Annotated in this window: 98 protein-coding genes and 2 tRNA genes (2 of these 100 only partly in view); 61 read left to right on the forward strand and 39 right to left on the reverse strand. The window is 42.3% G+C overall.

Annotation, left to right across the window (positions count from 1 at the left end):
• Positions 1–266, forward strand: partial view of a RagB/SusD family nutrient uptake outer membrane protein gene (locus OQY15_RS18175; RefSeq protein WP_265793337.1) — the final stretch only. 1,186 nt of this gene lie to the left of the window's left edge; the window shows 266 of its 1,452 coding nt (coding positions 1,187–1,452); the start codon falls outside the window, past its left edge; its stop codon occupies positions 264–266.
• Between the two features lie 2 nt (positions 267–268).
• On the forward strand, positions 269–2,995 hold the full coding sequence (locus OQY15_RS18180) for a trehalase family glycosidase (RefSeq protein ID WP_265793338.1): 2,727 nt from the start codon (positions 269–271) through the stop codon (positions 2,993–2,995).
• A gap of 34 nt (positions 2,996–3,029) precedes the next feature.
• Here the strand turns inward: OQY15_RS18180 and OQY15_RS18185 are convergent.
• Positions 3,030–3,112: transfer RNA gene (locus OQY15_RS18185), tRNA-Tyr, on the reverse strand.
• A gap of 98 nt (positions 3,113–3,210) precedes the next feature.
• Positions 3,211–3,284, reverse strand: a tRNA-Ala gene (locus OQY15_RS18190).
• Positions 3,285–3,508: 224 nt separating this feature from the next.
• On the opposite strand from OQY15_RS18190, the gene OQY15_RS18195 reads away from it, so the two are divergent.
• The 5 genes from OQY15_RS18195 (at position 3,509) to OQY15_RS18215 (ending at position 9,328) form a co-directional block, all read left to right on the forward strand.
• On the forward strand, positions 3,509–4,720 hold the full coding sequence (locus OQY15_RS18195) for a site-specific integrase (protein ID WP_265793339.1): 1,212 nt from the start codon (positions 3,509–3,511) through the stop codon (positions 4,718–4,720).
• Between the two features lie 96 nt (positions 4,721–4,816).
• Entirely contained in the window at positions 4,817–5,692 is an 876-nt protein-coding gene (locus OQY15_RS18200) for a hypothetical protein (RefSeq protein WP_265793341.1), read from the forward strand.
• Between the two features lie 116 nt (positions 5,693–5,808).
• Positions 5,809–6,300 (forward strand): hypothetical protein, encoded by a 492-nt coding sequence (locus tag OQY15_RS18205; RefSeq protein ID WP_265793342.1) that lies wholly within the window; start codon positions 5,809–5,811, stop codon positions 6,298–6,300.
• 150 nt (positions 6,301–6,450) lie between these two features.
• On the forward strand, positions 6,451–8,289 hold the full coding sequence (locus tag OQY15_RS18210) for a DEAD/DEAH box helicase family protein (protein ID WP_265793344.1): 1,839 nt from the start codon (positions 6,451–6,453) through the stop codon (positions 8,287–8,289).
• Between the two features lie 463 nt (positions 8,290–8,752).
• Entirely contained in the window at positions 8,753–9,328 is a 576-nt protein-coding gene (locus OQY15_RS18215; RefSeq protein ID WP_265793345.1) for a hypothetical protein, read from the forward strand.
• A gap of 6 nt (positions 9,329–9,334) precedes the next feature.
• Here the strand turns inward: OQY15_RS18215 and OQY15_RS18220 are convergent, their stop codons facing one another.
• Positions 9,335–9,601, reverse strand: coding sequence for a helix-turn-helix transcriptional regulator (locus OQY15_RS18220; protein WP_265793346.1), 267 nt, complete (start codon positions 9,599–9,601; stop codon positions 9,335–9,337).
• An 83-nt stretch (positions 9,602–9,684) separates the two neighbouring features.
• Here OQY15_RS18220 and OQY15_RS18225 point away from each other — a divergent pair, with 83 nt between their 5' ends.
• The gene (locus OQY15_RS18225) at positions 9,685–10,182 is read left to right on the forward strand and encodes a hypothetical protein (RefSeq protein WP_265793347.1); all 498 of its coding nucleotides are present in this window, start codon (positions 9,685–9,687) and stop codon (positions 10,180–10,182) included.
• A gap of 1,383 nt (positions 10,183–11,565) precedes the next feature.
• Here OQY15_RS18225 and OQY15_RS18230 read toward each other — a convergent pair.
• Positions 11,566–12,210, reverse strand: coding sequence for an HNH endonuclease (locus tag OQY15_RS18230; protein ID WP_265793348.1), 645 nt, complete (start codon positions 12,208–12,210; stop codon positions 11,566–11,568).
• Between the two features lie 2 nt (positions 12,211–12,212).
• Complete coding sequence (locus OQY15_RS18235; protein ID WP_265793349.1) at positions 12,213–13,460, reverse strand: AAA family ATPase; 1,248 nt, start codon at positions 13,458–13,460, stop codon at positions 12,213–12,215.
• 490 nt (positions 13,461–13,950) lie between these two features.
• Here OQY15_RS18235 and OQY15_RS18240 point away from each other — a divergent pair, with 490 nt between their 5' ends.
• Positions 13,951–15,633: an AAA family ATPase gene (locus OQY15_RS18240; protein ID WP_265793350.1), complete on the forward strand. Its 1,683-nt coding sequence runs from the start codon at positions 13,951–13,953 to the stop codon at positions 15,631–15,633.
• A gap of 134 nt (positions 15,634–15,767) precedes the next feature.
• Here the strand turns inward: OQY15_RS18240 and OQY15_RS18245 are convergent, their stop codons facing one another.
• Positions 15,768–16,076 carry a hypothetical protein gene (locus OQY15_RS18245; protein ID WP_265793351.1) on the reverse strand — a complete coding sequence of 103 codons (309 nt, stop codon included), beginning with the start codon at positions 16,074–16,076 and terminating at the stop codon, positions 15,768–15,770.
• Positions 16,077–16,328: 252 nt separating this feature from the next.
• Between OQY15_RS18245 and OQY15_RS18250 the strand changes: the two genes are divergently transcribed.
• The 8 genes from OQY15_RS18250 (at position 16,329) to OQY15_RS18285 (ending at position 24,720) form a co-directional block, all read left to right on the forward strand.
• Positions 16,329–16,844 carry a hypothetical protein gene (locus OQY15_RS18250; RefSeq protein ID WP_265793353.1) on the forward strand — a complete coding sequence of 172 codons (516 nt, stop codon included), beginning with the start codon at positions 16,329–16,331 and terminating at the stop codon, positions 16,842–16,844.
• Between the two features lie 3 nt (positions 16,845–16,847).
• A complete protein-coding gene (locus tag OQY15_RS18255) occupies positions 16,848–17,030 on the forward strand; it encodes a hypothetical protein (protein WP_265793354.1) in 183 nt (60 codons plus the stop codon).
• A gap of 75 nt (positions 17,031–17,105) precedes the next feature.
• On the forward strand, positions 17,106–17,534 hold the full coding sequence (locus tag OQY15_RS18260; protein ID WP_265793355.1) for a hypothetical protein: 429 nt from the start codon (positions 17,106–17,108) through the stop codon (positions 17,532–17,534).
• A 1-nt stretch (position 17,535) separates the two neighbouring features.
• A complete protein-coding gene (locus OQY15_RS18265; RefSeq protein WP_265793358.1) occupies positions 17,536–17,889 on the forward strand; it encodes a hypothetical protein in 354 nt (117 codons plus the stop codon).
• Positions 17,890–18,256: 367 nt separating this feature from the next.
• Positions 18,257–18,670 carry a hypothetical protein gene (locus tag OQY15_RS18270; protein ID WP_265793360.1) on the forward strand — a complete coding sequence of 138 codons (414 nt, stop codon included), beginning with the start codon at positions 18,257–18,259 and terminating at the stop codon, positions 18,668–18,670.
• A gap of 79 nt (positions 18,671–18,749) precedes the next feature.
• A complete protein-coding gene (locus OQY15_RS18275; protein ID WP_265793361.1) occupies positions 18,750–21,515 on the forward strand; it encodes an NACHT domain-containing protein in 2,766 nt (921 codons plus the stop codon).
• A gap of 416 nt (positions 21,516–21,931) precedes the next feature.
• Complete coding sequence (locus OQY15_RS18280; RefSeq protein ID WP_265793362.1) at positions 21,932–22,393, forward strand: JAB domain-containing protein; 462 nt, start codon at positions 21,932–21,934, stop codon at positions 22,391–22,393.
• A 1,127-nt stretch (positions 22,394–23,520) separates the two neighbouring features.
• On the forward strand, positions 23,521–24,720 hold the full coding sequence (locus OQY15_RS18285; protein WP_265793363.1) for a cytochrome c3 family protein: 1,200 nt from the start codon (positions 23,521–23,523) through the stop codon (positions 24,718–24,720).
• Here OQY15_RS18285 and OQY15_RS18290 read toward each other — a convergent pair.
• Together OQY15_RS18290 and OQY15_RS18295 are read right to left on the reverse strand one after the other, a co-directional pair.
• Positions 24,709–25,347 (reverse strand): response regulator transcription factor, encoded by a 639-nt coding sequence (locus tag OQY15_RS18290; RefSeq protein WP_265793364.1) that lies wholly within the window; start codon positions 25,345–25,347, stop codon positions 24,709–24,711. The two genes, OQY15_RS18285 and OQY15_RS18290, sit on opposite strands and share 12 nt — an antisense overlap.
• Positions 25,328–27,328 (reverse strand): sensor histidine kinase, encoded by a 2,001-nt coding sequence (locus tag OQY15_RS18295; RefSeq protein WP_265793365.1) that lies wholly within the window; start codon positions 27,326–27,328, stop codon positions 25,328–25,330. The genes OQY15_RS18290 and OQY15_RS18295 overlap by 20 nt, the downstream gene beginning before the upstream one ends.
• A gap of 169 nt (positions 27,329–27,497) precedes the next feature.
• Between OQY15_RS18295 and OQY15_RS18300 the strand changes: the two genes are divergently transcribed.
• Positions 27,498–27,917 carry a hypothetical protein gene (locus OQY15_RS18300; RefSeq protein WP_265793366.1) on the forward strand — a complete coding sequence of 140 codons (420 nt, stop codon included), beginning with the start codon at positions 27,498–27,500 and terminating at the stop codon, positions 27,915–27,917.
• Positions 27,918–27,975: 58 nt separating this feature from the next.
• On the opposite strand, the gene OQY15_RS18305 is transcribed toward OQY15_RS18300, so the two are convergent.
• Positions 27,976–28,314 carry a cupin domain-containing protein gene (locus OQY15_RS18305; protein ID WP_265793367.1) on the reverse strand — a complete coding sequence of 113 codons (339 nt, stop codon included), beginning with the start codon at positions 28,312–28,314 and terminating at the stop codon, positions 27,976–27,978.
• 185 nt (positions 28,315–28,499) lie between these two features.
• Between OQY15_RS18305 and OQY15_RS18310 the strand changes: the two genes are divergently transcribed.
• From OQY15_RS18310 to OQY15_RS18355, 10 genes are all read left to right on the forward strand, one after another.
• Positions 28,500–29,513 carry an MAC/perforin domain-containing protein gene (locus tag OQY15_RS18310; RefSeq protein WP_265793368.1) on the forward strand — a complete coding sequence of 338 codons (1,014 nt, stop codon included), beginning with the start codon at positions 28,500–28,502 and terminating at the stop codon, positions 29,511–29,513.
• A 243-nt stretch (positions 29,514–29,756) separates the two neighbouring features.
• Entirely contained in the window at positions 29,757–30,344 is a 588-nt protein-coding gene (locus OQY15_RS18315; protein WP_265793370.1) for a hypothetical protein, read from the forward strand.
• A complete protein-coding gene (locus OQY15_RS18320) occupies positions 30,344–31,195 on the forward strand; it encodes an ABC transporter ATP-binding protein (RefSeq protein ID WP_265793371.1) in 852 nt (283 codons plus the stop codon). Before OQY15_RS18315 ends, OQY15_RS18320 begins: the two co-directional genes overlap by 1 nt.
• Entirely contained in the window at positions 31,195–32,025 is an 831-nt protein-coding gene (locus tag OQY15_RS18325) for an ABC transporter permease subunit (RefSeq protein WP_265793374.1), read from the forward strand. The genes OQY15_RS18320 and OQY15_RS18325 overlap by 1 nt, the downstream gene beginning before the upstream one ends.
• Positions 32,022–32,672, forward strand: a complete 651-nt coding sequence (locus tag OQY15_RS18330; protein ID WP_265793376.1) for a hypothetical protein — start codon at positions 32,022–32,024, stop codon at positions 32,670–32,672. Before OQY15_RS18325 ends, OQY15_RS18330 begins: the two co-directional genes overlap by 4 nt.
• A gap of 77 nt (positions 32,673–32,749) precedes the next feature.
• On the forward strand, positions 32,750–33,175 hold the full coding sequence (locus OQY15_RS18335) for a hypothetical protein (protein WP_265793377.1): 426 nt from the start codon (positions 32,750–32,752) through the stop codon (positions 33,173–33,175).
• A gap of 84 nt (positions 33,176–33,259) precedes the next feature.
• On the forward strand, positions 33,260–33,781 hold the full coding sequence (locus tag OQY15_RS18340) for a DUF2911 domain-containing protein (RefSeq protein ID WP_265793378.1): 522 nt from the start codon (positions 33,260–33,262) through the stop codon (positions 33,779–33,781).
• Positions 33,782–33,786: 5 nt separating this feature from the next.
• Entirely contained in the window at positions 33,787–34,938 is a 1,152-nt protein-coding gene (locus OQY15_RS18345) for a DUF3095 domain-containing protein (protein ID WP_265793380.1), read from the forward strand.
• An 80-nt stretch (positions 34,939–35,018) separates the two neighbouring features.
• Positions 35,019–35,516, forward strand: a complete 498-nt coding sequence (locus OQY15_RS18350) for a GNAT family N-acetyltransferase (RefSeq protein ID WP_265793381.1) — start codon at positions 35,019–35,021, stop codon at positions 35,514–35,516.
• Between the two features lie 104 nt (positions 35,517–35,620).
• Complete coding sequence (locus OQY15_RS18355; protein WP_265793382.1) at positions 35,621–37,825, forward strand: alpha-N-acetylglucosaminidase; 2,205 nt, start codon at positions 35,621–35,623, stop codon at positions 37,823–37,825.
• Here OQY15_RS18355 and OQY15_RS18360 read toward each other — a convergent pair.
• The 4 genes from OQY15_RS18360 to OQY15_RS18375 form a co-directional block, all read right to left on the reverse strand.
• Positions 37,819–39,888 carry a glycoside hydrolase domain-containing protein gene (locus OQY15_RS18360; RefSeq protein WP_265793384.1) on the reverse strand — a complete coding sequence of 690 codons (2,070 nt, stop codon included), beginning with the start codon at positions 39,886–39,888 and terminating at the stop codon, positions 37,819–37,821. The two genes, OQY15_RS18355 and OQY15_RS18360, sit on opposite strands and share 7 nt — an antisense overlap.
• A 99-nt stretch (positions 39,889–39,987) precedes the next feature.
• Positions 39,988–41,511, reverse strand: a complete 1,524-nt coding sequence (locus OQY15_RS18365) for a RagB/SusD family nutrient uptake outer membrane protein (protein WP_265793386.1) — start codon at positions 41,509–41,511, stop codon at positions 39,988–39,990.
• Between the two features lie 86 nt (positions 41,512–41,597).
• The gene (locus OQY15_RS18370) at positions 41,598–45,161 is read right to left on the reverse strand and encodes a TonB-dependent receptor (protein WP_265793387.1); all 3,564 of its coding nucleotides are present in this window, start codon (positions 45,159–45,161) and stop codon (positions 41,598–41,600) included.
• A 38-nt stretch (positions 45,162–45,199) separates the two neighbouring features.
• Positions 45,200–46,159 carry a FecR domain-containing protein gene (locus tag OQY15_RS18375; protein WP_265793388.1) on the reverse strand — a complete coding sequence of 320 codons (960 nt, stop codon included), beginning with the start codon at positions 46,157–46,159 and terminating at the stop codon, positions 45,200–45,202.
• Between the two features lie 186 nt (positions 46,160–46,345).
• Between OQY15_RS18375 and OQY15_RS18380 the strand changes: the two genes are divergently transcribed.
• Together OQY15_RS18380 and OQY15_RS18385 are read left to right on the forward strand one after the other, a co-directional pair.
• Positions 46,346–47,254 (forward strand): class I SAM-dependent methyltransferase, encoded by a 909-nt coding sequence (locus tag OQY15_RS18380; RefSeq protein WP_265793390.1) that lies wholly within the window; start codon positions 46,346–46,348, stop codon positions 47,252–47,254.
• A gap of 6 nt (positions 47,255–47,260) precedes the next feature.
• Positions 47,261–48,565: a M28 family peptidase gene (locus tag OQY15_RS18385; RefSeq protein ID WP_265793391.1), complete on the forward strand. Its 1,305-nt coding sequence runs from the start codon at positions 47,261–47,263 to the stop codon at positions 48,563–48,565.
• A gap of 11 nt (positions 48,566–48,576) precedes the next feature.
• On the opposite strand, the gene OQY15_RS18390 is transcribed toward OQY15_RS18385, so the two are convergent.
• Positions 48,577–49,119 (reverse strand): RNA polymerase sigma-70 factor, encoded by a 543-nt coding sequence (locus OQY15_RS18390; protein WP_265793395.1) that lies wholly within the window; start codon positions 49,117–49,119, stop codon positions 48,577–48,579.
• Between the two features lie 111 nt (positions 49,120–49,230).
• A complete protein-coding gene (locus tag OQY15_RS18395; protein WP_265793397.1) occupies positions 49,231–50,562 on the reverse strand; it encodes a YdcF family protein in 1,332 nt (443 codons plus the stop codon).
• A 319-nt stretch (positions 50,563–50,881) separates the two neighbouring features.
• On the opposite strand from OQY15_RS18395, the gene OQY15_RS18400 reads away from it, so the two are divergent.
• From OQY15_RS18400 to OQY15_RS18420, 5 genes are all read left to right on the forward strand, one after another.
• Positions 50,882–52,066 (forward strand): ROK family transcriptional regulator, encoded by a 1,185-nt coding sequence (locus OQY15_RS18400; protein WP_265793398.1) that lies wholly within the window; start codon positions 50,882–50,884, stop codon positions 52,064–52,066.
• Positions 52,067–52,137: 71 nt separating this feature from the next.
• Entirely contained in the window at positions 52,138–55,470 is a 3,333-nt protein-coding gene (locus OQY15_RS18405; protein WP_265793399.1) for a SusC/RagA family TonB-linked outer membrane protein, read from the forward strand.
• A 24-nt stretch (positions 55,471–55,494) separates the two neighbouring features.
• Positions 55,495–57,072 (forward strand): SusD/RagB family nutrient-binding outer membrane lipoprotein, encoded by a 1,578-nt coding sequence (locus tag OQY15_RS18410; RefSeq protein WP_265793400.1) that lies wholly within the window; start codon positions 55,495–55,497, stop codon positions 57,070–57,072.
• A 147-nt stretch (positions 57,073–57,219) separates the two neighbouring features.
• Entirely contained in the window at positions 57,220–57,582 is a 363-nt protein-coding gene (locus OQY15_RS18415) for a response regulator (RefSeq protein ID WP_265793401.1), read from the forward strand.
• Between the two features lie 30 nt (positions 57,583–57,612).
• On the forward strand, positions 57,613–57,972 hold the full coding sequence (locus OQY15_RS18420) for a response regulator (protein ID WP_265793402.1): 360 nt from the start codon (positions 57,613–57,615) through the stop codon (positions 57,970–57,972).
• 7 nt (positions 57,973–57,979) lie between these two features.
• Here OQY15_RS18420 and OQY15_RS18425 read toward each other — a convergent pair whose 3' ends face one another.
• Positions 57,980–58,846 (reverse strand): helix-turn-helix domain-containing protein, encoded by an 867-nt coding sequence (locus OQY15_RS18425; protein WP_265793403.1) that lies wholly within the window; start codon positions 58,844–58,846, stop codon positions 57,980–57,982.
• 194 nt (positions 58,847–59,040) lie between these two features.
• Between OQY15_RS18425 and hxlB the strand changes: the two genes are divergently transcribed.
• From hxlB to OQY15_RS18440, 3 genes are all read left to right on the forward strand, one after another.
• The gene (hxlB, locus tag OQY15_RS18430; RefSeq protein ID WP_265793404.1) at positions 59,041–59,625 is read left to right on the forward strand and encodes a 6-phospho-3-hexuloisomerase; all 585 of its coding nucleotides are present in this window, start codon (positions 59,041–59,043) and stop codon (positions 59,623–59,625) included.
• 33 nt (positions 59,626–59,658) lie between these two features.
• Complete coding sequence (gene hxlA / locus OQY15_RS18435) at positions 59,659–60,291, forward strand: 3-hexulose-6-phosphate synthase (protein WP_265793405.1); 633 nt, start codon at positions 59,659–59,661, stop codon at positions 60,289–60,291.
• 192 nt (positions 60,292–60,483) lie between these two features.
• Positions 60,484–60,855, forward strand: coding sequence for a response regulator (locus OQY15_RS18440; protein WP_265793406.1), 372 nt, complete (start codon positions 60,484–60,486; stop codon positions 60,853–60,855).
• A gap of 12 nt (positions 60,856–60,867) precedes the next feature.
• Here OQY15_RS18440 and lpxB read toward each other — a convergent pair whose 3' ends face one another.
• The 3 genes from lpxB to surE are packed head-to-tail and all read right to left on the reverse strand — an operon-like array spanning position 60,868 to position 63,015.
• Positions 60,868–61,977 (reverse strand): lipid-A-disaccharide synthase, encoded by a 1,110-nt coding sequence (gene lpxB, locus OQY15_RS18445; protein WP_265793407.1) that lies wholly within the window; start codon positions 61,975–61,977, stop codon positions 60,868–60,870.
• Positions 61,974–62,243, reverse strand: a complete 270-nt coding sequence (locus OQY15_RS18450; RefSeq protein WP_265793408.1) for a stationary phase survival protein SurE — start codon at positions 62,241–62,243, stop codon at positions 61,974–61,976. Before OQY15_RS18450 ends, lpxB begins: the two co-directional genes overlap by 4 nt.
• On the reverse strand, positions 62,236–63,015 hold the full coding sequence (gene surE / locus OQY15_RS18455; RefSeq protein WP_265793409.1) for a 5'/3'-nucleotidase SurE: 780 nt from the start codon (positions 63,013–63,015) through the stop codon (positions 62,236–62,238). The genes OQY15_RS18450 and surE overlap by 8 nt, the downstream gene beginning before the upstream one ends.
• A gap of 80 nt (positions 63,016–63,095) precedes the next feature.
• Here surE and OQY15_RS18460 point away from each other — a divergent pair, with 80 nt between their 5' ends.
• Positions 63,096–66,029 carry a M16 family metallopeptidase gene (locus OQY15_RS18460; RefSeq protein ID WP_265793410.1) on the forward strand — a complete coding sequence of 978 codons (2,934 nt, stop codon included), beginning with the start codon at positions 63,096–63,098 and terminating at the stop codon, positions 66,027–66,029.
• 64 nt (positions 66,030–66,093) lie between these two features.
• Here OQY15_RS18460 and OQY15_RS18465 read toward each other — a convergent pair whose 3' ends face one another.
• The gene (locus OQY15_RS18465; protein WP_142530979.1) at positions 66,094–66,279 is read right to left on the reverse strand and encodes a CsbD family protein; all 186 of its coding nucleotides are present in this window, start codon (positions 66,277–66,279) and stop codon (positions 66,094–66,096) included.
• Between the two features lie 74 nt (positions 66,280–66,353).
• Entirely contained in the window at positions 66,354–68,249 is a 1,896-nt protein-coding gene (acs, locus tag OQY15_RS18470; protein ID WP_265793411.1) for an acetate--CoA ligase, read from the reverse strand.
• A gap of 335 nt (positions 68,250–68,584) precedes the next feature.
• Here acs and rpmB point away from each other — a divergent pair, with 335 nt between their 5' ends.
• The 7 genes from rpmB to OQY15_RS18505 all read left to right on the forward strand — a co-directional run bounded on the left by rpmB (position 68,585) and on the right by OQY15_RS18505 (position 74,362).
• On the forward strand, positions 68,585–68,818 hold the full coding sequence (gene rpmB, locus OQY15_RS18475; RefSeq protein WP_037437638.1) for a 50S ribosomal protein L28: 234 nt from the start codon (positions 68,585–68,587) through the stop codon (positions 68,816–68,818).
• A 39-nt stretch (positions 68,819–68,857) separates the two neighbouring features.
• A complete protein-coding gene (gene rpmG / locus OQY15_RS18480; RefSeq protein WP_008242799.1) occupies positions 68,858–69,040 on the forward strand; it encodes a 50S ribosomal protein L33 in 183 nt (60 codons plus the stop codon).
• Between the two features lie 24 nt (positions 69,041–69,064).
• A complete protein-coding gene (locus OQY15_RS18485; RefSeq protein WP_090556573.1) occupies positions 69,065–69,226 on the forward strand; it encodes a DUF4295 domain-containing protein in 162 nt (53 codons plus the stop codon).
• 75 nt (positions 69,227–69,301) lie between these two features.
• Entirely contained in the window at positions 69,302–70,264 is a 963-nt protein-coding gene (ftsY, locus tag OQY15_RS18490; RefSeq protein WP_265793412.1) for a signal recognition particle-docking protein FtsY, read from the forward strand.
• A gap of 32 nt (positions 70,265–70,296) precedes the next feature.
• A complete protein-coding gene (rimO, locus tag OQY15_RS18495) occupies positions 70,297–71,631 on the forward strand; it encodes a 30S ribosomal protein S12 methylthiotransferase RimO (RefSeq protein WP_265793413.1) in 1,335 nt (444 codons plus the stop codon).
• A gap of 46 nt (positions 71,632–71,677) precedes the next feature.
• Positions 71,678–73,267, forward strand: a complete 1,590-nt coding sequence (gene bshC / locus OQY15_RS18500; protein ID WP_265793414.1) for a bacillithiol biosynthesis cysteine-adding enzyme BshC — start codon at positions 71,678–71,680, stop codon at positions 73,265–73,267.
• Between the two features lie 9 nt (positions 73,268–73,276).
• Positions 73,277–74,362 carry an Ldh family oxidoreductase gene (locus tag OQY15_RS18505; protein WP_265793415.1) on the forward strand — a complete coding sequence of 362 codons (1,086 nt, stop codon included), beginning with the start codon at positions 73,277–73,279 and terminating at the stop codon, positions 74,360–74,362.
• 76 nt (positions 74,363–74,438) lie between these two features.
• On the opposite strand, the gene lepB is transcribed toward OQY15_RS18505, so the two are convergent.
• The 5 genes from lepB to OQY15_RS18530 are packed head-to-tail and all read right to left on the reverse strand — an operon-like array spanning position 74,439 to position 78,767.
• Positions 74,439–75,635, reverse strand: a complete 1,197-nt coding sequence (gene lepB, locus OQY15_RS18510; protein WP_265793416.1) for a signal peptidase I — start codon at positions 75,633–75,635, stop codon at positions 74,439–74,441.
• Between the two features lie 8 nt (positions 75,636–75,643).
• Positions 75,644–76,384 (reverse strand): 4-hydroxy-tetrahydrodipicolinate reductase, encoded by a 741-nt coding sequence (dapB, locus tag OQY15_RS18515; RefSeq protein ID WP_265793417.1) that lies wholly within the window; start codon positions 76,382–76,384, stop codon positions 75,644–75,646.
• Between the two features lie 31 nt (positions 76,385–76,415).
• Positions 76,416–77,033: a DUF5683 domain-containing protein gene (locus OQY15_RS18520; protein WP_265793418.1), complete on the reverse strand. Its 618-nt coding sequence runs from the start codon at positions 77,031–77,033 to the stop codon at positions 76,416–76,418.
• Complete coding sequence (locus tag OQY15_RS18525) at positions 77,033–77,950, reverse strand: ParB/RepB/Spo0J family partition protein (protein ID WP_265793419.1); 918 nt, start codon at positions 77,948–77,950, stop codon at positions 77,033–77,035. Before OQY15_RS18525 ends, OQY15_RS18520 begins: the two co-directional genes overlap by 1 nt.
• 10 nt (positions 77,951–77,960) lie before the next feature.
• Positions 77,961–78,767, reverse strand: coding sequence for an AAA family ATPase (locus tag OQY15_RS18530; RefSeq protein ID WP_265793420.1), 807 nt, complete (start codon positions 78,765–78,767; stop codon positions 77,961–77,963).
• A gap of 179 nt (positions 78,768–78,946) precedes the next feature.
• Between OQY15_RS18530 and OQY15_RS18535 the strand changes: the two genes are divergently transcribed.
• Positions 78,947–79,468 carry an NAD(P)H-dependent oxidoreductase gene (locus tag OQY15_RS18535; protein WP_265793421.1) on the forward strand — a complete coding sequence of 174 codons (522 nt, stop codon included), beginning with the start codon at positions 78,947–78,949 and terminating at the stop codon, positions 79,466–79,468.
• 11 nt (positions 79,469–79,479) lie between these two features.
• Here OQY15_RS18535 and OQY15_RS18540 read toward each other — a convergent pair whose 3' ends face one another.
• The gene (locus tag OQY15_RS18540; RefSeq protein WP_265793422.1) at positions 79,480–79,935 is read right to left on the reverse strand and encodes a hypothetical protein; all 456 of its coding nucleotides are present in this window, start codon (positions 79,933–79,935) and stop codon (positions 79,480–79,482) included.
• An 82-nt stretch (positions 79,936–80,017) separates the two neighbouring features.
• On the opposite strand from OQY15_RS18540, the gene OQY15_RS18545 reads away from it, so the two are divergent.
• Positions 80,018–81,610, forward strand: coding sequence for an ABC transporter substrate-binding protein (locus OQY15_RS18545; protein WP_322973381.1), 1,593 nt, complete (start codon positions 80,018–80,020; stop codon positions 81,608–81,610).
• Positions 81,611–81,619: 9 nt separating this feature from the next.
• On the opposite strand, the gene OQY15_RS18550 is transcribed toward OQY15_RS18545, so the two are convergent.
• The 5 genes from OQY15_RS18550 to OQY15_RS18570 all read right to left on the reverse strand — a co-directional run bounded on the left by OQY15_RS18550 (position 81,620) and on the right by OQY15_RS18570 (position 89,843).
• Entirely contained in the window at positions 81,620–84,031 is a 2,412-nt protein-coding gene (locus tag OQY15_RS18550) for an outer membrane beta-barrel family protein (protein ID WP_265793424.1), read from the reverse strand.
• A gap of 82 nt (positions 84,032–84,113) precedes the next feature.
• Entirely contained in the window at positions 84,114–86,666 is a 2,553-nt protein-coding gene (locus tag OQY15_RS18555) for a phospholipase C, phosphocholine-specific (RefSeq protein ID WP_265793425.1), read from the reverse strand.
• Positions 86,667–86,705: 39 nt separating this feature from the next.
• Positions 86,706–87,845 carry a TIGR03364 family FAD-dependent oxidoreductase gene (locus tag OQY15_RS18560; protein WP_265793426.1) on the reverse strand — a complete coding sequence of 380 codons (1,140 nt, stop codon included), beginning with the start codon at positions 87,843–87,845 and terminating at the stop codon, positions 86,706–86,708.
• A complete protein-coding gene (locus tag OQY15_RS18565; RefSeq protein WP_265793427.1) occupies positions 87,842–89,152 on the reverse strand; it encodes a DUF5690 family protein in 1,311 nt (436 codons plus the stop codon). The genes OQY15_RS18560 and OQY15_RS18565 overlap by 4 nt, the downstream gene beginning before the upstream one ends.
• A gap of 4 nt (positions 89,153–89,156) precedes the next feature.
• A complete protein-coding gene (locus OQY15_RS18570) occupies positions 89,157–89,843 on the reverse strand; it encodes an HAD-IA family hydrolase (RefSeq protein WP_265793428.1) in 687 nt (228 codons plus the stop codon).
• 138 nt (positions 89,844–89,981) lie between these two features.
• Here OQY15_RS18570 and OQY15_RS18575 point away from each other — a divergent pair, with 138 nt between their 5' ends.
• Positions 89,982–90,563 carry an HDIG domain-containing metalloprotein gene (locus tag OQY15_RS18575; RefSeq protein WP_265793429.1) on the forward strand — a complete coding sequence of 194 codons (582 nt, stop codon included), beginning with the start codon at positions 89,982–89,984 and terminating at the stop codon, positions 90,561–90,563.
• A 22-nt stretch (positions 90,564–90,585) separates the two neighbouring features.
• Here OQY15_RS18575 and leuS read toward each other — a convergent pair whose 3' ends face one another.
• Positions 90,586–93,387 (reverse strand): leucine--tRNA ligase, encoded by a 2,802-nt coding sequence (gene leuS / locus OQY15_RS18580; protein WP_265793430.1) that lies wholly within the window; start codon positions 93,385–93,387, stop codon positions 90,586–90,588.
• A gap of 184 nt (positions 93,388–93,571) precedes the next feature.
• Here leuS and OQY15_RS18585 point away from each other — a divergent pair, with 184 nt between their 5' ends.
• The 8 genes from OQY15_RS18585 (at position 93,572) to OQY15_RS18620 (ending at position 101,468) form a co-directional block, all read left to right on the forward strand.
• A complete protein-coding gene (locus OQY15_RS18585) occupies positions 93,572–94,450 on the forward strand; it encodes a permease-like cell division protein FtsX (protein ID WP_265793431.1) in 879 nt (292 codons plus the stop codon).
• Complete coding sequence (locus OQY15_RS18590) at positions 94,450–94,674, forward strand: DUF3098 domain-containing protein (protein ID WP_265793461.1); 225 nt, start codon at positions 94,450–94,452, stop codon at positions 94,672–94,674. The genes OQY15_RS18585 and OQY15_RS18590 overlap by 1 nt, the downstream gene beginning before the upstream one ends.
• Positions 94,675–94,680: 6 nt before the next feature.
• Complete coding sequence (locus OQY15_RS18595) at positions 94,681–95,475, forward strand: undecaprenyl-diphosphate phosphatase (RefSeq protein WP_265793432.1); 795 nt, start codon at positions 94,681–94,683, stop codon at positions 95,473–95,475.
• 52 nt (positions 95,476–95,527) lie between these two features.
• Positions 95,528–96,262, forward strand: a complete 735-nt coding sequence (gene truB, locus OQY15_RS18600) for a tRNA pseudouridine(55) synthase TruB (protein WP_265793433.1) — start codon at positions 95,528–95,530, stop codon at positions 96,260–96,262.
• 4 nt (positions 96,263–96,266) lie between these two features.
• Positions 96,267–97,130, forward strand: a complete 864-nt coding sequence (locus OQY15_RS18605; protein WP_265793434.1) for a YitT family protein — start codon at positions 96,267–96,269, stop codon at positions 97,128–97,130.
• 11 nt (positions 97,131–97,141) lie between these two features.
• Positions 97,142–98,077, forward strand: a complete 936-nt coding sequence (locus OQY15_RS18610) for a bifunctional riboflavin kinase/FAD synthetase (protein ID WP_265793435.1) — start codon at positions 97,142–97,144, stop codon at positions 98,075–98,077.
• An 83-nt stretch (positions 98,078–98,160) separates the two neighbouring features.
• Positions 98,161–100,389: a cation:proton antiporter gene (locus tag OQY15_RS18615; protein WP_265793436.1), complete on the forward strand. Its 2,229-nt coding sequence runs from the start codon at positions 98,161–98,163 to the stop codon at positions 100,387–100,389.
• A 41-nt stretch (positions 100,390–100,430) separates the two neighbouring features.
• Positions 100,431–101,468 (forward strand): DUF2157 domain-containing protein, encoded by a 1,038-nt coding sequence (locus OQY15_RS18620; protein WP_265793437.1) that lies wholly within the window; start codon positions 100,431–100,433, stop codon positions 101,466–101,468.
• 1 nt (position 101,469) lies between these two features.
• Here the strand turns inward: OQY15_RS18620 and OQY15_RS18625 are convergent, their stop codons facing one another.
• Entirely contained in the window at positions 101,470–102,093 is a 624-nt protein-coding gene (locus tag OQY15_RS18625) for a LysE family transporter (protein ID WP_265793438.1), read from the reverse strand.
• A 16-nt stretch (positions 102,094–102,109) separates the two neighbouring features.
• The gene (gene uvrA / locus OQY15_RS18630; RefSeq protein WP_265793439.1) at positions 102,110–104,929 is read right to left on the reverse strand and encodes an excinuclease ABC subunit UvrA; all 2,820 of its coding nucleotides are present in this window, start codon (positions 104,927–104,929) and stop codon (positions 102,110–102,112) included.
• Between the two features lie 264 nt (positions 104,930–105,193).
• Here uvrA and OQY15_RS18635 point away from each other — a divergent pair, with 264 nt between their 5' ends.
• The 3 genes from OQY15_RS18635 to recA all read left to right on the forward strand — a co-directional run bounded on the left by OQY15_RS18635 (position 105,194) and on the right by recA (position 107,942).
• Entirely contained in the window at positions 105,194–105,769 is a 576-nt protein-coding gene (locus tag OQY15_RS18635; RefSeq protein WP_265793440.1) for a sigma-70 family RNA polymerase sigma factor, read from the forward strand.
• A 354-nt stretch (positions 105,770–106,123) separates the two neighbouring features.
• Entirely contained in the window at positions 106,124–106,792 is a 669-nt protein-coding gene (gene nth / locus OQY15_RS18640) for an endonuclease III (RefSeq protein WP_265793441.1), read from the forward strand.
• 136 nt (positions 106,793–106,928) lie between these two features.
• Entirely contained in the window at positions 106,929–107,942 is a 1,014-nt protein-coding gene (recA, locus tag OQY15_RS18645; protein ID WP_265793442.1) for a recombinase RecA, read from the forward strand.
• A 117-nt stretch (positions 107,943–108,059) separates the two neighbouring features.
• Here the strand turns inward: recA and OQY15_RS18650 are convergent, their stop codons facing one another.
• Entirely contained in the window at positions 108,060–108,263 is a 204-nt protein-coding gene (locus OQY15_RS18650; RefSeq protein ID WP_265793443.1) for a hypothetical protein, read from the reverse strand.
• 20 nt (positions 108,264–108,283) lie between these two features.
• Positions 108,284–109,285 carry a tRNA (adenosine(37)-N6)-threonylcarbamoyltransferase complex transferase subunit TsaD gene (gene tsaD, locus OQY15_RS18655; RefSeq protein ID WP_265793444.1) on the reverse strand — a complete coding sequence of 334 codons (1,002 nt, stop codon included), beginning with the start codon at positions 109,283–109,285 and terminating at the stop codon, positions 108,284–108,286.
• Between the two features lie 117 nt (positions 109,286–109,402).
• Here tsaD and OQY15_RS18660 point away from each other — a divergent pair, with 117 nt between their 5' ends.
• Positions 109,403–113,791 (forward strand): translocation/assembly module TamB domain-containing protein, encoded by a 4,389-nt coding sequence (locus OQY15_RS18660; protein ID WP_265793445.1) that lies wholly within the window; start codon positions 109,403–109,405, stop codon positions 113,789–113,791.
• On the opposite strand, the gene OQY15_RS18665 is transcribed toward OQY15_RS18660, so the two are convergent.
• Positions 113,792–115,003, reverse strand: coding sequence for a bifunctional 3,4-dihydroxy-2-butanone-4-phosphate synthase/GTP cyclohydrolase II (locus OQY15_RS18665; RefSeq protein ID WP_265793446.1), 1,212 nt, complete (start codon positions 115,001–115,003; stop codon positions 113,792–113,794).
• Positions 115,004–115,142: 139 nt separating this feature from the next.
• Positions 115,143–115,343: the final stretch of an LptF/LptG family permease gene (locus tag OQY15_RS18670; protein WP_265793447.1), read on the reverse strand. 1,236 nt of this gene lie beyond the right edge of the window; only the last 201 of its 1,437 coding nucleotides appear in the window; its start codon lies beyond the right edge, outside the window — the gene reads right to left on this strand; it ends in the stop codon at positions 115,143–115,145.

Consider the following 115,343-nt stretch of genomic DNA (forward strand, 5'->3'; position numbering starts at 1 on the left):
AACTCCCTGCGAGAACAGCCACAGAAATACCAACGCAGGCAGCATTCCGCCTGAGCATGGAACAGGAAAGAAGGGTTGAATTTGCCTTCGAAGGCCTCCGCTGGTATGACTTGGTCAGGACAGACCGCGCCATCCCTGTTCTCAATGCCAAAAAGGATATCATTGGTTTGGTCACGCTACTTGGCCCCAACAATCTTATATTCCCTATTCCGCAAAGTCAGATTGATATCAACAGTTCAAAGATCCAGCAAAACCCAGGGTATTGATAATGAGAAGAAAGTTATTTTTGGTTCTGGCAGCGATGTTTCTTTTTATAAAATCGGGCCATACTCAACAGTACAGTCCGGCACTGGCTGATCTGGAAACATTGAGTGGTTCCCATGACGCCAATACAGGCGAATGGGGACCATACTCCAAGCAGTATGCAGGCATCTCGCATATCCCGGAAATCAACAAAGGGCTGAGGTTTGACTTCTCTGTAGTTCCCGGATATTACCGCGGCAAGGTGCTGGTGCCAAATGTGTTGTTTGAATCAGGCTATTACCCCTGGAATGCCGATCTGAAGTCGGGAACCTATACATACCGCTACGAACTCGAGTGGAAAGACCAGGTCTATACCGATGTCGAATATCGAAGAATTGATACCCGGACAGTGATGGCTGTGATCAAATGTGTAAACCGGACAAAAACACCTCAAAATCTGGCGCTGAACCTGATGGGGAGTATGCAATACCCTGAAGTATGGCCGGAGAAAAAACTGCAGATACCAGAAGGGGGAGTCTGGATCAACGCTGTAGATTATCAAAAAATAAAATTTGCAGTTGCCTCTCCAAAAGATAATCTGGTCACGGATGGACTGATGAATGGGGAGATTAGAAATATGAGTTTCCTGGATGGTTCTGCGCTGGGGAAACGCTTTTTACAGGAGGTCGGAAATCAGGTGAGCTACATTGTACCTGCCACACTCAGAAACGGGTATGTCTGCCTGATTTTCCGGGCTGCTAAAAACACAAAAAGCAGGATTCTTGTGGAGGGAGCCGGTAAGGAGAGCATTACTCTTGAAGGAACTGGTGGACTCGCTACGCAGCTTATCAGGTTAAAAGGAGCATCTACCATAACGCTGCGATCATTGGGGGGCTCTGCCATGGAGTTAAACGGATTACTGATCACTCCCGGGGCAGTATCTGCACCTAGCCTGCTGGAAAATCCCAGGCTGTTTAAACCAAGGGTAATCACAAATGTTGAAAAACGTCAGCTGTTGATGAAGTATCCCGATGCTCCCGGATATTATGGGATGCGCTGGGATGATGCCTTGTTCAAGATCCGGGAAATCAGAAATGACGAACTCGATGTTTACTTCAGAAAAATGGTTCACAATCATGTGGACAGCATTCTGCATGGAAATGAAAAGGGGCATTATGAGAACATCTTTATCAGACCGGTCACTGTGGCACCGGAAAGTGAATCTACCTTTCATTGTCTGATTACTCATGCTGCAGACAGTACAGAGGTGGGCCAGACACTGAGCCGTTATGATCAGCTCAAATCCGGTAACCCGGCAGATGTAGTCGCCGGAAATGATCTGCCTGCCGGCAAAGATTATGTTTTCAGCCAGAAAATGCTTAAGGCCTCCCTGCTGCACAATATTGTATACCCTATTTATGCACAGCGTACATACATCAAACATTATACGCCCGGAAAATGGTGGAACAGCCTCTACACCTGGGATTCCGGCTTTATCGCTGTTGGGTTGAATGAGATCGACCTCAAGTCGGCACTGATGTGCATCAATGCATATACCACAGCTCCGGAGAGCCAGTCGGCATTTATCCATCATGGCTCGCCAGTGCCGGTGCAGGCTTATGCGTTTATCGACCTGCTGAACAAAACTCAATCAAAAGCTGTTGGCCAATATTTCTATCCGCGTCTAAAACAGTATTATGAATTTCTTTGCGGGGAATCGGGCAGTTCTACAACCAGAAGCATGCAATCCAAGCTGCTTAAGACCTGGGACTATTTCTACAACTCCGGCGGATGGGATGATTATCCCGCGCAGTCGGCCCTGCATCAGCAAAAGATGGAAGACAGGGTAAGTCCGGTCATCACGACAGCCCAGTGTATACGTTTTGCAAAAATATTACGGATGCTTGCCCTCAGAGAGGGGAACAAAAAAGATATTGTAAAGTATGACTGTGACATCAAACTGTTTACAGAGGCACTTCAGAAATTTTCATGGAACCCTGAGAGTGGGTATTTCAGTTATGTGCTGCATGATGCACAGGGAAAGCCACAGGGGCCATTTGCTGATGCGAAAGGTATAGATTATAACATGGGAATGGATGGAGCCTATCCGCTGCTTTCAGGGGTGTGCAGTCCGGAGCAGCAAAGGATACTACTGGAGAAGATCTTCTCCCCAGATCATCTCTGGACACCCAGTGGGATGGGTGTGGTAGACCAGTCGGCACCCTATTACCGCAGTGACGGCTACTGGAATGGCTCAGTATGGACGCCACACCAGTGGTTTGTCTGGAAAACGATGCTTGATCTGGGGAAACCTGAACTGGCGATGAAAATTGCTAAAAAAGGTCTTGAGGTTTTCAGCAAAGAAACAAACGATTCTTATCACACTTTTGAACATTTTCTGTCTTTGAATGGCCGTGGTGCCGGATGGCATCAGTTTTCGGGACTGTCTACGCCTGTCCTGAGCTGGTATAATGCGTGTTACAAACAGGGTACAGTAACCACTGGGTTTGAGATTTTGCTGGAAAAGAGTGAGTTTGACAAGGATCTAAAAGGGTATCATGGAAAGCTTAGCTTCGATGAGAGCACTGTCGCACACGGCAGGTCGGTGATGATTTGCCTGAATCCATCGTATGTATATCAGGCATCTTTTAATGGTAAGCATTTACAAGTGATGGAACCACATCCAGGTCTGATCTGTGTGACATTACCAGCTACCAACAAAAGCGGAGAGCTCATTGTTAAAGTGAAGTAGATGTTTCAGGGGTAGCAGAATGGGCGGGTAATTGTGGGGGGAGAAGGATTCGAACCTTCGAAGTCTTGCGACAACAGAGTTACAGTCTGTCCCATTTGGCCACTCTGGTATCCCCCCTTTTTGTTCAAAATCAGTTAAAGACCTGATTGTGAAGCGTTCAATATAATTACCACTTTTTAAATGCGAAAGCTTCAGATTTCTCTGAAGCTTTCCAGTGGAGAATACCGGATTCGAACCGGTCACCTCTTGCCTGCCAGGCAAGCGCTCTAGCCAAATGAGCTAATCCCCCGTGGGTGGGCAAAAGTAGTAATTTGTTTGTGGTTTGCAAATTTAAGTTGAAATAAGTGGCACTATAAGCTTTAATAGGGTATTTGGACGAGTTACTTTCAAATGGTTAACTATAAATTCACATCACAACTATTCTTCACTTTTAAAACTCACACGGTTTTTCACACGGTAACAGTGTGAGAACAGTGTGAAAATCTTACGGTATCTGACCATAACAATTAGATTATGGTTACTATAAAAGTATTCTTAGACAAGAGAAAAATTAAAAAGGATAACTCCTATCCTATTTGCTTACGCATCTATCACAACGGTGCATCAACTACACGGTCTACTAAAATTGATGTACTGGAATCACAATGGGATGACAATAAAAAAGCAGTAAAGAAAAATCATCCAACAGCACCTGCACTCAACAGGTTATTAACAAAGCAAGTTGCTGACCTTCAATCAACATTGCTCCTGGCCGATGACAAACAGGTAAATGAATATTTGAAGCCTGTAAAAGTTAAGGAAAAAGTAATTGAACACAAGAAAACCGTATACGAGTTTACAAATGAACTAATAGAGGAACTTCGCCTCGATAATAAGATTGGAAATGCCTGGGTATACGAATCTACTATCAATGCTTTAAGAAAGTTTCACCCTGACGATGAGTTGTACTTTGAACAGATTGACTTCCAATTCCTTGACAAATATAATAAACACCTGCTCAGGAGTGGGGTAAAGCATAATACAGCTTTCTTCTATGTCAGGACGCTCAGAGCTTTTTATAATAAGGCAATAAAACATAAACTCGTTGATCGTAACCTATACCCTTTCCACGATATTACCTTAAAGGCAGAACGTACCAAGAAACGGGCTATTGACCGAATATTGATCAGCGATATAATGCAACTTGATTTGCCTGCACAGTCCTCAATATGGCATGTCCGTAATTGGTTCATGCTTTCGTTCTACCTGATGGGCATTTCATTCGTGGATTTAGCATTATTGAAACCTGATGATATTAAGAACGGTCGCATCAGTTATAAAAGACAAAAAACCGGTAAGCTATATGACATTCAACTGGTGCCACAGGCATTGGCAATAATTGATTTATATAAGAAACAACCGTATGGCTTCATCCTGCCAATAGTAAACAGGAGAACGAAGAACGATGAAGAGCGGTTACGCTTAATTAAAGATCGTACTCGGTTAGCTAATAAATATTTAAAAAGGATGGCTGAAGAAATTGAAACGGATGAAACAATTACAACCTATACATCCCGGCACTCATGGGCTACGATTTGTAAGAAACTTGGCTTCAGTATTGAAATAATTGCGGAATGCTTAGGCCACGAATATGGAAATAAAACAACGGCAGTGTATCTTGATTCATTCGATCAGGACGTCATAGATAATGCCAATGCAGTAGTTGCAGATAGTTTGGATAAATGATTAGTTTGCGGAACGGGTTAAAACCGTTTCGCTACTACTTTTTTATTGACCTCAGTATAGAATTATAAGTATTATTGCGGTCAAATAGCACTTACAATGGAACAGTATATTATTACTATTGAAAGCTCAATCAGTTACGACATCCTCAAAAACTATCATTTCACTGTGAAAGCACTTTATGACACAGGGAATTATAAAGCATCGGATTCCCTTACTCCATATTTATTTGATCTAACTGTCACAGCGGAGGATAAGGAGGAAGCGGAACTATTAGTTTTCAACTACATACAAGTTTTTAACCGCCTCGAAGCAATACATCAATTAGGTAACGTTGTTTTTATTACCCAAGCTTTAATGAATAATGAAGGCACTTATATTAACACAGAAGCACCTAAAAATGACAAAGCACTTTTAGAACTGGAGCTGTTAGTAAACCTGCTTTCAATCCAAGAGGAGAAGAAGTCTGATTCAATTAATATTGAGATTACAAGCAAGAGGGAGTCTAATAATCATTTTATCAACTATAGTAAGTTTAATAATCCTCAAGTGGTTCAGAAATTGATTGATAATATGGTCATAACGCAATTTAATCATCTTAAGAGTATGTCTGATTCTTACTCCTTTGATATAAGCAATAGGTTAAGTAAAATAGACGTTCCTACTCTAGACGCTATTAAAACAATGGCAGACCAAGCCAGATCTGTAAGTACTAAAGCATTCAAGGCAGATTTCCTTTACACTGTATGCTCAACCCTCCGCAACTACCTAACTGAGTATTCACATCTAAATCCAGATAATAAGGCTTTAACAAATGATCAAGCAAGAATAATATATACCACTTGTGCGATACATGGATTACTGTCTGTTAAACATGACGTCGAAGTTGATGCTCTCAATTACATTAGAATGGTGCTTAAAAACAAAGCAGGTATAGAGCCAATGAATGCAATAATCAGGGAAGATATTATGTAACAAATTGACTTATAGTGCTATATTTCTGATGGCATTTTATCAATTCTATTGTGCGTTACAACCTTCATGCTTTAGTGACATTTGCAATACTTAATAACAGCAAATAACTAAAGATTATGAATCATCAAGCACCAGAGGTCGGCACTTACAAAGTAATTAATGCCTACAACGAATTATTTAATGGCAAGCCAATGCCAGTAGCGGAAGCTCATTTCATGGCTTCATCCAGTTTAAATTACAATCAGGAACGTATAAAGATTCGCATTCGAGCTTTATATAATGAGAAGTCAAACGGACCAAAAAAGCAGTTCCCCATCGATAAACTTGCAAACGAAGAATTAATTATCATCGCGATGCATACACATATTGATGCTTTAGATCCAGATAAGAAGGCTTATTCCATAGACTGGGGAATAGTGGAGCCAGAAGTTGATCTGGATAATATGTTAGATCCGGATGACCCAGAAATCACCAACATTGCAAATGCGCAACTAATTGCAAATGAAGCCGGACAAATCGATGATTATGATGATCCGGTCTATTTAAGGAGCGAAGGATTTACCAACTTCCTTACTATGTTCAATAAGAAAAATGAGAGACGGTTATAAACCGTCTTTTTTTATGTTTATAAATCGCAATTGACTGAAAATCAGTGCTATATTTTAGTCTGGTATTAGTGGTTTTCGTTGTGAGGTTTCACTTTCGATTTAGGAGAATCTTTGTGGCATGCAGGCATTTAAGCTTGCATCAACCAACAGATGAAAACACCAATAGATTACAGCAGATACTTAACATTTACGGAGAGAACAGAACTACAAACAACCTATAATTTCCGATTAAAAGTTAAACACAGGCTAAACAAGGCCTTCCTAATTATACCAAACAACGCAATTATTAACAAAGGCAGATGCGGTATTGGTGGGACATATCTTGAGATTAAGGCAAAAAGGAATTCCATTATCATAGTCCCGACAAATGCCATTATTGATAATAAGTGCTACAAGAATGGAGAGCTGCTACCAAATTATCGCGCAGTCAGAGGATCACTGAGTGAAAAGGCTGAAGCAGAATTAACCGAATTCATAGATTCAGATCTAGTAGGTAAAAAAATATTTTGTACTCCTGAGAGTCTGTCCAAGGTAATTAAATGCTCCAAATCTAAGTCTTCTACATACAATACTTGGTTCATACTTTTTGACGAAGCGCATACTGCTATTACAGATAGCTATAGAACCCATATTCTGGATGCATTTGAATTCTTCTTTAGATTCAAGCATAAAGCGTTGATTAGCGCAACTCCTTTCAATTTCTCTAGCGAAGATTTTAAAGGTTTTGACATCTATAATATCAAGTTTAGAGGGCATGTGGGAAGAATGCGTGTTGAGAATACTAATGATCCTCAAGCGCTGCTGCACTCAAAGCTGATAAATCCGCAGGCATTCCCAGGAAGGGTGCATATATTCTTAAACTCTGTGAAGGGCATTGTTGATACAATCACACGTGCAAGTTTAAAACCAGAGGATTTCAGCGTTTTTTGTACCAAGGATAAGGGTAATATAGAAACGCTTGATGATCTCAGATCGAATCATAGAGAAGCTCCAATGGAGGACACTTATCGAAAGTTCAATTTCTATACAACAAAGTACTTTGAAGGTTGGGATCTCTATGATTTTAAAGCTACGATCATTATTCTATCAGATATAAATTCTTACACGCTAAAGTCTGGCATATCCAATAAATGCGTTCAAGCTGCTGGAAGGAATAGGTATTACTCTAATCAAATAATACATATAACTAATAGCCGGAGCAAAGCCAGCCGCACTCCAATTGAGGAGCTTCAAAGTTTGATCAAGTCTACCGGGCAAGATGCTATTAACGATTTTAACAATCACTCGAACAAAGTATTTACTGGTTTGACGTATTATGACGTCGACTATCATACATTGGTAAAGAAGTATTCAGACTTTGACGATATTGGCATAGCTTTTTTGAACACTTTTAAAGTTGATCAGATCGCTAATCTGGAATGGACAGATCAGGAATATAACCATATCTCCATAATAGAGGACGCTTGGACAGAAGCAGGGTATAAATGTTCATCTGTTAACGACTACATTCCTAGGTTACCAAAGAACTTTGAGCAACTCAGCAAGGCCAATAGAATCAAGAAAGTTGTTGAATATTTAAGAGCAAGTGATGCTTCAACCTTTGACGTATTGGTACTAAATAATTTCCGCAATAATTTACCTCTGCTCGTACAGCCAATCTGTGATGCATACATGGAAATTGGTGGAGATAAGATGGAGGAACTACGCTATAATGAAAAACTTATCGGACAAGAGGTGATAATGTCAATCAATGAACGCAACGTGGTGCTTATTAAAGCAGAGTATTATGCGCGAATGGGTAACAGGGATGTACTAAAAACTGACATTGCTGAATATCTCCGCTCTTTATACGTAAAATATAAGCGATTAAATCCTAAAACTGGCGATTACTTTACGGCTTACGCAACAGATTTAATGACAGTTTTTCAATTTGATACTAAGCTTGTGAGGATAGGAACAGTAAATGGGTTACGAATTATCAAGTATTAATGATTTCCTTTTCCTCTGCTATAAACTAAAACACCTTTAATAGAGAAAATAGCAAAATATGTATTAGCAGAGGAAAACAAAGATATGAGCAGAGGAACTGGAAAACCCTCTCAGCTCCGCATCTAATTTTTTTTTCATATTTTTTTGTACCAAGCACTCAGATGGTATCTCACATCATTCCCCCGAACCTTGTCTTAGGGGAGATGAAATAATATACAGAACGTAAACTTTGAGAAACGCGCAGCAACGGTGTCGATATCAAGGCGTTTCTTTTATAAAAGAAACATGCCCGTCAAAGGCATTCTTATCTCAACTTATTAGACTTATACGACAAATTCCGCCCATCGGAATAGTATGCTCTAATCAACTCAATCCCACCAATCCCAATACTGCATAACCAATTCATCAATAATCCATTAAACCTTTTTAAAATCAAGCCCAGATAACAGGGCATCGCACAGCTATGGCTAAAAATTCACAACAATCAAAAAATCAATCAACTAAATCACAATCAATTAATCCATCCCAAATCCTTTCAAACTCAGAAGACATGACAGTTATTAATGAAAACACAGAAGTACTAATCGAATCTAACCTGGAGCAACGAAACGTAAAAGTCGAAGAAGCCTACCACAGTATCGTTAAACAAACCAGAGAATTACTAACAGCATTTGACAGCTTAAAATACCGGATGAGTGTATCTGTTGATCATGCTAATTCCGGGAAGCCTACTAATCTTATAAATGAATGGCTCAGCTCGTTTCACAACTTTACTCTTACCCGCAACAGATTTGGTTACAGTATGATTTACGTATCCTACGATGAGGATTCACTTACCAGATTTGGTGACAAGATCTTTAATAGAATGCTCAGAATTGTATTTAACACAACAAATACCATTGTTGGTGAACTAAATATTGAAAACTGCATCAGAATCGATCATTGCGCAACAGACATTCAACCTTTCTTTATAAATAGATTATTTAGTCAGGAGCATGATTATGTAACTATACATACTGAAGAAAAGGTGCCTTCTTAATCTTCATTACAGGGACTCTTCTGAGTCCTTGTTTAATGGCTGGTCTGGAAGTAAGTCTTTAGGCGAGCAGTGAAATATCTTCGCCAGTTTATCAATGTGATCAAGGTTGTACTTGGCAGGGAACTTTGCACTTTCAACTTGTCCAATAAATCCGTTAGAAACACCCAATTTAAAAGCTAGCTCTGATTGCGAGATCTTTGCATTCTCCCTTAAAGATTTCACCTTTTCTATTACAAACAGCTCTATTCTGGATTTCGAAGACGCTTTAGACACATTGCTAAAGACGAAATTAAATCACTATCAGACGCTTAGTTATATCTAAGTATTTATTAGTTTTATCAAATCAAATTATAATCATGAAACGTATAACTATTTTTATTGCTCTCATCTTAATTACAGCTGCTATTGGTTGTAAACCAAAGCCCAAGAATGATCAGGAAATCTATCAAGAAAGTATGGAAGGTAAATCAGATGATGAACTGATCTCTGAAATGTATGGCAATCCTCAGAATTATGAAATTGTCAGTTCTAAATCTATAGATGTTTTAAAACCAAATTCCTATCCTGTGTACGGCAAAAATAAAGGAGGTATAATCCAAGTTGTATTTAATAAAGATAAGATCTTTTTACAAGACATGTATCTTACCTCGATAGCAGGAAGCTATCGGCAAGGACGGTATGCAAGTCCAACAGGAGAAATAGTAGTCAGTTTTGAAAAAGCTCCAGGTTTTGCCGGAGCTGTATCTGCAGGACTTCGTCGCCATCCTAAAGCTGATAGCGAGTATATTAAGGTCAAGATGAAGCAACAAGGAAGTCCTATAGAGATAGAATACCAATTAAAGCGTCTCAATTAAAAAATGTCTATAAAGCACTATTAACAATTTAAGAAAAGATGATTAATGCATTATCTAGTTATGTATATCAGGCTGAATATAATACCGCATGGCGTCAAAGTCTTCATAGTGGTTTCAACCTCGATCCTTACGGAATAAAGTACGCTTATTCTAATCCTTGGATCTGGAATGACTTCACAATTGAAAGTCCAACGGGCGAAGATGAAGCAGAATTGAGTAAAGAGCCTCGTTGTTTAATCAGTGCCGATGACTTCTTTGCAAATATTAATAAGTCATGCAAACTAAGGTCGCTACCTAAGTTTCTTAGAAAGCCTTTATCACTAAGCAAAATAGTTCTGGATGATCTGTTACAATCTAAAATCATTAATTATGGCAGACTATGTGTGACGGTGGTCTTGTTTCGCATTCCTTATTGATCATTGACAACCAAGCTCAGTTTTACAGGAGAGTGATCCTATCATGGATAGAGACAGGAGACTTGTTAATCAAAGCCGATATGCAGATAGCATTTGTAACTCTTTTGGTAAGGGCCTAATAATATCATACCCTATTTAAACCATCTTAATAACAAACGAGAGCCACTTTTTAAGTGGCTTTTTTCATTTACAAACAATTTACATATGAAGTATTCCCGATTATTGTGGTTGCTCCTGGTGTTATTAATATTCATCGCAGCGGTGTATTTGATAACCTCAGATTTAGACAGACCAGAAGCAAGAGGTAATCATAACGGTTATCCATTTTAAAAATATAAAAGCTCATCCTATAACGCCTGCCTTTTCCCGCAATTGCTGCTTAAGGGGAGAAAGGCAGGCTATAGTCTTCAATTTGTGGTTTGACCTCAATCTGTAAAAGTTTACTTCTGATCCTGCGGGCAGTTCGTTCTATCATTACTGCGGTGGTGCTATGAAAGCCAGTGCTAGGAAAATAGGTACTTCGCAATGACTAAGCTTGCAGAATCAACGCCAGAATGCTCAGTCCTTCAGCTAGGCTTAATCAGCCTGGTTTCACTCCATCACTTTTATTCTGTCATGTATTCTGCTAAAGCAAGCGGATTGCTTCGTGAAAGTACCTGCTGTATCATAACATTCACGTTGTTCATGGTTACAATCCAGAAACTTTCTTAGTTTTGCTCACCTACGCAGTCTCTCAGGCTTCACAGCTTTCATGCTTCAGCTGTTCGTGTAAAAACATAGTCAAAGTCATGCTTGCGCATTCCTCCTTTGACACCTTCGTTCCGTTCGCAGCCGGTGAGCTTAATGTGCATATTATCATTTATAAAGTGATGTGAGACATTATATGATTAACATTACGTTTGAAAAGAGAACTGGCGTTCCAAAGTAAAAAAACAGATTTTCATGTTTTGTAGCATCTGAATAACCATTAAAAACCCAAGCCATCAAGTTTTTGTTTGAACATCAATGAATATGCCTTTTCCCTGTACGTAAAGCTTTTTATCGACTCCAACTCTTCTTCAGTTGGTTCTCTATGATCATGATTGCACTCCAATAATACCTTCTCCAGTATTCTACTTAATTTTCTGAGCTCTTTCATTCGTAGGTATTCCGAAGTGATAGTTCCCAATTTATATTTTTTTATAGTATTTGAGCCCATAATGGAGTTCCCCCTAGGTAAGATAACATCGTCTTCGAAACGCAGATGTTCATTAATTTCTGCATCTGTGTTAATACATGGATCCAAAGCATTTGTGATTGGTATTTCGTTGTGATTAAGTTTATCATTACAATTTGTACAAGCCAGATATAAATTGTCCCAAGTAAAAGCTAAACTCCTATCAATGGCAACTTCGATGTGGTGATCTACTTCCGACGCAACGCCCTTCAATAAGCATTCGCAATAGAAACATTTCTGATAACTTGTATCAAGAAGCCTACTTAAAATTTCTTGGTGCCTATATTTGTAGGATGGCGGACGAGTACCTAATGGCGTGGCCAAAAATCTGTCTAACCATAATGCCTCTCTTTGAACTAAAATCTGAGGCTTTGCGAGTCTTAATAATGACCTCATTATTATCTTTTGTTGTTAAATAATTCTTTCAACTTATCGTCAAATAATAAATAAGAAAAGTATTGAGGGTTAATTTCTAATAATTGATTTTCCAATCTTTTTTCTTCTTGTTTGTTGCCCGATTTAATAGCATTATTCCGAGCCTCAATTAATTGACTGATGATATCGCTAAAAGGTAATGTATTGAATAGTTCTGTAGTTAGGATTTCATCTATTGGCATATTCGAATATAGATCTGTTTCATCTACAATCGACGACTCATTTTCGTGTACTTTACATACGTAAATATTTGCATTCGTTACGGATGAAATAATAAAAGGCGAGTGGGTAGTTACTATTATCTGCAATTTAGGAAAGACCTCTAATATATTCTTAAGCAGCACCTTCTGCCATTTGGGATGAAGATGATTCTCTGCTTCATCAATAAGTAAAATACCAGGTACATCGAATACTGATTTAAACAAATTACTATCTTTATTCAACTCCATCACTGAGTAAGCCTTGGTTAATAACGAAATAAGCCTTTGGAGAATGTAAACATTTCCACTACTTAGCTTATCAAGAGTCAAAAGTTTTCCGTTCACCTTAATAATAGGTTGTAGGGTACTACGGGAAACATTGTGGAAGTTTCCATTAGCTACGGACATTTTAATAATTGTCTTTATTGCATCATAAATTTCGGTTCCCATTTTTTGTTCTTCTGAATCGTCACTTCCTTTCAAATAATCGAAGAAAGTAATAGACTCACTGACTTCTAGATTTGAATGTTTTCCACTCAATGCGCCTGCAAACAGAAGTTTAGGATCAATTGGACGAATGTTTTTTTGTTCGAAAGAATCTGTAGATAATTTTGATGTCCAATAATCAATAAACCAAGTTGGCTTTAAGGTTATTCCGTAAGAAACATGTCTAGCTAGACCAAAATCCTGCGAAGTTAATTCGAACAATTTACCATTTTCATTTAACTTAGTTGATTCAATGGTAATTTGTTGAAGATCCTCTAAGGTAACATTCATTGATGCTTTGAAATCCTTTGGATCTGAAACAATCGCCCTCTCAATCATACCGCTTGAATAACCTCCAGTTATTAACGCGCGAATAGAATCCAATATAATACTTTTTCCAGAACCATTGTCCCCTGTAATTATCGTAACCGGTGGATAGTTACGATCATTGTCATCTTTTATGAAGCAGATAGATTCGTTTTTAAAAGGGCCAATGTTATGTAAATCAAGACTGTTAATTTGCATAATTTTATTTGTTTTTCTAAATATATCAATTTTTAATTAGCTAAAATTGCTGTATTCAAATATATTCGTCTTTACAGCCGTGTTAATTAAAAGTTTAAATATTCCCCATCAAATGAACAGAGGTATTTAGTCTAGTAATAAACTAACCTTCAAGCCTTCTACCAGAGCCTTCAGAACTTACTGGTATGATAATCATCAGGCTGAATAAATCATACTGTCAGTAATATTGGGACAACTATAATTAGGGCTTATAACTTATATCTTACGGTCCTACTTTGATCAATAAGTTCATACGTTAAGTATAAATAATTGAAATCTTTAACATACTCATGGCATTGCCTCTGCGTACATTTTAACCTCAAATTCGCGTGGTTAGGTTCGCTGACATTAGTAACTTACTATAATGTAAAAAAAGATAACAAAGTCGGATAAAATTAATAATTTGTTCTATTGGTTCGCACATATTTAAGCGGCAACACAAATGATAGGTATGAAGAATAAAGTTTGGATAAGTAAATTTACAGTAAATGATGGTACAACAGTCACACTTGATGAGAGCAGTATCGTTGTATTTGTTGGAGCTAATAATATGGGAAAAAGTGCCTCTTTAAAAGAGATATTTCAATTACTTAAGTCCAATGGCACAGGAAAGATCATAACACATGTCGAAATTGAATCTATAGGCAATGTTGATGACCTAGTCGAATCCTTGATTGCAGCTTCCAAACAATCTTCATCCCTACAGCAAAATCCAACTTTTTCAGGGATAGGATATTCCGTGCCAAAGGATAATTTATTGCATTTTTGGAATGAATACAGAAGCGGTTTGTCTAGATTGCATTCGCTTTTTGTCAATTTATTGTCGACAGAGACTAGACTCACTGCCGCAAATCCAGCCCCTAACATTGCTATCACCTCTGAACCGCCTAGCCACCCAATTCATTTCTTACAGTCTGATGATAGATTAGAGGAAAGATTTAGTAACTACTTTTACCAAGCATTTGGTAAGCAATTAATCTTACATAGAAATGCTGGAAGCACGGTTCCATTATACGTGGGTGATAAACCTCAGATTAATGAGGGGGAAGATCGTATTTCTAGGGGCTACTTGAATAAATTAGAAGCATTGCCTCAGCTGCATTTGCAGGGTGATGGTATGAGAAGTTTCGTAGGAGTATTACTTAGTGCCTTCGTTTCAGAACATTCTATACAACTTATTGATGAACCGGAAGCCTTTTTACATCCACCGCAGGCAAGACTTCTAGGGAAAATGCTTGCAAAAGATTTACCTATGGATCGACAACTTTTCTTATCCACTCATAGTGAAGAATTTCTAAAGGGGCTTTTGGATTCTGGCAATCAGAATGTCAGAATAATAAGGTTAAGAAGAGAAGGAAATATAAATATTGTCAATCAACTAAATACTCAGGAAATTAACGAGATTTGGTCCGACTCGTTATTACGACATTCAAATATTTTAAATGGGTTATTTCATAGTAAGGTAATTATATGCGAGAGTGACTCTGATTGCAGATTTTATTCGGCGGTTCTCTATTCATTATATGAAAATACGAATGGAATTAGTCCTGATGTGCTATTTATACATTGCGGCGGAAAGCATCGCATACCTGTTGTCATCAGGGCTTTAAAAAGCCTAGGAGTTCCAATAACAGTTGCAGTAGACTTTGATATATTAAATAGCGAAAGCCCTTTTAAAGATATTTTGCTTGAACTAGGAGGACTATGGCATACGATCAAAGATGACTGGAGAAATGTTAAATCCGCTATCGATTCCAAGAAACCTGAATTGCTGGCAAAAGATTTAAAAGATGAAATTGAAAAAGCTTTTAGTGATGCTCCGACTAATATAGTATCGGGTGATACGATAAAAAAGATTTCATCCGCTTTGAAAAAGTCATCACCTTGGTCTAATGCTAAGCAAGTTGGAAAATCTTTTATCCCGTCTGGAGAGCATATGAAGGCATACGATAGATTGAATGACTATGCAAGTTCATTAGGAATAAAAATTGTGGAGGTGGGTGAATTGGAGGGCTTTATTCGAACAATTGGAAATCATGGACCTAAATGGGTGAATGAGGCTTTAAAAATGGATTTAAAAAATGATCCAGAGGTCAAATTAGCGCGGGACTTTGTTCGAAGCTTGATTACTTGATTTGTACATCTGTGATCCTAATACTTTTTTTATAGATTTAAAGTCGCACTCTCATGCTCCTCCTTTGATACCTTCGGTCAGTTCACCTTTGGCAGTGATGGTTTTGGCAAAAACTTTATAGATAATAAGCGTGTCTATTTAATTTTGTTTCTGTAATAATCAACTACACGATTGTTTAACAATTGCTTCTTCTCTAATATCTTCTCTATTTGCATATCGGCAGCCATCAAGCCCTGCATTGGATCTAGTGTTTTAAACCTACGTAATAATCCTTCTTGATATGGTGCTTTGACAAAAGTCTGAATAAATTCTTCTGGTGTGTACCAGACCTTCGTTTGTGTATCAAATATCCAGAAGTTTAAACGTGTTGCCTGTAAAGCCATAGTTTCAACACCATTGCGCTGTTGGTCATGCTGACTAATTTGAAATGCTCCTTGATCCATACCACAAAGCTATACTAATATTTTTAGTAATTCAATAGCTATTTAAAGTCTTGGAAGGAATTGTTCAGTGACGATTGCTCATACTGCCTTTCCAACTAGCAATCCTCAGCTGATCTTCTGCATACAGTCAAAATCGCAATGGCCTACTTCTTTTAAGACTCCTTCAACTTGTTAGCAGGCGATGAGCTTAAAGATTGGTCTTTTGAAGATTATATCCTATATTGGTAGTGAAATCTTGCAAAAGAAGATATTATGAAGATAGCGCCTCAACAAAATTTTATTGTACCACGACGGATCAATTCATTGGCATTTGTTGACACGAGCGATCGCTATGTTTCAAAACTTGAAAAGCACATTGCAAAAGCCGAAGAGGCAATGAAATATTCTTCCGATAGGTTTGATATTCTGATTATTTCCTTAGCCACAGGAGCATTGGTGTTATCTCTTGGATCCGCTTCTGGATTGTTAGCAAATATACCTAAGGTTGATACTTCTTTATTAAAGTTTGGATGGTTAATGATGATAGGTTCTATCCTAGCTAACCTAGTATCTCAAATATCAGGATACTTTGCAAATCAGAAAGACATCGAAGTATCAAATAATCTAATAAGGCTTAAGAGAAATAAGCAAACAATTGGGACCCAAAAAATACTGGAATTTTGGTGTACTACTTATAATAAAGCAACTTTAATCCTTAACGGGTTGAGTATGCTTTTATTGGTTACAGGCATGGTGACGATGGTACTATTTTATTCAAACAACATATAGATTATGAGCAATAGCGAAGATTTAAAAAGAAAGCAAGCAGAGGAAAGAGTCAAGCAAGAAGAACAGATTCGGAAGCGGGAGGAATTCGCCAAAAAGCAACAAGACGAAGAAAGAAAGCGGAGGTTGAATGAGGGCGGGACTAATAAAGGCAGACCAACTGGATTAAGACCAGGTGAGGATGACTAAAGCTTATATTAAACCTGAGCACTTAGAAATTAATATCGCAACAGTTTTACCACCGCCATCTTGTTTTTTTAAATAATGAAAGAAATAGACTTCTGGGTAAACTTTACAGCTAATCTACTAACAGTTCTAGCTTCAGGAATGGCTATATATGTTTATCTTACCAATAAGGATAAACTTGCTTCGGCACTAAATTCTATTTTAAATTATTCGAACCAATTAACATTATCCGAATTAAAATATAAGATTGAGAGATTGAATGATTATAACGCCAGTAATGCAGAGCAAAACCTGGAGGTTATAAATATATTCCATGATATCGAAGGTCAAATATTAGGTAATATATACTTAAAAGATCAATTAGGTGGACTTTTAACTAAACTTTCGGTATTTACGAGTAAAGGCAAACCAATAACTGAACCGAAAAAACGTAGCTTGGTAAGTGAGTTGCGAGAGAGTGTGAGGACATTAGATGTGTCGAATTTTGTAATGAATAAAAATAATTGAAATGAAGATAGTACAAGCGATTAACGCTATGATCAGCCATCAAGAGCAGATTACAAATGTTAAAAGAAATGACCAAGAATATTTTTTCCTTTATAAGGAAAGGTATAAGTGGTCTATTATTTTGAATAGTCAAGGTGATTATATACTTCACTTATACACTTCAGAGACCTTGACTATCGAAGACTTGGCTGCCATTCCGAGTGAGTATTGGGATACTATAGATTATGTTACTTACAAAAATAGTGAAATCAAAACCCAGGAAGCACACGAGAGCTTTAGCGAATTATTCAGAATAGTCCAAAATAAGTTATTAGGCGCAGATCAAATCCTGGATGATATACTATCTGACTTTTAAATTCCGCAAATGTAAGCTTTACACTTCTAACTGTTTATAAGAAGTATCGCATAAGTGCAGGCAAGTAATATACCATAACCAATAGGACGGTAAATTATAAGGGTATAACCTTTTTATTTACTGTCCTATTTTCTTATTGTATAGAATCATAGATAAAACGTTTAACAAAGCATGCGGTCATAATACGGTATGCATCTGCGAACATTAGCTACATTTCCAGAAGATTGATGTCGCCCACATTGCTTCTATATGTTAAACACATAGTATATTTACTGACTTGCAAGATTAATTATGATTTTGAACTTTTTTATTTTTTCTCAACATTAAATTATAACGGAGTTATTTATATTAGGGCAAAAATAAATTGATGGATATATTAGGTTTAATGGGATTGGTTAGTTCTATAATAGGGATAGCGTCATTTTTTTTGCCAGATTCGTGGCGAAGTAAGAAACGAACAATTTTCATTTGCATAATTTTAACATCAATGCTGAGCGGCTATATTGTATATCAATACAATGCTTTGTCTAGAATTCGTAAAGTTAGTAAAGCAGCTCAATTATTGATGGAAGGCAGACAAATGAATTTCGGATATAGAGGCTATGTTCAGGCTTCTTTGGCTTTCTTAGAACAAAATAAAGATTTATATCCAGATTCATATGAGCGAGCAAAAATGATAGCTCTAGAAAGAAAAAATGAGTCATCAGTTGATGATATAGAAGCAGCCTCTTCGATAGACGGTATAATAAGAGGTATTGCCATAATAAATATCGATAAATAAAACAATCTTGAACGTTCTGTAGTCAATAAACCGAACTAAATTATTTCAATAAACTTAATAAATTATTATAATGGATTCAATGAGTTTGGGTATTAGTGTTTCTAGCTGGTTGATAGGAAAGATAGCGGATAAAGGGTTTGATGGCCTTACAAAGAAGATTTCAAACACAGATGATATCGATATAAAATTCCGAATGGCAGTGTCAAAAGTATCTAAAGAGCTTCAAGCTGACTATCCAAGTGTTTTAGGTGGAAGTATAGATTACTTCTTTAATAAGGAAGAAGTTTTCAGTGAATTATTTAAACTACTGTTTAAAACGTCCAAAATAAACTTAGTTAAAATAAATGCAAGTTTTGATACCACAAGTCTTCCTTCAAAATTTATTAAGACCTTCATCAATAAGTTACGGGCTGAATTATTAAAGGATCTAACGTTTGATTCTATTCTATCAAATAATGAAATATTTGTATCGCTACAGGGCCTGGCATCAGATATTGGAATTATAGCCAGTAATTCAGATATCACAGTTGAAAAACTTTCGGATATTGCAAAGTCATTAGCAGAAAAAATCGATAGCAACTTTGATTTCAACGCCTTCAACGATATATATAGTAAGAACGCAATAAATAATCTTTCACAAGTAAGCTTTATTGGATTGGGAATAGATATCTCAATCAAAAAACATCGAAAGAATTTAATGGATATATTCGTTAAGCCCCTATTTCAGATATTGGAAGGGCGAAGCGAATCCGCAACATTAACTACTCTTTATAATAGAAACAATGATGGTGTTGAATACGACGATATTTTCAAAATAAATAAGAAAATTGTTATTTTAGGTAATCCAGGGTCCGGGAAGTCAATGGTTATCAAAAGTATAGTTTGCGACGTGTTGTTGAAAAAAAATGATAGGTTCAAAGGCGACTTAATTAATAAGTTACCATTTAGAATAGAGTTACGAAATTATCTTGCTTTCAAAAAAGAAAATAGAGGCAATTTTATAAAATATCTAGTATCATTATTAGAAACAGAATATTTAATAAACAATGTAACTGAACAGATCATTAATGATATTTTGCTCAATAAAGATTGCCTAATTCTATTTGATGGACTTGATGAGATTTTTGATGTAAACGACAAAATTGCTACTAAAAATGATATAGAAAATTTTCACAATTCATTTCCGCAAATCCATTCAATTACTACATCTCGAATTATAGGGTATGACGAGGCTAGTCTAAATGAGACATTTTCGGTTATTTATATTAGTAATTTTAGTAATGATAAGGTCGAGGAATATGTCAATAAGTGGTATGAGAAAGAAGAAGACGTTCTTGAAATTAGAGAAAGAGAGGTTTTAGGCTTCACTAGCAAAATGCATGAAATTGATCACGAATTAATAAGCAATCCACTTCTGTTATCCTTAATTGTTATTCTTTATCGCAATATTCTAAAGCTACCAGAATCCAAACTTGAGATTTATCAAAGTTGCACTAAAACGTTGGTTGATAAATGGGATGCTTCCAAGGAACTTATCATAAACCTTGACCACAAACTGCTTAAGGAGAAAGATAAATTATTTGCTGACCTAGCCCACTGGCAATACAATGAACTTAGCAGCAATGCAATAACGATCACTTATGTGAGGGCTAGACAAACTATTGCCAAATCAATTTTACGTTTAAACATTGGTTCCGATCAAGATTGTGAAAATATGGCGGATGCCTTTATGGAATATGCTCAAAAAAGATCTTTATATTTTGATAACAATTTTACACATAAAACATTCCTTGAATACTACACTGCTTATTGGATATACTCAAATATTGAGAAAAAACATTTGGTAATAGAAAGAAACAACTTGCTTACAAAATATATTGGAAATCCGTTTTGGTATATCGTGTTAGAATTATTGTTAAATCTTATTGATAAGGATCAGGCCGACAATGACATTATTGACGATATCTTCAAGGAACAAATGCAAAACTCTAAAAATGGGCTGCCATTTTTAATTAGAATGCTCTCTAAACTAAAGAATATAAGCAGCGAAACCGTAAAAGCAGTTCTAATTAACGGAATCAGACGCATCGATAATAATCTCGACTCAACTTCCATACACAATGAGAATGCCATTTTTCGAGCTTTGTCCACGGTATATGATGAAATACCGTCGGCGAGAATTTATATACTAGAGGAATTGAAAAGGTTGGAAAATCTCTATGACACTGATAACCAAGAATTAATTAAGGTTTATTCACTATACGTGGAATTGGAGCACGGAATTCATTCTTATAAAGAATCAGCAAAGTTTCAATTAGGTAACTTGGCCAAATACGATGCCACATGTAAGCTTAATGAGCATCTATTTAGGGTTAGACAAATGCGCGGAGAACATTATCATCTTACCGTCGCCAATACCATTGAAGAGTTTATTGATTTATTTGGAATAAAACAAATATTCATAGGTACTCCTGCAGTCTATGATAGTTATGCATTTAATTCTTATTTTGATAGTTATGTAACTTCCGCAATAGAGGGACATTATGGTAATCTTAATAGAGCTTTTGACCTTTTTGAAAAGTATGGTTTAACAAAACCAAAAATCGCCGAAAAGATTCTCGATAGTGAAATAGGATATTTTATAGAAAGGTCTAAGCTTGACGAAAAGTGGAAGGAATTTACTGTTAACAATGACATAGAGATATGTAAAATAATAATATGCGTGTTATCTAGGTCTACACAATTCGATTTATCTGAAAAATCAGTTAAGCGTCTTAGCCCTGAAAAATTAGAAATCTTAAATGATGTAATACAAAGAAATACACCCAAACATTCACCGTTCTAAAATATAACGTGTATTTTGATAAATGGATCTTCAAACTATTGTATATGCATTATTGTGTTATAATAAATACAGTCAACGATAACGTATTTGTTTTAGACTGAAGTATTAAATATTCTACAACGTTAAGTTTGTTACCTCTAAACCTTTAGATTAATATAAGCAAAGAAATGAAATATTAATTTCACGAATATTAGGACAGTAGTTTAGTAGGGTATAATCACTGTATCGACTGTCCCATTTTAAGATATGATTTATTAATCATTGCACAAAGCTAAGGCTTATCAGCTCAACACGTTTCAAGATATTCCGGCATAAACGCTTACATGGCTTTTGCGCTCAAAGCCATTTATTCCGTTGCTTCTTGACTTAGTTGTGCTGAAAGCTTGGTTGGAGTTACCATAATTAATTAAAATCATATGGTATTACAATCAGAATTATTAGAGGTGGCAGAAGTACAGATAACTTATAAGCCAAAGTTTAAGGTTTCGGAGAGACCACAAGTCAGCAGATCACAACATGCTTACAATATTTTAATACAGCACTGGGATTTGGGTAAGATCGAGTTATTAGAAGAGTTTAAAATCCTGCTGTTGAATCGTAGGAACAGAGTATTAGGACTGGTACACATTTCATCTGGTGGCTTCAGTGGAACTGTCGCTGATCCTAAAGTGATATTTACAGCAGCATTGAAAGCCTGTGCATCCGGAATTATACTCTGTCATAATCATCCCAGTGGTGAACTTGATCCGAGTACTGAAGATCTGGCAATGACAAGAAGACTGAAGGAAGCAGGGAAATTATTAGATCTGCAAATTCTTGATCATTTGATCATATCACAGCATGGATATTATAGCATTGGTGATGATGAGATCTTATAAGTTTGATTAAAATAATTAGCTTGCATTAACTAACAAAATACAAACAAGGTTAGATACAGTGTGAAAAGAGTGTGAGAATAAAAGAAATGTGAATTATAGTGCTTTAAAAGCTATGTGAGGTCATTACACGATGCCTGCCAGGCAAGCGCTCTAGCCAAATGAGCTAATCCCCCGTGGGTGGGCAAAAGTAGTAATTTGTTTGTGGTTTGCAAATAATATTTAAAAGAATCATTGCCTGTATATATGGTTTATGTACTGGTCGTACACTGTTGTATATTAGAATGGGCTTAAAAAGGCCTTGGAAACGCCTTAGAACAGCGCTGAGAGCTCATTAAGAGGTATACAGCCGTTTCAAGGACGTTCCAGGTACGTCTCAACGGTGTTCCAAGGACGTTCCAATAGTGTCTCAGAACCGTTCCAATACAAACCAGTATATGACCAGTATACGAACGATGTATGCAGGATAAGAGACACTGGACGAGCCGCATACAAAGATAAATTAAAAAAATTTCAATGCAACACATCGCTGTCCGGGAAGAGGATTGATATTGCGCAATCAGATCCAGAAAGATCAATTGAATCAGTTTTGAATTTGGAATCCTGATATTCTGATTATAGCCATCAATAATCTCAAAAACCTCCTCAGAGGCCCTTTAAAAGGCCTTTTTCAGGCTTTCGAAAGCCCAAGGGGCTATCCAACCCCTACCCAACGCCTACCAGAGGCCTATAAAACGCCTCTGGAATATACTTAAAGGCCTTTTTTTGAATACACGAACAACAACTTTGTGCAGATTATAAAGGGACTTTGCTCGGAGTGCCACCACAGTATCAGTTCAGTGACTGGTTGATCACTGCGTCGTTTTTAACTAGCTTATTCTAGTACAGTGAGCAACCAGTCAGTGAACCATTACTGTGGACCTGTTCCGAACAAAGTCCCTTTTTAAACCTCCAAAATCAAACGTCTATTGATCAAAAAACATCCTTTTGATAAGAAATCTCCGGCAATGAGCGGAAGAGTGCGGAAACGAACGGAAGTTCAGAGAATCTTAAGCAGAATATATTCTTCCGATAAAATATTTTAGCTACTTTCGGAATGAATTGCCTGATGCCAGCAACCAAATATTTTTATGGGCCAACGACGTTTATTTTTGATACTCCTGATTCTGGGCATGTTTGTATTTGCAATCATACAATGTACACCGCAGGCGGAAAAACCCAAAGACAATCGCGGACCGGCATATGCAGGCAGTGCCACCTGTGCGAATTGCCATAAAGATCTCACCAACTCATATACCCACAACTCCCACTTCAATACCTCCAGAATGCTGACCAAGCCTAATTCTACAGATAGCCTTCATCTGCCGGATGGCGAGTTCGTTTTCAATGCAAACACAAAAGTCGGGGTCAAAAACCTCAAAGACGGCCTGTATCAATCTGCATTGATCAATGGAAAAGATCAAAAAACTGAACATACCGATATGGTTTTCGGGGCGGGAATCAGCGCTTATACCTTCGCCTTCTGGTTTGGCGATAAGCTGATGCAGATGCCACTCAACTATCTCACTAAAGAACATCAGTGGGTGAACAGTCCGGGCTTCCCGACAGACCAGATTTACTTCGGCCGGCCAATTGTTGCGCGCTGTCTGGAGTGCCACAGCTCATCCGTTAAGATCAACCTCGTTAAATCCGGTGATTTCGGTGTAGAAGAAGAGCTCGTAAAGGGATCTCTTATTGCCGGTATCGACTGTGAGCGCTGCCACGGACCTGCCGCTGCACACGTTGAATTTCACGAAGCAAACCCTACAGTGAAAAAAGCAACCCATATGGTAAGTTATAAGTCTCTGGCCCTTACCAGGAAAATTGATATGTGCGGAGTATGCCATTCGGGAACAGGAATAAAAACCCTGACTTCTACATTTACTTTCAAACCCGGAGACACACTGAAGACTCTCCCTCAGTACAATGAGTACCGGGGCGAAGATGCCGATGTACACGGGAAACAAAAGCCATTACTCGAAGCAAGTCTCTGTTATAAAGTCGGCAAGGCCGAATGTATTACCTGCCATGACATTCATGATAACACCAAACAAAGCATACAGATGTACTCCAATAAATGCATTAGCTGCCATACCGATGTAACACACAAAACGTTACCCGAGAAAAACAAAGCGGTACTGGCAAAAAACTGTATCGACTGCCATATGCCGGTGAAAGAATCTCATGCGATAGGTTTCCAGATGAGTGGGAGCAAAGAAAAATTCCCGTATCGCCTGAGGACGCACAGAATAGCAGTTTATGAAAACCTAACTACGAAACTAAGCAAGTAGTCCCAGCTGGTAGGAGATTTTAATCAGTTCTGCCACATTTCTTACTCTGAACTTCTGAAGCAGATTTCTCCTGTGGGTTTCTATCGTCAGCGGACTTACACAAAGCTGATCGGCTATCACCAGCGAAGTTTCCCCGGCAGCAATTAGCTTCAGCACCTCCAGCTCCCGGCGCGTCAGCTTTGGCAGAGGATCACGCTCATAGACAGTAGGCTGGGTGATAATTTCTTCAATAGCCTTACTGAAACTCAGCTGACCATTGAGTACCTGAAGAATACCCGCCAGTAATTCTTCGGAGGAGGCATTTTTTAGCAGGTAACCATTTGCCCCGTTCTGCAGCATCTGCATGATCAGGCTACGTTCGTTGTGGTTTGTCAGCGCAATCACCCGGGTTTGGGGAGCCAGGGCTTTTATTTCCTTGCATATATCCATACCGTTGCAATCGGGCAGGCTGATATCCAGTATCACCACGTCTACTGCATGCTCCCGCAGGTAACTCATAAACTCAAGTCCCCTTGTGAAACTGGCAGTAATAACAAACTGAGAGTGTTCCTGCAGCATGGCTGTGAGCCCCTGTATGATCAGCGGATGATCATCTACGATTACGATTTTAGCTTGTGCTACAGACATCCAGTTCTATATTGATTACCGTTCCTTCATTTATTATTGAATTCAGTTCGAGCTTCCCATTCAGGTACTCTACCCTGTTTTTGATATTGGACATCCCCATCCCAGCGGCAGCAACCTGAGCGTCAAACTCAAAGCCGCGTCCGTCATCTTCGGCAGTGATTAAAAACACATCCCCATTCTGGCTGCACTGCAGCATAATTGATGACGCCGAAGCGTGCCTTACCGCATTCGCCAAAATTTCCTGAATGATCCTGTAGATCATGATCTGTGTTTTCTCCGGCAAATTTTCATCGATGCCGAAAGACTGAAAATCTACCTGGAGCTTGTCGTTTGTAAAAGAGAGACACAAGTCCGCTATCGCTTTCTCCAAACCAAACTTAATCAGCGTTTCGGGCATCATATTTTTTGCAATGCGCCGCAGTTCGTTCAGTGACTGATCCAGCTGCTCAACCACCTTCAGTCCCCCTATTGAGGAAACCGGCCGGTCGGGATACTGCAGCATGGCCGAAAGATGCAGCTTGATGCCTGCCAGCATACCACCCAGACCATCATGGAGGTCGCGCGCCATACGTTTCCGCTCACGCTCCTCTCCTTCTATCAGCGCAGAGCTTACCTGCAATTGTTTTTGCTGTGCGAGTTCCCGCAGCTGCTGCTGCAGATTTACACTTTCCTGCAGCACGAGACGACGACTTTTCTTGTAGTTGAGCATCAGCAATACAGATAGGATTAGTATAAACACAACAGCGGAGGCCAGCAACCAAACCACTAACCTGTTGTAGCCCGCCTCGTATTCTGCTTTGGCCTTTTGTGATTTCAGTACAGTAATCTTATGCAGGTTCTCTTCAGTACGGAAGCGGATCTCCATCTCCCCGATCTCTTTTTTCATGTTGCTGCTGGAAAGGCTGTCACTAAGCTCACTATATTTTTGAAGCCAGTGGTAGGCCAGATCCATCTGTTTTTCCTCAGCATACACCTCAGACATCATTTTATAAATATCGCTGCGTCCTTCGGAGAGCGACTGAAAAGTTTTATCCTGCTGCAAAACTGCGAAAACCTGCTTTGCTTCCTTATATCTTTTCATCTGCCTGAGCGCGACCAGTTTTTCGACCGTCAGCCCCTGGATCATGTAATCCAGCCCGAGCTCCCTCGCCAGCACAAGACCTTTTTCTGCGCTCTGGATCGCCAGCTGATGACTGCCAATTTTATTGTAATACATGCTTTCCGTGGCATAGAAATCAGGGTAAGCAGATGATTTGGGATAAGGTGCCAGCTGTTTTCTGGCCTTATCCAGCATGATCCCGGCTTCCTTATAATTTGAAAGCTGGCATAACGTATAGGTAAGGCCCACATAAACTGACGCAAAGCGGCTGGAATGATGATTAGATTGTTCCAGTCCCCTAATTGCAAGTGTATAATAGGTAAGTGCTTCTTTCAGCTGACCAATATTGGAAAGGATAGTTGCCAGATCTGCATACATAAAGGATAATAGAATGTTGTTTCCTCCCTTTTTCGCAAGGGGTATAGCTTTGCCGATGATCGTGCTGACCATCTCTGCTTTTTTATCGTGGAACTGCAGCATGGATGCATAATTCAGCCAAATCTTAGCCCTCCACATGTACGTGCCCTTGTCCTTAAACCTGCTCAGCTGCCGGTCGGCTTTTTTGTACAGCTCCATGGATTGGCTGGAACCATCTTCAAATAAATAAGCTTCATAGAAAGGAGCGCCGGCTACCAGATAAGGATATGGCTTCGCGAGACGATTGGCTTCCTCGAAATGTAGTTTTGCTTTTTTTGCATCATGGCCTCCAAAGAAGCCTGTCAATAAGTAATTGGCATGAGCGCGACTGCTATCCCCCAGTTGCTTGTTAGCTGCAACACGCTGAAGGCTATCTGCATAACGGCTTTCATTCAGTGGCATCTGAGCCACGACGACAAAGGGTAATATTAACAGGAGCGTTAAAAGGTGACTGAACCTAATCATTCCCCGCAAAATAATAATTAATCAGGATAAACATCGTACTTTTTGAGAAATACCAGAAAACCAGTAGAAATAATACCTAATAAGCCGGTATTGTGAAACAACCCTTAGCGCTATAGTTTTGCCCTGGTTAAATTTAATTCAAAAACCTGCTAATATTTATTAAAACACTATGAAAAATTTAAAACTAAAGACAAACTGGTTAATGATGGTTGCACTTCCTTGCCTGATGATGGTACTATTAATGACCTCATGCGGTAAAGATGATGACAACAACCCTGAAACAGGAAATTCTTATCCAAGGGATGTCAATGTAGAATACAGGGTAACCACAACTTCAGGTCTTAAAAACGGAGATGTCATCTATACCAACGAGACGGGTGGAAATGCCATCGTTGACAATGTGACTCTGCCATACTCTGTGAAGTTCAAAAAGAACGTCAAACAATTTGATAATCTGGCAATTAATTTCTCAGCTATGACTAGTGGTGATGCCAAAGCAGAAATCCTGGTGAATGACAAAGTAGTTGAAACCAAAACTTTCTCAGGAACCTCGATAATTACAGGATCTGCTGTATACATCTTCCAATAAGTATTATAACTGAACCTGTGCAGCGAAGTGTTGCACAGGTTCAAATTAGGAATCGGCCCTACATCTCCACCCTGTCACCGTGTGCTTTCGGCTCAGAAATCACCATAAATTCCAGGTCCGCACTGCCATAATTAGCAATACAATGCTTCTTCCCTTTTTCCACATGAATGCTCTCTCTGGCATTTAGCTGAAAAATAGACCCTTCAATTTCAAAACTTGCAGAACCCGACAGTATATAAAATAGCTGCTGTGACCTGACATGGAAATGCCGCGCTTCAGAAGTACCTGCCGGCATCCGCTCCTGAATCACACTAAGGCTATCGCTCTTCAGCAAATGCCAGCCATCACAATTATTGCCCCACTGATAATGATCTGCATTCTGTATTGATTTTACCATGATCTGATTTTGTATATTTAAATATTGCAAAAATATAATTCGCATTGTGATGATCAGCTAATACGCTTATCATCCTATCCTCTGTAATAATAGCGTGATCATAAAAATATTTGCAGTAAAACGACCTATCATATTGTATATTCAGCAAAATTTAAATAATATTAGTTTAAATACGCTCCAGTGATATGAAAAAAGTTTTATTTGCCCTTACCATTTTTTTAATAGCTACATCCTGTAAAAAATCATCGGACAATTCAATTGAAGAACCTGTACCGGAGTCTATCGCAAAAATGACTTTACTTCCGCCGAAGTTATCTTATGATCCTACGGCAGTACAAGGTGATATCAATTATAATTTATTAGGATATGGCTACGATGTAACAGGAAAAATTGACGATGCCAGTTCTGCAAGAGTCCCGGTAATTGACATGGTAAGCTTCGCAAAGGAAAAACACGTGGAGGGAGGCTTAGCAGCCACATACAGCATGAATAGCTGGGATGGCATTAATGCAGAAGCTTTAGCCCTACAGCTTTCCTGGGGCCTAAAAGCCACCGAAGGAAGAAAGCTTTATGGTCAATCTATAAAATCGTTTTTCCCAGACGAACTGCCTTTTGCAGAAAAATATATTTATGGCTATTACTCAGACATTATAGAATACAAGCAACTCAAGTTTTTCACAGACAAGTCGACTTTAAAATATCTGAGCACCAGCTTTAAATCGGACTTGCAGACGATGACTGCTGAAACACTTGTTAAAAAGTATGGCACGCATGTGCTGACAAACATTTCTTTGGGTGCAAGACTCAACATTGCCTATCAGGGCGAAACTGTTGCCACAGACCGTACACTTGTTCAAAATGCTGGATATGATGTGGCCTTAAATAAGTTCTTCGGAAAATTTAGCGGCAGGATTAACAAAATAGACTCTAATTATTTGCGACAAATTAAAGCTCCTAAAGTTGCATTTGAAGTTGTAGGAGGTGATCCAACTAAGATTAAGATCACTGAAACCGCTAACGGACAAAGGGTCGATATCAAAGACTGGTCTGAAGCGCTCTCAGCAAAAAGTAGCGTTTTTGTGCGCGCGATTGCTCTTGTCCCATTAACAGAGCTAATTGATGATCCAGCCAGGAAAGCGGAGCTTGAACAATATATACCAAGCTATCTGACCGCAAACGAAGTAAAACTCAGCAAGTAAGTGTCATCAAATAAAATCCTCATCAAAAAATATCCCAATTCTTAAATATATTCGTTTTAGCGAGCACAAAGGCATATTCCAAACAACTTAAAGTTGTATTGCACATTTTTGACAAACAGCAACTCAGTAATTTCGTAATATTATCCTTCGTTATCTAATCAGCTGAAATCAAAAAAATTTGCACACAACAGAAAGTATCCGTTTGGCATCAGCTTTTTACACTAAAAATATTATATTTAATTAATGCAACAAGTAAATCGCCTAAGCTCCACCCGGGGAAAAGTAGACTATCATAGACTCCCAAAACAGCCCAGTAAAACAGTTTCTTACTGGAACGTAGGTTATTTGCTGCATTTTTCAATCCTCATCTTCGTCTTTGAATCCTGGTTTTACTGGACAAAATTCAGGGACGCCTATATTGATGAGGCCCTGTTTGCTACAGTCTTCTGGTTTGGAAGTGTTTTATTCGCCTTCACCCATATTTTCCTCGTTGTGATGGACGCCTGGTCGCGCTTCCAGAATTACAAAAGAATAAAAGATAACCTGTACATGCATGGTTTCAGTCCCAAGCTCGCCTATCCTTACACCGGATCAAAATGTCAGCGCACGGCATTTATGGTGGCAGCGAAAGAACTGGGCATGGAAAAAGAAGTTTCCAGTTATTACCACAGGATCGGTATACGCTGGTATCACTTCATTCCAAAATTTATGATCCAGGACCCGCTTTTCCTTTTCAGGAAATCCTTCGTTTCACGTACCTTCCTGGAGAAATACTATAAGCCCCGCTTTAACTTCCGCGAACAGGGCGTAAATTATAAAATAGCTGAATAATGCTTACAGGAACTAATTTAAGCAAGAAATACGCCTCCGGAAAAGCATTAGATAACGTATCCATTCATATCCCAGCGGGACAAATATGTGGATTGCTCGGCAGAAATGGCGCCGGGAAAACTACGCTCTTCAAAATCTTATGCGGACTGGTAAAACCAGATCAGGGCCAGGTGATCATCAACTCCAAAAGGTCAAAACCCGTTGGAGGGATTATTGAAAGACCGGGCTTATACAATTACCTGAATGCCTACGACAACATCAAAATCTTCGCAGGAATACAAGGGGCAGCTACGGATAAACAATCCATTGAGCAGACTTTAACAAAGGTGGGTTTGCCACTGGACCGCAAAGATCCGGTAAGGAACTTTTCCCTCGGAATGAAACAGCGCCTGGGCATTGCCATCGCCCTGATAGGTGACCCTGAATGTCTTGTACTGGACGAGCCCTTTTCGGGTCTCGACCCAATCGGTGTAGCCTCACTAATTCATCTGATCCGCAAACTCGCAGAGGAAGAGCATATTGCGATTCTGCTGTCTTCTCATATGATGGCTGAAATCAGCAAATGCTGCCATTTCCTATACGTGATCGAAAAGGGCGAGATTGTAAATTCCGGCGCTACCAATGAACTGATCGATGCACACATCACGAGCTTCAGCATCACGGCTTCCAACCTCAGCACTGCGGAAACCCTGAAAAAATATGAGGTAGAGATGGGCACCAATGATGCAAGAGTAGTATGCGAAGCCAAAGACATCCCGACGCTCTTAAATGAACTCCTCAGAGAAGGCATACAGGTAACTGCCTGCAGCCCTGTGTTAACATTGGAAGAATTAATCAAAAAGGCCAATTAATGAGATTACTGCTATCAGCTGAACTGCTAAAGCTTGTCAAACAAAGCAAAACATATTACGCACTGGGCTCGATCATGGTGATTGAAACATTGATCCTCATCACTGCCTATTTCCAGGGAAGTACGATCCTCGATCTGCTGCTGGACAACCTTAAACAATCCTTTTACTTTGAAGGGACGCTGTTAAACGGAAACTTGATCATGTATATCGTCCTCAATTCCCTTTGGTTTAATGTACCGCTCATTCTGATGATCGTAACCTCAGGCATTGTTACTGACGAATACAAGGATGGCACCATGCAAACTGTGATGCTGCAGGCAGTAGATAAGTGGAAAGTGGCCACCGCAAAATATATCATCGCCGTGCTGTTTACCCTTCTGGTGATCGGATTTATGATGCTCACGACCTTCATCCTGTCCTATTCCATTTTTGGGAGTGGCGACCTGGTGGTATACATCAATACACTCAATTTCTTTGAAGCTGCAGATGCCTTTCACAGGATCTGCTGGGCATTTGCCTCAGGTGCGTTCACGATGGTTTTCTATTGTGTCGCCAGTATGACCCTCGCAATTTTCATCAAGGAGGCTGCAAAAACATGGATCGCGGCAGCACTATTCCTGATCATCACGACACTGCTGCTAAAAGTAGATTTTGTAGTTCCTGTGATCAACACTTATTTCTTTCCGAAGCTGATCGACACCTGGCAGCAGCTTTTTTACTACCAGCTGGACTGGAACCAAATTTTTATCAACAACGCCTTACTCTTACTGTATACCCTGGCCTTTGCCGCAGCGGGTACATATGTATTTCATAAAAAAGACATCGGATGATTAGATCGTTATTTATATTTCTTGTACTTGCTACACAATATGCCTGCGCCCAACAGATTGACCCTGATCTGCTCCGCATCAAAAAGCGGATGGATTCCGTGCAGCAGTTTTCAGCATCACTGATCCTTGATCTGGATGTTCCTTTCATCCAAATGCCTACAAAAACAGCCAGCATTACCTATGCAAAAGGCAAGAAAATGATGTTTTCATCAAAAGACTTTGTGATGCTGCCAAAAAGGGGACTGGACTTTTCGCTGTCTGAAATCTTTAAATATCCCTTTATCACGGTTGACCGGGGAACCGAAAAACGCAATGGAAGATCACTTAAGGTAATCAATATCATCCCTACTACCCCTCAGTCTGATCTTGCGCTCGCTACTTTATACATGGATACAAAGGCTGTACGCATCGTACAATCGGAAATCAATACCCGCAAAGAAGGTTCTTACACGCTATTGATGAATTATGCTTTATTAAAAGATATTCTTCCTTCCTATGTTGAAGCAACCTTCGCCATAGAGAAACTAAAAATACCGCTTAATTTCATGGGCAAGGGCACTACGATCGACCGCAAGAAGATGCGCAGCATGGAAACTAAAACCGGAAAAATCAAAATGCAGATCAGAAATTATCATATTAAATATTAAGAATTTCCATACCTTTGCGACCTCGAAATACCCTGTTAACAAGCTACTAATCAATCCTTATAAACAGCATACCTTCAATGAATTTCAATTCTACACAAATCATCACCGCAATTGTTGCGATCATTGCCATCCCTTACCTGATTATTGTACTTAGAAGAGCCTCAGGTCAAAATTTTCCTTTCATCAAAGCACTAAATCCTTTTTACACTAAGGAAATGCAGGAAGCAGATGAACTTAAAAAAAGCATCAGCCCTATCCTCGACGAAATCGAAACCCAACGCGTTGCTAAATTCATCAAGCACTGGTCGGACAAATTTGAAAACAACCGTCTTACCGTACAGGATGTTGAGAAGCTGAATGCTACAATAGCGGACGGCGGTGCAGATCAGGTAAATGGTATTCTGGCTATCCATCCTAATGGCAGGAACATGTTCAACAGCATTAATGAGAAGCTGACATCAAAAGCAGCTGCTCAGGTTGAAGAAGGCGCAATACTGGCGTAACTCCTTAATTATTAAAGTAAAATTTGATATTTTTTGGTTTTGGATTACTTTTACACCAACCAAAAATCTCAAAACTGTATGACTATGAAAAAATTAAAAATCGGAATGCTCACCGTAGCATTGCTCGTGGTTTCCTATGGAATCTGGGCAAGGCAAAATCAGCCAAGTCCCGCTGCAACAGCGAAAGGCACAATCAACGGCGCAAACATCACCATTGAATATAGCAGCCCTGCTGTAAAGGGACGTAAAATCTGGGGTGGCCTCGTACCTTATGATGCCATCTGGAGAGCTGGTGCCAACAAAGCAACGACCATCACTACAGACAAAGCGATCAAAGTTGAGGGTAAAGACCTGAAAGCAGGATCGTACAGCATCTACATGATTCCCGGTACAAAAACCTGGAGGGTGATCTTCAACTCCGAAACCGGACAATGGGGAACTACTCACGATGGTGTAACGACTCATGAACCTACAAAGGATGTTTTATCGGTAAATGTTACTCCTGTAAAAAGCAGCAGCACCGAAGAACGCCTCAAATACCTGGTAACACCTAAAGGTATTGAGCTGGTTTGGGAAAACCTTTCAGTTCCTGTTGCTATAAAATAATATCCATGCCAAATCCGAATGCGAAGTTTTATTCCGAACTGAGAGAAAACCAGGTCCCCCTGCAGGAACTGCTTTCCAGGGATAGCCTGTTTCATCGTATTCCGGATAACTGGCATGTGATCATTACAGATATTACAAATTCTACCGCAGCCGTACAGTCAGGTTTACATCAAACAGTAAACCTGATTGCTACCGGCAGCATCGTGACCGTTTTAAATGTCACGTTCAGGGCTAACATCACTATTCCATTTTTCTTTGGTGGTGATGGTGCCACCTTCATTGTTCCGCCCACAGTGATTGACAGTGCCATGAGCGCCCTGCTGAAATTCAAAGAAAATACGCTCAAAAATTTTAACATTGACCTTCGTGCGGGCACTATACCTGTCAGCAGCATCTACCAGGAAGGACATGAGCTGCGTATCAGTAAATTCAAAAGTTCCCAAACCCTGTACATACCAATTGTTCTGGGCACCGGCCTGCAGTATGCTGAAAAAGTGATCAAGGGAGACGATTACCTGTATCCTGAACGTGCGCAACAGCAGTCAGAGCTGGACCTCACCGGGATGTCATGCCGCTGGGATAAGATCGCGCCGCCGGAAAATCATGATGAAGTAGTCACTCTGCTGGCTGTATCAGGTGCGGAAGTAAAACAGGCAGAGGCCTTCCGCAAGGTAATTGCACTTCTGGACCAGATTTACGGCAAGCCTGAAAAAAGACAACCAATCTCCATCAACAAGCTAAAGCTTAAAACAACATTTAACCGCATTGAACTGGAAATGCGTGCCAGCTTCAATGAAGGTAACTTTTTCAAAAAGTTTTATCAATGGTTTACTCAGCTGTTAGGCCACCTCTATTTTAAAACCCGCAGAGGCAAAGATTATCTGAGTCGCCTCGTGAATATGTCTGATACGCTGGTTATAGACGGCAGGATCAATACGGTGATCTCCGGTACAAACTCCCAAAGGCTGCGCCTGCAGGAAAGCCTTGATGAACTGGAGCAGCAGGGCATCATCAAATTTGGCCTGCACGTAAGTACAGATGCAGTGATGTCTTGTTATGTGAGGGACCTCAAGGATGATCACATCCATTTTGTGGACGGGTCTGAGGGCGGTTATACCAATGCTGCAAGCGTGCTTAAAGTAAAATTACGCAGCTAAGAATCCTTTGCTCAAAAATTCGATTTTGCTTTGATTTGAAAACGCTAAACAATAGCTTTGATCAATATATCAACCCGATCATGCTGCAATACAGAGACGCAAAACTGTCTGACCTCAATAAAATAGTTGACATCTATAACTCAACGATCGCCTCCAGAATGGTGACTGCTGATACAGAACCAGTTACTACTGAAAGCAAAATGAAATGGTTTGAGGACCACTCTTCTGACAAACGTCCTTTATGGGTCATTGAAGATGAAAATAACCAGATTATTGGCTGGTTAAGTTTTCAGTCGTTCTACGGCAGGCCAGCTTATAATTCTACGGTAGAAATGAGTGTTTATCTGGATGAACAGCAAAGAGGTAAAGGTTATGGCAAAGCTGTGCTCAGTTACGCCATAGAAAAAGCACCGGAAATCGGTATTAAAACCCTGCTGGGTTTCATCTTTGCGCATAATGAGCCAAGTATCAAACTGTTCAGACATTTCGGATTTGAAGACTGGGCTACGCTGCCTGATATTGCTGTACTGGACGGAGAGGAAAGAAGTCTTAAAATCCTGGGTAAACGGATCGCTTAAGCACAGGATAAACAGCGGATTTTTATGTCCTTGCAATAATGTTGAATCATGACTGAAATTCATGGATTCTAATTCATAAATTGCTTTGCATAACAATCGCTCATATGATCCAAAAGAAATGTATTCTGTTCATTTTGCTCCTGCTTTCTGCGGGAACATATGCCCAGGTAAAAGTCACGGATGCCGCATCGGCACTCATTAAACGTGTAGTTCCAAATCATTCCAGCCAGTTTATACTGGAAGAGATCTCCGCACCTGAAAGTGCAAAAGACCGCTTTGAAATTGAAAGCCGGAAAGGTAAAATCGTACTTCGCGCGGCTAATGGTACTGCCTTTGCTTCGGCGCTGTATTTTTACCTTACAGAATATGCACACTGTCAGATCACCTGGAACGGCACCAACTTAAACCTTCCGAAGGTGCTGCCTGTACTGAAAGAAAAAGTAAGCAGAAACAGCCCGTACGACTACCGCTATTACCTGAACTATTGCACGTTCAGCTACAGCATGAGCTGGTGGGACTGGGAACGCTGGGAAAAGGAGATCGACTGGATGGCGATGCATGGCATCAATATGCCGCTGGCCATCACGGGTCAGGAATACACCTGGTACCACGTCTATAAGGATATGGGCTTCTCCGATAAAGATATGTCGGAGTTTTTCAGTGGCCCTGCGTTTTTTGGCTGGTTCTACATGGGTAACCTTGATGCCTGGGGCGGACCGCTGCCAATGAGCTGGATCAATAACCACAAAGACCTGCAGCTAAAGATTGTACAGCGTGAGCGCGAACTTGGTATGAAACCTGTTCTGCCCGCTTTTACCGGACACGTACCTGCAGCATTTAAAAAGAAATACCCTGCCGCAAAGCTGAAAACAGCAAACTGGACAAACGGATTTGCGGATACCTATATCCTTGATGCGGATGACCCTATGTATGCTGAAGTAGGACGTAAATTCCTGCAGAAACAAACAGAAGTTTATGGTACTGACCATCTGTACTCGGCAGACACTTTTAATGAGAATGAGCCACCGACAGATGATCCTGCATACCTAACAAAACTGGGAAAAGGTATTTACGAAAACATGAAACAGGTAGACACTGCTGCCACATGGATCATGCAGGGCTGGTTGTTCTATAGCGACAAAAAATTCTGGAAACAGCCACAGATCGAAGCATTGCTGAAAGATGTGCCAAATGATAAAATGATTATCCTGGATCTGGCTACAGAGATTGAACCGGTTTGGAAAACCACCAATGCTTTCCATGGCAAACAATGGATCTGGAATATGCTGCACAATTTCGGAGGGAACTTAAGTATTTTCGGCAGGATAGATGGCGTAGCCAACAATCCCGCCCTGGCACTGAAAGATCCTAAATCCGGAAACCTGAGAGGTATAGGACTTACAATGGAAGCTATTGAGCAGACGCCAATATTGTACGAACTGATGACCAGCCATACCTGGCGGGATACTCCTATCGATCTGAAAGAATGGATGCCTTTTTACCTGCGTAACCGTTACGGTCAGCCCAATGCCAAAGCAAATGCAGCCTGGGATATTGTGAGTAAAACAGCATTTAATGGCAAAACTATACGTGACGGGGCGGAGTCAATCATCGTGGGGCGCCCGACTTTAGATTCAACAACAGTATGGACAAGAACGAAGTTAAACTACAAGGCACAAGACCTGCTCCCGGCCTGGAAGCTTATGGTTGAAGCAAGTGACGCGGTAAAAAACAGCGATGGTTTCCAATATGACTTAATTGATATTTCGAGACAGGTCCTGGCAAACTATGCTGCACCTTTACAGCGCACATGGGTAAAAGCTTACCGCGACAAAGACCTAAAAGCTTTCAGGAGTTCTTCCAAAGCTTATCTTACGCTGATCAGCGATATGGATACTTTACTGGCCACACGAAAAGACTTTTTGTTAGGTCCATGGATTGCCGATGCCAGAAAATGGGGAACTACGGCGCAGGAGAAAGCATTGTATGAAATGAATGCGCGGGATCTGGTGACGCTTTGGGGCGACAAGGAGAGTCCGCTTCATGAGTATTCTAACCGTCAGTGGAGTGGCCTGCTCAATGATTTTTACCGCGTTCGCTGGCAGAAGTATTTTGCCATGCTGGATAAGGCGCTGGTTGATGGTAAGGAGCCTGATTTTGATGGGTTCACCGCACAGATCAAAGACTGGGAATGGAATTGGGTGAATACACAGAAACCTTATCCCGTTAAAGCTACCGGTGATCCTGTGAGCGTAGCCAGAAAGTATTTCAAAAATTATAATTCAACGATTACAAAGAGCTATCAATAGCTTTTCGTAATCGTCATATCAGATATCCAGCGGCTCTCTATACCTACTTTAACAGGCTGATCCGAGGCTGTTATTTTCAGTTCCCCGCCTTTCATAATTTCCTCATGTGTGATCCAGGTTCTGTCGAGCACCTTACCATTGAGGGTAACCTTTGCGATATACGGGTGCTGGTCGCTGTAGTTTTCAGTAACGATATGAAACGCTTTCCCCTTCGGCCATTGAAAGGTAACCGTTGGAAACAGGGGCACATTCAGGTAATAGACCGGTGATCCCACACAGGCCGGAGAAAAACCGACAGCAGCAAACACAAACCAGGCTGAGTTGGCACCGGCATCATCATCCATAGTGCGGATAAATGCATCCGGCTGGTTTTTATAAATCCTGTCGATAAATGGGTCTATACCCCTGCTGTTATCGTTAAAATAATACTGAACGACCGTATCTACCGCCAGTTTATGCACAAGAGCCTGTGATTTATGAGGTTCTGTAGAAGCATTGTACATATATGGCGCCTGGATATCTGGCTCGTTTGCATGGTTATATTGATCGTTATCAAAGAAATGATCCAGCTGTTTGATATAGGCGGCATCCCCTCCCATCAGTTCAATCAGGCCTTTCAGATCGAAGGGCGCAAACCAGCGGTATTGCAGGATTGTTCCCTGGTACAACCCCCTGGCAGAAACCTGATCAACATCCCTTTTGGTCAGGTCTTCAAAATCTTTTTTCCAGTATGTTTTGTACTCCGCAGCCTTCTTCAGGTATTTCGCACTCAGCTCATCCTTTTTTAAAACCTTCAGAATCTGCGACATCGCCCAGGCGTCATAACTGGATTCCAGCGCTTTGTCGGGGTGACTGTAATCCAGGCGGTCCACATCTTTCAGCAATGAATCACAGATACCTGCTAAATCTACTTTAAAACCTTTGCGGTAAGCATCCAGCAGGACGACGATGGCGTGTTCAGTTCTGACTGTATTTGAAGGCTCGTGCTGTGTGGCATAATCTTTTTTACCAAAGGCGTACAGATTAGCAATGGAAGCCGTAATTCCGCTGTACTTTTCCGGGGTTGCAATTGCCAGCAGGGGCAGCTGTGTACGGTAATTATCCCATATTGCCCAGCCATTATACATCGGTTGTTTAGCATGTTGCAGACTGCCATCTGTGGCACGGTAAGAACCATCTTTCTCTGAAATGACGTAGGGCGACTGCATTGTGCGGTATAACAGGGAATAGAACAGCTTTTCACGTTCTGCATCCCCTTTCACATTGATACGGCCTAAAACCTCATCCCAACCCTTTATACTTGCAGTTTTCATCTGCGTAAAAGCTCTGCTGTCTGCCGCTGATTTTGCATGCGCAACATCTACAGAAGAAAAAGATACACGGATTTCTGCACTATTGTCTGAGGGGCTTAATGTCGCCGTCAGTTTATGATTGGCACTGTCAGCCCATTTCACAGGCTTATCGATAGTGATGTAATAATAGATCTTGTAAGTACCCACATTACAGGTAGTTTTTGCTTCCACAAAACCACTGATGCTTTGCCCCTCCACTTCATGTTCTTCACTCACAAACTGGTTGGCCAGGGTATGTTTGAGGTCGATATAAAAGCCTTTCTCGCCTGCCGGGAAATCATAATGTTCCAGACCTTGTTTCTCCACTACCGTAAATGCTGCTCTGATCTTGTTGGAGAAAGCAACTTCGTAATTACCCGGAGATGCAGACTCCGATGTTTTGATCAGCGCAGACGCTGCAGGATTTGTACCCAGGTACGGTTTGATCAGGATATTGCCGCCACTGCCCTGGCAGCCTACACCTTCGAAACGGTTATGTGTAAAACCAAGAAAGACTTTTGCTTTATGCTCATATCCTGCATGCAGCTTGGGATAGGTCTGCGGACCGATACTCAGCATACTGAAAGGATAAGTAGCGGCAGGTGTCATTTGGCCATGATCACCGGAAGAGCCCAGGAAAACGTTTACCTGCCCTGATGGCGAGGTCTGACTGTTGCTTTGGGCGGATGAGAATAGCGGCAAAAGTAACAGTGCAAGAAAAGAATACTTCATGATATGGGAAATAATGGAAATTTTGGGTGGAAATTAAACAATAAATGGAGAAGAAAGCAGGTTTCTTCTCCATTTGGAGTGTATTGAAGTGGTTACAGCTTAATACCCCGGGTTCTGATACATTTTTTCAGGATTCAGTTTGTACTCATCAAACGGAATCGGGAAGAACCGGTCCTTTGTGGTAAAGTTTGTTAAACGCGCATTTCCAAAATTGCTTTGTGATTTGGCACGGAAGTAGGCAACCAATTCAGTCGTATTAAAAGTTCTCAGCAAATCGAACCATCTCTTGTGCTCAAAAGCAAGTTCTACCCTTCTTTCATGAAGGATGGCCAGTTTAAGTGAAGGATATTTTACACTATATGCAGGTGTTTGACGTGCAACAGCATATAAAGGCATTTGCGCCCTGGCACGAACCATATCCAGATACTGGATAGCTACAACATCGTTACCCTGAGCAGCATTCACTTCAGCCAAAAGCAAGATAATGTCTGCAAAACGCATGATAGGCGTATCATTACCTCCCCAGCCGTTTACTCCAGCTAGATCAGTTCTATCGCGATACTTAGTAACGAAATAGTCTTGTATCTGCGCATTGGTCGCAAATTTTACAGAGTAGGCCATACGCAAGTCGTTCGGTTCATAATCCTGGATCAGATCAGGTGTCACGTTTCCACCCACACCGAGACCAATCTTTAAGGAGTTGATCGTTTCTCCCAAAGGCTGATTGTCGGCAGCAATGTTTGAACGGTAAGTAGTATTACCGGCGATGTTCACGATAGAAAAAATCATCTCAGGGTTGGTCCCTTTCTTGGTCACATCAAACACATCTGCATAAGGCACACTGCTCAAAGTGGTAAAAGGACGCATATTGAAGGCAGCAGTAAGGTACGTGTTCGCATTTGTCAGATTTTCTGATTTATTAGCGTCAAAAGTAGAAGCCATAGTCAGGTATACCTGTCCCAATAAGCCATTGATGGCAGCCTTCGAAGTTCTGCCTGCGTTTCCTGTAGGTTGCAGGTTTGGCAAATTACTGTTCAGCGCATCTTTAAGATCTGCGACAATCTGTGCGTAAACCGCATCCTGGGGCTGACGATACGTATTGGCAATGATTTCACTGGTTGAAGTCAGGGTGGTTGTTACCAAGGGTACATCGCCCCATTTTCTAACCAGATGGAAGTAGATCAGGGCACGCAGAAACTTTGCCTCAGCCAGATAGCGTTGTTTAGTATCATTGCTGGTAAAAGTTGCCTTATCGATATTGGTAGTGATCGCATTACACTGTGTAATTGTGCCATACAGGCTGGTCCAGTGACGTTTAAGATAGGAGTTACTTGGCAGGATGGAAAAATCTCCGAACTGAAAAGGCTCACCGGCATTAGACTGGTTATCATTGATACCCGTATCATCAGAACGTTGATCAGTGTATAGGCCACTGCCCTCTCCAATGTTATCGCCACTGCGCAAAGTAGCATAGGCGGCATTTACCGCGAGTAATACTGAATTTTCACTGGTAAAGAAATCTTCAACAGTAGTTGCATTAGGGTCGTTTTTTTCTACGTAACTTTTTTTACATGATGACAGCGTAACCAGCACCAGCAAAAACAGGATTGAATATTTTTTCATGTTATTATGCTTTGATAATGCTGAGCAGTCTGCTCCCGGGAAGGCCCGATTAAATTGCTTTTGCTCAGCATTCATATAGATCATTATTAGAAAGTTAATTTGATACCCAGGTTATAAGCTCTTGCTAATGGATAGTTACCATAATCTACACCCGGGGCAAGGTTTGCACTACTGTTTACAGTTTGTCCGGGCGTTAAACCAGATGTAAGACCATAATCAACATCAGGATTATATCCTTTATACTTGGTGATGGTGAATGCATTATCTACAGATGCAAATACGCGGATGTTCTGAAGTTTTAAACGATTAGCCACCTCTTTAGGGAAATTATAACCCACAATGGCATTGGTCATTCTCAGATAAGAACCGCTTTGCAGGTAGAATGACGACAAACGCGTACTGTTACTTTGTGTTCCCGCACGTGAGGCACGATAGTTCAATCCACTTCCTGGTTGTGCCTCAGATCTGTATCTGTCCGCAACCTCCACATATTGGTTACCAGAACCTTCGAAGTTGTACAGGTAATAATCCTGTCCATCCAGCACTTTATTACCATACGATCCGTTAAATGACGCACGGAAATCAAATGACTTATAGCTGGTGTTCAATGCAAATCCGTAAGTGAATTTTGCATAAGGAGTACCAATCACCTGTTTATCAGCATCGTTCACAATGCCATCACCATTCACATCTTCGAAATAAAGATCACCTATTTTGGCAGGGTTGGACGATGAAGCAGACGGAGCTACTTTACCCACATTATCGGCAGTTAATCTGCCCAGAACTTTAAATCCGTAGAACATACCGATAGGTTGTCCCTGTTGCGTAACGTGTGTAATATAGCCACGCTCAGCTCCGTTAGTGAAGATGGTACTGTTGCCGCCTAAATCCAGAACCTTGTTTCTGTTGACGTTAATGTTTCCACTGATGCCAAAGTTGAAATCCTTTGTTTGTACGATACGACCATCCAGTTGCAAGTCAAAACCTTTGTTTTCTACCTTACTGTTATTCAAATTTGTTAATATAGTTGTAGAGCCTGAGATTGCGGAAATTGGCTGTCTGAATAATAAGTCGAATGTTCTACTGATATAATAGTTACCCATGATAGACAAACGGTTTTTCAGGATGGTGATGTCTGTACCAAAGTTAAATTGAGAAGTAGATTCCCAACCCAGTGCACGATCTTTGACCGCACCAACCAATACGCCGGTACCTACCGTACCTGGTGATCCAAATACTACTCCAGACGGTGAGCCTACTGTTTGGATGGCATTGTAATCACCGATGTTATTGTTACCGGTTAATCCCCATGATGCCCTTAACTTCACTGATGATTGCTCACCGAGGAAGTCATTGTACCAATCTTCCTGCGACAGGCTCCATCCAAGTGACACGGAACCAAAAGTTCCCCATTTGTTGTCAGGACCAAATTTAGAAGAAGCATCTCTTCTTAAGGATCCGGAAATGAAATACTTACCATCATAGTTATACATGGCTCTTCCGAATTGAGAAAGCAATGTGGATTCTGTCTTAAATGCATTAGGAATAGTAGTCAGTGCCGGATCTGCACCTCTGTCAGAGATTTCGCCTATGGCATCACTCGTAAACCCTCTTGCCACAATTCTGGTCAGATCTACCTTGAATTCCTGAGCAGAATAACCTGCCAGCAAGTTAAAATCGTGTTTTCCCAGCTTTTTATTGTAGGCTAAGGTAAATTCAGCTAATCTATCAGTTTCAGTTTGATTTTGTGCAATGGCATTTGCCGCCGCTATCGAGGCTGGCGAATAAGGAGGGTTACTTCCACCCGCACTCAGGCTGGTAGGCAAATAATAATCATATTTCTGTTGGAACACCTGCGTTCCCAGGTTAGTCTTAAATTCAAGACCTTCCAGAATATTAAATGCAGCATATGCATTGTACGTATTTCTATAGGATGTTCTCTCAGATTTCGTTTCCGCTACAGAAGCCAATGGATTTTCTATACCCTGGATACCGAATTCATTCGCGAGCGCATTCATTCCGTATTTAATTGGGGCACCATTATCATCTCTCGCAGGCAGGAAAGGTGCGTACAATAAAGCTGCCATCATTGGGCTAAACCTACCCTCAGGTACTTCCTGAGATTTACTTTGCGTCATGGAAATATTGGCACCAATTCTTAATCTTTTGGTCACGTTTGCATCAATGTTAGACCTGAAGTTTATTGCATTTAATGAGGTATGATCTACGATACCATCCTGATCCTGATAACCACCACTTACATAATATTTAATGTTTTCGGCGCCACCTGAAAAAGATAGGTTATGACGTTGGAAGAAAGCATTTCTATACAATTCATCCTGCCAATCGGTATTTGTTGTTGCATCAATTCGTCTTTGGTTGGCAAAATCATAGAACTGCGTTGGTATCCTTACAGAGGAACCATTTCCTACACGTCTTACACGCGTATCATTATCATCAGAGAACATGGAATCGCTCCAGGTTCCACCGGTGTTAACTACAAAATCTTTATAGGCGTTGTTCCGGCCGTCTATCAATAGATCTACAAACTGATTTGCATCTAATAATTTAACTTTTTTACCTAATTGCGTGATACCGCTTTGTACATCATATTGGAAAGTACCTTTACCTTCTTTACCTCTTTTGGTAGTAATGATAACAACACCACCCGCAGCTCTGGATCCATAGATCGCAGATGAAGCCGCATCTTTTAAGATGTCGATAGTTTCAATATCTTCCGGGTTGATGAAAACGTTATTTCCTGCAGGGTATCCATCAATTACATATAATGGATCTGAACCTGCGTTTAAGGATCCTGTTCCGCGGACACGGATCTTAGTGCTGGCATATGGTGCACCACTGGTTTGTGATACCTGTACACCGGCAATTTTACCAACAAGGGCCTGACCTACTGTTGGTGCTGTGAGGTTCATTTCTGAAGCTTTCACACTTCCAATAGATCCCGTAACATCAGATTTACGCACTTTTTGGTAACCAATAGCTACTACCTCTTGTAAAGAGTTGCTGGATTCCTTTAGCTTGACGTTGATCACCTGCTGGCTCCCTATCGTTACTTCAATCCTGTCGTAACCAATATAGTTAAAGCTGAGTGATGAACCTGCAGAAGAAGGAATGGAGTACCGGCCAGAAGCATCAGTTCCTGTTTTTCTGTCGGAGACTTTGTCAACCACCGTTACGCCAGGAAGTGGCACACCGCTCATATCTGTTACGGTACCTGTTATCTGCATTTGCAGGGCAGGCTTCGTTACCTTTACAGGTTGGTTTACTTCCGGGGCAGCTTGTTTAGCTACATTGATCAGTACGTGATTCTGATCAACCTGAGTTACGTTTCCTTTATAATCTTTCAGAAGAGATCTCAGGATTGAATATACAGACTGATCTTTTACAGTCAGGGACACTCTTTTTTTGGTATCGATTACATTGTCATAACCGATAAGGAAATTAGATTTTTGCTCGATTAGTTTGAAAACCTCTTTTAAGGTCAGGTTTTTTGCCGTAAAAGAGACATTGGTGTTGTTCATCGTCTGCGCTTCAGCGGCAAAGCCCTGCAGACTGAACTGGATAAAAAAGATGGACGCCAGTAATAGTTTAGCGCATCGGGAAAAAGGAATCAGATAAAATTTTCGCATTTTTTTGATTTGAGATTACGGGGATTTTAAAATTGTTTTTAAGGATTAATCAATACTTTTCTTCCGTTCATGGTATAGGTCATGCCACTGAGGGCCGACAATACGTTGAGGACCTTATCAGGCCGTTCGTTATAAAAACTGAGCGTGTATCTTTTGCCATCGTGGCTGCCGGGACGGAGGGTGACATCGAGGTTATACCAGCGGCTCAGCATTCTGGCAATTTCTTCATAAGAAGCATTGTCAAAATTGAGGTGGTTGGTACGCCAGGCACTGATGGAGTCTACATTGACACGGGTTACGCGATGGCTGTCTTTCAGCTTGTCATAAACCAGGGCCTGATTATGTGTGAGTGCTTTTGCATATGTTTTAAGGCCATTACCCGGCTTCTCTACTTTAACCTTGCCTGTGGCTACGCTTACTTTTACCTGCTCGTCTTCAGGATAAGCCTTGATATCAAAGGATGTACCCAATACGGTAGTCTGCAGCTTTCCGGAATGGATAATAAAAGGTTTGCTGGCATCGTGGTGCACCTCGAAAAAAGCTTCGCCACTTAGTTTAACTTCTCTCGTTGTTTTGTCGAAACGGGAGGAGATGAACACGCTGGAACCAGAGTTGAGAAATACTGTAGTACCGTCTTTGAGCGTTACCTCTTTCTTTTCACCTTTGAGCGACCTGATTTCAGTAAAGGTTTCCGGGAGAATTGTTTTTTTGCTGAACTTGTTCCTGATGAACAGGCCCGAGCCCAGCAGCGCGAGAAACATGGCAGCCACCTGCATCCAGCGGAAGTTCAGCCTGCGGGCAGGTACAGGCTCATCAGCGAGCATTGCCGAGATCCTGGCATCAAGATCTTCGAACACTGAAGCCTCTTCATTGCGGCTCAGCATCCTGCCTTTCTGTCCGTAGTGGCTTTCGAACCAGGTTTCTACCAGCCTGCGTTCTTCTGCAGTTGCGGTATTTTCCTGGTAACGCTTAAATAATGATTTGATATGATCGTCCAAAACTGTGCTTTATTAGAGCTCGCGCTCAAAGCCAGAATGTCCTTTAAGAAATTGTTAAGTTTAGATTAGGTTTTTGTGCAGAATGAAAATTATCTTGCTAAGATTTCAAAACCAGATGCGTTCATGGACCAGGATATTGAAGTTTAATTAAATATAATACATTTGTCTAGTTAAATTTTAGAGATAATGTTTGAAGAAAAAAGCTACATTGAACATACAAATTGGTACAATAAACATTTTCCTACCGAGGAATCTAAAATAACTTACTTTCAAAAATTCAAGTCTACTGAACAGAACACCATCAATAACTGGTTGCAAAAAATACTGTTCTCCTGCATTGATCCCCTGCTAACAATTCCGGGATTGAGCTGGCTTACAGTGGGTGACGCTTACGGACTGGATGCACATTATATTCAAAAGCACAGTTCAGGCCATACTATTCACGCCAGTGATTTGAATAGCGATTTTCTTCAGGTAGCCAATAAAGAAGGTTTTGTTTCCAGTTTTTCTGCTGAAAATGCTGAGAAGCTGTCTTTTGAGAACAATACCTTTGATTATGTTTTATGCAAAGAATCCTACCACCACTTCCCCCGGCCGTATATGGCCGTGTATGAGATGTTACGTGTGGCGAAAAAAGGCGTAGTGATTATTGAACCACAGGATCCAATCACAAAAATGCCCCTCCTGTTGTTTGTAACCAATATACTGGCAGCCATCGGCGATAATCTGGTAGGTAAAGTCTGGAAGAACAGGTTTTCGTATGAGCCTGTAGGAAATTTCGTGTATAAAGTTTCGGAGAGAGAATTTGAAAAACTGGCTGCCGGTATCTATTTACCTTTTGTAGCTTTTAAAAGGATTAATCCTAATTTCTACTTCACAGGTGCAGAAACAGCTATAGCGACAAATGGCAATCCACAGTTCAAAAAAATCAAATTCAGGAAAAAAGTATTTGATACGCTTGTGAAACTTGGAATCATATGTAGTCAGGCTCTTGGAACTATTATCTACAAGGAGATGCCTTCTGCAGAGGAAATTTCGCAACTCGAAGCTTCCGGATTTTATACAGTAAAGATCCCGGCCAATCCATATTTATAAAAAATAATGTTCAATACCCTTTTTAAGCAGGTCACGATAGTTGCGTTTTTGTCCCTCAGCTCTGTGCTCAGTAGCACTGCGCAGGTTGCAGATTATGGACACAAGATGGTTAAAAAACTGGCCTCAGCTAAATATAAAGGCCGCGGCTATGTAAAAGACGGTGCAAAAAAAGCTTCGGTAATGATTGCTGAAGAGTTTGAAAAACATGGCCTGGTTCCCCTTAACAAGGGCTCCTGGTTTCAGGATTTTACGCTGTCCGTAAATACCTTTCCCGCTGCCCTATCTGTTAAGCTGGATCACACAAAGCTTAAACCCGGTGTTGATTACCTGGTCGGCGCTTCCAGTCCTTCGGTAAAAGGAACATTTAAAGTATTGAGAATTACCCGGACACAGCTGCGTAATGCCGGAGCGGCAGCAAAGTTAACACTCAACGCAAAGGATACTTTTCTGTTGCTGGATAACAAAGTGAGGGCTGAGGAGTCTGCAGAAGAAAGGGCACAGATTAAGGAAAACACAGAACGTCTGCAGTACGACGAAAGCCTTTCATTCAAAGGCTTGCTAATATGTACCGATGAAAAGCTGACCTGGACTACAGAAACCTTTCAGAGCATCAGACCGGTGATCATCATCAATAAAAAAGACCTTCGCCCTGAAAATATCCATCAGCTTGAAATCGATGTTGACGCAAAATTAATTGCCGCTTATCAACCACGCAATGTTGTAGGAATGGTAAAGGGAACTGAAGTTCCTGATTCTACGCTGGTGATTACAGCACATTATGACCATTTGGGTATGATGGGTAAAAAGGTGTATTTCCCGGGAGCGAATGACAATGCCAGCGGCACAGCGCTCATGCTGAGCATGGCGAAATATTATGGTAGCCATCCGGGTAAATATACGATGGTATTTATCGCATTTTCGGGTGAAGAGATTGGCTTACTGGGTTCACAGGCCTTTGTTGAGCAGCCACTCATCGATTTGAAGAAGATTAAATTCCTGACCAACTTTGATATGGCCGGAACCGGTGAAGAAGGGATCAGGGTAGTGAATGGGAGTATTTTCAGAAACAGGTTTGACCAACTGGTGCAGCTGAACACGCGTTATCAGCTGTTACCGAAAGTGGATATTCGTGGCGAAGCCTGTAACAGCGACCATTGCCGGTTTTACCAGCGTGGGGTACCCTCTTTCTTTATTTATACGCAGGGAGGAATCAAGGCTTATCACGATGTATATGACAGGGCGAAAACTTTGCCACTAACGGTCTTCGGCAATTACTTTACCTTGATGCAGAAATTTTTCGATCAGATATAATACTGTTGAGATCATTTCAGCAGGAACAGAAATAAGGCAAATATCTCCGGATGGTTCTCCTTCAATATGATCCTTAATCGTTTTAGCGCTTCGGAAATATTATTCCGGACTGTTTTCTCAGAAATATTCAGCAGGTCTGCGATCTCTCCGTTTTTCTTGCCTTCATTTTTACTCAGCTGATAGCACTGGCGGGTAGTTTCAGGCAACCGCTCTACGATAACGTTAATCTGATGATGCAGCTCACGCGCCATGGTATTTTCTTCGGCAGAATGATCAAGCTTATTCAAGCCTTCCAGCAGGATACCTTCGTTTTTCATCTGTATATTTTTTCTCCTGAAAGCAGAGATCACCTGATTACGGGCTACAACGTAGAGGTAAGGCTGCATATCCCGGATGGTATGCAGCGTATCTCTTTTTAGCCATAATTCCATGAAGATTTCCTGAACAACATCTTTAGCATCTTCAAGATCGGGGAGCCTGAGATTTACAATTGCAAAAACACTTTTTTTATGTTCCTGATAGAATTGCTGAAATAAGTCTTTATCCATCATCATAATTGTTCAACCGCACCTTTGCGACCAAAAGTAGGATTATGGTGTATGCATGAGATTATCCCAATGTTAAGAATATGTTAAACAGCACTAATGAAGACAGCAGAACCCCGTTTAGGGGTCCATCGGCTCATCAAAATCGATCTGTAGGGACACTGCCAGCGGATAAAACTCCGCCTCAGTATCTGAGAGTCTTTTACCGTTCTTAAACGGAACATAACCCAGTTCTTTCTCAGATCTTGCAGGTACAACGTCAGTGATGTAGTAGCTCTGATATTTGGAGGTGGAACTGATACAGGGTTTGTCCATCGGGAATCCATATCTGAAGATCAGACGGGCACAGTTGCGAAGATTAGTAGTCGTGTGGCGGGCATGTGGTTCCGCCAGTACAGCGTGCTCAGGAATTTGCAGCACGTCAATCAGGAATTTTTTCATTTCCAGCGCCTCATTGTATTTTGTTTTATAAGGATGCACAGCTCCACCTGAAACCATAATGAATGGGGCAAGGCCCTGCTGATACTGTAAAGCGGCGAGACGGCACCTTAACATTCCCCCGGCACTCAAAGGTGTATCTCTTTCTTCGGGACCCTCTCCCGGAACAAGGATGAGTGTATATTTATACTGTGACCATTTGACTTTTTTTGAATATTCAAAAGCTGCTTTATTCAAGGTTGAAACTGCGGATGCCGAGTTATAGTCCGACTGCTTCACTTGTCTTGCAAAATCCTTTAAAGGTTTATCCCGGACTGGGATCATAGGTTCGTAATCGGCGGCCTGATTACGCTCATTGATTTCCAGGCAATGCAGGGCAAACAGCAACGGAGAGCTAAAAAACAAGAGATCTTTTTTTGCTTCGCTTAACGATACCTGAGCATTCAGGGCTACGAGGTCCGGATAGGCTTTGTCGCGGATATTAAAACTGATAGAGTCTATCAGGGGATAATTCGGTTTTTTCCCGCCGCCGTAAACAGCAATGGTATGGTTAACAGCCTTAGCATCCTGCTCCCAGGCTTTACTTAATAGCTCGCGGGGTTCTGATCCACCATACAGCTGGTAAGTGCCAGATGGAATCAGGTGTTTGCTCACAAGTTTACCCAGTTCATTACTGGTTTGATACAACTCCCCTAACCTACTGCTGACTTGTGCAATTTCAGCTTCAGAGAACTGGGCTGCACGAATATAACAGCCAATATCTTTGCCACATTCTTTTATCGCTTCTGCCAAACGTGCTTCTTTATCCTTCCCGATTTTGGATATTACGGGATCAGTTGATAACATTTTTTTTAAGGCAGGGACTTCAGTAAATAAAGTTAGCAGGTAGTAATTTTTTGACGCAACGTAATTATTGCCGATTACTAATTTATACTGCGGATCCGGAAGTGCTTTCTGCGCAAAGCTGGCGATGCCGGAGAAAGTAATGAACAGGGTTAAGACAAGAGATTTCATGTGTTGTAGTAACAGAGAGTTTGATTACAAAATGCCACTACTCCATCAACGCAAATTTACAATTTTATTGCCCACGGACTTCAAACTTAACAGTATTATGACCTTCATAACCCTAATTTAACATTCAAATTATGCGGTTTGATGAAGAATATTGATGACAATTTCAAATAATTGTAGATAACCAAAATTTTATTAGATCATTAGTATTTATTAATCAGTCACTTATCAAAATATTCATTTCTAAAAAAAATATTTTAAAAATTAATCTAAAAATTTTAAAGTGTGATTTTTCTTTTCTAGATTTAACGAAATATTAACGATGTCGACTCTCACTCTCACATTATCCGATGCACATCTGTCTATTATTAAAGCTATATACTTTAATAAGTTAGCCAGTTCTCTGGAGATCAGCAAGGTCACCGGAGCCAGCATCCCTACGATTACCAAACACATTGAGGAACTGATTGCAGGAGGATATATTGTGGAGATGGGTTTTGCCCAGTCTACCAGCGGCAGAAGACCGGTGGTTTATTCACTTGTGGCCGACAGAAACTGTATTCTTTCGGTGGCGATGGACCAGTTCTATACGCGCATGGTAATTGCCGACCTCAGTGGAAGCTTCGTGACCGAAATCACAGAAACAGAAATTAACCTGAATGATGATCCTGCGGCTCTGGATAAATTAATTTCTGACACCAATACTTTTCTTGAAAAATCTGGCATCCAGCGCAGTAAGATCTTTGCAGCGGGGATTTCTATGCCGGGTTTTGTGGATGTTCAGGATGGCAATAACCGCAGTTTTCTGCATACGGAAAACATATCCCTGCGCGAAAAATTAACGCAGGATTTAGGTTTACCTGTATTTATTGACAATGACTCCAGCGTTATTGCCCTTGCAGAATTGAAGTTTGGTATCGGTAAGACCAACAGCGAGGCGATGGTCATCAACCTGAGCTGGGGTATCGGTCTGGGGATGATCATCAACAGCAAGATTTACCGCGGTTTTAAGGGGTATGCAGGTGAGTTCAGCCATATCCCCATCTTTGATAATGACAAGATCTGCAGCTGTGGCAAAAGGGGATGTCTCGAAACTCAGGCTTCATTAATCACTATTGAAGACAGTGCTCTTGAGGAGATCAACAATGGCACTTTTACCAGTCTTAAAGTTGAAAACGGCAAGGTGGATATCACTGCCGTAATTAACGAAGCTATGAAAGGGGATTCATTATCCATCAAACTTTTATCTTATGCGGGTTATCAGATCGGCCGGGCAATCGCCATTTTGATCCATATATTAAACCCCGAGAAGATCGTATTAAGCGGACGTGCCAGCAGAGCCGGCAAGTTCCTCCTCCCGCCTGTACAGCAGGCTATCAACGACTATAGTATCCCAACAATTACCGAAGGCACTGAAATAATATTATCAAAAATGGGCTTCGATGCCCAGCTGATTGGCTCCGCAGCTTTGGCCGTAGAGCACATCAGTAAAGAGGTTTTTAAATAAAAACAACAATACCCAACCACAATTTTTCCAAAACCAATTAACTAATCAATTTATCTAAACAATTAAAAAGTATGCAAAAATTTTACATGTTTTTGAAGTGCTCAATGGTGCTGATGCTGGTATTTCTGGCAAATGCTGCTTTTGCACAAATCACCGTTACCGGTACGGTAACTGATGATGTTGGTCCACTGCCTAACGTAAGCGTTAGCGTAGTAGGACAAGCTGCCGGTACACAGACCAACGGCAGTGGTAAGTTCTCCATCAGCGTAGCTAAAGGCGCTGTATTAAGATTCAGTGCAGTCGGATTTAAAGCCAGACAGGTAACTGTAGGTGACCAGACTACTATTAACCTTAAAATGGATGAAGACAACAGTGAGCTGAATGAAGTTGTAGTTACAGCTTTTGGTATCAAAAGAGAAGCTAAAGCTTTAGGTTATGCGTCAAGTACTGTTAGCGCGAAAGAACTTACCGAAGCAGGTAATACCAACCTTGCCTCTGCCTTATATGGTAAAGCTGCCGGTGTGAAGATCAATACTTCACCAGGTGGTGCCAGTAGTGCGGTAAACGTTCAGATTCGTGGTATCAACTCGATTAACTACAACTCACAACCGCTATATGTTGTGGATGGGGTTATTCTCAGAAATAACACCAATGGAAGTGGTGCCGGTGGTCCGAACAACGGTGGTTTCTATGATGACCAGAGAATCCGTGGTAATGGTATCCTGGATGTCAATCCTGAGGATATTGAAAGCCTTACTGTGTTGAAAGGTGCCAGTGCAACTGCATTGTATGGCTCTGATGCAACCGCAGGTGTGATTGTAATTACTACTAAAAAAGGAACAAAAGGTAAAGGTCTGGGAATCGATTTCAACTATTATGGAACATTCGAAAACGCAGCTTTTTTACCAGACTATCAGAATGTTTACGGGCAGGGATATGACAGGGAAACCAACCTTTCTGTAGGTGCTTCAGAAGACGGTACTTTCCCGGATTCGGCCTCTCCTGCCGGATGGCGTCCAAACTTCAGGGCATACAATATGTTTGGTCCTAAAATGGAAGGCCAGCAGGTAAGATGGTGGGACGGAACGATCCGCTCCTATTCACCGCAGCCTGATAACTATAAAAACATTTTCCAAACCGGTTACAGCTCTTTAGCAAACGTTTCGATCTCTAACCAGTCTGAGAAACTGGATTACCGTTTGTCGGCTTCACGTTTGGATTACAATGGTATCCAGCGCGAATCAAATCAAAAGAAAAATACTTTTGCGTTAAACAGTACTGTAAAAATCTCTCCAAAGGTAAGTATTGACCTGATTGCGAATTACGTAAACACGATTACGCACAACAGACCTTACCTGACCAACAGGCTTGCAGCTTCTTATGATGGTTTCTTTGGAAGACAGGAAGATACTAACCTGATCCTGGAGAAATTCCAAACATCACAAGGATACAAATGGGTTCCTTTCAATCAAACTAACAGAAACCCTGCAGAAGCTTTTGTTTTCAACGTAAGACCAAACCTTTATGATTATTTCTGGAGTACACAGAAAAATACTTATGATGAGATTGAAAACCGATTGTACACCAGTGCTTCATTAAACTGGGATATTGTAAAAAACCTGAGATTCAGAGGCCGTGTTGGTAATGACTATACAGGTAAAAACATTGAGGACAGACAATACAACGAATACCCGGTAGCCTTCAACCAGGGTGTAAGTACCGGTGCTTACAGCGTTTCAAAAGGTATCTACTCTATTGTGTATGGAGATGCATTGTTAACTTATTCCAACAAAATTGCAAAAGACCTGAGCTTCTCTGCCAGCGGTGGTTTCACTACCAGGAAAGAGCGTTACAACGATCAGTCTTCAGGTACCAGCAATGGTTTGGTAATCGAGAATTTTTTCTCACTGAGTAACTCCACAGGTATTCTGAATACAACTTCTACAAGACAGGAACTTACAAAATATGGTTACTTTGGTATCCTGAACTTCAATTACAAGGATTACTTATTCCTTGAGGGAACGGCACGTCAGGAATTTGCTTCTACACTTCCTGTTGAGAACAATAGTTACTTCTATCCTTCTGTTAACGCTGGATTTGTATGGACTGATGCTTTCAAAACGAGCATGCCATCATTCCTTAGCTATGGTAAACTGAGAGCATCATATGGTGTTGTAGGTAACCCGGCTTCAATCTATTCATCAAACATTCTTTATACCCTCAGATCTTTACAAACTGTGAACGGTTCTGTTCCTCAGTCGCAGCTTAGCGATAAATACGGAAACAGCACACTGAAGCCAGAGAAAAAATATGAGAAAGAGATTGGTATCGAAACCAGAATGTTCAACAACAGATTTGGATTTGATTTAACCTATTATGACAACAGGATCAAAAACATTATTCTTGACCTGACAGTTGCGCCAAGCGTTGGTGCCCGTTCACAAATTGTAAACGTTGGTGAAATTGGCAACAAAGGATGGGAACTTGCCATGAATGGATCGCCATTAACTGGTGCTTTTAAATGGGATGTAAGAGCAAACGTGGCTTTAAACACTACCAGAGCTTATGCTTTGGGTAATGGTATCAATGAAATCGGTGTATACTCTGCAGAAAGCGGAGCGGTAAAGGTTGTAGTTACTCCGAACGAGAAACTGGGAACTATACTTGTAAACCCTTTACAAACGGATGCCAGCGGCAGAAACGTGATCAGTTCTGACGGTTTCCACGTGGTGGACGCTTCACGTTATGTAAAAGCAGGACAGGTACAACCAGGTGTAACAGGAGGTATTGCAAATACATTCGGTTACAAAGCATTCTCACTGAATGTGATGGTAGATTACCGCTTTGGTGGTCAGCTGGTATCATCTCCTCAGAAATATGCTTTGGGAGCAGGTATGTATAAAAGCACGTTAAAATACCGTGATACTGAAAATGGTGGTTTAAGTTATTATGTGAACGCTGCAGGAACAAATGTTCAGCTGGCTTCTAACCAGACTGCCGGTCCAAATGGTGAGAAAGTTTATCATGACGGTTTAATTCTTCCGGGAGTTTATGCAAATGGTCAGCCTAACACTACCATCATTGATGCTGCTTCATATTATGCAAATGAATTTGCTGCATCAGCAACTTCGAACAATCAGGAAGGTGCCATCTATGACAATAGCTTTGTTAAATTAAGGGAAGTTACTTTAGGTTATACGCTGCCGTCTAACTTCTCAAAGAAAATCGGAATGACAAATCTGAGAATTTCCTTAATCGGAAGAAACCTGCTGTATTTCTGGAAAACCCTGAAAAACCTGGATCCTGAAACTATGGTTGGTAGCCAATGGTATAAACAAGGTGTGGATGAAGGATCACTACCGGCAACACGCAGTTATGGATTCTCTATCAACGCCAAGTTTTAATTCACGATCTTAAAAAATATCAAAATGAAAAAAATATTCGCAAACATATTCCTTCTGCTTTTCATTGCAGCTACGTTTAGTGCCTGCAAGAAAACTCTGGAAGAGCAATACAATAATCCTGAGCAGTCGTCAGTACAAAGTATCCCGACTTTCTTCACCGCCCTGTTAAACAATGACCGTGTAAGACCGGCTTACTGGAATGTTCGTACTTTCCTGCTAAGACAAACTGCAGTATATTCACAAACAGCATCCTTTGCCAATGGTAATGATGTATATAAACAGGATGACAGCTACATCAACCAATATTGGAGTGATTTTTATTTTAATGCAGGAAACGGTAGCGGACCGATGGCTCTTTACCGTCAGATGGAAGTGACTTATAAAAACCTGTCTGAGGCTGATCAGGCTAGTCAGAAGGTATTTATGGAGGCAGCAAGAATCCAGCTGATTGACCAGGCTGCGCAATTGGTAGATATGTGGGGTGATATTCCATTTTCTGAAACAGGAAGTCTGGAAACCTCGAGTAGCATTGTTAATCCAAATTATGATGATCAAAAAGCGCTATATGCTTCTTTCATCAGTCAGTTGAATGATGCAGCAACATTCTTTTCTACTGCAACTACCAATGCTTCTTTCACCAAGCAGGATATCCTGCTGGCAGGAAGTACTGATAAATGGAGAAGATATGCCAACTCTTTACGTTTACGTTTATTGATGCGTACGTCATTTGTGGATGAGGCTACTTCCAGAACAGCAGTAACTGCTATGCTCGCAAACAGCACTCAGTATCCTCTTCTGGATGGTGGCAATGTGGCGGCGTACAGCCCTGCAACAAGTGATGTATTGTTAACACCATTAACTACAAATAATGACAACCTGAATAGTGCATTAACCGAGATCAGCAGTTTTTACGCTACAGATTATCTGTTAAACAAGGTGCTGCTTCCTGCGAACGATCCAAGGATTCCGGTGATGTATGATAAATACGGTAAAGTGGTAAACAACGTATTTGTTCAGAACAAAACTTTCAGGGCAATGCCTGTTACCTATACTACAGGACAAACTGATACTGCTTTTACCTCATATTCGATTGTTGACTCTGCAACATTCCTGCAGAACAAAAACCTTCCGGGTATCGTGTTTACAGCTTCAGAAACTAACTTCCTGAAAGCTGAAGCATTTGAAAGATGGGGTGGCGGGAATGCACAGACGGCATATGAAACTGCTGTGAAGCAATCTGTATACTTCTATCATTACCTGCATAGCTTAGGCAGAGGTACTACAGTTACTCCTACGGATGTGACAACCTTCCTTACAGCACCAAGTATAGCCTACGCAGGTTCTTCTACTGAGAAATTGGCGAAGATCTATATCCAGAAATGGGCAAGTTTCAGCTTCCTGCAAAGTAAACAGGCATGGGCAGAATACAGAAGGACCAAGTACCCTGTGCTGACCTTCCCTACTGCCGGTAAACTGAATGGATTTGAAACACCTCCGGCAAGATTATTATATCCTAACTCGGAAATTCTGAACAACAGCAACTACTCAAAAGTAAGAGCTAAAGACACCAGACTGACCAAAATATTCTGGGACGTAAAATAACCAGAAATCATAGAGATTTAGGCTTTGTTAAAATGGGGTTGCTGAAAGGCAACCCTTTTTTATTTAGGCTAAATGTCCCCAAAAACAAAAAAACAAAACTATTCTATCGTCTCACCGTTGTGTTTCTTGAAATGATAATGAAATGAGATGAAGAAATACATACATGTAGTAGAAGACAATGAGGATATCAGATATATTGTAGAATTTTTCCTGGCGGATTTCGATTATGAAGTCCAGCTCTCTGCTAATGTAAAAGACTTCATCGGCAGCCTGAACGGCCCGCTGCCCGACCTCTATCTGGTGGATGTGATGTTACCCGACGGCAATGGTCTGGAGATCTGCAATCATCTCAAAAACAGTCAGGCTACCAAACACATTCCTGTAATCATCATGTCTGCACATTCCAATGAACGTGAAATAAAAAGAGACACTACAGCAGATGATTTTATCAGCAAACCGTTTGACCTGAACGATCTTGTCGCTGCCATTGAAAAACAGTTAAAACCATAAATATTATTCAATAATACCTACATTTGAATCATGTCAAAATTAATACAGATCATCGAAGATGATGAAGCTATCCGTGAAGTGATAGAGTATATTTTACAGCAGTCAGACTACGAAGTGCACGTCGCTGCAAATGCTAAAGAATTCAAAATAAACCTGCACAACCTTCTGCCAGACCTGATCCTGATGGATGTAAGGCTTCCTGACGGGAATGGCTTGCAATTGTGCCGCAGGCTAAAGCAAAGCATCGAAACTAAAAATATTCCGGTGATCATCATGTCTGCACATGCCACTGCAAAAGAAAGCAGTAAAGAGGCTCTTGCCGATGATTTTATTGCCAAACCTTTCGATCTGAACGACCTGCTGTTACTGTGCGAGAAACACCTGGCATAAAGAGCCTCTATTCTACCAGGGTATTGGATTTCGATTCGATATGATTTTTTGCCTGTTTCTGAAAATCCTCAGGTGAAGATCCCGTTTGCTTTTTGAAAAACCGGCTGAAATATGGCCGGTCGCTAAATCCCAGGTCATAAGCGATCTCCTTGAGCGTATTTTCACTATGGATAATCTGACGCTTCGCTTCCAGGATGATGCGGTCGTGGATCAGCTGCATTCCCGTTTTATCCAGTTTCTCTTTAAGTATCTGGTTGAGCCTCTTTGAACTGATGCCCAGTAATGAGGCATAAAACTCTGCATTGCGTTCCTGCTGATAGTTTTCTTCCAGCATCATCATAAACTCATACACCCGCTTCTGGTTGAGGTCCTGTGCTGTAAAAACATGTTCCTTGATCCTGATCAGCTTCAGCAGGAAAACTTTGAGCAGGGCTTTGAGAATCAGGAAACCTCCTGTCTGCTGCTGGTATTCCTCTTCCAGCAGGGGGTAGATTTTATTCAGCTCTGCTGCATTGGAGGCCGACAAGGGCAAACAGGAAAACTCACCCTGAATGTTGAACATCTTGAAAAGGTCGAGATAAAACTCTTTATCCTCTTCTTCCAGGAAGTCTCTTTTAAATGACAGCAGGATTCCATTTTTCCCGGCTTTGTTCAGCTGGTGTACACGGTATGGCGGGATCAGATAAATCCAGTCGCCCCTCCCCTGTTCTTCGCCTTCCCTCACCGTATGCAGCGGCAGCTCATTCTGCAACCAGACGATTTCAAAAAAATCTTTCCTCCCGGGATCATTCAGGTAGCTGGGTGGACAATGCTCCAGATTCCTGATATAGATCAAAGATTTTTCAAGTCCTAAAGTTGCGTCTGTCTTCATCATTCAAATATACCTGATCTTAAAAGCTTGCATTGGACAATCTGGAAATTGAGGTGCACTTATTTCCAAAAGCCTGTTTTTTATGGCATTCCTGTGATCAGGATTGGCAGAAGTTTCCGGAAAGTCCCACATAATGCGCACATAGTATAACCATCAGGCCTGGTGAGCCACATACCTTTGACGCAAACAAAAAGGATATGAGTAATCCCAATCAACAAGATACAGTCGCCGGTCTCAGAGCAAACCTTGCCATGATCCTGGAAGAAAACCAGAAATTAGCAGCACAGCTGGATTATGATCAGATCGCGCTGCTGGTTCCGCAGATTCAGCAGGCCAGGCGTATATTTCTGATCGGTGCCGGCCGCTCTGGTCTGGCCCTGCGCTCCGCAGCAATGCGCCTGATGCACCTGGGACTTACAGTTTATGTAGCGGGAGAAACCACTACCCCTGCTATTGCAAAGGGCGACCTGCTGATTGCTGCATCGGGCTCCGGTACTACAAGCACCATTGTCAAGGCTGCAGAGAAAGCTGCTGCTGCCGGAGCTGTGATCGCCGCAATTTCCACGACCACCGTATCGCCACTGGCAGAGCTCTCTTCATTCATATTGCTGGTTCCTGCAGCACAAAAACAGGATCACGGGAAAACCCTCTCTGCACAATATGCAGGCAGCCTCTTTGAACAGGCAGTACTGCTGCTGGCTGACGCTATTTTCCAAAGCCTCTGGGCAGCAGATGGCACTCCCGCTGAAGAGCTCTGGAAGAGACATGCAAACCTCGAATAACATCAATTTAATTACATATAAAAACAAATAAACATGGCTAAATTACAAGTCGCAATAGATTTACTGACTACAAAAGATGCACTGGAACTGGCAGGAAAAATTGCCCCTTACATCGATATTATTGAACTGGGAACTCCATTGATCAAAAACGAAGGAATTGCTGTAGTAACGGCAATGAAATCTGCACACCCTGACAAACTGGTTTTTGCAGATTTAAAAACTATGGATGCAGGTGAGCTGGAGGCAGACATCGCTTTTAAAGCGGGTGCCGACCTGGTTACTGTTCTTGGTGCTGCAGGTGATGCTACCATTGCAGGTGCAATAAAAGCAGGTAAAGCACATGGAAAAGGTGTCGTAGTTGACACTATCGGAGTGGCTGACCGCGTTAAACGTGCACAGGAAGTGATCAAATTAGGAGCTGAGTTTGTAGAATTACATGCAGGTCTTGATGAGCAATGGACTGATGGTTATTCTATCCAGGTGCTGATCGACGAAGCTGCACGCGCAGGTGTTCCTGTTTCGATTGCTGGTGGAGTAAATATTAAAAACGTTACTGAGGTTATCAAAGCAGGAGCAATTGTTGCTGTTGCCGGTGCTGCAATTTACGGAGCAGAAGATCCTGCTGCAGCTGCAAAAGCATTGCGTGAAGCAATTGATGCCGCTTAATTTTTAAAATGATATCATTCAAAGGCTGGCAGAGTTATCTGACCAGCCTTTGTTGTTTTCTGCTGTCCTGAAGCCTGTACACCGCAGCTTCCTTTAAGGCCTTAAAGACGGCACTGTATCTCAGAAAGATAAGGCGCAGTCTTGGAACAATCTTTGATAGGGATTGAAATTGGAAAACCTACAGGACCTGACATGACTAAAAGGATACACGTGCTTGAAGATGATGGCGATATCAGATATATCATCGAATATTTATTAAAAGATGAAGGTTATGAACTACAGCTTTCTTCTTCGGTGAGTGAACTGAAAAGTAAACTCCGGGATTCTTTGCCAGACCTTTTCATCATTGATGTCATGTTGCCCGACGGCAATGGTATAGAAATTTGTGATGACCTGAAAAGCGATATGTTTACCCGCCATATTCCGGTAATTGTAATGTCGGCAAACCCAAGGAGCAAGCAAATGAGCTCCCAGGTATGTGCTGACGATTATATCAGCAAGCCTTTTGATCTGGATGATGTAGTTAACCGGATCAATAACCTGCTGCTGAAAAAGACGGCCTGATCAATTAGTTGATCATGATTTTTTAAGATATTCGGAAATGAGTTTGGCTGTCCTGCCAGAGGCACCAGGTTCTCCCATAATAGTAGCTAAATCCTTATAGCTTTCCAGCATATTTTGCCGCTTAGGGCCACTCAGTAAATTAACCAGACAATCCGTAATATTCATCGTATTGCAATCGTTCTGGATAAGTTCAGTAACCACCTCCCGATCCATAATCAGGTTGACCAGCGAAATAAACCTGATCTTTACCACCATTCTGGCAATCGCAATAGAAATTGCGCCTCCCTTGTAAACAACCACCTGAGGGACTTTAAACAAGGCGGTTTCCAATGTAGCAGTCCCTGATGCTACTACTGCAGCACTGGCATGATGCAACAAATCATAAGTCTGCCCGAAAACGAGTTTAACATTTTTAGCCCCGATAAACTGCTGGTAATAGGCGGGCAGGAAGCTTGGCGCGGCTGCCACCACAAACTGCTGATCCGGGAAATTTTCGATGACACTCAGCATAACCGGAAGCAACCTTTCAATCTCCTGCTTGCGGCTGCCCGGCAATAAAGCGATGATTTCGGCTCCCGCCAGTCCGTTTTTTGTCAGGAAGTTATCGTCGGGCACAAAAGCAGCTTTTTCATCCAGCAGCGGATTGCCCACATAATCGACCTCCATCCCCCATTCTTTATAAAATGAAACCTCAAAAGGCAGGATACAAAACATTTTGTCTACTACCTTCTTGATTTTTAATACCCTCTTCTGGTTCCATGCCCAAACTTTCGGGGATATATAATAACATACTCTGATGTTATGCTCTTTTGCGAAGGTCGCAATCTTCAGATTAAATCCGGGAAAATCAATCAGTATCAGCACGTCCGGAGTATAAGCCAGGATATCCTCCTTACAGGCTTTCATATTGCGCATAATCGTTGGCAGGTTGAGAATCACTTCCGTAAAACCCATAAAAGCCATATCGGCATAATGCTTTATGAGTGTACCACCTTCGGCTTTCATTTTATCACCGCCAAAATACCTGAAGTCGCCATTTGCATCCTGTTCCTTCAGCGCCTTCATGAGGTTGGCACCATGCAGGTCTCCGGAAGCCTCACCGGCTACGAGGTAGTACTTCATGACTGTGAGATTTTATAGAAGAAGAAAAGAAAGCCCCAGATAAATGTGGCACTCAGGATTCCCCTTCCGGTATTTTCCTTATTGATCTTAAAAAAGTATTTCAGCAGCAGGGCGTTCACTGCGATACATCCAATCAGCAGTAGATCTGCCTTTGCCAGCACAGCTACACGATGCATGATAAACCATACGATGGAAATCAATACACCCGGAACCAGAATCCCGATGCCGAAGCCTGCCCACACACTATTTTGAATGCGGTTAATCATTAAATGTCCAGGAGTTTAATACGGGAATGGCATGATGTGCGGTGAGGTCAAACTGTACCGGCACTACGGAAACAAATCCATGGTCCAATGCCCATACATCAGTATCTTCACCTTTATCGTTGTTCTGGAATACTCCCGTTAACCAATAGTAAGCACGTCCGTGCGGGTCCTTGCGCTCATCAAATTCTTCGGCCCATTTCGCATTTGCCTGACGGCAGATTTTGATGCCCTTGATATCCTTTCCATTAGGGAAGTTCACGTTGAGCAATGTGGCCTGAGGCAATCCATGATCCAAAACCTGCTGTGCGATGGTTTTCACATATTTGAGACAGTGACTAAAGTCGGCCTCTTCCGCAAAATCGTCGAGAGAGAACCCTATGGACGGAATACCCTCGATTGCTCCTTCTACAGCTGCAGACATAGTGCCTGAATAGATGACGTTGATGGAGTTGTTCAATCCGTGGTTGATACCGGAGACACAGAGATCGGGCTTTTTACCCTTAAATATCTTATTAACGGCGAGCTTCACGCAGTCTACCGGAGTACCTGAACATTTATACATCTCTACACCTTCGTACAAGTCTACCTTATTGAAACGCAATGGTTTGCCAATCGTAATCGCATGTCCCATCCCCGACTGAGGACCATCAGGAGCCACTACAACTACGTTTCCCAGTTCTTTAACGGCTTCAATCAGATTTCTGATACCCGGTGCAGTGATACCATCATCATTTACTACTAAAATATTAGGTCTGGATTGCTCTTTCTTCATGAGGGTAAAAGTACAAGATTATAGGATAAAACTGTGATAAATTCATTTTCAAAAGTATATTTGAGAATAACTTATTCAACATGAAACGAAAATTATTAATGCTCTTTTGCCTCCTTTTTAGCGGGGCGGCAATGATGGCACAAACTGTATACCAGTGGAAAACAGCCTCCTCCGCTGGATATACCTACAAGTATGTGACCAACGACCCTACGAAATCGCGTTTTTACACCTTGAAGAACGGACTGACCGTGGTACTGTCTGAGAATACCAAAGAACCCAGCATCCAGTACAGGATGGCTGTAAGGGCAGGCAGTAATACTGATCCGAGAACCGCAACGGGATTGGCGCACTACCTGGAGCATCTGCTGTTCAAAGGTACAGACAAGTTTGGAACCATGGACTATGCTAAAGAAAAGCCTTTGCTGGACAAAATTTCTGTGTTGTACGAAAAGTACCACGCTACTACTGACCCTGCAAAACGTAAGCAAATTTATGCGGAGATCGATAAAACTTCGGGCGAAGCCTCAAACTATTCGATTGCCAATGAGTACGATAAGATGATGAAATCTATTGGCGGACAAATCACAAATGCGCATACCTGGTATGAAGAGACGGTGTACGAAGAGGATTTCCCTTCCAATGCAACGGATAAATTCCTGGCCCTGCAGGCAGAGCGCTTCCGTGCCCCGGTATTCAGGATTTTCCATACTGAACTGGAAGCGGTGTATGAGGAGAAAAACCGCGGACTGGACAATGACAGCTGGAAGATCAGTGAGAAACTGAATGCTTTGCTGTACCCTACCCATAATTACGGACAGCAAACGACCATTGGTACCATAGAACACCTTAAAAACCCATCGCTCGTAGAAATCCGCAAGTTCTATGACAAATATTACGTGCCTAACAACATGGCCCTGGTATTATCAGGCGATTTCAAAGCGGATGAAATGATCAAAAAAGTGGATGAACATTTCTCATTCATGCAAAACAAACCTGTAGTGGCTTATGCTCCGGCACCGGAAAAACCACTGACAAAAATCCAGACTGCAGATATATATGGACCAAGCGCTGAGGTCATCAGAATCGGATACAGAGGATATGCAGAAAATACGAGACAGAGTATGCTGCTGGATCTGATTGGCAGCATCCTTTCTAACGACAAAGCCGGCCTGCTGGATATCAACCTGAACAAAAAACAGAAGGTATTAAGCTCAGCTGCCGGGTATCAGCAGATGAAAGACTATGGTACCTTCATCTTGCTGGCACAGCCAAAACAGGGACAGACACTGGAACAGGTGAGACAATTGTTACTGGAACAAATTGCTCTGCTCAAAAAAGGGCAGTTTGATGAAAGTCTGATCAAAGCTACGGTTGCGAACAGCAAACTGACGCTCCTGAAATCATTTGATAAAAACGATTTCCGTGCGGAGGCCATCACCAATGAGTTTATCATGAACCGTGGCACAAAATGGGATAAATCATTGGGTAACCCTGATGCGATGGCCAAAGTGACGAAAAAAGAGGTGGTAGATTTTGCTAACCAGTTCTTTAAAGACAACTATGTGGTGATCCTGAAACACAAGGGAGAAGATAAAAGCATCCAGAAAGTGGAGAAGCCCGCAATCACAGCGGTTAAAACCAACACCAACGAAACCTCAGATTTCACTAAAAATCTGCTTGCAGAGAGCTCCAAACCTATAGAGGCACGCTTCCTGGACTATATTAAAGATCTTAACTTCGGCAAGGCAGGCATCGCGGATGTGGTTACGGTCCAAAATAAGGAAAACAGTATTTTCAGTCTGAGCTACCGATTTGATATGGGTGCCTGGAATAATAAAATGGCTCCTTACGCAGCGAGGTACCTTACTTATCTGAGTACCGATAAATATACTGCTGAGGAAATCAGCAAGCAGTTTTATAACATTGCCTGCAGTTACTCATTTACTGTTTCCAATGATGTCACCACTGTAACCATCAGTGGCCTGCAGGAAAACTTTGACCAGGCGGTAAATCTCGTAGAGCATATCTTCGCCAACTGTAAGCCGAACGAAGCTGCGCTGACAGAACTAAAAAGCAGCATCCTCAAGTCAAGGGAAAACAATAAGCTGAACAAGGCGGCGATTCTTTCAGGCCTCATGAGCTATGCACAATATGGCCCGCAAAATCCTACGAATTTTGCACTGAGCAATGAGGAAGTTAAACAGATGACTTCTGCACAGCTACTGGATATCATTCATCACCTGAAGGACTACAAACATAGCATTAACTATTACGGTCCGCAGAGCCTTGATGTATTTGCCAAAAACATTGAAAAGGCACATGCCCTGCCTGCCGCATTCACTGAAGCCCCGGCAGCGCAAAAGTTCAGCTATACCAATACGGCAGAAAACCAGGTATTTTTTGCCAACTACGACATGGTGCAGTCGGAGATCCGCTGGGTAAGAAACAGTACGAAATACGATGCCTCTGAAGCTGCAAAAATATCCCTGTTCAACAGTTACTTTGGTGGTGGCATGGGCTCGATCGTTTTCCAGACTATCCGTGAATCAAAAGCTTTGGCCTATTCTACCTTTGCCTTTTATTCTACACCGGATAAAAACACCAAAGACTATACTATGATAGCCTATGTAGGCAGTCAGGCCGATAAGATGACTGATGCAGTCGGCGCTATGAACGAACTGCTGAATGTGTTGCCGGAGTCTGACAAAAACTTTGAATCTTCAAAATACAGCACACTGAATGCCCTCGAAACTTCCAGGGTGACCAACGATGATATCATCGCTCATTATTATGCAGATAAAAGACTGGGACTGGACCATGATTCAAGGATCGATGAATACAAAGGATTGAAGCCATTGACTTTTGCAGATATCAAGACTTTCCATCAGGATAAAGTAGCGAACAAAGCTTACAATTATTGTATCGTTGCTTCTGATAAAAAAGTAAAAGCTGAGGACATGCAGAAATTCGGGAAACTGAATACACTGACCTTAGAGCAGATCTTCGGTTACTAACAGAACAAAAAAAGAGGGGGCATACTAAGTACGCCCCCTCTTTTTTTTGAACTAATTGTTATGTTTATAATGACTTCAGCCAATCAATGACCTCATCACGGGTTTTACCGGTCTTCTGTTGAATCCTTCCATAAAGCTCATCATCTTTACCTTCTTCATGTTTCAAATCATCATCGGTAAGATCGCCATAAGCTTGTTTTACTTTACCCTTCAACTCGTTCCACTTTCCTTTTAATTCTAACTTATCCATGGTATATGTTTTTTCGTTAACTATTGAACTACCTAAACAACACCAGGGATAAGAATTTGTTTGTAAAAGGCCGGTTACAACTGCTTGGCTGCAACAATAATCTCTTCTACTACTGCCGGATCAAGTAAGGTACTTGTATCACCAAGGTTTGTAGTTTCACCTTCCGCGATCTTTCTCAGAATCCTGCGCATGATCTTGCCGGAGCGCGTTTTAGGCAGGCCACTGACAAAGACAATCTTGTCAGGTTTGGCAATAGCCCCGATCACACGGGTTACCGTTTGCAGAATATCTTTTTTGGTAAGGTCAGACTCATTGTGCAGCTTCGGATAGATGATAAAGGCAAAAATCCCTTGTCCTTTAATCTCATGCGGATAACCAACCACAGCACTCTCCACAACGCCGGCATGCATGTTTATCGCATTTTCCACTTCGGCAGTACCGATTCTGTGTCCGGATACGTTGATCACGTCATCTACCCTGCCAGTGATTTTGTAGTAACCGTCTTCATCCCTCATACAGCCGTCACCGGTAAAATACAGATCCGGATATGTAGAAAAATAAGTTTGTTTACAACGTTCGTGATCACCATAGGTAGTGCGCAGCATACCCGGCCACGGGAACTTGATACAAAGGTTACCGTTAACACCGTTACCTTCAATTTCATTACCCTGCTCGTCCACCAGGATCGGCTGGATGCCTGGCAAAGGTAGGGTAGCACAAGCCGGTTTTAATGGCGTTACAAAAGCGATCGGCGATATCATCAGTCCGCCGGTTTCTGTTTGCCACCAGGTATCTACAATCGGGCAGTTTTTATGGCCAACTTCCTCATCAAACCAGTGCCATGCCTCTTCATTGATTGGTTCTCCCACAGATCCCAGTACGCGCAACGTGCTCAGGTCTTTACCTTTTAATGGATCAGTACCGTAACTCATCAGTGAACGGATAGCTGTAGGAGCTGTATATAAGATATTAACTTTATGTTTTTCTATGATTTCCCATAACCTGGATGGCGTAGGATGCGTAGGAACACCTTCAAACATCAGTGTAGTGGCACCCTGAGAAAGCGGTCCGTAGACAATATAAGAGTGGCCTGTAATCCAGCCGATATCAGCTGTACAGAAGAAGACTTCATCAGGCTGATAGTTAAAGGCATTGGTGAAGGTATATCCTGCATAAACCATATATCCGCCCACGGTATGCACCACCCCTTTCGGTTTACCGGTAGATCCGGAGGTGTACAGGATGAAGAGCATATCTTCGGCATCCATTTCTTCAGCAGGACAATCCGTGTCTACCTGTTTAATTTCATCTTCAAACCACAGATCACGGCCTTTCAGCATGGAAACCGGGGTACGTGTATGTGTCAGTACAATGACCTTCTCGACAGTAGGACATCCGATCAGTGCATCGTCAATGACCTCTTTCAGCTGGATCTGTTTGTTTCCACGGAAAGATCCGTCAGCAGTAATCACCAGTTTACAGGCAGAATCATTGATCCTGTCAGCAATCGATTTAGCGGAGAAACCACCAAAAATCACTGAGTGTACCGCACCGATACGGGCACAGGCCAGTACAGCCACGGCCAGCTCAGGCACCATCGGCATATAGATACAGATCCGGTCTCCTTTGACTACGCCATTTTTTTTCAGCACGTTGGCAAAACGGCATACCTGCTCATGCAGTACTTTATAGGTAAGAGTTATACTCGATTTGTCAGGATCATTAGATTCCCAGATAATGGCAGGTTTATCTCCATTTTTCGCCAGGTGGCGGTCAAGACAGTTTTCAGTAATATTCAACTTTGCGCCCTCAAACCACTTGATATTTGGTTCGGAGAAATTCCAGGACAGAACTTTATCCCATTTCTTTCTCCAGAGGAATTCTTCAGCTATTCCGGCCCAGAACTTTTCCGGCCATTCCACGCTAAACCTATACGTTTCTTCGTATTCGGCAAAAGATTTGATTTGCATAAAAATGATTATTTGGTTGTGCTAGTTATAATTTGGTTGTGCTTTAATTCCTGTGCTATATTTATCAAATATAAATTTTTCGTAAGGTATATAAATATTTATTAATGGATTTTTTAGGCCGGCTGAAGCTTGAGACCCGGCAGCGGAAGTGTCTGGAAGAAGCTGCCGCCGATATTCAGGGAAAATTACCTGCCTTTATGCCAGGAGAAGGCAGGAATTCTGCATTATTTTCAAAAATAATCTTGTGTAGTATTGGTTGTTACAATTATTTTTGTGATATTTGCACACTCTTAAAAAATTAAGCGAAGAACAATTTAAATATATATATTAAAGGCATGTCTAGAGTTTGTGATTTAACCGGAAAAAAGGCAATGAGTGGTTTTAATGTTTCTCACTCAAACGTTAAAACTAAACGTAAGTTTTATCCCAACTTACAACTTCAGAAATTTTATATTCCTGATGAAGATCGTTGGATAACACTGAAAGTTTCTACTTCAGCTATTAAAACCATCAATAAAATTGGTATTACTGAAGCGATCAACCGTTTCGTTAAAAAAGGATTTTTGTAAAAAACATTGTTGATGCGAATCAACTAAAACAATAATAAAATGGCAAAAAAAGGTAACAGAGTACAAGTTATTCTAGAGTGTACAGAGCATAAAACTAGCGGCATGCCTGGTATGTCTAGATATATCTCTACAAAAAACCGTAAAAACACTACAGAGAGATTAGAGTTGAAAAAATTTAATCCAGTGTTGAAAAAAGTAACGGTTCACAAAGAAATTAAGTAATACACATTTCCAATCTTTTAGATCATGGCAAAAAAAGTAGTTGCAACCCTTAAAACGGGTAAAGGTAAAGAATATTCAAAAGTTGTTACGATGACTAAATCACCAAAAAGTGGTGCTTATTCTTTCAAAGAAGTTATCGTTCACAACGATCACGTTAAAGATGCTATTGCTGGAACAAGCAAGTAATTTTAATATTTAATCATATTAAAGCCGTCCCTTCATTCTGATGGGAGGGCTTTTTTTGTTTTCATCTATATTTCTATGGGATTATTTGATTTCTTCAAGAAAAAAGAAACAGCCCCTGAAGCTCAGGAGGCACTAAATAAAGGTCTAGAGAAAACTAAAGAAGGGTTCCTTAGCAAGATCACCAAGGCCGTAGCAGGAAAATCAACTGTAGATGATGATGTGCTGGACAACCTGGAGGAAGTGCTTGTAACTTCTGATGTGGGCGTTACCACTACGCTGAAAATTATTGACCGCATCCAGGACCGCGTAGCAAAGGACAAATACCTTTCTACTTCTGAACTGAACCTGCTATTGCGTGATGAGATCCAGCTCCTGCTTGCAGAAAATAACAGCAATGATTTCCGCAGCTTTGAATACGGAGACCATAAACCCTACGTGATCATGGTGGTTGGCGTAAATGGTGTGGGTAAAACTACGACCATCGGCAAGCTTGCCAATAAGCTCAAGGCAGAAGGGCTTAAAGTGGTATTGGGTGCAGCGGATACCTTTAGGGCAGCTGCTGTAGAACAGATCAAGTTATGGGGCGAAAGAATTGGTGTGAGGGTTGTGGCACAGGCCATGGGTTCTGATCCTGCTTCTGTAGCCTTTGACACTATACAGTCTGCCGTAGCCAATGGCGAAGATGTGGTGATCATAGATACTGCCGGACGTTTGCACAACAAAATCGGACTGATGAACGAATTGGGTAAGATTAAAAAGGTGATGGAAAAAGTAATTCCGGGTGCCCCACATGAAATCTTACTGGTACTCGATGGCTCTACTGGTCAAAACGCATTCGAACAATGCAAACAGTTTACCGAGGCAACAGATGTAAATGCCCTGGCAATTACTAAACTCGATGGAACCGCCAAAGGTGGTGTGGTGATCGGCATCTCCGATCAGTTTAAAATCCCGGTAAAATATATCGGGGTTGGTGAAGGTGTTAATGACCTTCAGTTATTTGATAAAAAAGCTTTTGTTGACGGACTTTTTAAATAGTCTGTGCATAAGAGCAACAATACATACACACAATGAACACAAAAACTGCTTCTAAAATTATCCCCGTTAAAAAACCTAAGATCAATGTAATCACATTGGGCTGTTCGAAGAATTTATATGATTCGGAGGTATTGATGGGGCAATTGAAAGGAAATAGCCTGAATGTGGTTCATGAGGCAAATAATATCAGTAAAGACGATATTGTGGTGATCAATACCTGTGGTTTTATTGATAATGCCAAACAGGAATCCATTGATACCATTCTCCAGTACAGTCAGCTGAAAGATGAAGGCAAAGTGAGCAAGGTGATCGTTACCGGCTGCCTTTCGGAACGCTACAAGCCTGAACTTGAATCTGAGATCACTAATGTAGATGCCTTTTTCGGTACCAACGATCTCCAAAATATATTACATTCCCTGGGTGCAAATTATAAGCATGAGCTGATAGGTGAAAGGTTACTGACCACCCCCTCACATTTTGCCTATTTTAAAATTGCCGAAGGATGTAACCGCCCCTGCTCTTTCTGTGCTATTCCGCTGATGCGTGGTAAACACGTATCTACCGAAATGGAAGCATTGGTGCATGAAGCAAAAATTTTAGCCGCCAACGGCACTAAAGAACTGATCCTGATTGCACAGGACCTCACCTACTACGGCCTGGATATTTATGGTAAACGTAACCTTGATGAGTTGCTAAGACGTTTATCCGATATCAATGGTATCGAATGGATCCGTCTGCAATATGCTTACCCATCAGGTTTTCCAATGGAAATTCTGGATGCCATGAACGAACGTGAGAATATCTGCAAGTACCTGGATATGCCTTTACAGCACATCACAGATAACATGCTGAAATCTATGCGCCGTGGGATCACCAAACAGAAAACCATAGATATCGTAAACCAGATCAGGGACAAGGTACCAAACATCGCTATGCGTACAACATTAATCTGTGGTTACCCGGGCGAAACTGAAAGGGATTTTGAAGAGATGCTGCGCTGGGTTGAAGATACCCGTTTTGACAGGTTGGGTTGTTTTACCTATTCTCATGAGGAAAAAACACATGCACATAATTTGGTGGATGATGTGCCTGATGAAGTAAAGCAGGAACGTGTAGATGCCATTATGGAGTTGCAGCAGGGAATTTCCTTTGATATCAACCAGGAGAAAGTGGGTAAAACCTACAAGGTTCTGGTAGACAGAAAAGAGGGTGATTTCTTTATCGGACGTACGGAATATGACTCGCCGGAGGTTGATAATGAGGTGTTAATCGATGCAAGTACGGGCTATGCTGCCAATGGAAGCTTTGTAAATGTACGTATCGACCGTGCGGAGGACTTCGATCTATATGGACAGATTGTAAAATAAATTTGGCATTTCACAAATTGTAGTTTATTAGCTTAATTTCGTGGCAATGCAGCCCAGGTACATCAATTATCAACAAACAAATTCTTTTTCTTCTGTTGTATTAGATTACATCGATGGAAAGGATGAACTGAAGTCTTTTTATCAATATGCCCCTACGCTTCAGGGCTTTCAAAAGGCGATCGAAGACCGCAGATTTTCGGGCGACCGCAAGCTGCTGGCAGATACACTCCGGAAGCAATACAGCCAGCTGAAGCCTTCGGCCCTGGTTGAACAAAATATCAACTTATTAGCTGATGACCGCACGTTTACGATTACAACGGGTCATCAGCTCAATATATTTACCGGCCCTCTTTATTTCATCTATAAGATTGTTACGGCAATCAAGCTGGCCGCAGACCTTAAAAAAGAGTATCCTTCCTATAATTTTGTACCAGTTTACTGGATGGCTACTGAAGATCATGATTTCGAAGAGATCAATAATGTCAAAGTAGAAGATAAAAGAATCAGCTGGCAGACAAAAGCTGCAGGTGCCACGGGTAGAATCAATCCAAAATCTATTACTGAAGCCCTGGTGGCTTATAAAGGTTATCTTGGAATTTCTGAAAACGGACAAAAACTGGCTGATCTTGTAGATCAAGCTTATTCCGGAAACCAAACTCTTGCCAACGCGACACGTGAGCTGGTCAACGCCCTGTTTGGAGCCAAAGGGCTGGTCTGTACCGACGCTGATGATGCAGCATTGAAAGCACAGTTCTCGTCTATCGTTTACCGTGACATCACCGAACAACACAGTTTTAAACTGATCAACGAAAGCAGCGAAGCCCTAGAAAAAGCAGGTTACAAACCTCAGGTTAACCCAAGGGAGATCAATTTCTTCTATATGGACGACCAGCTTCGTGAACGTATCGTTGAAGAAAACAACGAATATAAAGTACTCAATACTTCCATCAGTTTCAGCAAAGAAAGCCTTAAAGAAGAATTAAACCAGCATCCGGAACGCTTTAGCCCCAACGTAGTGATGCGGCCGGTGTATCAGGAGCTCATCCTGCCAAACCTGGCCTATATCGGCGGAGGCGCAGAAGTAACCTACTGGTTGCAGCTCAAAGCGAATTTTGATTTTTACGGCATTTTCTACCCTGTGCTTTTACTGAGAAACTCTGCGCAGATCATCGATGAAAGAAGCGCCAAAAAGATGGAAAACCTGGGCATCAGCTCAACCAGTCTGTTTGATACTGACGAACATCTGAAAAACCAATGGATCAGGTCCAACGTGGTAGATGACCTGCTTACCCTCGATGCCGAACAACAGGCCATCATCGCGATCTTTGAACAGATTAAAGAGAATTCGTATAAGATAGATAAAGGCCTCTCCCTGTCCGCAGAAGCTGCCAAAGTGAGAACTTTAAGGCTAGTAAGCAATCTGGAGAAAAAACTGATGCGTGCGGAGAAACGCAAGCACGCTACCTCCCTACAGCAAATTGAAGATCTGAAAGATAAGCTGTTTCCAAACGGAGTGATGCAGGAAAGGGTATTGAATATCGCCCCGATGTATGTCCTTTACGGAGACGACTTTATTGAAAGTCTTTTACAGGCCTTCCAGCCTCTCGACTATAAATTCACAATTTTGTACGCATAAACCTATCCCATGAACTCATATACCTTCACAGAAGAAAACCTCAGGAATTTCACTAAGAATGTATTTTTGAAGATGGGATGCCCGCCGGCAGATGCGGATCTTGCAGCTGATGTACTGCTGAGTTCCGACCTTCGGGGTATAGACTCTCACGGCGTTGCCCGTCTGAGCGGTTATATCCGCCTCTGGGAGAAGCAGCGTATCAATGCTACTCCGGATATCCGTGTGGTACATGAAACGCCAACTACTGCCACTATTGATGGCGACAGAGGCCTGGGGCTGGTTGTTGCACCTTTCGCCATGAAGGTTGCGATTGAAAAAGCTACCACTTATGGAACAGGATGGGTGGCAGTAAAAAACTCTAACCACTTTGGTATTGCCGGATATCACGCGCTGATGGCGGTAGAAAAAGATATGATCGGTATCAGCATGACCAATGCGAGTCCGTTGGTTGCCCCTACATATGCCAATGAAAGATTACTGGGTACCAACCCGATGTGTTATGCTTTCCCTGCGGGGAATTACCCACCAGTAGTGGTGGATATGGCTACGGCCGCAGCAGCCAATGGGAAGCTGGAAATCGCACAGCGAGCCAACCTGCCTATACCAGAAGGATGGGCACAGGATAAAGATGGTAAAACCTCTACAAATGCGAATGAACTGAAAGCGGGCGGAGCACTGCTTCCCCTGGGGAGCGACAAAGACCATGGGAGTCATAAGGGCTATGGTTTAAGTGCTACGGTAGATATCCTTACAGCTGTGCTATCGGGAGCGAATTATGGCCCATGGGCACCTCCATTCGTGGCTTTCCTGGAGCCATCACCTAATCCTGTTGGTGAAGGTCTCGGCCATTTCTTTGGTGCTATGCGTGTGGATGGTTTCCGTCCTGCGGCAGATTTCAAGCAGCATCTGGATAACTGGATTGAGCGCTTCAAAAGCGCAAAGACTGTAGATCCCTCAAAAAAGGTGATTATTCCGGGGGAACCGGAATTTGCATTTGAGAAGGAACGTAAAATTTCGGGTATTCCACTGGTAGAACCTGTGGTAAACGATTTAAATGAACTTGCCGATAAACTCGGTATCTCAAGATTATCTTAAAAAAAGAACCTTATATTTCGATACCTTCTGGTGCGTTTCAGCAGCAGGCAGCATCGAAATATAAGGTTCTTTTTCTTTAATTGATTCCTCTGAATATTCTACTCCATCTGATCTTGCTGAAGAATGATCCGTTTGTATCATAACTCATCCAGATGAACAAGGCTTTCCCTACTACGTGGTCTTCAGGTACAAAGCCCCAATAACGTGAATCCAGTGAATTGTGCCTGTTATCACCCATCATCCAGAAGTAGTTCATCTTAAAGGTATAACTATCGGTTTTCACACCATTGATGAGGTATCCAGTACCAGATTTCTCTACTTTATTACCTTCATAGATCTCAATTGCACGTTTATACAAAGGCATGGTATTGGTGTCCAGTTTAACTGTCCATCCTTTTTTAGGGATCTGAATAGGTCCCCAATTATCAGCATTCCATTTCCTGTTTGGATCCTGGGGGAACACACTTGGTTCCGCAGCATCAGGCGCAGCGGTACGCGTGGTTACGAAGGCTACGAAATCTAGTTTCTTTACCTCCTCCATCTGATCAGGGGTACCCACAAAGTTATAGCTGTCCTGAGAAATCGCCATGATATCCCTTTCAATTACAAAGCCCATATCCTCAAAGAGCTGGAAGTTTACATCAGCAGATTTAAACTTTACCGTGTAATCAATCTGGCCTGTCCTTTTCATCGGCTCCGCCTTCCCGTTTACTGATACCAGTCCGTTGCTCATGCTCAGCACATCTCCACCAATACCGATACAACGTTTGATATAATTCTCACGCTTATCCACCGGCCGGCTCACTATCGTATACTGACTATGCACAGCCTCACGACCTACAGAACGTACCATCTCATAATAATCGCGGTCCTGTGCTTCCAGGGCAACGGTATCGCCATCAGGAAAATTAAACACCACTACATCATTTCTTTTGATCTCCTGTATTCCCGGAAGTCTTCTGTATTTCCATTGTACGCCATCCCAGTACGCCTTGGTACCCGTAACCGGCATCGTATGATGCGCGAACGGAAAAGCTACCGGTGTCATTGGAATCCTGGCACCATAATTTACCTTGCTTACAAACAGAAAATCACCGATCAGCAGTGATTTTTCCATGGAACCTGTAGGGATAGTGTAAGCTTCAATAAAAAATACGCGGATGACCGTCGCGGCAATTACAGCGAAGATGATGGCATCAAACCATTCCTTGCTTTTAGTTTTTTTCTTTTTTGGCGCAGTATCAGTATTCTTTTGCCAGAATTTCAAATTCATATTTTTAGCTATTTAAAATTAAATATATCAGATATATTATAAAATCCCTGTTTGTTTTTCAGCCACTCTGCTGCTACTACAGATCCCAGTGCAAAACCCGCACGGTTGTGGGCTGTATGTTTGATCTCAATCTCATCCACTTCGGAGCTGTAGATCACCGTATGTGTTCCAGGGATGTTTTCTATTCTTTGTGAGGCAATCAATAGCTGATCCTGCTTTACCACTTCCAGTTCCGTCTGACCTTCGAGTTCATTTACCCATTCAGATTTGCGTTCCAGGTTACCGATGATCCCTTCTGCGATCGTCATTGCCGTCCCACTTGGGGCATCCAGTTTTTGTGTATGGTGAATCTCCTCTACCTGAACATCATAGGCAGGATAGTCGTTCATGATCTTCGCCAGCACTTCGTTGATATGAAAGAACAGGTTTACCCCGATGCTGAAGTTAGATCCGTATAATAGCGTATTGTTATTTCTGAGGCATTCGTCTTTGATCTCCTGCAACTGTCCGTACCAGCCGGTTGTACCTACCACCAATGGAACATTGGCTTCAAAGCAGGTATAGATATTTTTTATAGCAGCGTCAGGAAGACTAAAATCGATGGCAACATCTGCTTTCCTTAAGTTTGACACTGTCAGTTCTTCCAAATTTTTACTGCCGATTTTAAGCACAACCTCGTGCCCTCTCTCAACGGCAAAGCGCTCAATAATCTGACCCATTTTACCGTAACCGATTAAAGCTATATTCATGTTTGTATGTATGTTTGATTTAGATGAGTATTTATAATCTGAAGCCAATCTTTAGCGCCGGGGAGAAAGAATTGTATCCGTATCTGACATTTGAATTGATCATGGAAGGTGATATTTTGATGGCCATATTATCCCCCACATCAAAATATTTCAGGCGGGCATCTACATAGGCTTCAATAATATTTACGGCATACAGCGCTACGAATGAAAAAAGGACAACCTCCCTGTTCCTGCGGTAAACATCTTTAGCAGTGATCAAACCCGAGGTAGGATATTCAGAAAACCTGCTCCCCCTGGGTGACTGACCGTTGTTGGCCTCTCTGTATTGAATTTCGGAAAGAAATTCCTTATAATTTCGGTTGTTCTGCATGTAGGACATCGCCAGTAATGTACCGCCGACGTAGATTGCGGAGACTTTGATCCCGCGGTATACTGTTAGTCCGTTTCCTATTTGGCCCCATCCGGGAATCATAGCAGAGCGCAGTGCAGCCTTTCTTGCGGCAACCTTGCCCAGGTTTACATATTGTGCGGTATCAGTTCTCGCAGGTGTGCGCTGCAGACTATCGCCCTTCACAGTAAAGTCTTCCTGTCCCCTGACTACCATAGCAGTGCAGCACAAGAAGACCGATAACAATAAGATTTTTGACATTACCAGTCTAATAGTTCTAATATTCTGCTCAGGTCGTCGTTAGACACAAAAGGGATTTCTATGGCACCCTTACCATTTTCGCCGACCTTCAGTTTCACTTTCGTGGCAAATCTGGAGGCCAGGTCGCGCTGTAGTTTCTGGTATTCAAAAGAAGTACCTGCAGGCTGCTTAGCCGCTTTAGGTTTAATCTGAAGACTGTTGATGCTGCGCACCAGTTCTTCAACCTTGCGGACAGAAAGACCTTTATCAATAATTTCCTGGTGGATGAACAATTGTTTTTCCGGCTCTTCAACATTGATCAGTGCGCGCGCATGGCCCATGGAGATTTTCTGGTCGCGGATAGAGATCTGTATGGCCGGAGGAAGTTTCAGCAGGCGCAGGTAGTTGGTCACAGTAGACCTGTTTTTACCCACACGTTCTCCCAGTTGTTCCTGTTTAAGACTGCATTCATCCAGCATACGCTGAAAGCTTAGTGCTACTTCAATGGCATTCAGGTTTTCACGCTGAATATTTTCAATCAGCGCCATCTCCAGCATCTGCTGATCATTGGCCTGGCGTACATAGGCAGGAATTTCAGTGAGGCCAGCTAACTTTGAAGCCCTTAAACGGCGTTCTCCTGAGATCAGCTGGTATTTGCCCTGCTCTGCAGCACGTACTGTAATTGGCTGGATCAGTCCCTGGACCCTGATAGATTCTGCCAGTTCGTTCAGCGCAACCTGATCAAATTCAGTTCTGGGCTGATATGGGTTGGTAGTGATATCACTGATCCTGATTGTACCTATATTGTTAGGCTGAGCCTTCTGTTCAGTTTCACTGATCGGGTTCATCGCGTTCTTTGGCGGATGTACCGACTCAGAGTCATCCAAAAGCGCACTTAATCCTCGTCCTAAACCTGTTTTTCGCTGAAAAGATGTCATTAAAATATGTTTAAATAGTATTTGCTGAAGTCACGCCCGGGGTTTCTGTAACCAGCCCGTTTTTACGGACGATCTCCCTGGCAAGGTTCAGATAGTTAATCGCACCTTTACAATTGGCATCATGCATGATCACAGATACCCCATAACTTGGTGCCTCACTTAAACGGGTGTTCCGCTGTATGATCGTTTCAAAAACAAGATCCTGGAAATGTGTTTTGACTTCTTCCACTACCTGATTGGACAGGCGTAAACGCACATCGTACATAGTCAGTAAAATCCCTTCAATTTCCAGTTCAGGGTTCAGTCTGTTCTGTACAATTTTTATGGTGTTGAGCAGTTTACCTAATCCCTCGAGTGCGAAATATTCACATTGTACGGGGATAATAACAGAATCTGCTGCTGTTAAAGCATTTATAGTGATCAGTCCGAGTGATGGAGAGCAGTCGATGATGATAAAATCATATTCATCTTTGATCTTCTCCAGAACCGCCTTCATTTTATATTCCCTGTTGGTCAGGTTAATCATCTCGATTTCCGCACCAACAAGATCAATATGTGCAGGCAGAAGGTCCAGGTTTGGTGTTTCTGTCTTTTGAATAGCTTCTGAAGGCTCCACGTCATTGATAATGCATTCGTAGATACTGTTCTTGATGCTTCTGGGATCAAATCCAATACCTGAGGTAGAATTGGCCTGTGGATCTGCGTCTACCAATAAGGTTTTATACTCTAATACTGCCAGGCTGGCGGCTAAATTTATAGATGAAGTTGTTTTACCTACTCCACCTTTCTGATTTGCCAATGCAATAATTTTACTCATTTATCTTTTTAATAATTACCAATTATTCCCTGAGAACTCGTGAATTAGATTCTTTATGTGTAAAAACGCTATTTTTTCCTATATTTAGGGGCTTTTTAACAAATAGCTAAGATACAAACTAAATGACAATATTAGTGTTAAACGCCTAAGTGTTTTAAACATCTTATTAACAATATCACATGATTACCATCATTTCCGGCACAAACAGACCTGGAAGCAATACGCTGAAAGTCGCAAAATATTATCAGCAGGCAATTCAAAAAAAGGGTCAGGAGGCCACAATTCTGGATCTGATGGAGCTGCCGGAGAACTTTATTCAGACCGATATGTTTGGAAAGAGGTCTGAGGCCTTTGGGAAAATCCTTCAGGAACTGGACCGCTCAGAGAAATTCATCTTCATCATTCCTGAGTACAACGGAAGCTTTCCCGGCGTCTTGAAAGCCTTTATTGATGCATGTGATTTCCCCGGAAGTTTTTACGATAAGAAGGCATGCCTGACCGGCATCTCTGGTGGCAGATACGGCAATATCAGGGGGATAGACCACTTTGTAGGCGTTTGCGGTTATCTGCATATGCATGTTCTGCCTTTGCGTCTGCATATTCCCGCGATCAAAACAGAACTCAACGAAAACAATACTTTTTTTAAGGAAGACACCTTAAAATTCACCGGAGAACAAATCGATAAGTTTATCGCTTTTTAGGCCAAATCCATTTATATACCAAAGCTCATCCAGGTTTTTCCTTCGTTACCAAACACAAAGAAACCCGGGTAAAGCATCTCCGCCACGTCTTCCAGTGAAGAAACAAAAGACTCGGGATCACTCAAAAATGCCGATGTATCTTCCATTAGATAGACCCTGTTGTACTGTACTGCCGGCCATTCATTTTCCAGCAACGCAGGAACTGCACCCATAAAATCCAGCATGCTCACCTGTGTTTCGTGATAGATCAGCACCTTTGCTTCTGCCGGATCAAACTTTAATTCGCCACCTGCAGCCTCAATCAGAATGTTCAGCACGGGGCTGATTACATTTTCCCTGTCCAGACAGCAGACAGGCACTTTGTCCATAAATTTAATCTTATGCTCAACAATATCTACGCGTTCCTGAAGGTCATCACGCAGGCTTTCATCCTGAACATTATTTATAACAGCATTTAAAAAAGACATCCGATTAATTTATTACTTTGTGCAAAAATACTATTCCTTGCCGATGCCCCGAATTATAAAAGATATTTTTTTGACTTTGTGCGTGATTGCACTTTACAGTTGCAGTCCTTCGGCAGAAGATCAGGGCAAGAAAGTATTCAACCTTAATCTCGATCAGAACCTCACCTCGCTCGATCCCGCCTTTGCACGTAACCAGTATGCCATCTGGATGATCAACCAGATTTTTGACGGACTCGTACAGATAGACAGCGCCCTCCACACCGTGCCTTCAATTGCTAAATCATGGGAAGTATCTGAGGACGGTCTCAGTTACACGTTTCAGCTCCGTAATGATGTTTTTTTCCAGGACGACCCGCTGTTTAAGAATGGCAAGGGAAGAAAAGTAAATGCTTCGGATTTTGTATACAGTTTTAACAGGCTGATAGATCCTAAGGTAGGTTCTTCAGGAGGATGGATTTTCAGCGACAAGGTCGATGACATCCACAACTTCGTGGCACTGAATGACAGCACTTTCAGAATCAACCTGACCAAACCCTTTCCGGCGTTCCTTAACCTGCTCTGCACACAATACTGTATGGTAGTGCCGCGCGAAGTGGTAGAACATTATGGCAAAGATTTCAGAAGCCACCCTGTAGGCACCGGCCCTTTCAAATTCAAGTATTGGAAAGAGGATGAGATCCTTGTACTGCTGAAGAACGAACACTTTTGGGAAAAGGAAAATGGTGTCAGGCTCCCCTACCTCGATGCTGTAAAAGTTACTTTCATCAGTGATAAACAAAGTGCCTTTATGAATTTTATCAAAAAGGACCTCGATTATTTCAACAGCGTTGATGGCAGCTATCGCGATGATATCCTGACCAAGAGCGGTAATATGACCAGCAAGTACAAGGATAAATTTCAGCTGATCAAGGCACCCTATCTCAGCACCGAATATGTAGGTATCCTGGTAGACACCTCCAAATCCATGGTCAAAAACTCGCCTCTGAGATTCAAAAAAGTGCGTCAGGCAATTAACTACGGTATCGACAAACCCAAGCTGGTGAAATACCTGCGCAACAGCATTGGCACTCCGGCAACCTCGGGTTTTGTACCTAAGGGGATGCCCGGTTTTGACAGCACCATCGTAAAAGGCTATCATTATGAACCCGCTAAAGCAGCACGACTACTGGCAGAAGCCGGATATCCGAACGGCAAGGGAATGCCCGAAGTTACACTGGTCACTTCTACCTCTTACAAGGACCTGATCGAGTTTATACAGGGAGAGCTCACCACACTTGGCATCAGGGTAAAGGTTGATGTAAGACCCAGCGCAAGCCTGCGGGAGCTGATGGCGAAAAACGAAGTCAACTTTTTCAGGGGTTCATGGATTGCAGATTATCCTGATGCAGAGAATTATCTATCTGTGTTTTACTCCAAAAACAAGGTCCCCTTTGGGCCGAATTATACAGGATATTTCAATAAAGAATTTGACAAGCTGTTTGTGCAGAGTTACTACGAGCGGGATGCAAAAAAGCGGTACATCCTGAACCAGCGTATGGATAATATGGTAATGGAGCATGCATCAGTCGTGCCGATACTATATGATCAGTCGGTCACTATGCTGCAAAACAACATCAGCGGGTATTCGATTAACCCGCTGAGCTGGATGATATTGAAACGTGTGAAGAAAAATTAGTTTCGGTTATTATTTAGGCTGTACTCCTCCGCCCATTCCACCGTTACCTTCGTCCTGTTTCAGGTCGTCATTGTTTACACCTTTTTTCTTTTTAGGCTGTGTGAAAGTAACCTTACCAAATTTATAGCTGAAGTTTACGCCGAAAGAACGGAGCGGATAGTAGATATTGGTACTTTGCAGGAAGGTTGGCCCACTGTTTTCTGTACGGATATGCAGGTCTCGTTTAAATGGATTCAATACATTTATACCTACAGTAGCCTGCTTTTTCATGATCTCCTTTTTGAAGGCACCGCCATAGAATGCCATTGCTCCTGCTGTTCCCTGGAATGTTCTCCTTTTCCCGTTATATACGCCAAAGATTTCAGTATTCCATCCACCTTTGAAAGATATTGCCGAACGGCCAAAGACCGTGTAATTGACAAATGTACCGGTAGAAAAGTTAGTTTGCGTATTTCTAACGTTATAGGTATTTACACTCACATTACTCATCAGCGTCCATTTCGGCAGAGGATTGTAGGAACCAAAAACGTTGGCACCATAGGACCTGTTGTTTCCCACGTTTGAATAAGTCGTTAGCTTTTGATCCGGCACATAAATACCTTCGATCACATCCATGGTAGTACGGTAGAATACAGAAGCATTGATCACAGATCCTTTAATAAATGTGGAGTAACCCAGTTCAACCAGGTCGGTCAGTTCCGGATCCAGACTTGGATTTCCCTGCGACTGATTCTGCGGATCCGTTCTGTTCAGGAAAGGGTTCAGGTAATTCAGGCTGGGACGCTGCATACGCCTGTTGTAGCTCAACTTTAAGGTCGAGTTGCCTTTCATCTTTTTCGAGATAATTGCGCTGGGGAACAAGTTAAAATAATCGTTATTAAAGTTCAGCGATGAGCCCGATACACCACTGATGTCCGTATATTCTGCTCTCAGTCCACCTTTTACATCGATAGTTTTGGCCAGTTTGAAACTGATGACACCATAGGCAGCACCTACATCCTGGTTATAGTCAAAATCCTGTTCACTGTCAGCATATTTACTCTGGATCTTCCTGAAGATTCCCTTTAAACCAGTTTCAAGGATAACATTCTTACTGAAGGGATAAGTATAATCCGTTTGTACGGTATATTCATTGTTCTTACCTGTGTTATCGCCAATGATCGCACCACCGCTCTGTCCGTTAGGAAAAACATTATAAGTATCGAAGTCGGTTGTGTTTCTGCCAAAACTAGCCTGACCGGAAAGCGTAAACTCTTCCCCTTCTTTTTTTGTGGTCCTTCTGTAGTCTGCACTCCAGTCAAGGTTTTTGAAACTCATGTTATTCTCAGAGATACGGCGGTAGTTGGAAAGACTATCCACAATCCTGTTGCTTACATTGAGACTACCATCAGACCCTGTAGAAAAATCATTGTATTTGATATTAGTGGAGAGGCTATTGTATCCGTTGATATCATAATCGAGGCCTACACTCCCGTTGTAGCCATATCTTTTGGCTTTGGTGAAACCATCCTGAAGTAATGAAGTATTTGCCGCATAGTTATCATTTACCAGCAACACCCTTGTATCCTGCGGAATCGCATATTGTGCCCCGAAGTTACTCGTGATACCTAAACGGCCTTTTTTCCCGTTTAAACTAAAGTTTCCGTTATTCTGGCGTGTGCCCGCAGATACACTTGCATTTCCGTTGATGCCCTGAGCCGTTTTCTTTTTAGTGATAATGTTGATGATCCCACCGGCACCCTCAGCATCGTACTTTGCCGAAGGGCTGGTAATCACCTCCACGCTCTTGATTTCCTCTGCGGGGATCATCTTTAAGGCGTCGGAGACACTGCTGGACATCGTTCCTGAGGGCTTTCCATTGATCAGGACCCTTACAGCACTTCCACGCAGCGAGGGGTTACCATCAATATCCACAGATACCATCGGAACTTTTCGCATCACATCACTGGCATTGGCACCAGCTGTAGTGACATCCTGTTCTGCGTTGTACACCACTTTATCGATTTTATTTTCGATCATAGGTGTTTTACCCACAATAGCTACCTCTTTCAGATCACTTTGTGAACCAGAGATATAAATGGTACCAGCATTCAGATCCGGCTTGCCGGGGGTTGTTTTTAACAAAACCGTTTTACTCTTGTAGCCCATAAAGCCAATGGACAGCTTATACTCATCAGGAGCAACATTCTGCAGGTTGACTTTACCTTTGGCATCCGTTACCGCACCATTTACTGATTTATTGTCCTTTACGCGGATCAGTGATACTGTGGCATAGTCGATAGGCGTTTTAGTAGCAGAATCGGCAATAACAGCCGTGATCCTCCCGGTGATGGTCACCTTTTGCGCGCCGCCAAAGCCAAATTGCGCGTGTGCATTCTGCATCAGTCCCAGGACCGCCAGTATAAGTAGTATTCGTTTCATTATTAGGTATAGTAAATAGTTTTCTTGTTTGATTAGTCTCTGCAAATTTAAATTTGTTACGCATATCAAAAAAGAAAATATCTTAAACTACCACTCTACCCATAAAAGGATCGCTGAAACTGCTTTTTCCAGTTTCGACACGTCCTGCATATCTTTTTGTAAAGTTAGGGTTTCCATTAATTCTGACGCTGAAATCGTACCAACCATGGCTGCCAGACAGGTTTAAAACCTGAGTTGTCACCTGTGATGCCTTCGCGATTTTATGGTGGTTATTTATCTTATAGCTATGATCCGTAATTTCTACTGTCTGCGCTTCTGATGCAGTATTGTTGATTTTCAGTTCAAGGTTTCCCGTAAGGCCGCCCTTGTTACCCTGCTCCTGCTGATAAACCACGGAGACCTGCACTGCCGGATCATTTTTATCTCCCGTAAACTCACGGTAAAAACCATTTGGTCCATAGACGCGCAAGTGATACAGGCCACCGTCAAAGTCGGCAAGGGGCCATGAGTCGCTGAGCTGATCACCTGCTTTTAGTCCGTAAGCCCAGGTTCTCAGGTCATCCATCACATCCGGATGATCCAAACTCCTGTATTTTCCGGGGGCATATACATTAAAGGGAGCTCCCGCAGTGCCTGCCCCAAAAACAACATTTTGATTGTCGAAAGTAATATCGAAGGATTTTTTATCTGCGCTTAGCATACCATCTGCATACAGTTGATAAGGCAGCGCACAGGAAGGGCGGATACCTTTTTCCTGTTTTGGCATAACAGCTGAGTCTTCCGGGTTGAGGTTTATCTGTGCGATTTCCTCCGTTGTAAGCAGTTTAAAGCCTTCGGGCAACTGCTTGAATTTTGCCTTATGGATACTTTCCAGAAACTCTTCCTTCACCACCGGTTTAGGGTAAGTAATTTTGTCGTTGTTGTCGGCTCTGAAAACGGAAGTCAGGTCGCCGCAAACTGTGCGACGCCATTCGCTGATATTAGGTTCCTCTATTTTCTTCCCGGTTTTCTTAGAAAGCCATTTCTCCAGAAACTGCAGCGTGGAGGTATGATCGAAAACTTCAGAATTCACATATCCACCACGGCTCCAGGGCGAAGCAATAATCATTGGCACACGGAATCCGAGCCCTATCGCACACTCACGATCAAACTTCTGAGGGAAATCATGGCGGTCCTGTTCCTGCTCCAGCGTAACGTACTCTACGCGAGTATCTATTCCTGCAGAAACTTTACCAGTGCCCTCCTTATGAGAATGTGGGGCTACAAATGGTGGGATATGGTCAAAGTAGCCGTCATTTTCATCATAAGTGAGAATGAAGATCGTTTTCTTCCATACCTCAGGATTCTTAGTCAGGATATCCATCACTTCGGATAAGTACCATGCACCATACCAGGGTGCTCCCGGGTGGTCGGAGAAATTTTCGGGAGCGGTAATCCAGGAAACAGCAGGTAGCTTGCCTTTTTGCACATCCTCCCTGAACTGATAAAGTACATCTCCCTTTGGCACCTTCATTGTACGCTGTTCACCATTGTCGTCATAAGTCAGGTCTGTTACTGAATGGTAGTCAGGATCATTCTTATTGGTATCAAAACCTTTCAGGTGAATATTTTGCTCCTGTTTTGGCAATTGCTCAAACTGTCCCGGCTGGAGCAGCTTTTCATTATTCTGGTAAGCCAGCGTCTTCTCGTTGAGTTGTTTTGTTAGTTTTTCCTTCAACGCATCTCCCGCAGCGAGGCCCGCAATCTGCGTTTTCAGCGCTGTAATCTCTTCCTGTAAAAGAGGCAGACGTTTTTTCAGCTGTTCCAGATGTTTGGGATGCAGCTGTACATGGTATTGGGCGAAAAATTCCAGAGGATTATCGGTATAGTTGGATAACCAGGATTCCTCTTCACCTTTAAAGCCTACGTTGATGCTCAGCTCATTCTGGTAACACTTCCAGCTGACACCATTCTCCTCCAGTCTTTCCGGGAAGGTTTTCCAGTGAAGCGTGCCAAAATCGGCATCTTCATTCCATACATGGGCTCTGGAATTTTCATTTTGCTGCTCACGAATGGTGCCCGACCAGAGGTAAAGGCGGTTGGGCGTAGTACCTGTCAGTGCCGAACAGAAATTCTGGTCGCACACCGTAAAGGCATCAGCCATGGCATAATAAAAGGGAATATCTTCTCTTGTGTGGTAACCCAGCGTCAGTGGCATTTTGGCGTATGCCGGGTTGCCCGACTGCTTGACATTCAGCCACTGGTCATATTTTCCGTCATTGCGTGCATTCACCTGATTAGACCAGCTGTGTGGCAGAGAGTTCATCCAGGTAGATTTAGAATCTTTGAGGTTCAGGCGGAATGGCGCATATGTTTCTCCTGCAGCATTACTCTGCATCCAGACTTTATTTTTATTGGGGAGGTCGATCGCCCGGGGGTCATTAAATCCACGTACCCCTTTGAGGCTACCAAAACAATGGTCGAACGAACGGTTTTCCTGCATCAGGATTACCACATGTTCTGCATCCATGTAGGTACTTCCGGCTTTTGGGTCAATTGACATGGCCTTTAGTATCGATGAAGGCAATACACTGTACAGACCTGCAGCACCCGACAACAGGGCTGCTTTTTTTATAAATTCTCTGCGGTTATCCATGTGGGAAAAATAAGTATCCGGTGTGACCGGGATATGAATTTATAGTAAAATGTTTGTTTTTGCTGCAATTATCTGTTCACATAAACCGAAGGAAAGCGTCATACCGTTTCCCCCGAGACCATTGATGATGGTCACACCTCGTTCAACTTCCAGCACCAGTTCCGTTTTTCCGTTTGGCATCTTCGGGTAGATCCCGTTCCAGGTCTGGATCAGCTTGCTACTTTTCAGGCTCGTAAAAGTCTTGAGGTAATCCAGAATCATGTCGTTGATAAAACCTTTATCAAAGGGGTCATGTACCAGCCCGTATTCATGAGAATCACCTACCGTAAGCTCTCCGCTATGGTTTTGAGATACCATTACATGTACCCCCCTTTTCAGCTCTTCGGCATATTCTAACTCGTAGCGTGTACGCAAAGCCGGCAGGGAAGCTGCAGCCTGGAAGCCTGGATAATGGATCATAGACAGGCCTCCGCAGAGCGATGGCCCGATGCGCCAGCCATCAGGCTGAGCCTCCATACGCATCATCTGCAGCTTGCATTTGCTGATCGACGCTGCCCTGAACAGTTCCGGGTAAAGCGTTTCAAATTCAGCCCCGCTGCAAACATAGATTTCATCGGCCTCCCAATGTTGCTGACCAGACATTACCGCCGGATGCCAGACCTGGCTGATGGCAGTATTCCAGTGAAAAGTGACGTCATACTTATCTGTCAGGTGCTCTGCCACCTGATGTATTGCTGCACGGGCTTCCACAATCATTTCTGTACCACTCCATAAGGCACCTTTCAGGCCTTCAGGATTTACCGCGGGCGACTTCTTCAGCGTTTCCTCAATACTGAGCAAACTACAGTCGCGCAGCGACTGGTTAATTTCTACGTATTCTTTCATCACCTGCAGTTCATCATCGTGATAGGCAAGGTGCAGAGAACCCACTTCATCATACCAGATACCCGCTTCATCGCAGATTTCTTTCCAGATACTTCTGGACAGCATTGCCCGCTCAAATAATGGCCCTGCAGGTTGCCCGATAGGCCAGATCATTCCGAAATTACGGATCGAAGCACCTACAGCGCGTTCATTACGCTCAAAAACGGTTACCTCGTAATCCCTTATCGCCAGTGCCCTGGCCGTAGCCAGTCCGACTATCCCTGCGCCAATCACTATGGCAGATCGCTTACTCATGCAGTATAAAATTTAAGTTTACGCTTATCTTTTTGTTCTTTAGCCGCCGTTTGTAAAAAATACAGGAGCGACAGCATCCCGCCAAGCCCGCCTATCAGGGACAAAATCAGCAGACCAGCTTTAAAAAACTCGTCCCAGCTGATTCCAGGCTTCAGCAATTCTTTAATCAGCAAAATACTAATACTCCCCAAATATCCCATAGCATCAGCTACGTACATCACAAAACCTACGTTGCTCCGGTAGTTAAATGAGGCAATCATGCGCTCAAAAAAGATCGCATTATAGGGCACATATCCCAGGTATAGCCCCAGTCCGGCCAAAGTCATCCAGCTTACCGCGTCAATCAGGTGCAGGTTAAACATCACCGTAGAAAGACCTGCGAGCAGACAGCCACCGATAATCATCATGTGGATCAGACTGAAAGCCAGCAGATTTTTCCGGATCAGGATCAGCAGGCTCATGCCCGTCAGCACAATCACAGAGATCAGCGTATCTATATGCGTATAAATTGTATTGCTTCTGATACCCAGTCCTGTCCAAATCTCTACCTCAAAGTTATCCCTGACATCCCGCATCATGGTGAGCATCACATAAATAATGACCGTGAGGACAATTCCAGGCAGGAAACGCAAAAAGAAAGCTTTTCGCTGGCTGGCAGACATCGGTACCCGCTCCGCCCTCAGCTCTTTGTCTTTTGGCGTTGGTGGCGGTATCAGCTCCATGCAGCCTACAAAAAAGAGCAGAGGAATCACAAACAATGCACCGGTGCAGAAAGGCATAAAATATTCATTGATAGAAAAGTTATCCATTAACGTTCTGCCGCTGGTTTTCACAAAACCCGAAGCAAAGATCAGGCTGATAGACATCACTGATGCCATAAACTCCGTGGATCTCCGGCCTTCAAGATAGCCGAAGACCAGTCCCCAGATCATTCCCAGCGGAAAACCATTCAGAAACAACATGGAAATATTCCAGGGCGCCGGGATGATAGCGAAGCCCAGCAGTGCCAGCCAGGAAATACCTATCAGAATCAGGATGCTCTTCGCTCTGTTTTCCGGTTTCAGCTCCGCGATAAAGCGAATGCCGTAAAACTTGCTGAGGGTATAACCGAGGACCTGTGCGATCACCAGCCATACCTTATAGTCGATCTGAAAATACTGCTGCCCGCTATACGTTCCTGCAGCGAATGCCTTGCGGAAGGCATACATACAGGTGTATGTTCCGAAAGCTGCGAGTGCAGCCATTGCAGAGAGCAAGCCATAGGGCCATTTGGCAACCTTCGCCCTGAGATGACTGATCAGTTGCATCTGCTTAATTTTTAATAATTTCCAGCAGCTCTGCTATATCATCGATAATGTGTGTAGGATGGTAAGGCTCCAAGGCGGCCCTGCTGAACGCTCCGGTAGTGACAGCGATTACAAATCCGCAGCCTGTATTTTGTCCTTCGCGAATATCCACTTCTGTATCGCCAACTTTCACCACCTCTGTGGCTTCATCAATATCCCCTTCTTTCATCATTTTCTCAATCATATAGGGATAGGGACGTCCCTGAGGAACTTCATCTGATCCCACAAGATGATCAATCAGGTCCTTTTCGCGCCATTGTAATCGTTTAACAATAGCCTCGGCAATATCACGGGTGAAACCGGTGTTGATCCCTACCTGTATACCCATATCCCGCAAAGCGGAAAAGGTCTCTTCTACATGGGGTAATGTCTCAATTGAATCGCTGAAGCTGTAATGATCAATCATTTCCGCCACAAATTTGCGGTGGATATCGAGGATCAGATGCGATGTGATCTTTGAGGCGTCCGGCTCGTGCGTATGCAACATCCTGGTGATTGCCTCCGTTTTTTCATAACCCATGATGGGATTGATCTCTTCCAGAGGGATAGCATAACCGTATTGGCTTAAGGCCGACTGAAAGGCTTTGCTGACATCATTATTGTCTTTAACCGTAGTACCGGCAAGATCAAAAACCACGAGTTTGACAGGCATATATTGCTTATTTAATGTGAAGCAATACTAACCGTAGTTTATTAACACTGAAACAAGTAAACATTAAGATATCATTTATATCAGTTTGATAACAATAACCTAACATCGGGAGATTTCCTTTGTCAAAAACAAATTCATATGTCAGCACCCTCAAGACAGGCACAGATCATCGTCAATGAAATCTTTGCCTTGTATGAAAAACATGGAGATGAAGATTATATCGGAGAGCCGGTTTCACAGCTGGAGCATATGTCGCAGGCAGCCGCCCTTGCTGTCGCAGGCGGACATGATGATGAGGTTATCCTGGCCGCCTTTTTCCATGATATCGGGCACCTTTGTGCTACTGATGATGCAGCCAGCATGGATGGCATGGGCGCTGTAGATCATGAAAAACTGGGTGCAGAGTATCTGTCAGAAAAAGGTTTTTCAGATCGCCTTACCCAGCTGGTGCAAAGCCATGTGATTGCGAAACGATACCTGACCTATAAGTTTCCGGAATATTATGAGAAGCTGTCTGATGCCAGCAAAGTAACCCTCAGTTTCCAGGGCGGAAGAATGACTGCCGAAGAAGCCGCCGCATTTGAATCCCATCCGGATGCAGAGCTGATGATCCAGCTGCGCTATTTTGATGATAAAGCCAAAGAATTGCACCAGGAGGTGACCAACATTGCTTTTTTAAAGCAGTTATCTCTAAAACATTTAACAAGAGCCACATTATAGTGGCTCTTGAAATTCTATTTTTTTAAACTACCAGATTAATAATCCGGCCCTTCACCACAATCACCTTTTTCGGTGTTTTGCCGTCAAGGTATTTCTGCACCTGCTCATCTGCAAGCACGATCTCTTCGATCGCCGCAGCTTCCAGCGTAAGGCTCAGGTTCAGGTTCAATCTTGTTTTACCATTTACTGAAACCGGGTAACTAAATTCATCTTCTACCATATAGGACGGGTTAAATACCGGGTAATCTGCAAAGGATAAACTTTCCTTGTTACCCAATAATGACCACAGCTCTTCTGTGATGTGCGGTGCGTATGGCGAAAGCACGATCACCAGATCCTGCAGGATCGCACGTTTATTACATTTCAGCTCTGTCAGTTCATTTACCGCAATCATAAAGCTGGAAACGGAAGTATTGAAAGAAAAACGCTCAATATCTTCCTGCACCTTTTTAATGATCTTGTGTAATGCTTTCAGTTCAGCTTTTGTTGGTTCAGCGTCACTAACGTTAAATTCCCAGGCATCATTATGGAACAATCTCCAGAACTTACGTAAAAACTTGAACACCCCTTCAATTCCATTTGTGTTCCATGGTTTACTTTGCTCCAGCGGACCTAAGAACATCTCGTACATCCTCAGCGTATCCGCTCCATAGCTGTTGATCAGCACATCAGGGTTTACTACGTTGAATTTAGATTTCGACATCTTCTCCACCTCTACCCCACAGATATACTTACCGTTCTCCAGGATAAACTCGGCTTCAGTAAACTCAGGTCTGAACAGTTTGAATTTCTCGATATTCAGCACCTCATTGTCCACAATATTAACATCTACATGCAATGCAGAAGTTTTGTACTGGTCTTTCAGTCCGTAAGAAACCAATGTATTGGTTGCCCTTCCGTCAGCTTCGATCACACGGTACACAAAATTACTGCGGCCCTGGATCATTCCCTGGTTGATCAGTTTTTTGAAAGGCTCCTCTTCGTTTACATATCCAAGGTCTTTCAGGAATTTATTCCAGAAACGGCTGTACAACAGGTGTCCTGTAGCGTGTTCAGATCCGCCAATGTACAGATCCACATCCTTCCAGTATTCAATCGCTTCTTTTGAAGCGAAAGCATTTTTATTCTTCGCATCCATATAGCGGTACCAGTACCAGCTGGAGCCAGCCCATCCCGGCATTGTACTCAGCTCATAGGTATACTGATCCTCATAACTCCAGTTTTCGGCCCTTCCCAAAGGAGGTTCACCAGTTTCTGTAGGCAGGTACTTATCAATTTCAGGTAACAATAAAGGAAGTTCTTCTTCTTTGATCAGGTAAGGCAGGCCATCCTTGAAATATACAGGAATAGGCTCTCCCCAGTAACGCTGGCGACCAAAGATCGCATCGCGCATACGGTAGTTGACTTTCGCCTTTCCTACTTTCATTTCTTCCAGCCAGCTGTTGAGTGTCTGAATCGCTTCGGTATAGGTCATTCCGTTGATAAAACCAGAATTGATATAGACACCTTCCTTGGTTGCATCTGCCTGCACATCTATGTCTTTCTGCCCGTCCAGGATCTGTACTACAGGTAAGCCAAAATGTTTCGCAAATAACCAGTCGCGCTGATCACCACTTGGCACACCCATTACTGCTCCTGTACCATAACCGGCAAGTACGTAATCGGCGATCCACAGCTGCACACGCTCACCACTCACCGGGTTGATCACATAACTTCCTGTGAATGCTCCCGAGACAGTTTTTGTATCTGCCATACGGTCCAGCTCAGACTTTTTCTTTGTCTGCGCGATATAATTTTTGATATCCTCAGACTGCTCAGGAGTAGTTACATAAGAAACCAGCTCATGCTCAGGTGCAAGCACCAGGTAAGAAACACCGAAAATCGTATCCACACGTGTAGTGAACACTTCTATATAGTCTGCAGGCACTTCAGCCCCTGCTCTTTCTTCAATTTTGAAACGTACGCTGGCACCCACACTCTTGCCGATCCAGTTACGCTGCATCTCTTTCACCGGCTCCGGCCAGTCGATCGTGTTTAGTCCCTGTAGCAAACGCTCAGCATAGGCCGAAATACGCATGCTCCACTGCATCATCTTCTTTTGCTCCACGGGATGTCCGCCACGCTCAGAATACCCTTCTTTCACTTCATCATTCGCCAGTACCGTTCCCAGTGCAGCGCACCAGTTCACTGTACTTTCTCTCAGATAAGTCAGACGGTATTTCAGCAACTCTTCCTGTTTTTCTTCAGCAGTCATCGCCGCCCAGTCGCTCGGCATGAAGCTTTTCACTTCTTCATCACAGACAGCCCTTACATCGGCACTGCCGGAGGCGTTGAACTTTTCAATCAGCGTAGTGATATCTTCGGCTTTGTCTGTATCCAGGTTATACCATGAATTAAACAGCTGCATAAAGATCCATTGCGTCCATTTATAGTAATCAGCCTCACTGGTACGCAGTTCACGGCTCCAGTCGAACGAGAACCCGATCTGGTCAAGCTGACGACGGTAGGTATTGATATTTACTTCGGTGGTTAATGCCGGGTGCTGACCGGTTTGAATGGCATATTGCTCTGCCGGCAGTCCGAAAGAGTCATAGCCCATCGGGTGCAGCACGTTAAAACCTTTTATTCTTTTATATCTCGAAAAGATATCAGAGGCAATGTAACCCAGTGGATGGCCCACATGTAAACCTGCCCCTGAAGGGTAAGGAAACATATCCAGCACATAAAATTTCGGTTTTGCAGAATCATTCTCTGCCTTAAACGTTTGGTGCTCCGCCCAATACTGCTGCCACTTTTGCTCTATTTCTTTAAATTGGTAATCCATTTAAGCTATTCCTTATTTACAGCGCGAAAATAACTAAATAAAGGGTGTTTCAGAAAGGTTATGAAAAGAATTTGGATTCAGCATCAATTACATACGATACAATAGAGTTTAACCGTTTAAAAGGCATATATAATTAATTTTATTGCTTATATTTTTTTATTTTCGCAGAACATAAATCAATACCATGGAAGAATTTGAAGTTAGCGATGCTTCTAAGAAAACGAAAACAATATACATTTCTACTATATTCAGCATTACACTCGTACTCTTAATGCTGGGTGTGCTGGGCCTGATCCTGGTGCATGCAAAAAACCTTTCCAACTATGTGAAAGAGAATATTGTACTGAACATTATTGTGGATGAAGGTGCTAAAGAAGCAGACGTACTGCAATTTCAGAAAGAGCTGAACGACAATCCTGCGGTGAAACAAACACAGTATGTGAACAAGGAGCTTGCCGCCAGAAACCTGACGCAGGACCTCGGCGAAGACTTCGTGAATTTCCTGGGTTACAACCCGCTGTTATCTACCGTGGATGTGTACCTGAAGGCGGACTATGCCAACAACAAAAGCATTGATGCCCTGAAAGCCAACATCAGCAAAAACCCTGTGGTTAAAGAAGTGATCTACCAGAGCTCGCTGATTGACATGGTGAACCAGAACATCAACACCATCGGATTGATTGTACTTGCATTTGCTGCAATCTTACTCGTAATTTCTATTGCCCTGATCAACAACACCATCAGGCTGGCAATTTTCTCGCAGCGCTTTATCATTAAGAGCATGCAGCTGGTGGGTGCTACCAAGAACTTCATCCGCAGACCCTACATTTTAGTGGCTATGCTGCACGGACTGATCGCCTCTTTTATTGCCGTGATCATCCTGCTTGGCCTTTTATTCTACGCACAGAAAGAAATTCCTGAAATCGTTATACTGAGAAATTATACCGAATTTGGCATTGTGCTGCTGTTTCTGGTAGGTGTGGGTATTTTTATCACCGCCATCAGTACCACCTTTGCCGTTAACCGCTACTTACGTTTAAAAATTTACGACCTTTACAGATAATCATGGAGAAAAAAGCAACACCTGCAAATCAGGACCCTAAAAATGAACTGGTTTTCACCAAAAAGAATTATCAGCTGCTGCTGATCAGCATTGCAATCGTAGTTGTTGGTTTCTTACTGATGATAGGTACAACAGATATCTACGATGTTAGAAAAACCCTGATCGCTCCTATGGTAGTGCTTTTTGGTTTTGGTTTTGGTATCTACGCAGTTCTGAAAAAGTAATCCTTCATGAATCTTATTCAAGCAATTATTCTCGCTGTAATAGAGGGACTAACGGAGTTTTTACCCGTATCCTCTACCGGCCACATGATCCTCGCCTCATCCTATATGGGGATCGCATCCGATCCTTTTGTTAAACTATTCACGATTGTGATCCAGCTCGGCGCTATCCTGTCAGTAGTAGTTTTATACTTCAAACGTTTTTTCAGGAGCCTTGAGTTCTATTATAAACTTATTGTGGCATTCATTCCGGCAGCAATATTCGGTGTCTTATTAAGTGATAAGATCGATGAATTACTGGAAAGCCCGATGACCGTCGCGATATCGCTCGTGATCGGCGGCTTTATCCTTTTATTTGTGGATAAATGGTTCGGTGAGGCCAAAATCCAGGACGAAGAGGACATCAGTTATGGCACAGCATTAAAGATTGGCTTCTTCCAGTGCCTGGCTATGATCCCTGGAACATCGAGGTCGGCAGCCACTATTGTTGGCGGCATGAGCCAGAAACTGAGCAGAAAAGCTGCTGCAGAATTCTCATTCTTCTTAGCAGTACCGACGATGTTTGCAGCCACTGCAAAGAAACTTCTCGACTTCTATAAAGACGGAAATACGGTTACAGGCGATCAGATGCAGATCTTATTATTTGCCAACGTAATTGCCTTTGTAGTAGCCTTACTGGCGATCAAAACATTCATTGGTTTCCTCAATAAAAATGGCTTTAAACTTTTCGGCTGGTACAGAATTATCGCTGGGGTAATCATTATCCTGCTTATCTATAGCGGGCATGACCTGCAGATCATATAATTGTGTAAATTTGCCGCTTAATTAAATCAGAGTTTTGAGCGTAGAAAAATTAATGGAAAGAACCTTCAATTTTGCCGAAGGTGAATTGTTACTCATCAATAAACCTTATGAGTGGACAAGTTTTGATGTAGTAGGGAAAATCAGAAACTCCTTAAAACCACTGAAGTTAAAGGTTGGCCACGCGGGCACGCTTGATCCGCTGGCTACAGGCTTACTGATCCTTTGTACAGGAAAGCTGACCAAACAAATCGACACTTTCCAGGCTGAAGACAAAGAATATACCGGTACGATGATCCTTGGAGCTACTACTCCATCATTTGATCTGGAAACTACCGTAGATGCAGAGTTTCCCCTGGATGGACTTACCGAAGAAGCAATCCATGCAGCAACAGCCCCATTTACCGGGGACATACAGCAATACCCCCCGGCGCATTCAGCAGTAAAAGTAAACGGTGAGCGTTTATATGTAAAGGCCCGCAGAGGCGAAGAACAGGAACTACGCCTGCGCTTTGTGAGTGTTCCTGAATTTGAGATTACGCGCATAGACCTTCCTGAAGTAGATTTCCGCATCGTCTGCAGCAAAGGCACTTATATCAGGTCCCTCGTTTCGGATTTCGGCAAACACCTGAACAATGGCGCTTACCTGTCCAGGCTTACCCGTACCCGCAGCGGAAATTTCCTGCTTGAAGATGCATTTGAAGTAAAGGATCTCGTTGAGTATCTTCGTAACCAAAGAAACGCCGCTGCAAGTATAGCTGCAGGAACAGCTCCTTCAGATAACACCTGATCCTATGCATAATCATTTAACAAATAAATATCTGCGTTTCCTCAGAGATCTTCTGCTGATCACATGCGGTATCTTCTCGGCCTGTTTCGGACTGAAGAGTTTCCTCATGCCCAGCGGCTTTATCGATGGCGGAGTGACAGGTATTTCGTTATTGATCAGCACATTGACGGGACTAAAACTGTCCTATCTCATTATTATTATAAACATTCCTTTTGTCATTCTGGGTTTCAGGCAGATCGGTAAAACTTTTGCCATCAAGACGGCCTGTGCAATTGCTGTTCTGGCGGCCTTCCTGATTATTATACCCTTTCAGCCCATTACTCACGACAGATTGCTGATCGCCTTTTTTGGCGGTTTGTTTCTTGGTGGAGGCATCGGACTTGCCATGCGCGGGGGATGTGTGATTGATGGAACTGAAGTTCTTGCCCTATATATCAGTAAAAACAGCCAGCTTACGGTAGGTAATATTATCCTGATTTTAAACGTCATGATATTTGCCGTCGCTGCAGTATTCCTGGGCACAGAAACAGCGATGTACGCGATCCTCACCTATCTGTCGGCCTCAAAAACGATCGACTTTGTGGTCAACGGACTGGAGCAGTATATCGGGGTAACTGTCATTTCCGAGAAGAAAGACGAGATCAAGCAGTTCCTGATCAATGACATGAAACGCGGAGTAACCATATATAAAGGTGAAGGCGGTTATGCCGAGAAAAAAGAGATCGATATTTTATATACAGTAGTGACCAAACTGGAAATGGGCAAACTGCAGACAGAAATCCGGCAGATCGATCCGGATGCCTTTGTGGTGCAGCAACAGATTTCCGATATCAAGGGAGGAGTGGTTAAACGCCATGCCTTGCATTAAAACTAAAGATTTTGAAAATATATCATCACCTGTCCGATTTTAAGAGACTGAACAATGCCGTTGCAACTATAGGTACTTTTGACGGTGTCCATTTCGGGCACCAGAAGATCATCAACAGGCTGTGTGAACTTGCACACAAAACAGGCGGAGAAAGTGTTATACTGACCTTTTTTCCTCATCCGAGGATGATCATTGACCCTGAAAACCAGGATCTGAAAATGATCAACACTATTGAGGAGAAGGCTGAAATCCTGGCTGCTCTGGGTGTAGATCACCTGATCATCACACCTTTTACAAGAGATTTCTCTAATCTTAGTCCTTCGGAATATATCAAGAATATTCTCGTTGATACAATAGGGATCAAACAGATTATTGTCGGTTACGATCACCGATTTGGAAAAGACCGCACCGGCGGGATGAAAGATCTTATCGCCTTTTCAGGGCCATACGGCTATGAAGTGGAAGAAATTGCGGAACAGGATATCAATGATGTAGCCGTGAGCTCCACCAAAATCAGGGAATCCCTGCTGAGCGGACAGGTTGGCTTAGCAGCAGAATACCTGGGCTATCCTTTCTCTCTGTACGGCCCAGTGATCAAGGGTGATAAAATCGGACGTACCATTGGTTTTCCTACAGCTAATATTTTTATTGAGCAGCCCTATAAACTGATCCCTTCTGATGGAATTTATGCAGTAACGGTAGACATGGAAGATCAGTCGTACCAGGCCATGGCCTATATCGGACAGCGCCCTACCATCAATGGGATGACCCGGAATATTGAGGTGAACATCTTTAATTTTAACAGGGAAATTTACGGGCAGTATATCAAGATGAACTTCCACGAGTTTTTGAGACATGATGTAAAATTTACCGGTCTTGAGGCGCTGAAATTACAGCTGCAACGAGATCAGGAAGATACCCTGAAGTATTTCGCAAAACACCATTAAAGGAAGAAAAGAGCATTTTCTTATTGAGAAACGCCATTTTTTAGTATATTACGATAATCAGTTTTTACCAGCGATTATTTTATATGCTACACTTACCCGTTTTAATAACCGACTTAGGTTTAATACTCGCGGCAGCGGGGGTAACTACCCTCTTATTCAAAAAGATCAACCAGCCTCTGGTGCTGGGATATATTCTCGCCGGACTGCTAGTTGGTCCGCACATCCATTTTTTCCCTACCGTTACCGATAACGAAAGTGTACATATCTGGGCAGAGATAGGAGTAATTTTCCTCCTGTTTAGTCTCGGACTTGAATTTAGTTTCAAGAAACTGGTTAAAGTTGGGGGCTCCGCTTCCATCACCGCCGTTGTAGAGGTGTTCTTTATGCTGCTCATCGGCTTTGTGGCCGGTAAGTTAATGGGTTGGGCTTTGATGGACTGTATTTTCCTCGGCGGGATCTTATCCGTTTCATCCACAACCATTATCATCAGGGCCTTCGAGGAGCTTGGTGTCAAACATAAGAAATTTGCAGGTCTGGTTTTCGGCGTACTGATCGTTGAAGATCTGGTAGCGATATTACTGTTGGTATTACTTTCTACACTTGCCGTAAGCAGGCAGTTTGCGGGTATGGAGATGGTCTTCTCGATCTTGAAACTGTGTTTCTTCCTTGTCCTCTGGTTTATCGGAGGTATTTTCCTTGTTCCATCGTTCCTGAAGGCTACCAAGAAGCTGATGAATGATGAGACCATGCTGGTTGTATCTCTGGCGCTATGTCTGCTGATGGTGATGCTGGCCGTTAAGGTGGGCTTCTCCCCGGCTCTAGGTGCCTTTATCATGGGATCAGTGCTGGCAGAAACGACACAGGCAGAGAAAATAGAACATCTTACAAAATCTGTAAAGGACCTTTTTGCAGCAGTATTTTTTGTATCTGTCGGCATGCTGATTGATCCGGGGATTCTGGTTAAATATGCCGTTCCGATCGTGATCATCACGGTGGCAACTATTGCAGGTAAGTTCCTCAGCTCAGGAATGGGCGCACTGGTATCAGGTCAGCCCCTGAAGACTTCAGTACAGACTGGGATGAGTCTGGCGCAGATCGGTGAGTTCTCTTTTATCATTGCCACACTAGGCACCTCACTTAAGGTAACGAGCGAATTCCTTTACCCTATTGCAGTAGCCGTGTCGGCAATTACTACTTTTACCACTCCCTACCTCATCAAAACCTCGGAGCCCTTTTATCTGTTCCTCGAAAGAAAGATGCCACAAAAATGGGTGGATGCCATCAGCAGGTACAGTACGAGTACTGCCGGAATAACGACAATGAGCGACTGGAAGGTGTTGCTGAAGGCCTATACTTTCAATACGATTATTCACTCCGTGATACTCATAGCAATCATCTTTGCCGGCTCGCGTTACCTGCAGCCCTTTGTAACAGAACACCTGATCAATGGAAACCACGGTATTATTATCAGTCTGGTGATCTCACTGGTGGTGATGGCTCCCTTCTTATGGGCACTGGCTATCCGGAGGATAGAACGCAAGGCACATGCACATTTATGGCTCAACAAAAAATACACCCGCGGCCCGTTGATCTCACTCGAAGTACTGAGGATCAGTCTGGCGCTTTTTGCCGTAGGTTTTCTGATTTACCAGTTTTACAGCACCTGGGCCTCTATCCTCGTGGCACTTGTACTGATTGTACTGGCCATGACGATCTTCTCGAGAAAGCTACAGGCCTTCTATGATCGTATGGAACACCGTTTCCTCTATAATCTGAATGCCAGGGAAGAACAGAACAAGCAACCTGAAATTCTACCCTGGGATGCCCACTTAACAGAACTAACCGTATCTCCTGAGTCAGAACTCGTAGGAAGATCATTGATAGAACTCGCTGTGAGGGAAAAATACGGGGTAAATATAGCCTTGATTGAACGTGGAACGCGAATGATTCCTACGCCTCACAGAGACGAACGTCTGTATCCCAATGACAAGGTGATGCTGATCGGAACGGACGACCAGCTGGCATCGATCAAGGAACTTTTCAACGGATCGACAAAAGAAAATGATGAAGGGTACTTCCCTAAAAAGGACATGACGCTGCAAAAAATTGTGATCAGCAGCTCATCTCCCGTATTTGCACAAACCATCCGTGAATCGGGAATCAGAGAGCAGACACAAGGTCTTGTGGTGGGTATAGAACGCAGAGGCGAAAGGATACTGAACCCGGACTCTAACCTCGTATTTGAAAATGAAGATATTGTCTGGATCGTAGGAAACCACAAGAAGATCCCGGATTTACTGAGAAAAACTTAAACATATTTATTTTGTTAGCCATTTAAGGAATAGATTCTTTTATGAAGGTAGACCAGGAGAAAAGCGAATTTTTGGACGAGATGCTGGAACACTGGCAGGAAGAACACCTGCTGACGGCTGATCAGGTTCAAAAATTAAAGGCCAGTTATGAAACTAAGTCGTTCGACTGGCGACGCCTTGCCCAATATTCCTTCTGGATTGCGATGGCATGTGGGGTCATCTCTCTGGGGGCACTGCTGATCGACAATCAGATCCTCGACTATCTTAAAAAACTGTATGATACACCAGATGGTATTATCAGCCTTTTATCAGCCGTAGCCGCAGGCGTGCTGTACTGGCTGAGCTTTAAAAGGAAGGTATCCCTGCCCATGCAGGTATTCAGTAATGATGCGATCATCTTCACTGCCGTAATGCTCACTGCCAATGCCATTGCCTATCTTGGAAAAGCTATTGGCAATGGGGGCAGCCATTTTTCTCTGCTCATTCTATTTTCTGTAGGTGTCTATGGAGTACTGGCTTTTATTTTTCGCTCGCGATTAATCTGGGTTTTTGTGCTGATCTCCCTGGGGGCGTGGTTCGGCACAGAAACCGGGTATCTATCGAGGGGCAACTTATACTTCCTCGGCATGAACTATCCACTGCGTTTTGTGCTCTTCGGCGCTGCAGTTACGGCCATATCCCTGACATTGAAAAAAGTGAAATCCTTTGAGTTCTTTTACCTTACCAGCTATATCAGCGGGATGATGTACCTGTTTATTTCACTGTGGCTGCTATCGGTCTTCGGAAACTTCGGCACGCTGGACCAATGGTATGGCATTAAGCAGATCACACTGTTCTACTGGGCACTGATATCCGCGGCAGTCTGCGCTATCAGTATCTTTGCCGGTCTAAAATTCAGGGATGAGGTAGCCCGTGAGTTTGGGATCACTTTTCTCTTTATCAACCTCTACACCCGTTATTTCGAATACTTCTGGGACAACTGGCATAAGGCACTGTTCTTTTCTGTGCTTGCCGCATCCTTCTGGTTGATCGGCCGCAGGGCGGAGAAAATATGGAACCTGGAATTTCTAAAGAAATAGGCTAGTGTTTAAAGAAATGGATATAGATCAGCTTGAAGATATGATAAGCCGAAAGTGCAAAAAATAATCCTGCAATTGCCTTGTTCACTACATAGTTATTGAGCGTAAACTTCGTCTGTATGTACTGCGCAAAACGTGCGAAACCATACAAAGCCAGTGCCGCCCCAATTCCGGAACCTATGCTGAAAACACTCAGAGAGATGTACCCCTTGTCTATCCATTCATGCGAAATCAGGTAAGCACCTACAAACAACCAGTAAGGAATCTGCATCGGGTTAATAACCCCCAGCAGCATACCATAACGGATACTGTCTTTTTTGGAATAATCTGCTTTAGGCATCTCCTTGCGTGATCGCCAGGTGCTGATCCCGAGTACCAGAAACATCACGATCATCACGCCATCGATATATTCACCTACCTTAATCTCACTGGACAGCCACTGTACAAAACGCATCACACCAAGGGTAAAAAGCACCTCTATTGATGAAAAGGCCAGAATAAAATATAGCGCCTGCTTTATCCCTCTCGTAATAGTGATCTGCACTACTGTCAGATTGATATTTCCCGGCGGGATATAACCTATAGAGTTAAGAAGTATCCCCAGAAAAAAGGTTAAAAAAAGCATTCGCGAATATAGATATTTATTTTTCTGTTAACACTGATGTCAAATGGTCTTTTAGATATTTTCCGGTATAGGATGTTTTTTCATTGACAAGATTTTCAGGTGTACCCTCAAAAACGATATGCCCGCCTTTATCGCCACCCTCCGGGCCAATGTCAATTACCCAGTCGGCCGACTTGATCATGTCCATATTATGCTCTATCACCAGGATAGTATTTCCCTGCTCAATCAGCGTATTCAAAGCGATCAGCAATTTTTTGATATCGTGGAAATGCAATCCTGTAGTAGGCTCATCAAAAATAAACATCGTTTTACTCGCATTATTGCCTTTTATAAGGAATGACGCCAGTTTAATCCTTTGTGCCTCACCACCTGATAAGGTATTGGAGGACTGCCCCATATGGACATATCCCAATCCCACATCTACCAATGGCTGCAGCTTATTCAGAATTTTAGGCTCATCCTTAAAGAACTTCACCGCTTCATCGATCGTCAGATCCAGAATATCAGCCACATTTTTATCCTGATAAGTTACATCCAGGATCTGCTGCTTAAATCTGCGTCCATTGCAGGCCTCACAAGGCAGGAAAATATCAGCCATAAACTGCATCTCGATTTTCACTTCTCCCTCACCCTGGCAAACATCACAACGCCCACCTTCAACGTTGAAGGAGAAAGCTGCTGGTTTTAATCCCGAGGCTTTCGCCGCCGGCAATGCCGAAAACAAGGCACGTACATCGTCCCATGCTTTTACATAGGTCACAGGATTGGAACGTGATGATCGCCCGATAGGGTTCTGATCTACCATTTCCACCTGACTGATCAGGTCATAATTGCCGAAAATACCATCATACAAACCTGTTTGCTCACCGGCATAATTACCAATAGCCTTCTGCAACGCAGGATACAGGATTTTCTTGATCAGACTCGTTTTGCCTGAACCTGATACACCACTGACTACCGTGAACACTCCCAGCGGGAATTTCACTTCTATATTTTTAAGATTGTTTTCCCTGGCTCCCTTGATCAGGATATGGTCTGCCCATTTCCTGCGTGTCGCCGGGATCGCAATGCTTTCCCTTCCCGATAAATACATTCCGGTCAGGCTTTTCTTATCTTTAATGATCTGATCGTAGGTACCACTGAAAACGAGATTACCACCTAAAGTACCCGCTTCCGGACCAATATCAATGATATGGTCAGCCGCTTTCATCATCTCTTCCTCATGTTCCACTACCAATACCGTATTTCCGACATTACGCAGCGAAGTCAATACTTCAATCAGCTTATTCGTATCCCTGGGGTGCAATCCAATACTTGGTTCATCCAGGACATATATTGAACCGACAAGGCTACTTCCTAAAGATGTAGCAAGGTTAATCCTTTGTGATTCTCCACCTGAAAGGGTGTTTGATAACCTGTTCAGCGTAAGATAACCCAGACCTACATTATTCAGGTAGAGCACACGGCTCGTCACTTCTGCGAGCAGTCGTCTTGATATCTTCTCATCAGTTTCTGAAAGTTCCAGCTGATCAAAGAATTGCTGGATGGACGACAATGGCATCAATACCACATCAATCACAGATTTACCGCCAATCTTCACATAGGATGCATCTTTGCGCAACCTCGATCCTTTACAATCAGGACAGATTGTTTTTCCGCGGTAACGAGATAACATCACCCGGTATTGTATCTTATAGGTTTGCGTTTCCAGTTCGGTGAAGAAGTCATCCAGACCGGCAAACCATTTATTTCCAGTCCATACCAGTCGCTGCTGCTCTTCTGTGAGCTCACTGAAAGGACGGTGAATAGGAAAATCAAACTTACCGGCATGCTTAATCAGCTTGTTCAGCCAATCCCGCAATTTCTCCCCTCTCCAGGGAGCAATGGCATTGTCGTACAAACTTTTACTTTTATCCGGAATCACCAGATCTTCATCAATGCCAATCACATTACCATAGCCCTCACAACGTTTACAGGCACCATAAGGATTATTGAAACTAAAGAAGTTAGGTGTAGGTTCTTCAAATCTGATCCCATCAAGCTCAAAGCGGTCGCAGAAATGCGAAACTTTCTCTTCATGTTCTACATAACAATCGCCTTTACCCTCGAAGAAAGCCGTCTGCACAGAGTCTGCGAGCCTGCTCATCGTCTCATCATCATCATGAAATACGATACGGTCGATCAGAATCCTGATGGTACCGGCATCGGTAAGTTCATAATCTTTGAAATCCTCATCTTCGAGAATAGCTTCAATTTTGCTGACCTGATCATTAATATATACCCGCAAAAATCCTTTTTGCAGCAATACCGCCAGTTCTTCTTTCACCGAGCGGTTATTGTGCGGATGCAACGGGCAGAAAATCGTCACCGTGCTGTCGTTACCCAGCCCGGCTACAAAATCAACTACTGTACTTACAGTATCCTTTTTTACGATCTCCCCGCTTTCAGGAGAGATGGTTTTACCAATCCTGGAGAACAGCAACTTCAGGTAATCGTATATTTCTGTAGAAGTACCCACTGTCGATCTTGGGTTGGAGGTAATTACCTTTTGCTCAATCGCTATCGCAGGTGCAATACCTTTAATATAATCAACATCGGGTTTATTCATCCTCCCCATAAACTGACGCGCATAAGAGGAAAGACTTTCAACATAACGTCTCTGTCCTTCAGCGTACAGCGTATCAAATGCCAGTGAAGATTTTCCGGAACCAGACATACCTGTGATGACAACCAGCTTGTTTTTTGGAATGGCGACATCAATGTTTTTCAGGTTATGTACCCTGGCACCCTTTATAATAATGTTTTTATGTGGATCTTTTTCGGTTTCCTTACTCATTTAATTCCTTATAGGATTTGCAAATATAACCTAAAAAACACAGATTTAGTTTTTCAGTGAAGAGCAAAAATAAGGCTCCCTAACTACAATTAATTTTTTTTAGTATTTTTATTGTTATAATCTGATAAAAAAATGCTTCTTTTGAATAAATTAAGCAATCAACTAAATCATCTCATTAAAACAAATAGGAGAAACGCTATAGATCAAAACATTTACTAAGTATTTTTTAGCAAACAAGCAAAGGAATTTAGTACAGTTAATACTATGAATTTACAATCCTATAGTGATCAGGACTTGGTGACGTTATATCTGACCGGGAATGAGTCAGTTCTCGAAGAACTTTTAAACAGACACAAGTCCAAAATTTACACTTCTATTTATTTATTGGTCAAAGATCAGTACCTGGCAGAAGATATTTTCCAGGATGCTTTTATCAAAGTGATCAATACCCTGCGATCAGGCAGATATAACGAGGAAGGTAAATTCTTACCATGGGTGATGCGTATTGCGCATAACCTGGTGATCGATTACTTCCGACGTGAAAAACGTGCACCTGTAATTACAAGTGCTGATGGCACTGACGTGCTCAATATGCTGCAGGTTTATGAAGAGAGTGCCGAAGAGAAAATTCTGCGCGATCAGACACATACAGACCTCAGAACGCTGATCCAATTACTTCCCGATGAACAAAAAGAAGTACTGATTATGCGTCACTATGCCGACCTCAGTTTTAAAGAAATTGCAGACCTTACTGATGTGAGCATCAACACGGCACTGGGTAGAATGAGATATGCGCTGAGTAATCTCCGTAAGATGATGAAGGTGAAAGAAGTAACCTAACAGATTGCTTAAAATTTCATCAAAAATATTGTTATCAGATGCAAAATAAATAGTAACTTGTTTCGTTCTATTAATAACTAAAACAGAAACAGTTAATTGCTTATGATAACAACGTCTACTTCTATTTCCGATTTAAACCACTCAAATCAGCAAGCTGAAAATTTAAGTGGAGAATCTTTTAATGACCTCGATTTAATGTTCTACGAGAGCATTAAACCGCAAATGGATTTACTGAACAAGAATCCCGATGATGAGACGATCTCAAGGATACTTGCTTATTCCAGATCTCTTTAATCAGGGCTAAAATATTAAGCTGTCAGTATTCTGGCAGCTTTTTTTATTTTATCTTTGCACATGCTCAAAAAAGAAAGATATAAACAATTTGTAGCTTATTTTTCTGCCAAGCAGCCCGATGCTGAAACAGAACTCCATTACAATAATCCTTTCCAGCTGTTAGTTGCAGTGATTCTCTCTGCCCAGTGCACGGATAAGAGGATCAACCAGATCACCCCAGCCCTTTTCCAGCGCTTTCCAAATGCCAAAGCACTGGCAGAAGCAACACCTGATATTGTATTTGACTATATCAGAAGCGTGAGCTATCCAAACAATAAAGCCAAACACCTGGTAGGCATGGCCAATATGCTGCTGAATGAATTCAATAACGAGGTGCCATCAGATATTGATCAGCTGCAGAAAATGCCGGGAGTAGGCCGCAAAACAGCAAATGTAATTGCATCAGTAATTTATAATGCGCCAGCCATGGCTGTGGATACACATGTTTTCCGCGTAGCCAACCGTATCGGGCTAACCAACGGCAAAACGCCTCTGGCAGTGGAAAAGGATCTGGTGAAATTTCTACCGCAGCAGGATATCCATATTGCCCACCACTGGCTCATTCTGCACGGAAGATATATTTGCGTGGCGAGATCCCCTAAATGTGATATCTGCCCCATCACGTCCATCTGCAGGTACTACGAGAAAAACGTCCTGCCAACTAAAGAAATTAGCCATTCCATAAACTAAAATTCAGAATTTTTATTTCTTATACTATATATTTAAAAATAATCCGTAATATTGCTAATATATTTAGCCATTATTTACAAACAGATGGTTTTTATAAAGAATAAATATTCTATATTTACGAACACAATTTAACAAGATGACTCCGAACTCAGATAAATTAAAAGCATTACAACTTACACTTGATAAGTTAGAAAAATCTTACGGTAAAGGCGCCGTGATGAAATTAGGTGAAACACCTACAGAATCGATTGAAGCCATTTCAACCGGATCTATCAGTTTAGATATTGCTTTAGGTGTAGGTGGCGTACCGAAAGGACGTGTAATCGAGATCTATGGCCCTGAGTCATCAGGTAAAACGACTTTGGCTACGCATATCATTGCTGAAGCTCAGAAAAAAGGTGGCGTTGCCGCTTTCATCGATGCGGAACATGCATTTGACAAGTTCTATGCTAAGAAATTGGGCGTGGATGTAGATAATTTATTGATTGCGCAGCCGGATAATGGTGAGCAGGCACTGGAAATTGCCGACAACCTGATCCGCTCTGGTGCGATTGATGTGATCGTAATTGACTCCGTTGCCGCATTGGTACCAAAGGCAGAGATCGAAGGTGAAATGGGTGATTCTAAAATGGGTCTGCAGGCACGTTTGATGTCACAGGCACTGAGGAAGCTTACCGGTACTATCGCCAAAACAGGATGCTGCTGTATCTTCATCAACCAGTTGCGTGAAAAAATTGGTGTGATGTTCGGTAACCCTGAAACTACCACTGGTGGTAATGCCCTGAAATTCTACGCTTCAGTACGTCTGGATATCCGCAGATCTTCGCAGATCAAGGATTCTGATGAAGTATCAGGAAACAGGGTGAAAGTGAAAATCGTTAAAAATAAAGTTGCCCCACCTTTCCGCATTGCAGAATTTGATGTGATGTTTGGTCAGGGTATCTCTAAAGTTGGTGAGATCATCGATTTGGGAGTAGATTTCAATATCATCAAAAAAGCAGGTTCATGGTTCTCTTATGGAGATACAAAACTGGGACAGGGAAGAGATGCAGTTAAACAGTTGTTGTTGGATAACCCTGAACTGGCAGATGAAATAGAAGCAAAAATCAGAACTGAAGTTACAGGAGAGAAACTAGAAGAGCTGCAATAATCCAGCGTACGCTCAGGGCTTAAAAAAAGAACTCTTAAATCGATGCTGGCTGCTGCTGAAGCGCACCAGAAGGCATCGATTTAAGAGTTTCTTTATGAATAAACCTCTGCGGCCAAACTAACGTGGCTGCACAGCATTCTGTTCAGGCGACATATACTTGGAATCTACCGTGATGATCACGTAGGCTGCAACGAAGATTGCAATCACGAGTACAACCAGGCCGATATAGTTCTTCTTTTTATCCTGCTTGATCAGGTAAATCAAAAAGATGATCAGCGGGATCAGCATCAGGCCAAAAAACATAAAGCTCATTGAGTTCATAATGGTATGTATTTATTTCTTTAAAATTCCATTCTTGAGGCAGGAGCGATATCCTGTCCCACAAATTCTTGATTAAGATATTTATAATGCGCGGCAATGGCGATCATCCCGGCATTGTCAGTGCAATATTGGAAAGCAGGAACATAAACTTTCCAGCCCAGCTGCTCCGCCTTTGCTTCAAGTGCAGTACGCAATCCCGTATTGGCAGAGACACCACCCGCAATGGCGACATCCTTGATATTGTATTGCTGTGCCGCTTTTTTCAGCTTATTGAGAAGAATCTGAACAATACTATGTTGTACAGAAGCACATATATCATCCAGGTTTTCCTGAATAAAATTCGGGTTCTCTTTTTCGTGATCACGAATGAAATACAGGATAGCCGTTTTTAAACCGCTAAAACTATAGTTCAGATCTTTGATCTGTGGCTCAGGAAATTTGAAAGCCAGAGGATTCCCGTTTTTTGCATGTTTGTCGATCAGCGGTCCTCCGGGGTATGGAAGGTTCAGGATCTTCGCAGTCTTGTCAAAGGCTTCTCCCGCAGCATCATCGAGCGACTGCCCCACGATTTCCATATCAAAATAATCCTTCACCAGCACAATCTGCGTATGCCCGCCCGAAACGGTAAGACAAAGGAAAGGAAATGAAGGTTTTGGATCGTCGATAAAATGAGCCAGAATATGCGCATGCATGTGGTTGACCGAAATAAGAGGCAAACCCAACGCCAGTGCAAAGGATTTAGCAAAGGACACCCCCACTAATAAAGAGCCTAATAACCCCGGCCCTCTGGTGAAAGCCACAGCATTGATATCATTTTTGCTAACTTTAGCATCAATTAATGCCTGCTGTATAACTGGAACTATATTTTGCTGGTGAACCCTCGACGCAAGCTCGGGAACAACACCACCATAATTTTGATGAATAGTTTGGTTTGCAATAACATTGGCAGTAATTTTGCCGTTATTACAGATCGCAACTGAAGTTTCATCACAAGAAGATTCGATAGCAAGTATTACTGACACCTTTGATTATAATTAAGCTACAAAACTATCAAAAAACTATTAAAAATACTTCTTTGGTTTATTGCATCAATTCTGCTGTTGCTGGCGATAATTCTATTTTCGCTTCAATTCAGGCCTGTGCAGACATTTATCGCCAAAAAAGCCGCAGCTTATTTATCAAAAGAATTAAATACTACCATTTCTTTACACAGTATCTATATTAAACCGTTTAAGTCGGTCGTCATTGAAGACCTTCTTGTACTTGATCAGCAAAAGGATACACTGCTGAATACCCCGAAGTTTATCGTCGATCTTAACCTCTTATCTATAGAAAAAAGGATAATTGACATCAATACCGTACAGATCAACAACGGATCATTCTTTCTCAAACAATATAAAGAAAAGGATAAAGGCTCCAACCTTGATTTTATTATCGACTATTTTGACTCAGGCCCTTCTACAGGCCCGAAGAAAAAGCCCTTCCAGGTATCAGTAGACAGGGTAATTATCAACAACCTGCAGTTAAAGTATAAAAATCTAGGTGTAGATACTGTAATCAATGGGGTAAACTTTGATGATGTTGAACTGAGAAACATGAATGGTATCTTCGAACAGCTGAATACTAAAGATCACCTGATGCAGGCAGATATCAAAAATCTGACCTTTAAGGAGAAAAGTGGTTTCTACCTCAAAAACCTGACAGCTTTTACTACGATAGATACTAACCGCATAGAACTGAAAAAACTATTGCTGGTAACCAACAAAAGCCGCCTGACAGACTATTACCAGATGAGCTTCAGCAAATTTGCCGACTTCAATGACTATGTGAACAAGGTAAGGATGAAAGGGCATTTTAAAAACAGCCATCTGGCATCAAGAGATATTTCCTTTTTTGCTCCGGAACTCTCCAGAATGAATCTCGACATTGATATCGATGGTCAGGTAACCGGACTTGTAAATAATCTGCGGGCAAAAAAACTGGCCATAAAGGCTGGTAAAGCCACTTATTTTAAAGGAGACTTTAATCTCAAGGGGCTGCCCTCTTTGAAGGAAACCTTCATGGAGCTGAAGGTGGAAATGCTGGCCACCAATAAAAAAGACCTGGACGAAATCCTGGGGAATACCACAGGAAACAAAACAAAAGTAATCCCGGTGATAGTGGAGAAATTCGGGAATATCTACTTCAACGGAAGCTTCACCGGATTTCAGAACGATTTTATCGCCTATGGCGAATTTAAGACTAAGCTGGGCAGGGTGGTATCCGACGTGAATATGAAGATCAACGCTAAAGGTGTCCCTTCCTATTCAGGAAATGTAAAAACCTACGACTTCCAGTTGGGTAACCTGCTGGATGAGAAGAGCCTCGGAAACATTACGGCTACGGCCTATGTCAAAGGTAAGGGAACGGAAATTAACAGCCTGACAGAAGAAATTGATGGCGATATTGCATACATCGATTTTAACAACTACAGGTATTCCAACGTAAAAATCGATGGTAAATTCGATAAAAAGTATTTTAACGGTAACCTCAAGGTTGACGACAAGAATCTGCAGCTGCTATTTGATGGAGGGGTTAACCTTAATCCCAAACTGCCGGTCTTCAATTTTAAAGCGACGATCAAAAACGCCAAGTTAAGGGCGCTGCACATCCTTCAGGATTCGCTGAAAGTAGATGCTGTTTTTAGCACGAACTTTTCCGGTACCAACCTTAATAACATCCAGGGAGACCTGCTGATACAGAAGATCAGGCTTGATAATGTAAAGGGAATTTATAATATCGACTCCGTACAACTGCAGGCACAGGGCATTGGCGTAGACCGCACACTTAAGATTAACTCAGATGTTCTGGATGCCAGCATCAGGGGCCAGTATGATCTGAACACGCTCCCATCCTACTATAAGCAACTCGCAAAAACATATATTCCATCACTAAAAACTGATATTGTCAAGTTCAAGGACCAGATATTCCAGTTTAACCTGAACATCAAACGTTTTGAACCAGTGGCAGAGCTGATCGCACCGGGACTCGAAATTCAGGATCAGGCAATCCTTATCGGGAATTTCGACTCTAAAAAGAACATCGCCACCCTCAACGGTTTTGTCAAGAAACTCAGCTACAAAGGTATCATCGCCAATAACATCATTATTGATGAAAATACCATGCAGAACCAACTGCAGGCGATTATTACATCCGACCGTGTGGATCTCAATGACAGTCTTTACATTAAAAATGTCAATATCTCCAATATCCTGCGCAACGACAGCCTTTCTCTGAACGTTAAACTGTCCAATGCCGATGATGCCAACCAGCTGGATTTAAACGGACTGGTGGAATTTGGAAAAGATACAACGGCCAGGATCAGTATTCTGCCTTCGATACTGAAGATCAACAGCCAGGACTGGGCAATCCAGGAAAAAGTGCGTATTAACTTCAGGGCCGGCAAAACTGAGATCAGTAATTTCGATCTCAAAAATGGAAACCAGCTGCTCACGGTCGACGGAACTCTGTCTGCAGATCCCAATGATGCTCTGAAAGTAGGTTTCAAGGCCTTCAGTCTGAAGACACTTAACCCATTTGTGAAGACGCTGGGAATCACGCTTTCTGGTAATGTAAACGGGGAAACGAACTTGTATGGTCTACTGAAATCGCCGCGTATCAATGACGGCATCACGATTGACTCGCTGACACTCAATGATACCTATATCGGAAAGCTGACAGACACCTCTTCTTTTAACCAGGAAGAAAACGCGGCCAATGTTTTTATGCGGATTAATACGACCGACAAAGAGACTTTCAAGATAGACGGTAAGCTGGATCTTAAGGAAAAGAACCTGGACCTTACCGTAAAAATGGATGAGACTGAACTTGCGGTGCTCACTCCTTTTGTGAGCGACCTGGTATCTAACCTCAAAGGACAAATTTCGTCTGACCTCACCGTAAAAGGCCCGCTCAGTAAACCAGAGATCAATGGAGAAATCGTACTCAAGGAAGCACAGGTGATGGTCAACTACCTCAAGACTACCTATAAAATAAATGATAAGGTAGAGGTGGCAAACAGTGTAGTCAAGATCAACAACCTGGATCTTGAAGATACCGGTGGCAATAATGCCAGAGCGAACGGGACAGTAGATCTTAATGAAATCAATACTCCTAACCTGGATATCACCATCAAGGCCCGCACCTTTATGGCACTGAACACCACAGCCAAGGATAACCAGCTGTATTTCGGGCAGGCTTTCGCCACCGGCACATTCATTTTTAAAGGGCCAACCAATAAAATGTATATCGGTATTGATGCGAAGACAGAGAAAGGCACGGTATTTAATCTACCACTGAACAGTTCCGAAACCGTTTCTTCAAAAGAATTCATCACCTTCCTCAGCAAGGATACACTGGCTAATCAGAAAAAGGCAACTAATTTTGACGGCCTGACCATGAACTTTAAGCTGCGTATAGATCCAAACAGCACGGCAAATCTCTTTACCAACCTCGGAAACCTTAGCGGAAAAGGAAATGCAGACCTGGAACTGAATATCAACAGTCTGGGTGATTTCGAGATGTCAGGTGATTATATTATTGAATCGGGGAACTTTGATTTTACTGCACAGGAGGTGATCAATAAGAAATTCACCATCCGCCAGGGAGGGACGATCCGATGGATAGGTAACCCAAACCAGGCACAAATTCAGTTGAAAGCTATTTATGAACTGAGAGCCGGCCTGACAGACTTATACCTGGCGGCGAACAGAGATAACACCAACAGTGCGAACGCCAACCTCAGGGTTCCTGTGGAGGTAGAAATGGGACTCAGCGGGTTGCTGACGCAGCCGGATATCAAGCTGGATATCTTTTTCCCTTCGAACCCTTCAATCAAGGAAGAGCTTCAGGCATATTTCAGTGACGCCAACAACCTCAACCTGCAGGCATTCAGTTTGATTATACGCCGGAGTTTTGCACCTGGATCCGGCAGGGAAGATCTGGGAAGGCAACTGTCGTCTGGTGTAGCCAGTACAGCCACAGAGCTACTGTTCAACCAGTTCAACAATGTGTTGTCTACACTCAACCTGGACTTTGTGGATATCAACATCCGCTCACTCAGTGAGGCAAGTGCATCTTTCAGATTCTTTGACAACAGGGTAACGGTAAATGCCGGGGTAGTAGACAGGCGCATCAGCACCAGCGATCTTTCCCCTATAGGATTTAACAGCAGCAATGTAGGTGGCGAGGTAGAGGTTCTGGCGCTGATCAGGAGAGATGGTACACTGGTGGGTAAGCTGGCCAACAAACCGCCAACAATTCAGAGCATCTTCGCCAATCCGGGCATCAACAACAATACGAACGTTACTTCAGTGGGTCTGATCTATTCACAGCAATTTGATAACTTCAGGGAGTTCCTGCAAAAGGTTACCGGGGAATACCGCAGAAACCAGCGCAGGAAGGCTGAGGAAAGAAGGCAAAAAGCTCAGCAATCACTCAACAAGGAAGCGATTACTGAAGAACAAAAGAAATTAAAGAAAAACAGGTAGTTAGCCCTTCATGATCGTATGCCCCATTTTATCCCTTTTCGTTTTCAGATAGGTTTCATTATGGGTATTGCTGACGATTTCAATAGGGATGTTTTCAACCACTTCCAAACCGTAACCAATAAGTCCTGCACGTTTTGTCGGGTTATTAGACATCAGGCGCATTTTAGTTACACCCTGTGCCCTTAAGATCTGCGCACCTACACCATAATCACGTTCATCTCCCTTAAAACCTAATTTGATATTAGCTTCAACGGTATCAAAACCCGCGTCCTGAAGATTGTACGACAGCAATTTATTGACCAGTCCGATACCACGTCCTTCCTGATTCATATAAACCACTACGCCCTTACCTTCGGCCTGGATCATTTCCATAGCTTTATGTAACTGCGGACCGCAATCGCATCGGCAGGAGCCAAAAATATCACCGGTGATACATGAACTGTGCACGCGTACCAATACAGCCTCATCCGGCGTCCATTCCCCCTTGCTTAAAGCCAGGTGGATAGCGTTGTTCTCCAGTTGTGTGTAGGCTGTCATTTTAAAATCACCCCACTCTGTAGGCAGATTAATAGTAACATCCTCTCTGATCAGACTCTCCTGGTTCAGACGGTAAGAAATAAGGTCTTTGATAGATACTATCTTCAGCTGGTGCTGCTCGGCAATCCTGATCAGATCCGGTAAACGTGCCATTTCACCATCATCCTTCATGATCTCTACCAGCACTCCTGCAGGCTCCATACCTGCTAAAACAGCAAGGTCTACAGCCGCTTCAGTATGTCCGGCACGTCTCAGTACACCGCCATCTTTGGCACGCAAGGGAAAAATATGTCCAGGTCTGCCCAATTCCTTAGGATCAGTCGCCGGATTGATGAGTGCCTGTATAGTTTTGGAACGGTCAGAGGCAGAGATACCAGTGGTACATCCATGACCGATCAGGTCAACTGAGACCGTAAAGTTAGTTTCGTAAGCAGCAGTGTTCTTGCCGACCATCAGTTCGAGGTCTAGCTCTTCACATCTGGCTTCGGTAATCGCCGCACAGATGAGGCCTCTGCCATAGGTAGCCATAAAGTTAATGACTTCAGGTGTGGCGTTGGCTGCTGCAGTAAGGAAATCGCCCTCATTTTCACGATCTTCATCGTCAACAACGATCACCACTTTACCAGCCTTTATATCTGCAATAGCATCTTCTATCGCGTTCAGTTTAATTTCCATTTTGTAGCATTAGTAAAAGACATCCCTACTTTATAAAATGATATTAAATACACTTCTATACAGATAAGAATAAACAAAGTTACAACCTTATATGATAATATGCGCCCACAAATATCATGCGTAAGTAAGGAACAGCTTACTATTTGGTTAGCGCTTTCTTTTTGCGGAAAAGTTTGCTGAAAAAGGCCTTATATGCAGTAATATCAAACAGTGCAGAATCAACGGTGGCCTTGTACGTTAGGAAGGCCCCTACGGGACTAAGAATGATGATAGCCATCCAGATCCCCAGTATCGGATTGATGTTACCCTGGTTGGCAGATTTCTCGGCAACGGTGGTTAT

Source organism: Pedobacter sp. MC2016-15 (genome assembly GCF_026239695.1).
In the GTDB taxonomy this organism is placed as follows: domain Bacteria; phylum Bacteroidota; class Bacteroidia; order Sphingobacteriales; family Sphingobacteriaceae; genus Pedobacter.

What these genes read in the sequence shown, in the direction of transcription:
- OQY15_RS18360 (WP_265793384.1), bottom strand. Translation starts at nt 39,888, where the DNA reads ATGAAGTATTCTTTTCTTGCACTGTTACTTTTGCCGCTATTCTCATCC.
- OQY15_RS18340 (WP_265793378.1), top strand. Translation starts at nt 33,260, where the DNA reads ATGAAAAAATTAAAAATCGGAATGCTCACCGTAGCATTGCTCGTGGTT.
- OQY15_RS18300 (WP_265793366.1), top strand. Translation starts at nt 27,498, where the DNA reads ATGAAAAATTTAAAACTAAAGACAAACTGGTTAATGATGGTTGCACTT.
- OQY15_RS18485 (WP_090556573.1), top strand. Translation starts at nt 69,065, where the DNA reads ATGGCAAAAAAAGTAGTTGCAACCCTTAAAACGGGTAAAGGTAAAGAA.
- OQY15_RS18520 (WP_265793418.1), bottom strand. Translation starts at nt 77,033, where the DNA reads ATGTCAAAAATCTTATTGTTATCGGTCTTCTTGTGCTGCACTGCTATG.
- OQY15_RS18405 (WP_265793399.1), top strand. Translation starts at nt 52,138, where the DNA reads ATGCAAAAATTTTACATGTTTTTGAAGTGCTCAATGGTGCTGATGCTG.
- rpmB (WP_037437638.1), top strand. Translation starts at nt 68,585, where the DNA reads ATGTCTAGAGTTTGTGATTTAACCGGAAAAAAGGCAATGAGTGGTTTT.
- OQY15_RS18290 (WP_265793364.1), bottom strand. Translation starts at nt 25,347, where the DNA reads ATGTCTGTAGCACAAGCTAAAATCGTAATCGTAGATGATCATCCGCTG.
- OQY15_RS18215 (WP_265793345.1), top strand. Translation starts at nt 8,753, where the DNA reads ATGGCTAAAAATTCACAACAATCAAAAAATCAATCAACTAAATCACAA.
- OQY15_RS18465 (WP_142530979.1), bottom strand. Translation starts at nt 66,279, where the DNA reads ATGGATAAGTTAGAATTAAAAGGAAAGTGGAACGAGTTGAAGGGTAAA.
- OQY15_RS18440 (WP_265793406.1), top strand. Translation starts at nt 60,484, where the DNA reads ATGACTAAAAGGATACACGTGCTTGAAGATGATGGCGATATCAGATAT.
- OQY15_RS18385 (WP_265793391.1), top strand. Translation starts at nt 47,261, where the DNA reads ATGTTCAATACCCTTTTTAAGCAGGTCACGATAGTTGCGTTTTTGTCC.
- OQY15_RS18230 (WP_265793348.1), bottom strand. Translation starts at nt 12,210, where the DNA reads ATGAGGTCATTATTAAGACTCGCAAAGCCTCAGATTTTAGTTCAAAGA.
- OQY15_RS18240 (WP_265793350.1), top strand. Translation starts at nt 13,951, where the DNA reads ATGAAGAATAAAGTTTGGATAAGTAAATTTACAGTAAATGATGGTACA.
- OQY15_RS18295 (WP_265793365.1), bottom strand. Translation starts at nt 27,328, where the DNA reads ATGATTAGGTTCAGTCACCTTTTAACGCTCCTGTTAATATTACCCTTT.
- lepB (WP_265793416.1), bottom strand. Translation starts at nt 75,635, where the DNA reads ATGAATTTGAAATTCTGGCAAAAGAATACTGATACTGCGCCAAAAAAG.
- OQY15_RS18650 (WP_265793443.1), bottom strand. Translation starts at nt 108,263, where the DNA reads ATGAACTCAATGAGCTTTATGTTTTTTGGCCTGATGCTGATCCCGCTG.
- OQY15_RS18180 (WP_265793338.1), top strand. Translation starts at nt 269, where the DNA reads ATGAGAAGAAAGTTATTTTTGGTTCTGGCAGCGATGTTTCTTTTTATA.
- OQY15_RS18275 (WP_265793361.1), top strand. Translation starts at nt 18,750, where the DNA reads ATGAGTTTGGGTATTAGTGTTTCTAGCTGGTTGATAGGAAAGATAGCG.
- OQY15_RS18335 (WP_265793377.1), top strand. Translation starts at nt 32,750, where the DNA reads ATGAATTTCAATTCTACACAAATCATCACCGCAATTGTTGCGATCATT.
- OQY15_RS18635 (WP_265793440.1), top strand. Translation starts at nt 105,194, where the DNA reads ATGAATTTACAATCCTATAGTGATCAGGACTTGGTGACGTTATATCTG.
- OQY15_RS18305 (WP_265793367.1), bottom strand. Translation starts at nt 28,314, where the DNA reads ATGGTAAAATCAATACAGAATGCAGATCATTATCAGTGGGGCAATAAT.
- OQY15_RS18605 (WP_265793434.1), top strand. Translation starts at nt 96,267, where the DNA reads ATGCATAATCATTTAACAAATAAATATCTGCGTTTCCTCAGAGATCTT.
- OQY15_RS18195 (WP_265793339.1), top strand. Translation starts at nt 3,509, where the DNA reads ATGGTTACTATAAAAGTATTCTTAGACAAGAGAAAAATTAAAAAGGAT.
- OQY15_RS18400 (WP_265793398.1), top strand. Translation starts at nt 50,882, where the DNA reads ATGTCGACTCTCACTCTCACATTATCCGATGCACATCTGTCTATTATT.
- OQY15_RS18270 (WP_265793360.1), top strand. Translation starts at nt 18,257, where the DNA reads ATGGATATATTAGGTTTAATGGGATTGGTTAGTTCTATAATAGGGATA.
- uvrA (WP_265793439.1), bottom strand. Translation starts at nt 104,929, where the DNA reads ATGAGTAAGGAAACCGAAAAAGATCCACATAAAAACATTATTATAAAG.
- OQY15_RS18410 (WP_265793400.1), top strand. Translation starts at nt 55,495, where the DNA reads ATGAAAAAAATATTCGCAAACATATTCCTTCTGCTTTTCATTGCAGCT.
- OQY15_RS18265 (WP_265793358.1), top strand. Translation starts at nt 17,536, where the DNA reads ATGAAGATAGTACAAGCGATTAACGCTATGATCAGCCATCAAGAGCAG.
- OQY15_RS18330 (WP_265793376.1), top strand. Translation starts at nt 32,022, where the DNA reads ATGATTAGATCGTTATTTATATTTCTTGTACTTGCTACACAATATGCC.
- OQY15_RS18625 (WP_265793438.1), bottom strand. Translation starts at nt 102,093, where the DNA reads ATGCTTTTTTTAACCTTTTTTCTGGGGATACTTCTTAACTCTATAGGT.
- ftsY (WP_265793412.1), top strand. Translation starts at nt 69,302, where the DNA reads ATGGGATTATTTGATTTCTTCAAGAAAAAAGAAACAGCCCCTGAAGCT.
- recA (WP_265793442.1), top strand. Translation starts at nt 106,929, where the DNA reads ATGACTCCGAACTCAGATAAATTAAAAGCATTACAACTTACACTTGAT.
- OQY15_RS18540 (WP_265793422.1), bottom strand. Translation starts at nt 79,935, where the DNA reads ATGTCTTTTTTAAATGCTGTTATAAATAATGTTCAGGATGAAAGCCTG.
- OQY15_RS18365 (WP_265793386.1), bottom strand. Translation starts at nt 41,511, where the DNA reads ATGAAAAAATATTCAATCCTGTTTTTGCTGGTGCTGGTTACGCTGTCA.
- OQY15_RS18615 (WP_265793436.1), top strand. Translation starts at nt 98,161, where the DNA reads ATGCTACACTTACCCGTTTTAATAACCGACTTAGGTTTAATACTCGCG.
- OQY15_RS18565 (WP_265793427.1), bottom strand. Translation starts at nt 89,152, where the DNA reads ATGCAACTGATCAGTCATCTCAGGGCGAAGGTTGCCAAATGGCCCTAT.
- OQY15_RS18210 (WP_265793344.1), top strand. Translation starts at nt 6,451, where the DNA reads ATGAAAACACCAATAGATTACAGCAGATACTTAACATTTACGGAGAGA.
- OQY15_RS18560 (WP_265793426.1), bottom strand. Translation starts at nt 87,845, where the DNA reads ATGAGTAAGCGATCTGCCATAGTGATTGGCGCAGGGATAGTCGGACTG.
- rimO (WP_265793413.1), top strand. Translation starts at nt 70,297, where the DNA reads ATGAACACAAAAACTGCTTCTAAAATTATCCCCGTTAAAAAACCTAAG.
- OQY15_RS18315 (WP_265793370.1), top strand. Translation starts at nt 29,757, where the DNA reads ATGCAACAAGTAAATCGCCTAAGCTCCACCCGGGGAAAAGTAGACTAT.
- leuS (WP_265793430.1), bottom strand. Translation starts at nt 93,387, where the DNA reads ATGGATTACCAATTTAAAGAAATAGAGCAAAAGTGGCAGCAGTATTGG.
- hxlA (WP_265793405.1), top strand. Translation starts at nt 59,659, where the DNA reads ATGGCTAAATTACAAGTCGCAATAGATTTACTGACTACAAAAGATGCA.
- OQY15_RS18450 (WP_265793408.1), bottom strand. Translation starts at nt 62,243, where the DNA reads ATGATTAACCGCATTCAAAATAGTGTGTGGGCAGGCTTCGGCATCGGG.
- rpmG (WP_008242799.1), top strand. Translation starts at nt 68,858, where the DNA reads ATGGCAAAAAAAGGTAACAGAGTACAAGTTATTCTAGAGTGTACAGAG.
- OQY15_RS18620 (WP_265793437.1), top strand. Translation starts at nt 100,431, where the DNA reads ATGAAGGTAGACCAGGAGAAAAGCGAATTTTTGGACGAGATGCTGGAA.
- nth (WP_265793441.1), top strand. Translation starts at nt 106,124, where the DNA reads ATGCTCAAAAAAGAAAGATATAAACAATTTGTAGCTTATTTTTCTGCC.
- OQY15_RS18555 (WP_265793425.1), bottom strand. Translation starts at nt 86,666, where the DNA reads ATGGATAACCGCAGAGAATTTATAAAAAAAGCAGCCCTGTTGTCGGGT.
- OQY15_RS18550 (WP_265793424.1), bottom strand. Translation starts at nt 84,031, where the DNA reads ATGAAACGAATACTACTTATACTGGCGGTCCTGGGACTGATGCAGAAT.
- OQY15_RS18350 (WP_265793381.1), top strand. Translation starts at nt 35,019, where the DNA reads ATGCTGCAATACAGAGACGCAAAACTGTCTGACCTCAATAAAATAGTT.
- OQY15_RS18380 (WP_265793390.1), top strand. Translation starts at nt 46,346, where the DNA reads ATGTTTGAAGAAAAAAGCTACATTGAACATACAAATTGGTACAATAAA.
- OQY15_RS18260 (WP_265793355.1), top strand. Translation starts at nt 17,106, where the DNA reads ATGAAAGAAATAGACTTCTGGGTAAACTTTACAGCTAATCTACTAACA.
- hxlB (WP_265793404.1), top strand. Translation starts at nt 59,041, where the DNA reads ATGAGTAATCCCAATCAACAAGATACAGTCGCCGGTCTCAGAGCAAAC.
- lpxB (WP_265793407.1), bottom strand. Translation starts at nt 61,977, where the DNA reads ATGAAGTACTACCTCGTAGCCGGTGAGGCTTCCGGAGACCTGCATGGT.
- OQY15_RS18320 (WP_265793371.1), top strand. Translation starts at nt 30,344, where the DNA reads ATGCTTACAGGAACTAATTTAAGCAAGAAATACGCCTCCGGAAAAGCA.
- OQY15_RS18425 (WP_265793403.1), bottom strand. Translation starts at nt 58,846, where the DNA reads ATGATGAAGACAGACGCAACTTTAGGACTTGAAAAATCTTTGATCTAT.
- OQY15_RS18245 (WP_265793351.1), bottom strand. Translation starts at nt 16,076, where the DNA reads ATGGATCAAGGAGCATTTCAAATTAGTCAGCATGACCAACAGCGCAAT.
- OQY15_RS18595 (WP_265793432.1), top strand. Translation starts at nt 94,681, where the DNA reads ATGAATCTTATTCAAGCAATTATTCTCGCTGTAATAGAGGGACTAACG.
- OQY15_RS18280 (WP_265793362.1), top strand. Translation starts at nt 21,932, where the DNA reads ATGGTATTACAATCAGAATTATTAGAGGTGGCAGAAGTACAGATAACT.
- truB (WP_265793433.1), top strand. Translation starts at nt 95,528, where the DNA reads ATGGAAAGAACCTTCAATTTTGCCGAAGGTGAATTGTTACTCATCAAT.
- OQY15_RS18575 (WP_265793429.1), top strand. Translation starts at nt 89,982, where the DNA reads ATGTCAGCACCCTCAAGACAGGCACAGATCATCGTCAATGAAATCTTT.
- surE (WP_265793409.1), bottom strand. Translation starts at nt 63,015, where the DNA reads ATGAAGAAAGAGCAATCCAGACCTAATATTTTAGTAGTAAATGATGAT.
- OQY15_RS18250 (WP_265793353.1), top strand. Translation starts at nt 16,329, where the DNA reads ATGAAGATAGCGCCTCAACAAAATTTTATTGTACCACGACGGATCAAT.
- OQY15_RS18235 (WP_265793349.1), bottom strand. Translation starts at nt 13,460, where the DNA reads ATGCAAATTAACAGTCTTGATTTACATAACATTGGCCCTTTTAAAAAC.
- OQY15_RS18285 (WP_265793363.1), top strand. Translation starts at nt 23,521, where the DNA reads ATGGGCCAACGACGTTTATTTTTGATACTCCTGATTCTGGGCATGTTT.
- OQY15_RS18200 (WP_265793341.1), top strand. Translation starts at nt 4,817, where the DNA reads ATGGAACAGTATATTATTACTATTGAAAGCTCAATCAGTTACGACATC.
- OQY15_RS18355 (WP_265793382.1), top strand. Translation starts at nt 35,621, where the DNA reads ATGATCCAAAAGAAATGTATTCTGTTCATTTTGCTCCTGCTTTCTGCG.
- OQY15_RS18205 (WP_265793342.1), top strand. Translation starts at nt 5,809, where the DNA reads ATGAATCATCAAGCACCAGAGGTCGGCACTTACAAAGTAATTAATGCC.
- OQY15_RS18585 (WP_265793431.1), top strand. Translation starts at nt 93,572, where the DNA reads ATGGAAGAATTTGAAGTTAGCGATGCTTCTAAGAAAACGAAAACAATA.
- bshC (WP_265793414.1), top strand. Translation starts at nt 71,678, where the DNA reads ATGCAGCCCAGGTACATCAATTATCAACAAACAAATTCTTTTTCTTCT.
- OQY15_RS18415 (WP_265793401.1), top strand. Translation starts at nt 57,220, where the DNA reads ATGAAGAAATACATACATGTAGTAGAAGACAATGAGGATATCAGATAT.
- OQY15_RS18255 (WP_265793354.1), top strand. Translation starts at nt 16,848, where the DNA reads ATGAGCAATAGCGAAGATTTAAAAAGAAAGCAAGCAGAGGAAAGAGTC.
- OQY15_RS18420 (WP_265793402.1), top strand. Translation starts at nt 57,613, where the DNA reads ATGTCAAAATTAATACAGATCATCGAAGATGATGAAGCTATCCGTGAA.
- OQY15_RS18225 (WP_265793347.1), top strand. Translation starts at nt 9,685, where the DNA reads ATGAAACGTATAACTATTTTTATTGCTCTCATCTTAATTACAGCTGCT.
- OQY15_RS18525 (WP_265793419.1), bottom strand. Translation starts at nt 77,950, where the DNA reads ATGACATCTTTTCAGCGAAAAACAGGTTTAGGACGAGGATTAAGTGCG.
- dapB (WP_265793417.1), bottom strand. Translation starts at nt 76,384, where the DNA reads ATGAATATAGCTTTAATCGGTTACGGTAAAATGGGTCAGATTATTGAG.
- OQY15_RS18535 (WP_265793421.1), top strand. Translation starts at nt 78,947, where the DNA reads ATGATTACCATCATTTCCGGCACAAACAGACCTGGAAGCAATACGCTG.
- OQY15_RS18345 (WP_265793380.1), top strand. Translation starts at nt 33,787, where the DNA reads ATGCCAAATCCGAATGCGAAGTTTTATTCCGAACTGAGAGAAAACCAG.
- OQY15_RS18460 (WP_265793410.1), top strand. Translation starts at nt 63,096, where the DNA reads ATGAAACGAAAATTATTAATGCTCTTTTGCCTCCTTTTTAGCGGGGCG.
- OQY15_RS18570 (WP_265793428.1), bottom strand. Translation starts at nt 89,843, where the DNA reads ATGCCTGTCAAACTCGTGGTTTTTGATCTTGCCGGTACTACGGTTAAA.
- OQY15_RS18505 (WP_265793415.1), top strand. Translation starts at nt 73,277, where the DNA reads ATGAACTCATATACCTTCACAGAAGAAAACCTCAGGAATTTCACTAAG.
- acs (WP_265793411.1), bottom strand. Translation starts at nt 68,249, where the DNA reads ATGCAAATCAAATCTTTTGCCGAATACGAAGAAACGTATAGGTTTAGC.
- OQY15_RS18325 (WP_265793374.1), top strand. Translation starts at nt 31,195, where the DNA reads ATGAGATTACTGCTATCAGCTGAACTGCTAAAGCTTGTCAAACAAAGC.
- OQY15_RS18310 (WP_265793368.1), top strand. Translation starts at nt 28,500, where the DNA reads ATGAAAAAAGTTTTATTTGCCCTTACCATTTTTTTAATAGCTACATCC.
- OQY15_RS18530 (WP_265793420.1), bottom strand. Translation starts at nt 78,767, where the DNA reads ATGAGTAAAATTATTGCATTGGCAAATCAGAAAGGTGGAGTAGGTAAA.
- OQY15_RS18395 (WP_265793397.1), bottom strand. Translation starts at nt 50,562, where the DNA reads ATGAAATCTCTTGTCTTAACCCTGTTCATTACTTTCTCCGGCATCGCC.
- OQY15_RS18370 (WP_265793387.1), bottom strand. Translation starts at nt 45,161, where the DNA reads ATGCGAAAATTTTATCTGATTCCTTTTTCCCGATGCGCTAAACTATTA.
- OQY15_RS18390 (WP_265793395.1), bottom strand. Translation starts at nt 49,119, where the DNA reads ATGATGATGGATAAAGACTTATTTCAGCAATTCTATCAGGAACATAAA.
- OQY15_RS18665 (WP_265793446.1), bottom strand. Translation starts at nt 115,003, where the DNA reads ATGGAAATTAAACTGAACGCGATAGAAGATGCTATTGCAGATATAAAG.